The 86,935-nt window shown below is 71.7% G+C and carries 87 protein-coding genes and 1 tRNA gene; 38 read left to right on the forward strand and 50 right to left on the reverse strand.

Annotation, left to right across the window (positions count from 1 at the left end):
* Nucleotides 1-1,256 (forward strand): YncE family protein (locus IF83_RS0122765; protein ID WP_208605930.1); only part of this gene is annotated, 1,256 nt, incomplete at its 5' end.
* A gap of 256 nt (nt 1,257-1,512) precedes the next feature.
* Here IF83_RS0122765 and IF83_RS0122770 read toward each other — a convergent pair.
* From IF83_RS0122770 to IF83_RS0122810, 9 genes are all read right to left on the reverse strand, one after another.
* The gene (locus IF83_RS0122770; protein ID WP_030547060.1) at nt 1,513-2,043 is read right to left on the reverse strand and encodes a DUF11 domain-containing protein; all 531 of its coding nucleotides are present in this window, start codon (nt 2,041-2,043) and stop codon (nt 1,513-1,515) included.
* 58 nt (nt 2,044-2,101) lie between these two features.
* Nucleotides 2,102-2,797, reverse strand: coding sequence for a GNAT family N-acetyltransferase (locus tag IF83_RS0122775; RefSeq protein WP_051723188.1), 696 nt, complete (start codon nt 2,795-2,797; stop codon nt 2,102-2,104).
* An 82-nt stretch (nt 2,798-2,879) separates the two neighbouring features.
* Entirely contained in the window at nt 2,880-4,640 is a 1,761-nt protein-coding gene (locus IF83_RS0122780) for a DUF2207 domain-containing protein (protein WP_158711096.1), read from the reverse strand.
* Between the two features lie 206 nt (nt 4,641-4,846).
* Nucleotides 4,847-4,987 (reverse strand): hypothetical protein, encoded by a 141-nt coding sequence (locus IF83_RS33860; RefSeq protein ID WP_158711097.1) that lies wholly within the window; start codon nt 4,985-4,987, stop codon nt 4,847-4,849.
* A 530-nt stretch (nt 4,988-5,517) separates the two neighbouring features.
* Nucleotides 5,518-7,803 carry a DUF6571 family protein gene (locus IF83_RS31340; protein WP_051723190.1) on the reverse strand — a complete coding sequence of 762 codons (2,286 nt, stop codon included), beginning with the start codon at nt 7,801-7,803 and terminating at the stop codon, nt 5,518-5,520.
* A 12-nt stretch (nt 7,804-7,815) separates the two neighbouring features.
* Nucleotides 7,816-8,265: a hypothetical protein gene (locus tag IF83_RS0122795; RefSeq protein WP_030547068.1), complete on the reverse strand. Its 450-nt coding sequence runs from the start codon at nt 8,263-8,265 to the stop codon at nt 7,816-7,818.
* Nucleotides 8,266-8,417: 152 nt separating this feature from the next.
* Nucleotides 8,418-9,215, reverse strand: coding sequence for a YidC/Oxa1 family membrane protein insertase (locus IF83_RS0122800; RefSeq protein ID WP_051723192.1), 798 nt, complete (start codon nt 9,213-9,215; stop codon nt 8,418-8,420).
* A gap of 121 nt (nt 9,216-9,336) precedes the next feature.
* Nucleotides 9,337-9,663, reverse strand: coding sequence for a DUF6412 domain-containing protein (locus tag IF83_RS0122805; protein ID WP_030547072.1), 327 nt, complete (start codon nt 9,661-9,663; stop codon nt 9,337-9,339).
* A gap of 286 nt (nt 9,664-9,949) precedes the next feature.
* Nucleotides 9,950-10,333, reverse strand: coding sequence for a hypothetical protein (locus tag IF83_RS0122810; protein ID WP_030547074.1), 384 nt, complete (start codon nt 10,331-10,333; stop codon nt 9,950-9,952).
* A 340-nt stretch (nt 10,334-10,673) separates the two neighbouring features.
* Here IF83_RS0122810 and IF83_RS0122815 point away from each other — a divergent pair, with 340 nt between their 5' ends.
* On the forward strand, nt 10,674-10,967 hold the full coding sequence (locus tag IF83_RS0122815) for a hypothetical protein (protein WP_030547076.1): 294 nt from the start codon (nt 10,674-10,676) through the stop codon (nt 10,965-10,967).
* Between the two features lie 162 nt (nt 10,968-11,129).
* Here the strand turns inward: IF83_RS0122815 and IF83_RS0122820 are convergent, their stop codons facing one another.
* Nucleotides 11,130-11,906, reverse strand: a complete 777-nt coding sequence (locus IF83_RS0122820) for a 5-formyltetrahydrofolate cyclo-ligase (protein ID WP_030547078.1) — start codon at nt 11,904-11,906, stop codon at nt 11,130-11,132.
* Nucleotides 11,907-11,920: 14 nt separating this feature from the next.
* Nucleotides 11,921-13,105, reverse strand: coding sequence for a helix-turn-helix transcriptional regulator (locus IF83_RS0122825; RefSeq protein WP_030547080.1), 1,185 nt, complete (start codon nt 13,103-13,105; stop codon nt 11,921-11,923).
* Between the two features lie 200 nt (nt 13,106-13,305).
* On the opposite strand from IF83_RS0122825, the gene IF83_RS31345 reads away from it, so the two are divergent.
* The 3 genes from IF83_RS31345 to IF83_RS0122840 all read left to right on the forward strand — a co-directional run bounded on the left by IF83_RS31345 (nt 13,306) and on the right by IF83_RS0122840 (nt 17,384).
* The gene (locus IF83_RS31345) at nt 13,306-13,839 is read left to right on the forward strand and encodes an ATP-binding protein (protein ID WP_279617226.1); all 534 of its coding nucleotides are present in this window, start codon (nt 13,306-13,308) and stop codon (nt 13,837-13,839) included.
* Nucleotides 13,840-13,908: 69 nt separating this feature from the next.
* Complete coding sequence (locus tag IF83_RS0122835) at nt 13,909-17,049, forward strand: DEAD/DEAH box helicase (protein WP_030547083.1); 3,141 nt, start codon at nt 13,909-13,911, stop codon at nt 17,047-17,049.
* 95 nt (nt 17,050-17,144) lie between these two features.
* Complete coding sequence (locus IF83_RS0122840) at nt 17,145-17,384, forward strand: hypothetical protein (protein WP_030547085.1); 240 nt, start codon at nt 17,145-17,147, stop codon at nt 17,382-17,384.
* A 213-nt stretch (nt 17,385-17,597) separates the two neighbouring features.
* On the opposite strand, the gene IF83_RS0122845 is transcribed toward IF83_RS0122840, so the two are convergent.
* Nucleotides 17,598-18,347: an ATP-binding protein gene (locus IF83_RS0122845; protein ID WP_051723196.1), complete on the reverse strand. Its 750-nt coding sequence runs from the start codon at nt 18,345-18,347 to the stop codon at nt 17,598-17,600.
* A 261-nt stretch (nt 18,348-18,608) separates the two neighbouring features.
* Here IF83_RS0122845 and IF83_RS0122850 point away from each other — a divergent pair, with 261 nt between their 5' ends.
* The 3 genes from IF83_RS0122850 (at nt 18,609) to IF83_RS0122855 (ending at nt 19,919) form a co-directional block, all read left to right on the forward strand.
* Entirely contained in the window at nt 18,609-19,412 is an 804-nt protein-coding gene (locus IF83_RS0122850) for a helix-turn-helix domain-containing protein (RefSeq protein WP_394297366.1), read from the forward strand.
* Complete coding sequence (locus IF83_RS32485; RefSeq protein ID WP_078843763.1) at nt 19,412-19,624, forward strand: DUF397 domain-containing protein; 213 nt, start codon at nt 19,412-19,414, stop codon at nt 19,622-19,624. Before IF83_RS0122850 ends, IF83_RS32485 begins: the two co-directional genes overlap by 1 nt.
* Before the next feature lie 94 nt (nt 19,625-19,718).
* Entirely contained in the window at nt 19,719-19,919 is a 201-nt protein-coding gene (locus tag IF83_RS0122855) for a DUF397 domain-containing protein (protein WP_030547090.1), read from the forward strand.
* Nucleotides 19,920-19,973: 54 nt separating this feature from the next.
* On the opposite strand, the gene IF83_RS0122860 is transcribed toward IF83_RS0122855, so the two are convergent.
* Nucleotides 19,974-20,462, reverse strand: a complete 489-nt coding sequence (locus tag IF83_RS0122860) for a hypothetical protein (protein ID WP_030547091.1) — start codon at nt 20,460-20,462, stop codon at nt 19,974-19,976.
* A gap of 260 nt (nt 20,463-20,722) precedes the next feature.
* On the opposite strand from IF83_RS0122860, the gene IF83_RS0122865 reads away from it, so the two are divergent.
* The 5 genes from IF83_RS0122865 (at nt 20,723) to IF83_RS0122885 (ending at nt 23,293) form a co-directional block, all read left to right on the forward strand.
* Nucleotides 20,723-20,932, forward strand: a complete 210-nt coding sequence (locus tag IF83_RS0122865) for a hypothetical protein (RefSeq protein WP_030547092.1) — start codon at nt 20,723-20,725, stop codon at nt 20,930-20,932.
* Nucleotides 20,916-21,428: a DUF6879 family protein gene (locus IF83_RS0122870; protein WP_030547094.1), complete on the forward strand. Its 513-nt coding sequence runs from the start codon at nt 20,916-20,918 to the stop codon at nt 21,426-21,428. Before IF83_RS0122865 ends, IF83_RS0122870 begins: the two co-directional genes overlap by 17 nt.
* Entirely contained in the window at nt 21,425-22,267 is an 843-nt protein-coding gene (locus IF83_RS0122875) for a helix-turn-helix domain-containing protein (protein ID WP_078843764.1), read from the forward strand. The genes IF83_RS0122870 and IF83_RS0122875 overlap by 4 nt, the downstream gene beginning before the upstream one ends.
* A 33-nt stretch (nt 22,268-22,300) precedes the next feature.
* Nucleotides 22,301-22,549 (forward strand): DUF397 domain-containing protein, encoded by a 249-nt coding sequence (locus tag IF83_RS0122880; RefSeq protein WP_037680940.1) that lies wholly within the window; start codon nt 22,301-22,303, stop codon nt 22,547-22,549.
* Between the two features lie 168 nt (nt 22,550-22,717).
* Complete coding sequence (locus IF83_RS0122885) at nt 22,718-23,293, forward strand: hypothetical protein (RefSeq protein WP_347877116.1); 576 nt, start codon at nt 22,718-22,720, stop codon at nt 23,291-23,293.
* Between the two features lie 42 nt (nt 23,294-23,335).
* Here IF83_RS0122885 and IF83_RS0122890 read toward each other — a convergent pair whose 3' ends face one another.
* From IF83_RS0122890 to IF83_RS0122900, 3 genes are all read right to left on the reverse strand, one after another.
* Nucleotides 23,336-24,121 carry a hypothetical protein gene (locus IF83_RS0122890; RefSeq protein ID WP_051723199.1) on the reverse strand — a complete coding sequence of 262 codons (786 nt, stop codon included), beginning with the start codon at nt 24,119-24,121 and terminating at the stop codon, nt 23,336-23,338.
* A gap of 242 nt (nt 24,122-24,363) precedes the next feature.
* The gene (locus IF83_RS30570) at nt 24,364-24,954 is read right to left on the reverse strand and encodes a hypothetical protein (protein WP_051723200.1); all 591 of its coding nucleotides are present in this window, start codon (nt 24,952-24,954) and stop codon (nt 24,364-24,366) included.
* A gap of 284 nt (nt 24,955-25,238) precedes the next feature.
* The gene (locus tag IF83_RS0122900) at nt 25,239-26,072 is read right to left on the reverse strand and encodes a helix-turn-helix transcriptional regulator (protein ID WP_030547104.1); all 834 of its coding nucleotides are present in this window, start codon (nt 26,070-26,072) and stop codon (nt 25,239-25,241) included.
* Between the two features lie 140 nt (nt 26,073-26,212).
* Here IF83_RS0122900 and IF83_RS0122905 point away from each other — a divergent pair, with 140 nt between their 5' ends.
* Both IF83_RS0122905 and IF83_RS0122910 read left to right on the forward strand, forming a co-directional pair.
* Entirely contained in the window at nt 26,213-26,479 is a 267-nt protein-coding gene (locus tag IF83_RS0122905; RefSeq protein WP_030547106.1) for an Atu4866 domain-containing protein, read from the forward strand.
* Nucleotides 26,476-27,210, forward strand: a complete 735-nt coding sequence (locus tag IF83_RS0122910; RefSeq protein ID WP_030547112.1) for an SDR family oxidoreductase — start codon at nt 26,476-26,478, stop codon at nt 27,208-27,210. Before IF83_RS0122905 ends, IF83_RS0122910 begins: the two co-directional genes overlap by 4 nt.
* 192 nt (nt 27,211-27,402) lie before the next feature.
* On the opposite strand, the gene IF83_RS0122915 is transcribed toward IF83_RS0122910, so the two are convergent.
* Nucleotides 27,403-27,990, reverse strand: coding sequence for a TIGR03086 family metal-binding protein (locus IF83_RS0122915; RefSeq protein ID WP_030547114.1), 588 nt, complete (start codon nt 27,988-27,990; stop codon nt 27,403-27,405).
* 80 nt (nt 27,991-28,070) lie between these two features.
* On the opposite strand from IF83_RS0122915, the gene IF83_RS0122920 reads away from it, so the two are divergent.
* The 4 genes from IF83_RS0122920 to IF83_RS0122935 all read left to right on the forward strand — a co-directional run bounded on the left by IF83_RS0122920 (nt 28,071) and on the right by IF83_RS0122935 (nt 30,898).
* Nucleotides 28,071-28,961 carry a helix-turn-helix domain-containing protein gene (locus IF83_RS0122920; RefSeq protein ID WP_030547116.1) on the forward strand — a complete coding sequence of 297 codons (891 nt, stop codon included), beginning with the start codon at nt 28,071-28,073 and terminating at the stop codon, nt 28,959-28,961.
* A gap of 150 nt (nt 28,962-29,111) precedes the next feature.
* Nucleotides 29,112-29,903, forward strand: a complete 792-nt coding sequence (locus IF83_RS0122925) for an ArsR/SmtB family transcription factor (protein WP_078843765.1) — start codon at nt 29,112-29,114, stop codon at nt 29,901-29,903.
* A 302-nt stretch (nt 29,904-30,205) separates the two neighbouring features.
* Nucleotides 30,206-30,472: a hypothetical protein gene (locus IF83_RS0122930; protein ID WP_030547120.1), complete on the forward strand. Its 267-nt coding sequence runs from the start codon at nt 30,206-30,208 to the stop codon at nt 30,470-30,472.
* Between the two features lie 102 nt (nt 30,473-30,574).
* Complete coding sequence (locus IF83_RS0122935) at nt 30,575-30,898, forward strand: hypothetical protein (RefSeq protein ID WP_051723202.1); 324 nt, start codon at nt 30,575-30,577, stop codon at nt 30,896-30,898.
* Nucleotides 30,899-30,928: 30 nt separating this feature from the next.
* Here IF83_RS0122935 and IF83_RS0122940 read toward each other — a convergent pair whose 3' ends face one another.
* Together IF83_RS0122940 and IF83_RS0122945 are read right to left on the reverse strand one after the other, a co-directional pair.
* The gene (locus IF83_RS0122940; RefSeq protein ID WP_030547123.1) at nt 30,929-31,729 is read right to left on the reverse strand and encodes a pentapeptide repeat-containing protein; all 801 of its coding nucleotides are present in this window, start codon (nt 31,727-31,729) and stop codon (nt 30,929-30,931) included.
* A 390-nt stretch (nt 31,730-32,119) separates the two neighbouring features.
* On the reverse strand, nt 32,120-33,673 hold the full coding sequence (locus IF83_RS0122945) for a DUF445 domain-containing protein (RefSeq protein WP_244177179.1): 1,554 nt from the start codon (nt 33,671-33,673) through the stop codon (nt 32,120-32,122).
* A 374-nt stretch (nt 33,674-34,047) separates the two neighbouring features.
* Here IF83_RS0122945 and IF83_RS35355 point away from each other — a divergent pair, with 374 nt between their 5' ends.
* Nucleotides 34,048-36,123 carry a PA14 domain-containing protein gene (locus IF83_RS35355; protein WP_030547126.1) on the forward strand — a complete coding sequence of 692 codons (2,076 nt, stop codon included), beginning with the start codon at nt 34,048-34,050 and terminating at the stop codon, nt 36,121-36,123.
* Between the two features lie 403 nt (nt 36,124-36,526).
* Nucleotides 36,527-37,843, forward strand: a complete 1,317-nt coding sequence (locus IF83_RS0122955) for an SGNH/GDSL hydrolase family protein (protein WP_030547128.1) — start codon at nt 36,527-36,529, stop codon at nt 37,841-37,843.
* Here the strand turns inward: IF83_RS0122955 and IF83_RS35485 are convergent.
* Entirely contained in the window at nt 37,777-38,376 is a 600-nt protein-coding gene (locus IF83_RS35485; RefSeq protein WP_347877117.1) for a hypothetical protein, read from the reverse strand. The genes IF83_RS0122955 and IF83_RS35485 overlap by 67 nt on opposite strands.
* Nucleotides 38,377-38,921: 545 nt before the next feature.
* Here IF83_RS35485 and IF83_RS35490 point away from each other — a divergent pair.
* Entirely contained in the window at nt 38,922-39,539 is a 618-nt protein-coding gene (locus IF83_RS35490; protein WP_347877118.1) for a hypothetical protein, read from the forward strand.
* A 79-nt stretch (nt 39,540-39,618) separates the two neighbouring features.
* Here the strand turns inward: IF83_RS35490 and IF83_RS0122965 are convergent, their stop codons facing one another.
* The 4 genes from IF83_RS0122965 to IF83_RS0122985 form a co-directional block, all read right to left on the reverse strand.
* On the reverse strand, nt 39,619-40,359 hold the full coding sequence (locus tag IF83_RS0122965) for a DUF1707 domain-containing protein (RefSeq protein ID WP_051723204.1): 741 nt from the start codon (nt 40,357-40,359) through the stop codon (nt 39,619-39,621).
* A 122-nt stretch (nt 40,360-40,481) separates the two neighbouring features.
* Complete coding sequence (locus IF83_RS0122970) at nt 40,482-41,603, reverse strand: ABC transporter ATP-binding protein (RefSeq protein WP_078843767.1); 1,122 nt, start codon at nt 41,601-41,603, stop codon at nt 40,482-40,484.
* Between the two features lie 10 nt (nt 41,604-41,613).
* Entirely contained in the window at nt 41,614-42,378 is a 765-nt protein-coding gene (locus IF83_RS0122980; protein ID WP_051723217.1) for an ABC transporter permease, read from the reverse strand.
* Between the two features lie 223 nt (nt 42,379-42,601).
* Nucleotides 42,602-43,345 carry an ABC transporter permease gene (locus tag IF83_RS0122985; RefSeq protein ID WP_051723219.1) on the reverse strand — a complete coding sequence of 248 codons (744 nt, stop codon included), beginning with the start codon at nt 43,343-43,345 and terminating at the stop codon, nt 42,602-42,604.
* An 852-nt stretch (nt 43,346-44,197) separates the two neighbouring features.
* Here IF83_RS0122985 and IF83_RS0122990 point away from each other — a divergent pair.
* Nucleotides 44,198-46,513, forward strand: a complete 2,316-nt coding sequence (locus IF83_RS0122990; RefSeq protein ID WP_394297367.1) for a transglycosylase domain-containing protein — start codon at nt 44,198-44,200, stop codon at nt 46,511-46,513.
* Nucleotides 46,514-46,735: 222 nt separating this feature from the next.
* On the opposite strand, the gene IF83_RS0122995 is transcribed toward IF83_RS0122990, so the two are convergent.
* Both IF83_RS0122995 and IF83_RS0123000 read right to left on the reverse strand, forming a co-directional pair.
* On the reverse strand, nt 46,736-47,038 hold the full coding sequence (locus tag IF83_RS0122995) for a GroES family chaperonin (protein WP_019711573.1): 303 nt from the start codon (nt 47,036-47,038) through the stop codon (nt 46,736-46,738).
* Between the two features lie 125 nt (nt 47,039-47,163).
* On the reverse strand, nt 47,164-47,520 hold the full coding sequence (locus tag IF83_RS0123000) for a DUF3618 domain-containing protein (RefSeq protein WP_030547140.1): 357 nt from the start codon (nt 47,518-47,520) through the stop codon (nt 47,164-47,166).
* Between the two features lie 172 nt (nt 47,521-47,692).
* On the opposite strand from IF83_RS0123000, the gene bcp reads away from it, so the two are divergent.
* The 4 genes from bcp (at nt 47,693) to IF83_RS0123020 (ending at nt 49,811) form a co-directional block, all read left to right on the forward strand.
* A complete protein-coding gene (gene bcp, locus IF83_RS0123005) occupies nt 47,693-48,172 on the forward strand; it encodes a thioredoxin-dependent thiol peroxidase (protein WP_030547142.1) in 480 nt (159 codons plus the stop codon).
* 151 nt (nt 48,173-48,323) lie between these two features.
* Nucleotides 48,324-49,004 (forward strand): HNH endonuclease signature motif containing protein, encoded by a 681-nt coding sequence (locus IF83_RS0123010; RefSeq protein ID WP_051723207.1) that lies wholly within the window; start codon nt 48,324-48,326, stop codon nt 49,002-49,004.
* On the forward strand, nt 49,001-49,672 hold the full coding sequence (locus IF83_RS0123015) for an HNH endonuclease signature motif containing protein (RefSeq protein WP_030547146.1): 672 nt from the start codon (nt 49,001-49,003) through the stop codon (nt 49,670-49,672). The genes IF83_RS0123010 and IF83_RS0123015 overlap by 4 nt, the downstream gene beginning before the upstream one ends.
* Nucleotides 49,673-49,726: 54 nt before the next feature.
* Nucleotides 49,727-49,811 (forward strand) — tRNA-Leu (locus IF83_RS0123020).
* Nucleotides 49,812-49,879: 68 nt separating this feature from the next.
* Here IF83_RS0123020 and rdgB read toward each other — a convergent pair.
* The 4 genes from rdgB to IF83_RS0123040 all read right to left on the reverse strand — a co-directional run bounded on the left by rdgB (nt 49,880) and on the right by IF83_RS0123040 (nt 52,707).
* The gene (rdgB, locus tag IF83_RS0123025) at nt 49,880-50,491 is read right to left on the reverse strand and encodes an RdgB/HAM1 family non-canonical purine NTP pyrophosphatase (protein WP_030547147.1); all 612 of its coding nucleotides are present in this window, start codon (nt 50,489-50,491) and stop codon (nt 49,880-49,882) included.
* A 186-nt stretch (nt 50,492-50,677) separates the two neighbouring features.
* Nucleotides 50,678-51,070, reverse strand: a complete 393-nt coding sequence (locus tag IF83_RS0123030) for a hypothetical protein (protein ID WP_030547149.1) — start codon at nt 51,068-51,070, stop codon at nt 50,678-50,680.
* A gap of 390 nt (nt 51,071-51,460) precedes the next feature.
* Nucleotides 51,461-52,207 carry a ribonuclease PH gene (gene rph / locus IF83_RS0123035; protein WP_030547150.1) on the reverse strand — a complete coding sequence of 249 codons (747 nt, stop codon included), beginning with the start codon at nt 52,205-52,207 and terminating at the stop codon, nt 51,461-51,463.
* 242 nt (nt 52,208-52,449) lie between these two features.
* On the reverse strand, nt 52,450-52,707 hold the full coding sequence (locus IF83_RS0123040) for a glucose PTS transporter subunit EIIB (RefSeq protein WP_078650138.1): 258 nt from the start codon (nt 52,705-52,707) through the stop codon (nt 52,450-52,452).
* Nucleotides 52,708-52,975: 268 nt separating this feature from the next.
* Here IF83_RS0123040 and IF83_RS0123045 point away from each other — a divergent pair, with 268 nt between their 5' ends.
* Both IF83_RS0123045 and IF83_RS0123050 read left to right on the forward strand, forming a co-directional pair.
* Nucleotides 52,976-54,247, forward strand: a complete 1,272-nt coding sequence (locus IF83_RS0123045) for a PTS transporter subunit EIIC (protein WP_030547152.1) — start codon at nt 52,976-52,978, stop codon at nt 54,245-54,247.
* A gap of 306 nt (nt 54,248-54,553) precedes the next feature.
* Complete coding sequence (locus tag IF83_RS0123050; RefSeq protein ID WP_030547154.1) at nt 54,554-55,801, forward strand: PTS transporter subunit EIIC; 1,248 nt, start codon at nt 54,554-54,556, stop codon at nt 55,799-55,801.
* Between the two features lie 222 nt (nt 55,802-56,023).
* Here IF83_RS0123050 and IF83_RS0123055 read toward each other — a convergent pair whose 3' ends face one another.
* Nucleotides 56,024-56,776 (reverse strand): MBL fold metallo-hydrolase, encoded by a 753-nt coding sequence (locus IF83_RS0123055; protein ID WP_030547156.1) that lies wholly within the window; start codon nt 56,774-56,776, stop codon nt 56,024-56,026.
* 274 nt (nt 56,777-57,050) lie between these two features.
* Here IF83_RS0123055 and IF83_RS0123060 point away from each other — a divergent pair, with 274 nt between their 5' ends.
* Complete coding sequence (locus tag IF83_RS0123060) at nt 57,051-57,602, forward strand: type II toxin-antitoxin system PemK/MazF family toxin (RefSeq protein ID WP_030547158.1); 552 nt, start codon at nt 57,051-57,053, stop codon at nt 57,600-57,602.
* A gap of 167 nt (nt 57,603-57,769) precedes the next feature.
* On the opposite strand, the gene IF83_RS0123065 is transcribed toward IF83_RS0123060, so the two are convergent.
* The 6 genes from IF83_RS0123065 to clpS form a co-directional block, all read right to left on the reverse strand.
* The gene (locus IF83_RS0123065; RefSeq protein ID WP_030547159.1) at nt 57,770-58,720 is read right to left on the reverse strand and encodes a PLP-dependent cysteine synthase family protein; all 951 of its coding nucleotides are present in this window, start codon (nt 58,718-58,720) and stop codon (nt 57,770-57,772) included.
* Nucleotides 58,720-59,052, reverse strand: a complete 333-nt coding sequence (locus IF83_RS0123070) for a MoaD/ThiS family protein (RefSeq protein ID WP_051723208.1) — start codon at nt 59,050-59,052, stop codon at nt 58,720-58,722. Before IF83_RS0123070 ends, IF83_RS0123065 begins: the two co-directional genes overlap by 1 nt.
* Nucleotides 59,053-59,176: 124 nt before the next feature.
* Complete coding sequence (locus IF83_RS35495; protein WP_019711586.1) at nt 59,177-59,278, reverse strand: putative leader peptide; 102 nt, start codon at nt 59,276-59,278, stop codon at nt 59,177-59,179.
* 89 nt (nt 59,279-59,367) lie between these two features.
* Nucleotides 59,368-59,793 (reverse strand): M67 family metallopeptidase, encoded by a 426-nt coding sequence (locus IF83_RS0123080; RefSeq protein ID WP_030547163.1) that lies wholly within the window; start codon nt 59,791-59,793, stop codon nt 59,368-59,370.
* Nucleotides 59,794-59,980: 187 nt separating this feature from the next.
* Nucleotides 59,981-60,577 carry a DUF2017 domain-containing protein gene (locus IF83_RS0123085; RefSeq protein ID WP_030547165.1) on the reverse strand — a complete coding sequence of 199 codons (597 nt, stop codon included), beginning with the start codon at nt 60,575-60,577 and terminating at the stop codon, nt 59,981-59,983.
* Nucleotides 60,577-60,888 carry an ATP-dependent Clp protease adapter ClpS gene (gene clpS / locus IF83_RS0123090; protein WP_030547167.1) on the reverse strand — a complete coding sequence of 104 codons (312 nt, stop codon included), beginning with the start codon at nt 60,886-60,888 and terminating at the stop codon, nt 60,577-60,579. Before clpS ends, IF83_RS0123085 begins: the two co-directional genes overlap by 1 nt.
* Nucleotides 60,889-60,971: 83 nt before the next feature.
* Between clpS and IF83_RS0123095 the strand changes: the two genes are divergently transcribed.
* Together IF83_RS0123095 and IF83_RS0123100 are read left to right on the forward strand one after the other, a co-directional pair.
* The gene (locus tag IF83_RS0123095; protein ID WP_030547169.1) at nt 60,972-62,300 is read left to right on the forward strand and encodes a nicotinate phosphoribosyltransferase; all 1,329 of its coding nucleotides are present in this window, start codon (nt 60,972-60,974) and stop codon (nt 62,298-62,300) included.
* A gap of 309 nt (nt 62,301-62,609) precedes the next feature.
* Nucleotides 62,610-63,197, forward strand: a complete 588-nt coding sequence (locus IF83_RS0123100) for an isochorismatase family protein (RefSeq protein ID WP_030547171.1) — start codon at nt 62,610-62,612, stop codon at nt 63,195-63,197.
* Between the two features lie 97 nt (nt 63,198-63,294).
* Here IF83_RS0123100 and IF83_RS0123105 read toward each other — a convergent pair whose 3' ends face one another.
* Both IF83_RS0123105 and IF83_RS0123110 read right to left on the reverse strand, forming a co-directional pair.
* On the reverse strand, nt 63,295-63,615 hold the full coding sequence (locus IF83_RS0123105) for a hypothetical protein (RefSeq protein WP_030547173.1): 321 nt from the start codon (nt 63,613-63,615) through the stop codon (nt 63,295-63,297).
* A 124-nt stretch (nt 63,616-63,739) separates the two neighbouring features.
* Nucleotides 63,740-66,130, reverse strand: a complete 2,391-nt coding sequence (locus IF83_RS0123110; RefSeq protein ID WP_030547174.1) for an immune inhibitor A domain-containing protein — start codon at nt 66,128-66,130, stop codon at nt 63,740-63,742.
* 423 nt (nt 66,131-66,553) lie between these two features.
* Here IF83_RS0123110 and IF83_RS30580 point away from each other — a divergent pair, with 423 nt between their 5' ends.
* A complete protein-coding gene (locus IF83_RS30580) occupies nt 66,554-66,865 on the forward strand; it encodes a hypothetical protein (RefSeq protein WP_107046854.1) in 312 nt (103 codons plus the stop codon).
* Between the two features lie 81 nt (nt 66,866-66,946).
* Here IF83_RS30580 and IF83_RS0123120 read toward each other — a convergent pair whose 3' ends face one another.
* Nucleotides 66,947-67,723 (reverse strand): RDD family protein, encoded by a 777-nt coding sequence (locus IF83_RS0123120; RefSeq protein WP_030547178.1) that lies wholly within the window; start codon nt 67,721-67,723, stop codon nt 66,947-66,949.
* 72 nt (nt 67,724-67,795) lie between these two features.
* Nucleotides 67,796-69,667: an RDD family protein gene (locus IF83_RS35360; RefSeq protein ID WP_078843771.1), complete on the reverse strand. Its 1,872-nt coding sequence runs from the start codon at nt 69,665-69,667 to the stop codon at nt 67,796-67,798.
* 319 nt (nt 69,668-69,986) lie between these two features.
* Here IF83_RS35360 and IF83_RS0123130 point away from each other — a divergent pair, with 319 nt between their 5' ends.
* Nucleotides 69,987-70,430, forward strand: coding sequence for an SsgA family sporulation/cell division regulator (locus IF83_RS0123130; protein ID WP_030547181.1), 444 nt, complete (start codon nt 69,987-69,989; stop codon nt 70,428-70,430).
* A 126-nt stretch (nt 70,431-70,556) separates the two neighbouring features.
* On the opposite strand, the gene IF83_RS0123135 is transcribed toward IF83_RS0123130, so the two are convergent.
* On the reverse strand, nt 70,557-71,924 hold the full coding sequence (locus IF83_RS0123135) for an FAD-binding oxidoreductase (RefSeq protein ID WP_030547183.1): 1,368 nt from the start codon (nt 71,922-71,924) through the stop codon (nt 70,557-70,559).
* Nucleotides 71,925-72,068: 144 nt separating this feature from the next.
* A complete protein-coding gene (gene hppD / locus IF83_RS0123140; RefSeq protein WP_030547185.1) occupies nt 72,069-73,214 on the reverse strand; it encodes a 4-hydroxyphenylpyruvate dioxygenase in 1,146 nt (381 codons plus the stop codon).
* A 144-nt stretch (nt 73,215-73,358) separates the two neighbouring features.
* Here hppD and IF83_RS0123145 point away from each other — a divergent pair, with 144 nt between their 5' ends.
* Nucleotides 73,359-73,832, forward strand: a complete 474-nt coding sequence (locus IF83_RS0123145; protein ID WP_030547187.1) for an Lrp/AsnC family transcriptional regulator — start codon at nt 73,359-73,361, stop codon at nt 73,830-73,832.
* A gap of 51 nt (nt 73,833-73,883) precedes the next feature.
* Here IF83_RS0123145 and IF83_RS0123150 read toward each other — a convergent pair whose 3' ends face one another.
* Nucleotides 73,884-74,675, reverse strand: coding sequence for a S16 family serine protease (locus IF83_RS0123150; protein WP_030547188.1), 792 nt, complete (start codon nt 74,673-74,675; stop codon nt 73,884-73,886).
* A 209-nt stretch (nt 74,676-74,884) separates the two neighbouring features.
* Complete coding sequence (locus IF83_RS0123155) at nt 74,885-75,526, reverse strand: IclR family transcriptional regulator (protein ID WP_030547190.1); 642 nt, start codon at nt 75,524-75,526, stop codon at nt 74,885-74,887.
* A gap of 400 nt (nt 75,527-75,926) precedes the next feature.
* On the opposite strand from IF83_RS0123155, the gene IF83_RS0123160 reads away from it, so the two are divergent.
* Nucleotides 75,927-76,730 (forward strand): alpha/beta fold hydrolase, encoded by an 804-nt coding sequence (locus tag IF83_RS0123160; protein ID WP_030547199.1) that lies wholly within the window; start codon nt 75,927-75,929, stop codon nt 76,728-76,730.
* Nucleotides 76,730-78,133 carry a SpoIIE family protein phosphatase gene (locus IF83_RS0123165; RefSeq protein WP_078843772.1) on the forward strand — a complete coding sequence of 468 codons (1,404 nt, stop codon included), beginning with the start codon at nt 76,730-76,732 and terminating at the stop codon, nt 78,131-78,133. The genes IF83_RS0123160 and IF83_RS0123165 overlap by 1 nt, the downstream gene beginning before the upstream one ends.
* A gap of 82 nt (nt 78,134-78,215) precedes the next feature.
* On the opposite strand, the gene IF83_RS0123170 is transcribed toward IF83_RS0123165, so the two are convergent.
* From IF83_RS0123170 to IF83_RS0123185, 4 genes are all read right to left on the reverse strand, one after another.
* Nucleotides 78,216-80,006, reverse strand: a complete 1,791-nt coding sequence (locus IF83_RS0123170; RefSeq protein ID WP_030547203.1) for a DEAD/DEAH box helicase — start codon at nt 80,004-80,006, stop codon at nt 78,216-78,218.
* Between the two features lie 109 nt (nt 80,007-80,115).
* Nucleotides 80,116-80,517 carry a type II toxin-antitoxin system death-on-curing family toxin gene (locus IF83_RS0123175; RefSeq protein WP_030547205.1) on the reverse strand — a complete coding sequence of 134 codons (402 nt, stop codon included), beginning with the start codon at nt 80,515-80,517 and terminating at the stop codon, nt 80,116-80,118.
* Complete coding sequence (locus IF83_RS0123180; protein ID WP_030547207.1) at nt 80,514-80,714, reverse strand: ribbon-helix-helix protein, CopG family; 201 nt, start codon at nt 80,712-80,714, stop codon at nt 80,514-80,516. The genes IF83_RS0123175 and IF83_RS0123180 overlap by 4 nt, the downstream gene beginning before the upstream one ends.
* A 72-nt stretch (nt 80,715-80,786) precedes the next feature.
* Nucleotides 80,787-82,514, reverse strand: a complete 1,728-nt coding sequence (locus tag IF83_RS0123185; RefSeq protein ID WP_078843773.1) for an MFS transporter — start codon at nt 82,512-82,514, stop codon at nt 80,787-80,789.
* Nucleotides 82,515-83,031: 517 nt separating this feature from the next.
* Here IF83_RS0123185 and IF83_RS0123195 point away from each other — a divergent pair.
* Nucleotides 83,032-83,913 (forward strand): alpha/beta fold hydrolase, encoded by an 882-nt coding sequence (locus IF83_RS0123195; protein WP_030547211.1) that lies wholly within the window; start codon nt 83,032-83,034, stop codon nt 83,911-83,913.
* Between the two features lie 432 nt (nt 83,914-84,345).
* Here the strand turns inward: IF83_RS0123195 and mycP are convergent, their stop codons facing one another.
* A complete protein-coding gene (gene mycP / locus IF83_RS32490) occupies nt 84,346-85,866 on the reverse strand; it encodes a type VII secretion-associated serine protease mycosin (RefSeq protein WP_167343621.1) in 1,521 nt (506 codons plus the stop codon).
* Nucleotides 85,867-86,935: the final 1,069 nt, after the last annotated feature.

The raw sequence follows: 86,935 nt of genomic DNA on the forward strand, positions 1-86,935 counted from the left end.
CAGCCACCCCCCGGCGCCGCCGGAGCCCCCGCCGCCTGCTGTCCCTGAGCGCCGCCGTCATGACCGTCCTCGCCCTGACCGGCGGCGCCACGGCCGCGGGCGCGGCCGAACAGGCCGATGCCGCAGGGCAGTCGGAGCGTTCCGCCGCGCCGCGCGACGTCATGCTCGTCGGCAACGGCCAGGGCGGCACCGTCAGCTTCATCGATCCCAAGACGTTCGAGAATCTCGGGTCGTTCAACACCGTGCCGGATCTCGACCAGCGGATCCGCGAGATGAACCTCGTCGAGCGGATCGGCTACGAGACCGTCAACAACATCCAGGGCTACCGCAAGCTCGTGGATGACATGGCCATGTCCTCGGACGGCCGCACGCTCTACGTCTCGCGCGGTGTCCTCTCCGACGTCGTCGCCTTCGACATCGCCAGCGGCACCATGCTCTGGCGCTACGAGACCGAGGGCTTCAAGGCGGACCACGCCGCCCTGTCCGAGGACGGCAGCAAGTTCACCGTCTCCGCCACCACGGCCGACAAGGCGGAGGTCATCAACACCGCCACCGGCAAACTGCACGCCGAGTTCGCCACCGGCACGTACCCGCACGCCAACGACTACTCGCCGGACGGCTCGATCCTCTACAACTCCAGCATCGGCGTCACCTCGATGCCCAAGGCCCTCAACGGCCTCAAGGGCAAGCGCCAGGTCGTGGCGGTGGACGCCGACACGTTCAAGCCGCTGCGCACCTACGACTTCGAGTACGGCATCCGCCCCGCCGTCTTCACCGCCGACAACAAGACCATGTACGCCCAGCTCTCCTACCTCAACGGCTTCGTCGAATACGACCTGGCCAAGGGCGAGATCAAGCGCACCGTCGAGATGCCGTTCAGCGACAAGGCCGCGAAGCTGGGCACCGAGGACTACCCGCAGAACTCCGCCCACCACGGCATGGCCATGAACACCGCCGAGAGCAAGCTCTGCATGGCCGGCACCATCGACGACTACGTCGCGATCGTCTCCCGTCCCGGCCTGGAGACCGACGGCTACGTCCACTACGACACCGACGCCCTGCCGTACTGGACGGCCACCAGCCCGGACGGCAAGCACTGCTTCGTCTCGCTCTCCAACAAGAACGAGGTGTCGGTCGTCGACTACGCCACCGCCAAGGAGGTGGCCCGCATCCCCACCGGCCACTTCCCGCAGCGGGAACGCCCGGGCAAGCTGACGGCCGAGGCCGTGGCGGCCCTGGACCCGTCGAACGGCTGATAGGTCGGGTGCGCGGTCCGAATCCGAACCACAAACCCGACGGTGGACATCATGCGCATCCGCCGCCGGGCCGGTGACTGAGCCACGAGGCGGGCAACACGGCGCGGGCGCCCGGTCGGCACGTACCACCGCCGGGCGCCCACCCTGCCGTTGCCGCCCTGCCGCCGCGGTCAGGCGACATCGGAATCCGGAAGGGCTGCCGTCCTCCCGGCGTGACGTGTACGGCTCCGGCGGACGCCCACGCCGACGTGCCCGGTCAGGCGCACTCCGTCTTGAGCTGCAGCGTCGATGCGGCCTTCGCGGCCTCGTCGTCTCCCCTTGCCGTAACGCTGATCCCGACCCCGTCGGGGCCGCACACCTGTTTCCGGTGATCCGATACGCGGGCCTCGAACTTGACGAAGGTGGAGGAGCCCGGCGCGTTCTCGTGCAGGCGGAGACCGCGGGGCACGATGTCCGTCTTGTCCAGACGCACCCATTTGTCCTTCGTGCTCGCGTCGGAGTAGGCGGTACTGCCCAGAACGTATTCGACACCATCCGGGAGTGTGACCGCGAGGTCGACAGCCTTCTGGTGCGCCTTCCCCGTGTTGGTGTACTTCAAGGTGTACGTCACCTTCGTCGCGGCATCGCCGAAATAGCGATCGTAGACATCCGCGAGAGCAGTGGCGCTCAAAATGGCCGCTACGGGAATCCCGCAGATCCCGCTGACCAAGCCGGCAAGGACCAGAGGGTGCCTCCAGCCCGTGCCCCTGTACCTCTCGCCCTCAGGATCAACGTCCCCAGAACTCATGTCGCCCCCCGTCAGGCGAATCAACGATCGATCGAATCGCCGGTAAGTCGCCGAGATGTTACCGGTCCCAGGTCTGGCCGGATGCGTGTTCAGGGTGATGAACGGTCCGTTGACCGCGGCTCCCGTCACGGCCGCTGCCCCGCCGCGCCTCCCACTCCGCGCGGCTCAGCTCGTACCGGACGTCGCCGTGCTCGGCGCCCTCGACATACTCCGGCCACTCCTGGTGGAAGGTGCGGACGTACCCGAGCCCGGCCTTCTCCATCACCCGCCGCGAACCCCGGTTGACGGCCATGGTCTCCGCGAAGACCCGCTCGACGCCGAGCTCGGTGAACGCCGCGCGGACCAGCGCGCGGGCGCCCTCGGTGGCGTAGCCCCGCCCCCAGGCGTCCTGGCGCAGCCGATAGCCGAGCTCGCACTCGCGCCCGTCGCCGTCCACGGGCCGCAGCTCGAACCAGCCCACGAACCGCCGCCCGGCGGCCTTCTCCTCGGCGGCCCAGTAGCCGAGGCGGCCGCCGTACTCGGCGTCGAGACGGAGCATGCGCGGCAGCGTCTCCTCCCGGATGACGTGACGGGGCGTCGGGACGCCACCGGTGAGGAAGCGCATGACGCCGGGATCGGCGTCGAGGGCGACGAGATGCTCCTCGTCGCCCTCGCTGAACCGCCGCAGGACGAGCCGTTCGGTCTCCAGGAACGCCACCTCTGGCTCCTCTGGCACCTCGGACACCTCTGGCACCTCTCTCACCTCCACCTGCATCCGCTTCACGGACGCCGGAACCCAGCACGGCCGGAGACCCCCGGAAAGGGCGCACCGAGCGGGTGCGACCGCAGGTCCGTCGTCACCACGACCCGCCGCCTCCGCCGCCGTCGCCGCCGCCCACGCCGCCGGAGTCGCCTCCGCCGCTGTAGCCGTCGGACGGACCGGAGCCGCCGGAGCCGGCGGCGGAGCCGGGAGAGCCGGCGGCGCCCACCGCGGCAGGCATGTACATCGCGAGCTGCCAGCGGTGGTGGTCGTCGGGGAAGGGCGGGCGGGACGAGGCCGAACGGGCGCCGGCCGCCCCCCGCTCGGCCGCCGCGAGCCAGGACTCGGTCTCGCCGAGGGCGACCGCCCACGCGGTGAGCACGTCCGCGTCGCGGCCGTCCCAGTGGTCGAGCCCGGCCAGATGGCGGCGGTAGGCCTCGGCCCGGCACCACAGCTCGCTGCCGCGTTCGGTGCGCGCCCGCAGCTCCCAGGCGCGCACCACGGCCGCCAGCCCCGCGCCGGCGAGTGCCGCGCCGACCGTCACCGGCGTACGCCACGCGGCGTCGGCGGCCGTGACGTCACCCGCCGCGACGGCGAGGAGGATCGTTCCCGCGACCAGGGCCGAGGCCCCGCCCACCAGGGCGGCCAGGCGCAGCCGCTCCCCGCCCTTCACCCACAGGCCGTCTCCGCCCGAGCGGCGCCAGGCACGCAGGCCGCGGCCCAGCGTCGTCCAGGCTTCGGAGAACTGCTTGCTGTACTTGCCCAGCTTCACGTTCGGGTTCTTGGCGAACAGGGCGGCCAGCACCTGTCGCGTCAACTCGTCCGCTCCGCCGGGCGGTTGTTCCACCTTGCGGAGCACGGGCCGCTGCAGTCCGGTGATCCGCAGATGCCCGGCGAGCCCCGCTCCCAGCAGCCAGGCGACACGATGCCGCTTGCGCACCCGGTCCGTCAGCAGGATGCCTCCCTGAGCGGGGCCGATACCGTCCGGCGGCACGGGCGAGGGCTGGACGGTCCGGGCCAGACGGCCGAGGTCCATCCGCCGGACGCGGCCGTCGGCACCCCGGACGCGCTCTCGGCCCGCCAGCCGCAGCAGCTCCGCGACCGCGACGGCCGCCGCGAGGGCGACGCCGGTGGCCCACAGCCAGCCGGCCGCCGCGCCGTCCCCGCGCTCCGCGGCGGGTGCCGCACCCGCGGGCGCGGGGGGAAGCGCGCCGCCGCCGGACGCGCCGGTGTCCGTGAGCTGCCCGTACAGGGTCAGGCCCTGTCCCGCGTCGAGACCGCTGTGCGCCGCGTCCAGCCGGCCGGGGGCGGGCTGCTCCAGCCGCTCGCAGCCGTCGTCCGACCGGAACCGCCCCGCCACGCAGACCGCGCTGTTCACGGTGTGCGGCGTGGCCAGATGGACCTCGACCCGCCCGACCGGCACGTTCCACTCGGCACCGACGGCGTCCCAGGCGAGGGTCTCCGCCGTCCCGAGGTGGGGCAGGGTGTACTCGATCCGGAAGCGGTGCGCTCCGGTGAGCATCGCCTTCGGGTCGCCGATCACGATGTCCGCGCGGCGCCCCTCCCGGACCCGGAACGGCACCGTCTCACCGTCCATGGTGACGGCGACATCGGTCATGTCGCCGGGTTCGTCCTGCGGCACGGTTCGGTAGATGCCGTGCCGCTCCTCGTCGGCGAAGTCGTAGTCGATGACCTCCGTGATCCGGGCCGATCCGTCCGGGCCCATCACCGCCCCGACCCACATGCGCCCGATCCGCTCCCCGGTGCCGCCGAGCACCGCACCCAGCAGACCCACGCACCCGATCAACACCACGCCGACGAGCAGCAGAACGCCGTCCATCCGTCTGCGCCGTGCCACTGGTCCCGCCATCATCAGGGCCCCCCTCAGCATCCCCGCCCCCTGCCGGCAACGGCAATTGCCGGCAGGGCAGAGGCTATCGGCACGCGCCGACGCCCGGCTCCGTACTCCCGCCGCGCGCAGCTACGGGCGGGACTACGAGGACGGCCGCTGACGCGCCCCCAGCCCGTGCGGCTCGGCTCGTACCGGACGACCGTGCACCACCCCTACTTCACGGCCGCCGGGGGCTCGGACGGGATGACGGGGTCGTTCTCGCAGTCGAGAGTGCGGGCCATCACCTGGGCGGAGTGCAGGAGGTGCTTCATCCGCGTGCGGGCTCCGGTCTCACCGGTCAGGGTGTCGACCATCTCTCCCATGATGGGAACGCCGTCTTTCTGCTCCGCCGGCGCACCAGGAATCTGACACCTGAAATAGACGTTGTAACTGGGCGGATTCCCGAGTGACCACCGCCCGTAGACAAGCGCGACATCCGAATTAACGGGAACCTTGGCAAGCTTTCCGTCATCGTCGGATATATCCCCGAAGGAATGAACTGAACGAGTATATCTAATATCGAACCCCTCACCTGGAGGCTTTCCCGCCACACTGGCTCCGCAGACGTGAGCGTCTGCGAACGAAAAGTAACCGTCGGCATCGTCCGGGTCCCAGGTTCGCAACTGTTTGTAGAACAGCGAACGAACCGTATCGAGATCGTCAGTTCCCCCCAAATGCAGGTCTCCCTCCACACTGGATTCCAGCCATGACATGCCGGCATCGCCCAGAATCTTGCGACAGTGGGGACGTTCCCCGGCTCCCTCGCCGTTCTCGTGGGACTCTCCCGCACCGCAAGAACTCAAGACGAGCACAGCCATCAGCGACGACACAGCGACTGTCTTCCTCATCCGCTCCACCCTCGCGCATCGTCGGTATTGGAGAATTTAGCACCGTTGTTGTAGCTTGTCTCAGCCGCCTTGGTGAATTCTTCCACCTCATGGGAATCCATTCCGCGCGCTTCCGCGTAGTTCAACAAGGGTGCCATCATGTTGTTGCGACCCTCATCTTGAGCACGCTGAATTCCTTCGACCGCCTGGTCGTCGTTGCTGTACGCGCGCTCGTCCAGCCAGTCAATGGTCTCCGTGGCAAACCGGGTGTCGGCAGCGCTTTGGGTCGCGTCGAAAGCCAAGGGGACGGCCACCATGGCGACGGCCCCCACGGGTGGGGCGATGAGTGCCGCGCCGACGCCGATCGTGGTGGCGACCGCCGTCGAGACGCCAAACTTACGCCACTCCGCCTGCTTCTCCAGGGCCTTGTTCTTCGCGGCTTCGTCGTCAGCGAACTCCTTGCCGATGGCTTCGGAACGGGCCTCGTCCAGCAGACCGTGCATCTTGGCGCTGTGCAGGCCGGCACTTTTCGCATTCTCCTGATCGGCGCCTTGAGCGGCCATGGCACTGGAGCCGTAGATCTGCTGTGCCGTGGAGAGGGTGTCGTAGGAGTCCTTGTCCGAGGCCAGCGCCCGCAGGAAGCCGGCACTCGTCTTCTCGCCGAAGTCCCGGAGGTGGTTCTTCTCTAACCCGTACCGCTCGTCCCTGCCGTTGAGTTCCCCGCTACCTCCAACATTGTCCATGGAGTAGTTCAGGCTGTCGATGTGGCCGCTCGCCATCCGCGTGAGGCTCTCCCGCACGCCGGGTTGAGCATCGACCACCTCGGGCCCCCTGTAGTGGTGCACCACCCGCTCCATCAGCGCGGTGCGCGCATCGCGGGCCTCGATGTCGTCCTCCGTCTTCAGCGGCGGAACAGTGGGGTTCCGGTCGTCGTACGGGTGGCCGAGGGTCGCGGACTCGAGGGCGTGGCCGAGAGTCTCGTACCCGGCCGGTTCGCCGTCGTCGTTCACCGGCCATTCCCGGGCACCCTCGCCTCCCCCGACCAGGTATTCCCAGTTGCCGAGACGGTCGGGGCTCTTCTCTCCCGATCCCCCACCCGTGGTATCGCCGAAGAATTCCAGAGACGCTTGCGGGTTGTGGCCGAGGGATTCCAGGAAGCCGGCGACGGGGTCGACGGCGGGGTTCTTGTCGTCCGGGGGATAGCTCAGTTGCGTCATGCGGCCCGCGCTGTCCCAGAGCGACTCCGGCTTCAGGAAGTGGCCGCGTTCGAACTCCAGCAGGGCCTTGCCATAGCCATCGAGGAAGCCGGATTCGAACTTCCCCTTGGTCATCAGGCTGCTCATCACCTGGAAGCCGTAGGGAGCGCTCATGACACCGGAGTGAAGGATCGGCTTGTCCCCGGCGGCGATGATGCCGCTCTTCCACTCCTGCACGGCCCGGCTGTCGCCGTGGGAAGCGGTCGCCAGGGTGAGGCTCAGGTTGTCCTGCACCCGTGCGAGGACCTCTGCCCGTTCCCCGGTGGGAGTACGCAGAGGGCTGGCGAGGCTGCGCCAGAACTGGAGGGTGCCTTCGGGGCCCAGCTTGGTGACGAAGCGTTCGGCGAAGGCCGGGTTGTCACGTTGCCGCGCTGCGGTCTCGTTGAAGAACTTCAGTTCGTCGAGGGTCATCCCGTCGCGCTTCGCGGCGAGTTTCAGCAGTGTGTCGGCATCGGCCCTGCCCTGACGGCGGTCGGCGTCATCCAGGCCCTTGTAGCCGCTCTCGTCGAAGTCGTAGGCGCTCGACGCGTGCCGCCGGAGGGCCCGCGCGGCGATCCGGTCGACCTCCTTCGCCGCGGTCATGATCCGCCGGATCTCCGCGGCCGCGCTCCGGAGTTCCCCATCGGTCGGTGGCTCCGCCTTCGCCTTGCCGGGCGACTGGTGCGGGATCGTCGGGACCGGAAGGGCGCGGCCCTTGCCGTCGATGTAGATGTTCTGCTTGCCCCACCGTGCGATGGCCTCCGCCATATCGGCCTTGTGCTGCTTCAGCTCTGTGTGCGCGTCCCGCAGGATCTTCTGCACGCTGCGCGCCTCGGTGAGGATGTCGTCGAACTGCCGCGCCGTCACAGTGACGAATTTCCGGGTGACCGTGGCGTTGTCGCCCTTCCAGTCCGCCGACTCGGCCTTGCGCTTCAGGTCGGCGGCGCTGATCTCGCCGTCTCCGCCTCCGGCCAGCTTCTCCAGCTTGCCGACCATCACCTTCCACTCCGAGGCCGCTGTGCCGAGTTTGCCCAGATGCAGGTCGCTGAGCTGCTGGGGGGTCATCATGCGTCGGGCGCCCTACTTGATGTAGTCGTAGATGCGGGACACGGTCATCTTCCGACCATCGGCGTTCCGCATGTCCGTGGCGATCTTCTTCTCGTCCTCGGCGTGGATGCCGCGCGAGTAGTCGAGATGGTTGGAGATGTGCGCGCACGCCTCCTTGAGCGTGGTCAGCTTGGTGTTCCAGGCGTCGTGCTCCTCCAGGAGGGCCGACCCCAGGTCCAGGTCGTCGCCGATGAGTTCGATGGCCGCGTCGTAGGTGGCGGGGCGCGCGTAGTCGCCGCCCGTCGACAGCCGCTGGCGCAGATCGCGCGCCATGTCGCCGAGCTTCCCCAACTCGTCGCTGCGGACGACGAGATCCGACGATCCTCCGCCGCCGCCCGCGGGCGGCGCGTTGTTCACGCGCACGCCTGCCTCGTCTCCGCCGACGGCCTCCGTCTTGAGCCGCTCCCACTCGTCCCAGGCCATCCTTCTCCCCGTTTCGGCCCACGGCCGGTCGCAACAACGCCTGCCGCACACACGGTACTTGCAGCATGCCTCTCGGTCATGACGGCGCTCGCCGGGACGGCGGGCGAGTCGCCGTTCCCGGCGCCGTCCCCAGGACCGCCGCTGCCGTCGGCTCAGCTCCCCGGACGCCGCGACCCGCCCCTGCCGACCGCCACCGGAGGCGCCGCCGGGCCGCCGCCCCGGAGCAGCCAGGCGCGTTCGGCGGCCGACCACGTGGTCGTCGTGACGAGGTACAGCCCGGCGGCCAGGGGCACCACGGCGGCCGTGATGAGCGTGCCGAAGGAGAGCAGCGGCAGCATCTTCGCCACCCCGGCCATCGCGGGCAGGCCCGGCATCCCGGCACCGGCGCCGGCTTCCGCCGCGGCCGCGTCCGGCGCGCCCGCCGCCATGGCACGGCGGGCGCGGAGGTACGTCCAGGTGGCCACGGCCGCGATCAGCGCGAACAGCCCGGCGTAGACAAGACCTTGGGCGCCGAGGGGCCCGCCGTCGCGGAGGGCGTCGGCCCAGTGGCCGCCGAGGGGTGCGGCGAACAGCCGGGCGTCCAGCAGCTCGTTGGCGCGTCCGCCGATCTCGGAAGCGGAGAAGAGCCGGTACATCACGAAGAAGACCGGGGCCTGGACGAGCATCGGCAGACACCCGGCCAGCGGTGAGGAGCCCTCGCGGGCGTAGAGCTCGGCCGTCGCCCGCCGCAGCCGCTCGGGGTCGCGCCGGTGCTTCCGGTGCAGTTCGGCGACGCGCGGCGCGAGCCGGGCCCGTGCCTGCTCGCCGCGGACGGCGGCGCGGGTCAGGGGGTGCAGGGCGAGGCGTACGCACAGGGTGAAGAGGACGATCGCGGCGGCGGTGGCCGATGCCGCGAAGAGGGGTTCGAGGGTGCTCGCGAGCAGCGAGACGAGGTGCGCGAATACGGACATGGATGAGCCCTCCCGGGTCTCGTCGTGCCGAGGAAAAGGGGTGTCGGCGTGACGAGCCGCGCAGGCGAACCCCCGCCCCGCACCGCCCTGTTGGGGTGGTGTGGCGGCAGTTGAGGGGTGCCTAGCCGGCCGTCGGGAGGGGACGGCCGGGCGCCCGGGGCCGCGGGCGGCCGGAGGCGTCGGGATCGCGCTGCGGGAGGAAGGCGGTACGGCGCTCGCGGTCGCGGAGCGCGGTCCGTACCCGGGTGGGCGGTACGGGACGGGCGCAGCGGGCGGCGAGGACGGCGCAGACGAGCAGGGCCGCACCGGCGGCGGCGGTCGCGCCGGCGGCGAAGGTGACGGCGCCGGCGAGAGCGCCCTCGACGAGGCCGCCCTGGGCGAGCAGCAGCCCGGAGAGGAGGACGAGCAGCAGGTTGAGGTGCGTCCGAGTCACGCCACTGAGACCCATACCGCCGCTCCTCCTTCCGCCACCTGATGACCGGTCATCAGGACGTCCGCACCGGCACTGCGATCGTAACCCGCAACCAGCGGCCGTGAATGAACAGTTGGCGGTAGGCGGCCGGCAGGCGCCGCCCGGACCGGACGGGTACACCGGCACGGTCTCCGGCAGCGCGTCACGCCGCCGCCCCTCCCGCTGCCGCCTCGTCCGGCCGGTGGGGGCGGCCACGGCGGTGCGCCGTGCGGCACCGGGCAGCGGGCACCGCGTTCCGCACGCGGGTCAGCGGATCAACGAGTCAGCGGGTCAACGCGAAACCCGCGAACGAGACGCCGACGAAGCAGACGGCGAGAAAGGCTGTGTGCCGACGCGGGACCCGGATGTGTTCCGTGGGCTCGCCCCTGCGCCACCGCTCGTACACCTCTCTGAACAGCTTCCGCTGGGGGAGCAGACCGAGCGTCAGGCCGATTTGCCCGAACGAGTGCATGACGAGCCCCCCGGCCAGGCCGAAGCCCTCCGCCTGGCAGGTGACGAGCGTGGCCGCGCCGACGACGACCATGGTCACCGGCCAGCCGATGCGGAACTTCCGGAAGGGGATCCAACTGCCCAAGACGCAACTGGACAAGACGGTGGACGCTGCCGCCAGCAGCCACAGCCATGCGATGGGGACGGAGGCGAGCATGCGCGTGCCCTTCTGCGTCGGGGCCGGGTCCCGGGAGGCCGGGGACCGGCCTCATGAGCGGGTCCCCCACTGTCCGGACCGGCGGTCGGCACTCATCCGGTGATCCTCAGAAAGGAGGCCAGCGTACCGGTGGGGGACGATGCCGCTGCTGGACCCCGTGAGCCCCTCGGCCGCTGGGCAGCACCCTCGCGCCGCCTCACCCCATCCCGCCTCACCCTCGACCAACTCCCCACTGTGACCCGGATCACAGGAACGCCCGTCATATGGGCGCCCCCGCCCCCTCGTATCCCTGACGCAAGAGCAAACAGCGCAAGCACGAATAGAAAGCAGGAGTCGGGATATGAAGCTCACCAGCACACGATCCGCCCTGGCAGGCATCGTCGCCACCACGACCGCGGTCGCCGCCCTGACCCTCGGCGCCGTCCAGGCCACGGCGGCCCCGGCATCGGAGTCCCGCGCCGGCGCCTCCCAGGAGGCGGGAACGGCCCAGGTGCCCGGCTGGGTCCTGCGCGGCAAGTACTGGCAGTACGGCAACTGCGTCCTCGCGGGCAACGAGGGCGTCCAGCGGGGCCACTGGGAGCAGTTCCAGTGCGCCAGCGGCACCCTCCAGTGGGTCCTCTGGACCAACCGCTGAGCCCTGCGGCCGGCCACCGCAGCCGCAGCACCGTCCGGCTGATCGCGAACCCGTCACGCAGCGCGGGGGGCCGCGTGAAGGAAACCCGCGATCAGCCGGACAACTCCCCGCGTCCACGGGGACCGCAGGCCCAATACCGGGGCCGGGACCAGACCCCGCGCCTCACGCCCGGCCCGCCGCCCCGAGCCCCGTACCGTCCCGGACCGCCCGCCGCGCGGTCAGCGCCGGAATGGCCGCGATCTTCTCCGGCGGCAACCGGTCCCAGAGCAGACCCGCGGGGCGATGCGGTGCGGAGCAGGCGATGACGTCATCGGGCGTGACGATGAGATCCACACCGGCGTCGTGGTCACCGGCCGGAATCGGACCGTCCACGACCTGGAGCGGATGCACGGTGGTCACGACGACCGTCTCGGCGGTGACGAGTCCGGCCTCGGTCAGCAGGGCGAATTCCAGATCCGAGTAGCCCGCGCCCTTCCCGATCCGCACACCTTCCCGGTTCACCGCGACGCTGCCGAGAACCACCAGATCGACGGGCCGCATCTCGTCCACCTCAACGGTGGGCGCCACGGCCGCGGCCGTACGACTGGCCGCCGCCTCGATCGGCGGGACGGCCAGCCGTGCCGGGTCGAGCAGATAGAAGGGCCGGGGCGTGGCCAGCTTCGGGACGGCCATGTACACGGTCTTGCCCTCGGCGAGCGCCATGGCCCGCACCGCCAACTGGGCCTTGTCCGGCACGGCCTTCACGACGCGGGCGGCACGCCACTGCGGCAGCGAGCCCAGCCGGGCGGCAGCCTGCTCGGCCCCCTTGAAGTTCGGGATGCGGCCGTACACGGAGGCATCGTGCACGGCGTCCGCCGTGGTGAGGGCGTCCCACACCTGCCGCCGAACCCGCTGCTTCGCGTGGTCCTGTTCACCGGGCACTTGATCACTCCACTCCATGGGGCATCCCTGCATCAGTGCGACGTCATCAAGGCAAACAGGCGGTCCTGTACCTCCTGAACCTCTGGCTTCCGGTGCCACGGTCGCAGCTCACGGGCGGCTCCGAAGACGATGTTGAGCCCTCCCCCGCCCCGAGTCCGTTCCAGTTCCTCGATCGCCGTGCCGAGCGTTGCGGTCGCCGCGCTGACCTCGCCTTGCCGGATGAGGGCGAGCGTAAGGTTCCCCAGCACGATCGAGCGCGACTTTCTACGATCCCGCAGAGCCTCGGCTGTCTCCGTGAGCTGCTGCTCCGCACGCCGGTACTCGCCGAGGGAGAGGTAGCAGGAGCCGGCGAGACGGCCGAGTTGGGCGGCGGACACCAGTTCCGCGCACGCGTCACAATCGTCCACCCGGTTCAGGTGCGCCTCGGCGAGAACCAGTTCTCGCTCACACTCGGCAGCTTGCCTGAGCATGGCCAGCCCTTCCGCCGCATGAAGCCGAGCCAGCCCGGTCAGGGCGTGGCTGGACCGCTCAGCAATCTCGGCGGCACGGTGCGCCAGTTGAATACCGGTCTGCGCGTCACGAGAACCGTAGAGGGCGACGTGGGCAGTTCGGAGCAGGGCCAGACCTTCGAGGACGGGATCTCGCAGCAGACGGGCGACTGCTGCGCTCTGGCCGTAGAAGGACTTTGCCGTCAGGTGGTCCCGCCGCTGAGAGGCATCCCACACGAGCTGCCCCATGAGTGCCGCGATTTCGGCCTGCAGGCAGCGTAGTTCGCGCCGGACTCGGCCACGCCGCGCTTCCTCGGCGAGAAGCGTCACGCGCCCGAGATGCTGCCCGGCTTCCGCGATGAGGCCGGCCGACGGGAACCGGTCGTACCGATCGGTCAGGTCCTCGCAATCCGCACGCAAGACGGCGCACGTGCCGAGGTCCACGCGGTCGGGACGCCTCAGGGCGTGCGTACGCCGCTCCGCGTTCTCGTCAACGGGACCGGCGGCGTCGAACGCGGTGCTCGGCGCTGTCAGAAGCCGCTGCAGTTCCACGGCCGTCAATCCGAGAGCCCGCCCCAGCCGAGGCCTTATCCACGGTTGTGGATCGCTCTTTCCACTCTCCCAGCGGAAGACGGTTGAACGGTCCACGCGGAGCAGGTCGGCAAGAGCCTCCTGTGTCAGCCCACGAGCCTCACGCAGCTCGGCGAGACCACGCCTCTTGATCGCCATGCGCACTCACTCCCCCAACCGACCTGAGCAACAAGCCTGTTCAGCCATGGGAATGCCACATCGATGCATCACAGGCGCCCCAATCCTGCCCTGGTTCCGGTCGCTTTCAAGCGATCTTCTTGATTTCTCACCCTTTGACGGACGAGCCCAGAACTGCTGCTGGAGGAAACTTCGCCATGCACCGCCCCGCACCGCTCCCCATGCCCTACGGGTGCCGCGTAGCACCTCGACGTGATGCTGTCTCCGCGGCTCGGCGGCGCATCGTGACCGTCCTCCACAGTTGGCGCGTCCCACTGTCCGAGGAGACACTGCGCGATGTCGAGCTGATGTCGAGCGAGGTCATCACCAACGCGGTGGTGCACACGGAGGCCACCTGCGCCGTTGCCGTCCGCTGGACCGGGCGGCGTGTACGAGTCGAAGTGACCGATGCCAGCCCGGGCCAGCCGGTGGTGAGCTCCAGCGGGTCGGACGAAGAACACGGCCGCGGACTCGTCCTGGTCGAATCCCTGTCCGCGGCCTGGGGCACCGGGCGCGTCCCCGCAGGCAAGGTGGTCTGGTTTGAAGTCGAGCCGGAAGCGTGCAAGACCGGCATGGAAAGGCTCTCCACCTTGGTCCGCGCCACGGTCTCCCTTGCCTCACCCGGGCCAGAGCAGCCGGCCCGCATTCAGCTCCGGATCGTTGTTCTCACCCATGACCACGGTCAGCTCCCCCGTCACCTCCTGCGCTCGGGCTGATCAACACCCTGCGCGCTGTCGGCGGCTGCTGCTAGAACGGTGGCCGGACTTCGCAACACGGGGAGAAACGTGACCGACCAGGCGGCCCACGACATCGCACCCATCGCCGGGCTCTACGAGAAGCTCATCACCACCCGGCTGGAACGGCGTATCGGCGAGTTGGCCTCGCAGGGTTGGCAACCGGTGGCGGGCACGGTTGGTGAAGCCTCCTCTCCTCACGTCCTCTCCCGCCACATCGGCGAGACGGTCAGGCGCATTCTTCAAGGGCTAACCCCGGCCGAGCAGGTGGCGGCGGCCAATCACGTCCTGGAATCCCTCAGCACGATCGAAGGCGCGCAGGAGTGGGTGCAGCTTGTCGCCGACGGCCCCCGTCAACTCCTGGCGCTCTCCGAGAAGGAGTCGTCCGACGCCTACGCCCTCCGTCCGGCCACACCACTCTCCGAAACTGCCTTGATCACCAACGCCCCGGAGGATCCGAGTGTCGGCTTCGAACTGCGCGCCGAGCTCGCCACCGCTGACCGCGTGGACCTGCTGTGCGCCTTCGTGAAGTGGCACGGCCTCCGCGTCCTCGAAGAGTCCCTCCAGGCAGCGCGGCGCCGGGGCGTCCCGATACGCGTGATCACTACGACCTACCTCGGCGCAACCGAGCGCCGTGCCCTTGACCGGCTGGTGCGGGATTTCGGCGCCGAGGTCAAGGTCAACTACGAGCTGCGCTCCACCCGCCTGCACGCCAAGGCATGGCTGTTCCGCCGCAACAGCGGCTACGACACCGCCTACGTGGGCAGCTCCAACCTCTCCAGGGCGGCTCTGCTCGACGGCCTGGAGTGGAACGTACGGCTCTCCTCCGTCGCCACCCCAGCCGTGCTCCAGAAGTTCGAGGCCACCTTCGACTCGTACTGGAACGAGACCTCCTTCGAGTCCTACGACCCGGACGAGGACAGCGCCCGGCTGGATGCCGCCTTGCAGCAGGCAGGTGGCAGTACGACCGCTGCTCCACGCGGTCGGATCACTCTCTCCGGCCTTGACGTGCGCCCGTACCCTCACCAGCGGGACATGCTGGAGCGCCTGGAAGTCGAGCGCGAGGTCCACGACCGGCACCGCAATCTCCTGGTGGCAGCCACCGGCACCGGTAAGACGGTGATGGCCGCCCTGGACTACAAGCATCTGCGGCTCAAACACGGCAGAGACTTGCGACTGCTCTTCGTAGCGCATCGCAGAGAGATCCTGCAGCAATCGCTCCGCACCTATCAGGACGTGCTTGTCGACGCCAACTTCGGCGAGTCCCTGCACAGCGGAGAGATTCCGGAGAAGTGGGAGCACGTCTTCGCCAGCGTGCAGTCGCTCAACGCCCGCTCCCTCGACCGGCTGTCACCCGACCATTTCGACATGGTGGTCATCGACGAGTTTCACCACGGCACTTCACCGACCTACCGAAAGATTCTCGACCACTTCCAGCCCATGGAACTGCTCGGTCTGACGGCGACCCCCGAGCGCATGGACGGCCGTAACATCCAGGACGAGTTCTTCGACGGCCGCATCGCTGCCGAGCTGCGCTTGTGGGAGGCGCTGGAGAACGATCTCCTCAGTCCCTTCCACTACTTCGGGATCACGGACAGCACGGACCTGCGTACCGTGGCCTGGAAGCGCGGCTCCTACGATCCGGCGGCCCTGGACCGTGTCCTCACCGGCGATACCGCACGCGCCCGGCTGATCCTCAAGGCGGTCAGAGACAAGATCGCGGAGCCTCACACCATGCGGGCCCTCGGCTTCTGCGTGTCCGTGGCCCATGCCCACTTCATGGCGGAGGCGTTCCGCGGACAGGGCCTGCGTGCAGTGGCCCTGTCCGGGGAGACACCCGCCGATCAGCGGAAGGCGGCTCTGGACGATCTCAGGTCCGGAGAACTTCAGGTTGTCTTCTCCGTCGACCTCTTCAACGAAGGACTCGACGTTCCGGATGTCGACACTCTGCTTCTCCTGCGTCCGACGTCCAGCGCCACGCTATTCCTCCAGCAACTCGGCCGAGGACTACGCCGCAGCGAGGGCAAGGCCGTGCTGACCGTTCTCGACTTCATCGGCCAGCACCGCAAAGAGTTCCGCTTCGAGAACCAGTTCCGCGAACTGACCAACCTCACCAGAAATCGGCTGCTCGACCACATCGAGCACGATTTCCCCCAGCTCCCGTCTGGCTGCCAGATCATTCTTGAACCCAAGGCCAAGAAGGAGATCATCCAGAACATCAGAAGCCAACTCGGAGTAAACGTCGCACAACTCGCACGCGAGGTAGCGGACTACGCCAGACCACAACTCCGTGACTATCTCGCGGAGAGCGGCCGGGACATCAAGCAGCTCTACAAGGGGACCGGCAACTCCTGGACCGGTCTGCTCCGCCGAGCACACCTGCTGACCGACACACCTCCAGACGGCGAAGCAGCCCTCCTCAAGCGCGTGCCGGCCTTCTTGCACGTCGACGACCCGATCCGCTCCCGGGCCTACTCCGCCCTACTGGAGGACGACGCACTGCCGTACGACCAACTGGACGAGCAGACCCAGGCGTATGCCCGCATGCTCTACTTCTCGATCTGGCCTCACGGCGGACATGACAGCTATCAGGCGGGTTTCAGCGCCCTCAAGCAGCAGCACGCCTTCCGCGATGAAGTGCGGGGGGTTCTGACCCACGCTCTCGATCAGGCGGAGCATGTGCCCATTCCGCTCCTGAGCGAGCAGGCGGGGCTGCCGTTGAGCGTCCACTCCTCGTACAGCCGCGAGGAGATACTGCCTGCGCTGGGCCAGTCCTTCATCGGCGGCACCGTACCCGGGCACTTCCGGGAAGGCGTGCGGTGGTGCGAGAACATCCGGACCGACGCCCTTCTGATCACCTTGGAGAAGGACGAGAAGGATTTCTCTCCGCAGACCCGGTACAAGGACTACGCCATGAGCGAGTCCCTGTTCCACTGGGAGTCGCAGAACACGACCTCCGAAACCTCCCCCACGGGCCTCCGCTACCAGAACCACCAGCGGCAGGGCTCCCAGGTGCTGCTGTTCGTCCGCCGCTACAAGAAGACGGACATCAACGGGCCTCAGCCCTGGATGCTGCTCGGCCCAGCCGAGTACGTGGAACACCGTGGTAGCAAGCCCATGGGCATCGTCTGGAAACTCCGGCACCCACTGCCGGCCGACGTCTGGTCCTACTCCGCGGTGGCCGTCTCATGAGGCCCGGCACCGATGACTACGGAGGCCAGGATCCAAGTTGAGCAAGATGCCGCACGGCAGTGCTTCACCGCGCTCATCGTGGAAACATGTGCCCCATGGCTTTGATCAACGAATTTGAGTCACGGCCCTCTGACGCCCGGAGCGTGCACGGGCCTGTGAGCTGTGGCTACCGGGTGTTCACCATAGAGGGGCAGCGCATCCTGCAGTTGGATACCTATGGATCTCCCGAGCGGAAGATCCAGGGGAAGACCAGCCAGAGCATTCAACTGGACGCCAAATCGGCCCAAGACTTGATCAACATTCTCAAGGAATCGTTTCCCAACCTTCAAGGCTGATGTTCCTGTTGGAGGACAGGTGCGGTGGACAGTCGACATAGCCAAGTCGACGTCCGGGTTCGCCGGGACTGCACCCTGAACTGTGGATCTCTCACCTCGCGTGCAGCGGTGCACCGCAGCGCAGGATGGCCCGAGCAGAAGGACGCCACAGGCCGTCTGCGGCTGCAGATCCGCGGACAAATCGACACGACGCCGGGTGACGAGGTGCACTGATTAGGTATCAGTTCCTGGTGTGGTGACGAGATACGCCACATCGGTTTCATGAGCTGGCAGCCCGTCTCGCCGCTCGCCTCGGCCTTCAGTGTGCCCGCACTTCCCCGACGGCCGGGTCGCCTCGCCCGCTTCGGTCCAGGAGGACGCCAGACGCTCGACGATGCTCACGCCATCACCACCCCGTGCTGCGCAGCAGTGCAGGAGATCCGACATGAGGGCGAAGGCGAGTTCCTCCATCAACGGCAGACTGCGGGGCGGGGAGGAGAAGGAGACACGGACGCCGGCCGCGTCGCAGTAGCTCTGCAGCGCTGCCGTGGCGCGGTCAACACGGCTGCGGTCATACGCGGGCACGAGCACGAACTCGCACCAGACCACCTTGCCGGCAGAAGTGAGCGCCGCGGCACAGTCGGACGCCATCGCGGCGATCAGATGCAGTCCGCGGCCGCACTCGCTGTCGCAGTCCGCGTCCCTCAGCACTGGCAGCTCGCGACTCTCGTCGTGCACTTCGACGCGTACCCGGTCGGGGAGCTGCTCAAGGATGAGCGTCGCCGCCGATCCTGCTCCGACGTGTTTGATGACGTTGGTGACCAGCTCGGTGACAGTCAGCTGAATTTCCTCAGCCAGCGCCGGCATATCCCACTGTGCAAGTTGTTCTCTGACCAGCGATCGCAGTTTTTGCAGCTGAGTCGCCTCAGCCGCAAACACGATGACAGACCGGGTGCGGGTCTCCGCGGCCCCGAGTTCCAGCATGCCTCTCCCCCCCGGGCGCTGCGGCTGTCAGCCGACACCTCGCCCTGGGTCACGTCCCCGTGCTGACGCAGAAAGAATGGCAGTGAGAACTCTCTTCATGTAACTTCTCACGGACTTCCCACCCGCACGAGTGAACGCGGTGGATGCCGGTCGCCGAGCCCCATAGCCTGCTCAGCGTCCACGAGCGATGAAGCAGCCAAGCTCCCTGGGAGACAACCGTTGGCAGCGAAAGCCACCACACGCCGCCGTCAGCTCGGCGCCATGATGCGAAAGCTGCGGGCGCGCAACGGCATGACGCTGGAGGAGGCGGGCCGGCTGGTCGGGGTGTCCAAGGCGACCATCAGCCGCTACGAGACTCAGCAGGGTCCGGTCAAGTGGCTTGTGGTGGAAGCGCTCTGCCGGGAGTACGGCGCCAGTGACGCGGAACGGCAAGCGGTCGTCGCACTGGCCAAGGAAGCGAAGCAGCAGAACTGGTGGCACTCCTTCGCCGACTACCTTCCAGAAAGCGCCAGTCTTCTCCTGACGCTCGAAGATGAGGCGGTACGCGAAGACCACTTCGCCTGTGTCTACGTTCCCGGACTGCTCCAGACCCGGAGCTACGCCGAGGCCGTACAGCACGCCTCGGAGATGCGACGTCCTCCGGAGGAGATCGAGCAGCTCGTCAACCTCCGCATCAAGCGACAGGCCATTCTGAGCAGACCGCATCCACCGCACCTGTGGGTCGTGCTGGACGAGTCGGTCCTGCGTCGCGTGGTCGGCTCCCGGGAGACGATGCGCGCACAGCTCACCCGGCTGCTGGAAGCCAACGAAGCTCCCGGCATCACGCTTCAAGTCCTGCCGTTCGCCAAGGGGGCGCACTCCGCCGCCAAGGGCAGCTTCGTCATCCTGGGCGGGCCGGAACCGTCCCTGGACGTCGTCTACGTGGAGACCCATGTGGGCTCCCTGTTCATGGAGAAGGACGAGGAGCTGGACCACTACCGGCTTGCCTTCGACTACCTGCGCGCACAAGCATTGGACATGGCCGCGTCATCGGCCTTGATCGACGAAGCCCGCAGGGAGATGTGATGCGCGCAGGACGTCAGCCCGCCATACCTGATGACGCTTGGTTCAAGTCGTCATACAGCAGCGCGGGCCCCACGGAATGTGTTGAAGCCGCCCTGCTCAGGCGCGGCACAGCGGTCCGTGATTCCAAGTCGCCCGGTCGGCAGGGGCTGTGGTTCGGACCGTCGGCATGGAGCGCGTTCACGAAGGAGCTGCGTCATGGCAATCTCGGCTGAGCCCTCAAGCCCTGGCAGGCCCACAAGGCTTTCTGGAGACCCGTCGGCCTCTCAGCCGCCATCCGGATCCAGCCGCCCAGGGACCTTGAGCGGCATGTCTCACCCCGTACCGACGGGCATCCAGTGGCACAAGAGCAGCTACAGCAACGGTTCCGGGGGCGAGTGCTTGGAGGTCGCCACCGTGCCCGCATCCATGCTGGTGCGCGACTCCAAGAACACGGCCGGGCCCGTGCTCGCCGTGCCTCGCGGAGAGTGGGCCGCCTTCGTCTCCGCGGTGCGCCACGGAGCGATGTGAACCGATCACCAAGGGACCCGTTGATGGTGGCTCCTGCGGCCGAGAAGCCCCGGCCTACCAGGTGAGTTGGAGTGAGCCGCCCACCGGCAAGGCGTGCCAGCGGTTCGCGTACTCGTCGAGGCGGGTCACGATGCGGTCGACGACCGGCGGGATTTCCTTGGCCCGCACGTAGGCCGGGAGGGTCTTGGCGTGGCCGCGGCGTACCTCCCAGACCGGGACGGCGATGCCGGCCAGTTCCTCCGAGCGCTCCATGTCGGCTCGCGCCCGCGGGGAGGACTTCGCCGGCTTCGTCTTGCGGCGGCGTGCCGCCTTGTTCCGCTCGGCGGGGTCCGCGGGCCAGAACAGGCCGTTGTCGCCGGCGGCCAGCCGCCCGTACACCCCGAGCTCGATGCCCGCCTCCGCCTCGACCAGGAAGTGCACGAGGTCGTGCGGCAGGTACGGATGTCCGCCAGGGCCGTTGCGCGGGGCCAGCGCCGCGCCGGTCTCGCGGTGCACCGCGATGTCGTAGCTCGTACCGGGGCCCTTGGTGAAGACGACACGCATGGCGGCACGTTAGGCGTCGGGCCGGCGGCCCCGCACTCCGTTTTCCACCGGCCCCGCCCGCCTCTGGCGCGCCCGGTTCGTACCCACCGTCACCTCGCGCGAGCGTGCACCGGCTGATGCCCGAGACTCGCCCCCGCGGGATGCTCTCCGCCACCCCGTCAACACAGGCTTGACTTTCTCGTTGTGGAAAGCTGCCCGCCTTGACCTGGCGATCCCGCATAGCGCAGCATCAACGCAACAGAGAGAACCGGGGGATATCGATGCTGCACAAACTGTCGGGTGACCCTGACTGCAAGAATGGCTCGTGCCCGACCCTGTGGGCCATTGAGGACACCAAGGACTACATCGTGCAGGGTTACGTCGTATCCGATCCGGATCGGCTGGCTCAACTGAATCTTCCGGACGGCGAGACCGCCGTCCTCGTCCCCGCCGCCGTACTCGAAGAGTTCTTCCATGCTGACCGGGGATGAGTTCGGCCGGCTCTTCGAGGAATTCCGGCGAACCGCGTTCCGGCTGGAAACCCTCAGCGTCTACGACGTGGAGGACGAGCGGGACGAGTATGCCGCCTTCCTCGCCGGAGAGCCCATGCCGCCCGAATGGAGCGACAACCCGTGGGTTCGTTCCATGACGGACCTCGGCAAGTCCGTATCGCGCGTGCACGTGCTGCGCTCTCCCCTCACCGACTACCTGCGCTATGAACTCTCCGCCTACCCGGGGAACATCACCGCCGGGGAGCAGATCGGGATCATCGATCTCGCGGAGAAGGAAGTCACCGGTCTGCCGGATCACGACTTCTGGCTCTTCGATGACGAACGCGTCTATCGGATGCACTACACGTCCGACGGCAAGTTCCAGGGAGCCGAACCGCTGCCCTCGGACCGCCTCCGGGAATACCGGCGTTATCGCGACATCGCCCAGTCCCACGCGGTTCCGTTCTCCGATTACCGGAAGTCCCACCAGGCTTGAACGACAGCCCTCAGCGAGACCTCGGTGCGGCACTGCGCGCTCTCAGAATCGCCTCCGGACGCACGGGGGATTCCGTGGCGCGCAGTGCCGCCATGTCCGCCGGCAAACTGTCGAAGATCGAGAACGGCCGGACCCTGCCGTCGGTCAGAGATGTCGAGCTGATCCTCACGGCACTCGGGGTCTCCGAACAGGCGAAGGCCGAGTTCCTGCGGACGGCCCGGGCCACGGCCACGGAAACCACCGCATGGCGGGTGCTCAGGCGCATGGGGCCGTGGAAGCATCAGAAGGCAATCAAGGCCATTGAGGACCGGACTACTGAGCTACGCCTGTTCCAGGGGCAGTTGATCCCCGGGTTGCTGCAGACGCCCGAGTACGTACGGGCCGTTTTCTCCGTTCCCCCTGCGCTGCCGGATGAGACGAGGGCCAAGACGGTCGCCGCGCGGCTGGAGCGTCAGAGTGTCCTGTACGACCCCCAGCGGTCTTTCCATTTCCTGATCTGCGAACACGTCCTGCGGTGGCGTATCTGCGAGTCCGCTGTCATGGCGATGCAGTTGGACCGCCTCAAGTCGCTGTCCCGGCTCCCCAACGTGGCTCTGGGCGTGCTGCCACTCAACCGCCGCATGCCCGACTTTCCCATGACCTGCTTCAGCATCCATGACGAACGACTGGTTCTTGTCGAAACATTTCATTCAGAGATCACCACGCGCGATCCGCGCGATATAGAAACGTATCTGCGGACTTTCGACGCCTTCAGCTCCGCAGCCTTGTACGGCACGGAAATGCTGAGACTGGTTTCCGGCGTGCGGGACGAGTTCTTGCGCGAACAGGAAAGATCCTAGAGAATTCACCATTCCGGGATCCATGATGGCCGCATGACTGAACAACACAACTCCAGGACATCCGAGATGTACGACCTCCCCCTCACGGGTGCCGTCTTCTCGAAGGCCTGTGGCGGCAATACCCATCCGGACGGCGAGTCCTGTGTGACGCTCGCCAAGGTCGGTGAGAACGTGTGGGCCCTCGGTGACAGCAAGCGGCCGGAGGCCGAGCCGCTGCGGTTCACCACGGACGAGCTCCTGGCGGCCGGTATCGAGCCGGCGCGCTTCGGGCTCTCCGCGTAGCAGGTCCCGCACGGTCTCCTCGCCGTTCTCCACTGCCCGTGCCGGTCACGCCCGTTCCGCCCGTCGTCGTTGGAGCCCTTCATGGGGCCCGTTCATACGGCGGCTTAGGTGCGGCGTGGCGGGCACGGTGGAGGCCCGGCGAGAGACCCCTCCGGAAAGCGAACTGCCGTGCACTTTCACGGATATCTGTGGGTTGGCGAGAAAGCCGAATTCGACAGGGAGTCCCGGCGGCGGCTGCCCGTCGAGCCGTGGCCCGGCGCCGATCCCGACGCGAGCGCCCAGCGGGTGGCCCTGCACCGCACGTTGACGGAGGAGTTCCTGCGTTCGCCGCTGCCGCCCATCGAGGTGGCGCTCTGGCTGCTCAAGCCGGCCCAACTGGTGGCCGGTTCCTGGGACGGGGCGGAGAGCGCCGCGGCTTGGCTCGGGGCGCGGCTGGAGGAGTACGCGCCGCGCTGCGAACCCCCGGTCGACGGTGGCGCCGCCCGTCTGCGTGGGCTGGTCGGCCGGCTGACCGGCACGCTGCTGCGGGGCGGGGACGTGTCCCTCGGCTACTACCTCGGAGCACCCGCCTTTCTGTCCCTGGCCGTCGTGGCCTGCTCCCCCAATCGCGCCGCGCCGGGGCTGCCCTGCCCGGAACGAGCGGGCGACGGGGCAGACGGCCTGGCGGACGGCCGGGCGGCAGTCCGGGATGGGGGCCCGGGATTCCGTCCGGCTCCGGACTTGGGTGCGCATCCGGCCGCGTAGGCGGTGCGGGGCGGTGTCCGCCCCGGCGTGGCGCGCCTCGCGTCAGCCGCCCACGTCCACGTTGTTGTTCGGGGCGCCGTCGCCCTCCGGCGGGAGGTCTCCCCGCTCCGGCTGCTGTCCGCCGCCGCCCGCGCCGCCCGTGCCCTCGCCGCCCGTGCCTCCCCTGTCCGGGAGCGGCGGGAGCAGGGCGTGCAGTTCCGCGTCGTCCGCCGGGCGTACGTCCCTGGCCCCGCTGCGCAGGATCCCGCGGTCGGCGCTCTCCCGGTCGGCGGTCAGCCGCACCACGTGGCCGTCCTCCGGACGGGCGTACTCGTGCGCGTCGCCCGACGTCCGGTACCAGGCGTCGCCGTCCCGCTCGCACGCCACCTTCCCGCCCCCACCGCCACCGTCCGCGAAGGAGAGAGGCGTTCGCTCGCACTCCTCCCTGTCCCGCAACGTCCCCCGGCCCACCGACAGTTGGACCGTCCCGCCGCCCGACGCGGCGACGTACATCGCCGAGAAGCCATCGCCGCCGTAGACACCGGCCGACTGCTGTGCGCGTCTGAAGCCCGGCACCTCGGCCACGTAGATCAGCTCGATCGCCGAGCCCATCCGCCGTGCCCGCTCCTCGAGTTGGGCCCTCGGCGGCACGGAGGCACCGGCTGATCCGGCTGATCCGGGCGATCCGGCGGTGGCGGGGGCGCCGGCCGCCGTGGGGGGACCTCCGTCCTCACCCGCCGGGCGCTTCGTACCGCAGCCGGTGAGAACGGCGACGGCGGTGACGGCCGTGACGGCGGCCAGGGTCAGCGGTAACAGCGTGGCACCGGTGGCGCGGCGGTCGGATGTCATGCCTCGCATCCTGCCGCACGCGCCGGCGGCGGGGGAGTCCGCTCGCCCCGCCCGAGGGCGGGGAGTCGCCTCGGCCCCGGTGTGACGGGGCGATGGGCGCAGGCCGCGGCGGAGCCGCCGTCAGCCGGCCGGCTCCGCCGCGCCCCCCGTCGTTCAGCCGGGCGCCTCACCGTCCCCCGTTGTTCCCCGGAGGCGCCCCGCTGGGTTCCGTCGTCCTGCTGTCGTGCCTCTGTCCCGTGTGCTCAGTCGGGGATCAGTTCGCCGTCCTCCACATGGAAGCGGTGGACCGGTGAGCAGCCGATGGACGGGGTGATCAGCAGACTGATCTCGATCGACTCCAACTCGGCGTTGGACGTCGAGAATTCGCAGACCGCGCCGTCGCCCGTCAGCGGGAACCAGAACCAGCCGTCCCGCTCTCCGACGATCGCCCGGTCCTCCTCGGCCCAGCGGCCGCGCTCCTTGGTGAAGATGGCCAGCCGGACGGTGGCGGCCAGGCGGTCGACGCGTGAGCGCACCGCCGTCAGCGTGATCAGACGGTCGTCGCCGAGCACGGCGGCCGCGATCCGCTCCGTCCGGTGGGGACGGTAGCGGTCGGCGTCGGCGGCCCCGGTGGCCCCGACCGCCTGCGTCGTCCGCCCGGCCTCGCTCGCCGTGGCGCCGCTCGTCCCGGGCAGCAGGGCCGCGCCGCACAGGGCCGTCACGGCGAGCAGGGTGGCGGCGCGCCTGCGGGGGCCGCGGCGGCCGCGGGCCGGCTCGTCGCCGGCCGCGTGCGGCTCGGGGCGTCCCGGCTGTTCCGACTGTTCCGGCTGTCCCGGGTGGGTTCGATACCTCATGTGTCTCCTTCTCTTCGCGAGGAGCGGGCGCGGCGGTTGGACGGAACGTCCGTACCGCCGGAAAACGCCCCTTTTCACTCCTCTGGGTTGGCAGACACATAACCGACGAATGCGGTTGCACCCGGCCACCCGAACGGAGCATTCCGGGTTTTCCGGGCTGCCTTCGGGCGGGCACGTTGCGCGGGCGGCCGGCTCCGCGCGGTGCGTACGGGCCCGGCCTCGGCGCCCGCTCCCGCCGGGCCCGCGCCGGGTGGCCTCTGCCCGCCGAGCCCCCGTCGTTCCGGCTAGATGGCCGTCTGCTTCGAGGTGGCGTGGAGGGAACCGAGCAGGTTGAGGGCCTGGGCGCTGGGGCTGCCGGGTTCGGCCTGGTAGACGACGAGTTGCTGGCCCGGGGCATCGCGTACGTCGAAGGCCTGGTAGGTGAGGTTCAGGGTGCCGACCTCGGGGTGGAGGAAATGCTTGGCGTCCTGGGTCTTGCCACGCACGGCGTGGGCGGTCCACAGCCGGGTGAAGTCGGCGCTGTGCGCGGTGAGGACGCGGACGAGTTCCCGCAGCCGCGGGTTCTCCGGGTCGAGGCCGGCCGCCTGGCGCAGATGGCCCACGGTGGCCTGTGCCGTGCGGCTCCACCGGGTGTAGAACTGTCGGCCCGCCGGGTCGAGGAAGGTCATGCGGGCCAGGTTGTCCGCCTGCTCGAAGGGTGAGTGCAGGGCCTCGGCCAAGGCGTTGGCGGCCAGGATGTCCAAGGTCCGGTTGATGACGAACGCCGGGGAGCCCGGGTGCCCGTCCAGCAGCCGGCGAAGGGCGGGAGTGACCCGGTCCGTGGTGTGGGCGAACTGGTTGCCCGGCACCGTCCCGGCCAGCTGGTGCAGGTGCGCGTGGGCGTCGGGGTCCAGGCGCAGGGCCCGGCCGAGCGCGTCGAGCACCTGGGCCGAGGGGTGGCGTTCGCGTCCCTGTTCCAGGCGGGTGTAGTAATCCGCGCTCATCCCGGCCAGGACGGCGACCTCTTCACGGCGCAGTCCGGCGACTCTGCGCACGCCGCAGCTCGCCATGCCGACCTCCTGCGGCCGCAGTGCCGCTCTGCGCGCGCGCAGGAACTCTCCCAGGGGGTTGTCGGTCATGTCCTCAGCCTAAGCCGCAGGGACGGCGTGTTGCCTGGGTGCGGTGCACCCGGGCAGGACACGTCCTGGTCGCCCGTCTTTGACCTGTCCAGACTCGGTTGGGCGGACGGATCCGCACCCATCGACGAGGGGAGTTCGTCATGACAGCGAACACGGACGAGGGCCATCACGACGTGGTCGGCATGTGGGTGACCGCGGACGGTCACATCCGCCAGGAGCTGCGGGCGGACGGCCGGTACGACGAGGCCCGCGGCAACCGAAGCAGCGCCTACACGGGCCGCTACACGGTGACCGGCAGCCACATCGATTACGTCGACGACTCCGGGTTCACCGCGACGGGCGACATCCGTGACGGTGTGCTCCATCACGAGCACCTGGTGCTCCATCGAGAGGAAACGCAGGCATGACGGACGCAACCAAGGTCGTGGCGGTCACCGGAGCGAGCAGCGGGATCGGAGAGGCGACCGCCCGCCGGCTCGCCGCCGACGGCCACAGCTTGTTCCTCGGGGCGCGACGCGCCGATCGTCTCGAAGCGCTGGCCGAGGAGATCACCACCGCGGGCGGCATCGCGGCGTTCCGGCGGCTGGATGTCACGGATGCCGCCGATGTCCGGGCCTTCATGTCCGCCGCCCGTGAGCGCTACGACCGAGTGGACGTGGTGGTCAACAACGCCGGCGTGATGCCGCTCTCGCCGCTGGAAGCGCTGAAGACGGATGAATGGGACCGGATGATCGACGTGAACGTGCGGGGAGTCCTGCACGGTATCGCCGCCGCCCTGCCCGCTATGCGCGCTCAGGGCGGCGGGCACTTCGTGAACATCGCCTCCGTCGGCGCGTACGAGGTCTCTCCCACCGCCGCCGTCTACTGCGCGACCAAATTCGCCGTACGCGCCATTTCCGAAGGACTGCGCCAGGAGTCCACCGGGGACATCAGGGTCACTCTCGTCTCCCCGGGCGTGACCGAGTCCGAACTCGCCGAGGGCATCTCCGACCCCGCTGCCAGGGAGGCCATGAAGACCTACCGCGCCGTGGCTCTGCCCGCCTCCGCCATAGCGAAGGCCATCGCCTACGCCATTTCCCAGCCTTCGCAGGTCGATGTCAACGAAATCGTCGTCCGCCCCACCGCAAGCGCCCAATGACCCGCGTTGACGCCCCGCATGGTGGACGCGGCAGTGTCGACCACACCGGCGCCGAGCCGCCCTGAGTGGTCTCCGCCCGCCTCGCGCCACACGGCGCCCCGGAGAGGCGGCGGGCGGCCTCGGCTTCCTCGGTCCGCGGCAGCGCAGGCGGCTCCGGGCCCGGGCCGGCGCCGGGCCGCGTGCGGCCGCCCGTCAGCCCCGGCCGGGCGGGGTCCAGGCGGGGTCGCGGCCGATCAGTGCCAGCAGCCTCTCGAACTCCGGGGCGTCGTCCGCCACCGGTACGGGCTCCCCGAAGGCCCCGTACTGCCGCCCCATCGGCGCCATCTCGGCCACCGGCCCGGCGAGTTCGCGGACGCAGTCCGGGTCCGGGGTGAAGCCCTGGCCGGTGGCCCGGGCCAGATCCCAGGCGTGGACGTTGAGGTCGAGCAGGATCATGTGGCCCACGGTGCGCGCCGGCAGGTCCATCGCCCCGGTACGGCCCTCCTCCGCGCCCGGCGCCGCCCACGCCTCGGCCAGGCGCTCGGTCTCCTCGGCGAAGGCGTCCCGCCAGCCGTCGCCGATCCGGGCGAGGTGGTCGGGGGTGGTGGCGAAGTCCGCCTCCTTCCGGGCGGCCAGCGCCTGGAAGCCGATGACCACGTGGAGGAGGTGGTTGAGCAGGTCGCGCACGGTGTAGTCGGCGCAGGGCGTGGGCGCGCCGAGCCGCTCGTCGCCGATACTCCGGACGACCGGCACGGCCTGCCGCGCCGCCGCTTCGAGCAGTTCGCTGATCTTCGTCGTCATGCGCCCGACGGTACGAGGCACCGGCCGGGGCCGGCTTGAAGAAACGCGACATAGGATCGCCGGCATGGCAGGCGGTCGGTATGGCGGGTCCGCGGCGTGACACCCGGGGCATCGTGGACGCCCCGGAACTCCTCGCGCGCGTACGGTTCCGGCGCCGCCTGCCGTACGCCGAGCCGCTGCGCCGGTACGTGGAGCACTACTGGCTGATCGACTGGGATCTGGCCGAGCCGTACGCCACCCACGTCGTGCCGCACCCCAGCGTCAACCTCGTCTTCCAGCGGTACGGGAACGGGACGGGGCCCGGCTCCGGGGCTGGATCCGGATTCGAATCCGGTTTCGGTGAACTCAGCGGGATCGGGCTGGAGTTGTTCACCCGGAAGCTGGCGGGGACCGGGCGGGTGTGCGGGGTGCAGTTCCGGCCGGGCGGCTTCCGGCCGTTCGCGCCCGGTTGGCCGGTGTCGCACTGGACGGGGCGGCGGCTGCCGCACACCGAGGTCTTCCCCGATCCCGGCGGCTCCGGCGCCGTCGGCGGCTCCGGCCTGCTCGCCGCCCCCGGCTCGGCGGGCGCCCCGGCCGCCGTCCTGGAGCCGGCGGAGGAGGACGAACGCGTCGCCGCCCTCGACTCCTTCCTCCTCGCGGCCGGCCCGGAGCCGGACCCGCGGGCGGACCTGGCGATGGACCTCGTCCACCGCATCCGTACGGACCGCTCCATCCGCCGGGTCGCCGACTTCGCCGCCGCGGAGGGGGTGTCGGTGCGTTCGCTGCAACGGCTGTTCACCGCCTACGTGGGCGTCGGCCCGAAGTGGGTGCTCCTGCGCTACCGGATCCACGAGGCCCTGGAGCGGGCGACCGGGGAGACGGCCGTGGACTGGCCCCGGCTCGCGGCCGACCTCGGCTACAGCGATCAGGCTCATCTCGTACGGGACTTCACGGCGACGGTGGGCGTGCCGCCGACCGCTTACGCACGCTGAGGGGCGGGCCGCGGCCTTGGCGGCCCGGCCCCATCCCCGTCCCCTGGTTCCCGTCCGGTTCCGGCTCGGCGCCAACTCCCCGCAGAACGCAAAGGATTACTTGCAAAGAACCTATTGCAAGGGAGTCTTTGCATGCCTACTCTGAGGGACATGAGCCAGAACGAAGCCGCGGATTCGGAAGACCCCGCCCGCGCCGGGGACACCGGCCACCCCGTGACTGCCGGAGACCCCGGCCACCGGGAAGGCGCCGCAGACCGCCCGACCGCCGAAGACTCGCCGTCGCCCGAGGCCGGCGGCCCGGCCCCGGGCGACGGCATCGCGGAGCACGTACGGTCGCTCGACCCGCGCTCCCTGCGCGGGCTCGCGCACCCGCTGCGGATCCGGCTGCTCGGCGCGCTGCGCGAGTACGGCCCCGCCACCGCCTCCCAACTCGGCGCCCGGCTGAGCGAGTCGAGCGGTGCCACCAGCTACCACCTGCGGCAGCTCGCCGAGCACGGCTTCGTCGTGGACGTACCCGAGCTGGGGACGGCGCGGGAGCGGTGGTGGCGGGCGGCGCAGCGGGGCATCCAGTCCCGGACCGCGGACTTCGCCGGCCACCCGGACCCGGCCGTGCGGGGCGCGCTGAACCTCCTCCTCCACGAGGTGGCGACCATCCACGCCCAGGAGCTGAGCACCTGGCTCGGCACCATGAACGAGTGGTCCGAGGAGTGGCGCGACGCCGGGGAGGTGAGCGACTACAGCATGCGGCTCACGCCCGAGTTGGCCAAGGAGATGAACCAGGAGCTCCAGCAGGTCATCGAGGGCTACCGCGAACGGGCCGTCCGGGCCGGGACGGAGGGCTCGGCTCCGGTCCGGGTCCATGTCCACGCCTTCCCGCGCGCGGAGGAGAAACCGGACGGGCCCGGGGACCGTCGGCCCGGACCCGGTCCCGCGCCCGCGTGACCTCCTGAAACCGGGCTCCGGGGCAGGCCGCGTCCGGCCCGACTCCCGGTTCCGCGAAGGGGGTTCGAGCCGACCGGAGGGGCCGGACCCCGTGAAAAACCCTTAGCCAAAGCACTGGGCGGAACGGCAGGCTGAGTCACCGAACCGCTCCGCGTTTCCGCCGGCTCCGTCCCGGCATGTACCGCATCCGGGCGGCCCTCCGCCATGCCCGCTCCGCCCGTCCGCGGCAGACCGCCCCCGCACCGCCCCTGCACTCGCGTTTCGTCCGCCACCTGCCACAACGCGCCCTACGGAGACCCCTCATGCACTGTGACATCCATCTACGGCTCCACGAGATACGGGCCACCGAACTACGCCGCGACGCCGGCACCGCCCTCCCCTTCCCGGAGCCCCCGCCGGGCCCCCGCTTCCCCACTGGTGCCGACTCCGGCCTGGGGGACCGAGCCGGCCTCCGGCCTCCGCTGCCGCTGCCGCTGCGCAGCCGGGTGGGGTGGACGCTGGTGGAGGTCGGGCTCCGTCTCGTACAGCAGCCGGGGAAGCGGCTGAGGACGGAGTTGCTCCGTGGTTGACACGCCATGCGGGCCACGCCCGAGGCGTCGGGCCGGGGCACGGCCCACCCGAGCGGTACCTCTGCCGAGCCGCTTTCGTCCGGATCACCACGGGGGCGAGCGATGACGGCGGTCCCCGGGCGGCACCCCGGAGCGGCGCGACCCGGAACCGGCGCCGCCGAGAACGGCCTGCGGCAGCTGCTCAACGAGTGGGACCCGATCGGCGTCGCCGACGAGGTGCGGGACGAGTACGACTGCATGCTCGCCCCCTTGCTCCAGCGCCTCCGGAGCGGCGCCGGCCAGGCGGAGATCCGCGAGTTCCTGCGGCGCGAACTGGAGGACCACTTCGGTCTCAACCCCCGGGGACTGCGGCCGGACGCGATGGCCGCCCGAGTGACCGCCTGGTGGACATCCGCCGACGGGGCCGGTGACACCGGCTGCGTGTAGCCACTCCTTCAGATCTTCTGGTCGCCGCCGTCACCAGTGGGACGGTCTCCGCAGGGTTGGGGGAATCCGGGTGGCGGTGTCTCCGCGGGCCGCGTCGAGTTGTGGCTGGGTGAGGAAGACGGCGCCGGTAAGGTCGGCGCCGCGCAGGTCCGCGTCCCGGAAGTCCGCGCCGATGACGTCGGCCGAGCGCAGGTCCGCGCCGCGCAGGTCGGCCGCGATGAGCAGGGCGCCGCGCAGGCCGGCGCCGCGCAGGTCCGCGTTGCGCAGCCGGGCGCCGATGAGGTCCGCTCCGCGGTGGTTGCGCGGACGGCCGCTCCCCCGTCCCGGCGCCTGGGCCCGTACCAGGTCGCCGGCGCGCAGCAGCAGGGAGTTGACCTCGTGCCGGACGGCCGGCACGTCGGTGGCGAGCAGTGCTTCGGCGTCCCGGTGGGTGAGGTCGTCCAGTTCGCGCAGGGCACGGCGGAGGTCGGCGTGGAGGGAGCGGGTGGCCGGCAGGGCGAGCGCCTCGGCCACGTACCGGAGCAGTTCGTGGAGCTGCCGCATCATGGGGAAGACCTCGAACATCTGCCGTGCGCTGCCCGGGTGCCCGCGCCAGTCGCGGCCGCCGAAGGTGACCTGGGAGACCTTCTGGCCGGCGCCGTGGCAGTCGAAGACGGTGCAGCCGGACCAGCCGCGCTCGCGGAGTTCGGTGTGGATACCGCAGCGGAAGTCGTCCCGGCGGAGGTTGGCGCAGGGGCGCCCCGCTTGCTTGTCGGCGGCGAAGTCGGCCGAGGCGGCGAAGGGCAGGGCCACGCAGCAGAGCGCGAAGCAGTTCGCGCAGTCCGCGCGCAGGGCCGGGTCGTCCGGTCCGGGGAGGGCGGCTCCCCGTGATGCCGTGCTCGGAGGGTTGGCGGGGCTGCCGGTGTTGCCGGCGGTCCCCGGCGGGCTTCCCGGGTTCTCCCCGCGCGGGGAGTCACCCGGGTTCACTGCTCCGGGCGTGCTACGAGGCTTGCTGCGGGGCTTGCGGGACACGCTGGTTGTTCTCCTGCGGGAGGGCGGACGCCGACGGGGGCGGCCGTACTCGGACGGGCTCCCCAGTGTCCCCCGGAACACCTGTGAGCAGCGGAAGTTTTTTCCGCGGCCTGCGGCACGGGGTACGGCCGGCGTCCCCCGGACCGCCCCCGGGCCGGCGCCCGCCCACCGGCCCGCGCCCGCCACACGCCGGCCCGCGCCCGGCCCCGCCTACGCCCCGAAGGCCCGGCTCACGGAGTAGATCACCAGGCCCGCCAGGGCGCCGACCACCGTGCCGTTGATGCGGATGAACTGGAGGTCGCGGCCGATGTGGGCCTCGATCTTCTTCGTCGTGTGCTTGGCGTCCCAGCTCGCGATGGTCTCCGTGATCAGCGAGGTGATCTCGTCGCGGTACGTCGTGACGACGTGCACCGCCGCGTCCTCCAGCCAGCCGTCGACCTTCTCCCGCATCCGGGCGTCCGAGGAGATCCGCGTGCCGAGGGACAGCAGCCCGGTGCGGGCCCGGACCCGCAGCTCGCTGCTCTCGTCCTCGGCCGCGGCGACGACCATGCGGCGCACGGCGTTCCAGGTCGAGGCGATGAGGTCCTGCACCTCGTCGCGGTTGAGGAACTCGTTCTTGAACCGCTCGACGCGGGCGCGGGTGTCCGGCTCGTCGCGCAGGTCCGCCGCGAAGTCGGTGAGGAAGCGGTCCACGGCGCCGCGCGCCGGGTGGTCGGGCATGTCGCGCATCTCGCGGAAGAAGCGCAGCAGTTCCTTGTAGACGCGCTCGCCGACCTTGCGGTCCACGAAGCGCGGGGTCCAGTTGGGGGCGCCGCCCGCTACGGCCGTCATCACCGACTCGTTGTGCAGCACCAGCCAGTCGTGGGCCCGTACGCACACCAGGTCGACGACGCGGTGGTGACCGCCGTCCGCGACGACCTTGTCCAGCATGACGCCCAGGCTCGGCGCGATCTCCCGGGCCTCCGCGCGGCGGGTGATCGCCTCGCCGACGACGGCCTGGACGTCGGAGTCGCGCAGCACGGTCAGCGCGCCGCGCAGGGCGGTGGCGAGTTCGGCGGTGACGCGTTCGGCGTTGGCCGGCTCCGTGAGCCAGCCGCCGAGGCGGCTGCTGATGCCGACGGCGCGCAGCCTGGTCCGGACGACCTCGGAGGAGAGGAAGTTCTCCCCGACGAAGTCGCCGAGGCTGCGGCCCAGGACATCCTTCTTGGTGGGGATGATCGCGGTGTGCGGGATGGGGAGGCCCAGCGGGTGACGGAAGAGGGCCGTCACCGCGAACCAGTCGGCGAGCGCGCCCACCATGCCGGCCTCCGCGGCCGCCGCCACATAGCCCGCCCAAGGGCCGGCCCCGGCGGAGTGCGCCCACTCGGCGAGGGCGTAGACCACGGCGACCAGCACCAGCAGGCCCGTCGCGGTCGTCTTCATCCGGCGGACGCCGCGGCGCTTCTCCTCGTCGGCGGCGCTGTAGGTGAGGCCGCCGCCTCCCCGGGGGCGGGGGGCCGCGGGCGCGGCGGCGTCACCGGGCGCGCCCTTGCCGCCGGGCGCGCCGGTTCCGCCGGGGGCGCCCTTCACGCCGACGGCGCCGGCCGCGCCGGTTCCACCGGCCGTACCGGCCCGGCCGGCCGTACTGGACGCTCCGGCGCCGCGCGCCGGCTCGGCCGCGCCGTCCGCACGCCTCGTACTCCGGGCCTGCCGCGCACCTCGCGCACCGCCCGCGCGGCCCGCGCCGCCCGCTTCACCGGATTCATCCGGCTCGTTCCGTTCCATCCGCTCCACCCGTTCGCGCCTGCCCTCCGTCGCATTGTCCCTGTACCGGTCACGAGTGAAACGCGCCACAAGTTCCCCACGTCTACCCCTGCCGAGCCGGTCGAAGCCGCCGGCGGCGCCGAAGGGGGGTTCGTCCGGGCGGCCGGTCCGAGGAACTCACGGACCCGGGCCCCGGCCCGGCCCTCACCTCCGGGGTGCGGAGCCGGGACCCCGGGGACCCCGGACCCCGGACCCCGGGCCCGGAGCCCCGAGCCCGGACGGCGGCCTCAGCCCGTGCCCGGGGGCGTACAACCAGGTCACTCCCCCAGAAGTCTTGATCGTCGGCGGCCTCCCTTCACTCCCGTTTCGCCGCCGACGCACACCCTGAGGGACACATGACTCCAGTCAGACCCACCACGGCCCCGGGCCGCCCCCGCACCGCGGCGGCGTTGGCCGCCGGTGTCGTGCTCGCCACCACCGGGAGCATGCTCACCGCCCCCACGGCCGAGGCCGCCCTGGGCGCCCCGACCACCGCGACCGCCGTGAGGTGCGCCCCGCTCGTCTTCAAGCGGCAGTTCTACGCCAACACCACGTTCTCCGGAACCCCCGCCCGGACGGACTGCGACTCGCGGATCAGCCAGGACTGGGGCACCGGCGCTCCCGCCTCCGGCCTGCCGGGCAACTACTTCGGCGTCCGCTGGACGGTGACCCGCGACTTCGGCTCCGGCGGCCCCTTCTCCTTCCCCGTCGAGTCCCGCGACGGCATCCGCGTGTACCTCGACGGCGTGCGCAAGGTCGACCTCTGGAAGAACGTTTCGACCACGCAGCAGAAGACCGTCAACGTCACCGTCCCGTCCGGCCGGCACACCCTGCGGATCGACTTCGTCAACTGGACCGGTACCGCGAACGTCAAGTTCGACTACCTCCCCCGCACATCGGCCGACGTCGACAAGGTCGCGCCCCTCGCGCCGACGGGCTTCGCCGCCGCCTACGACGACACCGCCGCGCGGACGCAGCTGTCGTGGTCCGCGAACCAGGAGATGGACCTCAAGGACTACCGGGTCTACCGCCGCCGCGACTCCACCACCACCTGGAGCTACCTGGCCACCACCACCGCCACCTCCTACACCGACACCCCGCCCGCGACCGGTGAGACGTACCACTACCGCGTCCGCGCCATCGACAAGGCCGGCAACCGCTCGGCGCCGACGGCGGGCAAGTCCGTCACCACGGCCGACCGCACCGCGCCCGCCGCGCCCACCGGTGTGGAGGACAACTGGAACATCGGCTTGACCACCACGGTCAAGCTCTCCTGGGACTCCAACAGCGAAGCGGACCTGGCCGGTTACCGGGTGTACCGCTCCACCACCAGGTCCGTGGCCCTCACGGAGGCGAACCTGGTGAGCGGCCCGGAGCCGATCAGCGGCTCCTGGTTCACCGAGACGCCGCCGCCCACCGGCGACTGGGCCTACTACGTCGTCACCGCCGTCGACTCCCACGGCAACGAGTCCCCCGCGTCCGGCACGGCCGAGTTCGAGACCTGGGACAAGACCGCGCCCACCTTCGTCCCCGACGACTTCAAGGCGGTGGACGGGGAGCGCGGCGTCAGCCTGACCTGGTCCTGGAACCGGGAGCAGGACCGAGACCTCGCCGACTTCGAGGTCTACCGTGACGGCGCCCATATCGGCAACGCCTCCGGCGTCTTCGAGGACACCACGGTCAAGCGCTCGACGACGTACACCTACTGGGTCCGCGCCACCGACGAGGTCGGCAACCTCGGCCCCGCCTCGGCCGAGATCACCGTCGACCACATCGGCGACTACACGGCCCCCGGCCCCGTCACCGGCCTGACCGCCACCCCCGTCGAGAACGGCGTCCGCCTCGCCTGGGACGACAGCCCGGCCACCGACTTCGACCACTACGAGGTCCACCGCGGCACGTATGCCGACGGGCAGTGGTCGTACACCGAGGTAGACAACAGCGTCCGTGAGGATCTGGAGACCGGTGGCGATTGGTCCCTTCACAAGACCCTGCCCGACGGCGAACACGTCCGCTACGCGGTCGTCGCGGTCGACAAGGACGGCAACGCCCTCGCTCCCGGACGGGACGGCACGGCCGTGACCGAGGTGACCGAACTCGACATGCGGCCGGCGGAAGCCACGCCGGCCGGCGGCCCCGTCGAGTGGCTGGAGGCTCACGACTTCTATCGCTATCTCTCCAGAGTCGACCTCCGGTGGGCGTACTCGCCGGAGACGGACCCCAGCGGAACGGCGGCCACCGGCTTCCACATCTACCGCTGGAACCATTCCGAGGGCGCGTACGTGAGGATCACCGGCACACCGCTGGACGCGGACGCCTGGGACTACTCGGACACCACGGCGCCGGACAACTCCACGCTGTACTACCGGATCACGGTCGTGTACGCGGACGGCACGGAGTCGGCCCCGACGGGGGACTACGTCCTCACCTGACAGCACTCACAGCACTCACAGCACTGACAGCACAGCACGCCCCGGCCAATCGCCGGGCACCCGAGAGCCCGAGAACGGAAGCACGAAGCAAGGAGGCCGGGAAGGGAAGCAAGGGGGCCGGGAGGCCGGGGCCGGGGCGCCCCCGCCTCCCGGCCCCCGGGCTTTCCCGGCACTGGGGCACGGTGTGCCGGGGAACACCTGTCCGCATGCCTGCCAGGTGGAACGCGCCGCGAACTTCCCGCGTCTACCCCTGCGGAGCCGATCGAAGCGGCCCCTTATCAGAAACGTGATCCGCTCGTGGGATCATGGAGCGACCCGGCGGAGAGCCGCCAACTCGCCGCCCCCGACCGGGGAACGCACCAACGGGAGCCACCGCTCCCTCGTTCGAGGAGAAAAACCGCGCGTGACCAAGCGGAACGGTTATGCCCTGCTCGCCGCCCTCGCGGCGGTGGTGGTGCTCATCTCCGTCGCCATCTACGTCGGCGTGGGCGGCGACCGCGCGGCCGGTGACCCGAGCGCCGCCACCCGGCAGCAGCGCAACTCCGCCGCCCCGGCCGTCTCGGGCCGCTGGGTCGGCAGCTGGGCGACGGCCCCGGCCGCGGCCGAGCCGAACTCCTTCCACGGCCACGCGGGCAAGTCCATCCGCAACGTCGTGCACACCAGCATCGGCGGCACCGCCGCCCGCATACAGCTCTCCAACCTCTACGGCACCCGGCCGCTGTCCATCACCGGCGCCACCATCGCCCTGGCCGCGGCGCCCAGCAACCCCACGGCGGCCTCCGGCACCCTGCGCCGGCTGACCTTCGCCGGCCGCCCGTCGGTCTCCATACCCGCCGGGCAGGCCGCGGTCAGCGACCCCGTGCGGCTGAACGTTCCTGCCGCCGCCGACCTGCTCGTCTCCACCTACTCACCGACCCCCTCCGGCCCCGTCACCTACCACCCCTACGCCCGCCAGACCTCCTACCTCGCCGAGGGCGACCGGACGGGCGACCCGCGCGGCACCGCGTACACCGAGCAGAGCCCGTACTGGCGTTACCTCACCGGGGTCGACGTCTACAGCACCGAGGCCGAGGGCACCGTCGTCGCCCTCGGCGACTCCATCACCGACGGCATCACCTCCACCGCGGGCGCCAACCACCGCTGGCCCGACTTCCTCGCCGAGCGGCTCCGCGCGGAGACCGGCGCGCCCCGCTACGGGGTGCTCAACCAGGGCATCAGCGGCAACCGCGTCCTCGTCGACGGCAGCCGCTTCTCCCCCAACAACGGCCCCAGCGGCCTCAGCCGCTTCCAGCGCGACGCCATGGAACGGAGCGGGGTCCGGGCGGTCGTCGTCCAGCTCGGCATCAACGACATCCTCAAGACGCCACGTCAGCTGGATGCCCGTCAGATCGTCGACGGCTTGCGGCAGATGGTGCGGCAGGCGCACGGGCGCGGGCTGCCCGTCGTCGGCGGCACGCTGCTGCCCTTCGGCGGCCACCGCGGCTACGGGCCGCAGACCGAGGCCGTACGACAGCAGGTCAACCAGGCGATCCGCGCGGGCGGCGTCTTCGACGCCGTCGCCGACTTCGACCTGGCCCTGCGCGACCCGTCCCAGCCGAACCGCCTGCTGCCCGCCTACGACTCCGGCGACCATCTCCACCCGAGCGACGACGGCTACCGGGAGATGGCCCGCACGATCGACCTCGACGACCTCAGGGCCACGGCTCCCGCCCGGCTCTGAGTTCCCGGGCCGGAGCCTCCCGTGTCGTGGAGCGCGGCCCCTGCCGTCGTCGCCCGCCCCAGCCGTTCCGGCACCGCGTCACGGCTCATGAGGCGGCCGGTGCGCCGGGATGCCCGGGCGCTGATCGATACCCTGACAGCGTGCTGTCGTACGAGGAACTGACCGCGCCGGAGCGCGAGTTGTGGGACGCCTTCCCCGTGGGCCGCCCGGTGGACCTCCGTCCGCGCCGGCCCGACGGCGACGGCCCGGCCGGAGGCGGAGCCGGACCCCGAGCCGGAGGCGGAGCCGGAGACGAAGCCGGAGACGAAGCCGGGGCCGGAGCCGGTGAGGAGCCATGGGGGCCCGAGCGCACGGTCCGGGCCTCGGTAGTGGCGGCCCTGCTGCTCGCCGGACACCGGGGGCAGCCGGGATCGGTCCCGGCCCTGCGGCTGGCCGGCGCCCGGATCAGCGGCCGTCTCGACCTGGCCGGCGCGGAGATCGCGCACACCCTCCGGTTCGAGGAGTGCCGGTTCGAGGAGGACATCAGCTTCCACGGAGCCTCCACCCGGACCATCACGATCGCCCGCAGCCAGCTGCGCGGCATCGACGCCGCGATGGCCCGTGTCGAAGGCCGCTTCGATCTCAGGCTGTCGGTCCTCCGTGGCCGGCTCTCCCTCATGAACGCACAGGTGACCGGCGAGCTGATCCTCAACGGCGCCCACCTCTCGGCCCCCGGCGACTGGGCGCTGTCGGCCGGCGGCCTCGTCATGGGCGGTGCCGTGTTCTGCCGCGGCGGATTCACCGCCGACGGCGGCCTGCGGCTGCTCGGAGCGCAGCTCTCCGGCGGCCTGTTCATGGAGGGGGCCCAGTGCCTCAACCCCGCAGACGCGGCGCTCCTCGCGGACAACGCGACGATCGCGACCCTCGTCTGCTCGCGGGGCTTCACCGCGCGGGGAGCGGTGCGCCTGCGCGGCGCCGCCATATCCGGCCAGCTGACTCTCGACGGCGCCGTCCTCGACGGCGAGGACACCGCCCTCGACTGCGCACGGATGCGCGCGGACGATCTCGTCCTCACCCCCGCCGTCCCCCGTCGGGCGCGGTGGACCTCCGCGGAGCGCGCGTCACGGCGCTGCACGACCGCCGGGGAGCCTGGCCGGACGTCGTGCGCCTCCAGGGCTTCGTCTACGGCGAGCTGCACGGCGACGACGACGGCGGGCGGGACGCCGTCGGCCACCGCCTGGCGTGGATCCGGCGGGAGCCCGGCTACGCCCCGCAGCCGTACGAGCAACTCGCCGGCTGGTACCGGCAGATCGGCCACGACGACGACGCCCGCCGGGTCCTGCTGGCCAAGCAGCGCCACCGCCGCCGCACCCTGCGCCCGGCCGGACGCGCCTGGGGACACCTGCTCGACGGCACCGTCGGCTACGGCTACCGGCCCTGGCTGGCCGGGGTGTGGCTGCTGGCCCTGGCCCTCCTCGGCACGGGCGTCTTCAGCGCCCACGAGCCCGTGGCGACGCAACCCGGCGAGGGCGCCCCGTTCAGCGCCGTCGTCTACACCCTCGACCTGCTCATCCCCATCGGCGGCCTCGGCCAGCGCAACGCCTGGCACTGGACGGAGGACGCCCCGGCGGGTCTGGCCTACGCCCTGATCGCGGCAGGCTGGCTGCTCACGACGGCCGTCGTCGCGGGCGTGACGCGCACGCTGAACAAGAACTGACCGTCCCCACCCACCGGGTGAGCGACCCCGGCCCCGTCCCCGCAGCGGCCTCCTCCCGGGCTTCGCAGGCCCGCGTCGCTCAGCCCTCCAGCTCCCCGCGCTCCCGCTTCTCCAGACGGCCTTGGTCCCCGTCCGTCCCCCGCTTCTCCTCCAGTTCCCGCCGCTTGCGCTCGGCCTTGAGCCGGCGGCGCTCCTCCTTGGGCAGCCTCCGCTCCGTACCGACCCCGCCCCAGAAGGCGAAGCCGGTGACCACGACCTTCGGCGCGCCCGGGTCGCCCTCGTCCACCTTGCTCTGGTCGAAGCCGCCCATCAGGCCGAAGCCGCGGACGTCCAGGCCCATCCCGGGCGGCACCACGACGTTCACCCCGCCCATGACGGCGAAGCAGCGGATCACGATCTCGCGGTCCTCGAACCGCGCCTCGCGCAGATCGATCTCGCCGCCGCCCATCACCGTCACGGCCGTGAACCGGCGCGGCGCCACCCAGCGGCCCCGGCGCTGGAAGCCGCCCAGGATGCCGACCGCCCACTTCGAACTGGGCGTGCCGCCGATCCGCGACGGCCAGGACACCTCACCGGCCGTCCCGGTGGCGGCCGGCTCCCCCGGGCCGCGCACCGCGAGCGGGCCCGCGCCGCCGCCGACCGGGAGGTCGCGGGTCAGCGGCTCCAACTCGGCGTAGGTGCGCGCCCGGTACGCCGCGTCGAGCCGCTCGTCGAACTCCTCCATCGTCAGGCGCCCTTCGGCGACGGCCTCGCGGAGCACCTCGGCGACGCGCTCACGGTCGGCGTCGGAGGCCCGTAGTTCAGAGGGTTCGCTCATCATGGACCTCACCCTAGGCAATCCCGGGCCCCACGCGAACCGTTGCCCGGCGGGGAGGGCCCCTACGACGCGAAAAGCCGGACCGGAGGGCAGGCCCGGACGACCGCCCTCCGGCCGGCGGCGGCTCAGAACGCCGCCCGCTCCGCGTACATCCGGGCGATGACATCCTCGATCGCCGGCTCGCGCACCGACAGGTCCACCAGCGGGTGGTCCGCGGCCACCGCCGCCACCACCGGCGCGGCGCTCCCGCCCGCCGGGAACGCCAGCCACTGCCGCGGGCCCTCCGTCCGCACCACCCGCACCCCGGGCAGCCCCGCCCCGGACAGATCGATCGGCGGCAGCTCCCGCTCCAGGTCCACGACGAGGACCCGCTCACTGCCGCCCGCCGTGTGCAGGCCGTCCAGATCGCCGTCGAACACCACCCGGCCGTGGTCGATCACCATCACCCGGTGGCACAACTGCTCGATATCGGTGAGGTCGTGGGTCGTGAGGAGCACGGTGGTGCCGCGCTCGGCGTTGACGTCGGCGAGAAAGCGCCGGACCTTTGCCTTGCTCAGCACGTCCAGGCCGATGGTCGGCTCGTCGAGATACAGCACCTCGGGATCGTGCAGCAGGGCGGCGGCGATGTCACCGCGCATCCGCTGGCCCAGCGAGAGCTGCCGCACGGGCACGTCCAACAGCGCGCCCAGACCGAGCAGTTCGACGCAGCGGTCGAGATTCTCCCGGAAGCGGCGGTCCGGGATCCGGTACAGCCGGCGGGCCAGCGCGTACGAGTCGCGCAGCGGCAGATCCCACCACAGCGTGGTCCGCTGCCCGAACACCACCCCGATACGGTGCGCCAGCCGCAGCCGCTCCCGCGCCGGATCGATGCCGGCGACCCGCACCCGGCCGGCGCTGGGCACCAGGATGCCGGTCAGCATCTTGATCGTGGTGGACTTCCCGGCACCGTTGGGACCGATGTAGCCGACCATCTCGCCACGCCGCACCCCGAACGAGATACCGTCCACCGCCCGCACCTCGGACCGCTCCCGGCGCAGCCGCCCCACCCGGCGCCGTACCCGGAAGACCTTCTCCACGCCGTCCAGCTCGATGAGCGGGGCTCCGCCACCGGCCGCGCCACCCGGGCCGGGCGGGCCTTGCCGGCCGGCCTCGCGCCCCTCGCCGGCTCCGCCGCCGGCGTTGTTGCCGCCGCTGCCGCCGATCCCGCCGCCGCCGTTGTTCCCGCCGCCGCCGCTGCCGCCGTCCATCTCCGCCCTCTCAGCTCCCCGTACTCCGGTACGAACGCAGCCCCGCCCGCCACACCAGCCCGGCCGGAACCCAGCACGCCACCGCCACCAGCGGCGACAGGAAATCCACCCAGCCCGGCAGGCCCAGCGGGTCGTCGCGGCCCAGGATGAACAGCACCGGCAGCCAGTTCACGAAGGCCAGCGGCACCACGAAGACCGCCCCGCCCACCAGCTCCCGCGCGAACACCGTCGGCGGGTACTGGAGCACCGTCGTACCGCCGTAGGTGAAGGAGTTCTGCACCTCCGCCGCGTCCTGCGCCCAGAACTGGAAGGAACCGCCCACCACGAGCAGCGCCGCGAAGATCGCCGCCCCGCTCACCACCGTCACCGGCACCATCAGCACCTTCAGCGGCGTCCAGTCCGCCTCCAGGACGGTCAGCGACCAGCCCAGCACCAGCAGCCCCTGCGCGAGCCGGCCGACACGGCGCAGCTTGAAGCCGTCCGCCGCCACCTGGGCCAGCAGCGGCACCGGGCGCACCAGCATCGCGTCCAGGCTGCCGCTCCGGACCCGGCCGCCGAGCCCGTCCATGCCGCCCAGCAGCAGATGGGCCAGGCCGAAGGCCGTGCCCGAGGTCCCGTACAGCAGGGCGACCTCCGCGAAGCCGAAGCCGCCGAGGGCGTCCACGTGGGAGAACATCAGCAGGATCGCGGCGAAGTCGAGGGCGGTGGTGGCGAAGTTGCCCAGCGCCGTCAGCACGAAGGACGTCCGGTACACCAGCGTCGAGCGCACCCACATCGCCGTGATCAGGACATAGGCGCGCAGCCCGGCGGCCCGGCGCGGGACGGCCGTCCCGGTCTCCGTCTCCGTCCCCGTCCGGATTCGCGCTCCCGCTCCCGCTTCCGGGCCCGCTTCCGCTTCCGGTCCCGCTTCCGCTTCCGGTCCCGTACGGGCCTCCCGCCCGGCCGGAGCCGGCCCCGGGTCCCGTGGGTCCCCGGGCCCGGTCGGCCGCGGGCGCGTCTCAGCCACCCTGGACCACCACCCTCCGCACCGCCACCGACTGCAGCGCCCGCCCCGCCGCGAGCAGCGCCAGCGCCCACCCGGCCTGGAACCCGTACGCCCCCGCCAGCTCCCGCAGGCCGTACTTCCCGAGGAAGACATCCGCGGGAACCTGGAGCATCGACGCCCACGGCAGCATCCGCGCCACCTCCCCCAGCACCCCGGGGAAGACCGTCAGCGGCAGCAGCATCCCGGAGAAGAACATCGCCACCAGCGCCGAGACCTGGACGACGCCCTGGCCGTCCAGCAGCCAGAACGCGGACAGCACCACCAGGAAGCGGATCGCGTAGCTCACCACCACGCCCAGCAGCACCGACAGCAGGAACGCCGCCCACAGCAGCGGCCCGGCGGGGAACGCCAGATCGAAGACGAGCCCGCCCACCAGCAACGGCACCGCGCCCCGCCCCAGCAGATGGAACGCCGCCCGGCCGAGGTCGTGCGCCAGCCACCACCACTGGAGATCGGCGGGACGGAAGAGATCGACGGCGATGTCGCCGGTGCGGATCCGTTCGATCAGCTCGTCCTGGAAGCCGCCGCCCATCGTGGCCATCGGCATCAGCAACGCCTGGCCCACCCAGACATAGGTCAGCGCCTGGGAGAGGTCGTAGCCGCCGAGCCCGTCCCGCTGCTCCCACAGGGCCGTGTACGTGAAGGTGAGGATGAGGCCGAAGACCGTGTTGGTGAAGACACCCGCGGCCGTCGCCATCCGGTACGTCGTGTGGCGCCGGAAGACGCCCGCCGCCACCGCCCCGTACAGCCGCGGCCCGCCGCCCGGGCGCGCTCCGCCGCCCTCTCCCCCACCCCCGCGCACGCGTGCCCCCGCTCGTCGCCGGCCGGCCGCCGATCGCCACCGGCCGCCACCCGCCACCCGCCGATCACCGCCGAAATCGCCCCAAACGGATGAGCCTAGCCGGGCGGACGCAGCGAGTGTGCATGTTTTTCCGCCATCCGGTCAGCCGTAAGGGTGGCCCGGGAGGGCCTTCGGTGTGTCCCGGCATCCCGCCGGGCGCTCCGGCCCCCAGCACGCGGAAATGATGATGCGACAGTCCGCCTCGTGGCGCAGGCCCGCTGATCAGCCCGCCCCGACAGTGACCGCCGCCATACAACCTTTGGTGGCGGCCGAGGAGTCCCCAGACATATGAGTGACGAGCCGCAGCAGCAGAAACCGCCGGGCCCGGGACCGGAACGGGAACCGCGGGAGGGGCCGGAGCCGGAGCCGGCGCCCGAGCCGGAACGGACCCCGGAACCGGGTGCGGCACCGGCGGCGGACGCGACCCTGGCCGGGGAGCCCCGGCCGGCGACGGAACCGGGAACGGCGCGGGAGCCGGGATCAGCACCGGCGGGACCCGGCGAGCCGGCGCCGGCACGGGAGCCCGGGGCGGGGCCCGAAACCCGGCCCACCGCGGCGGCCGCCGCTGCCACCGCGCCGGAAGCGGCCGGCGACGGCGGGAGCCACGCCGGGCACGGGGCAGGGGCGGGGGCAGGGTCCGCAGCAGGGGCCGGGGCCGGGGCCCGCGCGGGCCGCACCGGCTTCCGCCGCTTCCTGCCCACCTGGCGGATGGTGCTGGGCGGCGTCCTGCTGATCGTCCTCCTCCTCAGCGGCGGCTTCGCCACCGCGTACCTGCTCGTCGGCATCCCGGCCGCCAACGAGCACGCCGTCCGGCAGGGCAACGTCTACCTCTACTCCGACGGCACCCAGCTCGCCACCGACGGCGACGTCAACCGCCAGAACGTCAAGCTCGACCGGGTACCCGAACACGTCCAGCGGGCCGTCCTCTCCGCCGAGGACCGCGACTTCTACACCGAGTCCGCCGTCGACCCGCAGGCCATGCTGCGCGGCGCCTGGAACACCGCCACCGGCAAGGGCAAGCAGTCCGGCTCGACGATCACCCAGCAGTACGTCAAGAACTACTACCTGGCCCAGGACCAGACCCTCAGCCGCAAGGCCAAGGAATTCATCATCGCGATCAAGCTCGACCGCGAGACGAGCAAGAACGAGATCCTCGAGGGCTACCTCAACACCAGCTATTTCGGCCGCCGCGCCTACGGCATCCAGGCCGCCGCGCACGCCTACTACCGCAAGAACGCCGAGGATCTGACCACCGCCGAGGGCGCCTACCTCGCCGCCCTGCTCAACGCCCCCGGCTACTACGACATCGCCACCCACCCGGAGAACAAGGCCCGCGCCCTCGCCCGCTGGAACTACGTCCTGGACGGCATGGTCGACGAGGGCTGGCTCAGCCGCTCCGAGCGCTCGCGCATGGAGTTCCCCACCCCGGCCGAGGGACGGCCCTCCTCGGGGATGAGCGGCCAGCGCGGCTATCTCGTCGAAGCCGTCAAGCAGTACCTCTCCGCCCACAACATCATCGGTGAGGACGCCCTCGAAGCGGGCGGCCACCGCATCACCACCACCATCGACCGGAAGCGGCAGGACGCCTTCGTCGACGCCGTCGACGAACAGCTGATGTCCAAGCTCGACAAGAAGGACCGCGAGGTCGACCGCTACGTGCGGGCGGGCGGCGCCTCCATCGACCCCAAGACCGGCGAGGTCGTCGCCCTGTACGGCGGCATCGACTACACCGAGCAGTACGTCAACAACGCCACCCGGCGCGACTACCAGGTCGGCTCCACCTTCAAGCCCTTCGTCCTCGCCGCCGCCGTCGACACCGGCGCGGAGACCCTCGACGGCCGCACCATCACCCCGAACGCCCGCTACGACGGCACCAGCGGCCGCACCGTGCAGGCCCGGTCCGGCAGCACCGGCTACAAGCCGGAGAACGAGGACGAGCGGAGCTACGGGCAGCTCAGCGTCGCCGAGGCCACCGACAAGTCCGTCAACGCCGTCTACGCGCAGATGGCCCAGGACGTCGGCCCGGCCGCCGTCCGCCGCACCGCCGTCGGCCTCGGGCTCCCCGAGGACACCCCCGACCTCACCCCCGACCCCTCCGTGGCCCTCGGCGTCGCCACCGCCAGCGTCCTCGACATGACCGAGGCGTACGCCACCCTGGCCAACCACGGCGAACACCGCGAACCCGTCCTCGTCACCAAGATCATCAAGGGTGAGCGGGAACTCGACCTGCCGGAGAGGGTGACGGAACGGGCCATCAGCCGTGAGGCCGCCGACACCACGACCTCCGTCCTCAAGGGCGTCGTCGAGAAGGGCACCGGCACCGCCGCCCGCTCGGCGGGCCGCCCCGCCGCCGGCAAGACCGGCACCGCCGAGGAGGACCGCGCGGCCTGGTTCGCCGGCTACACCCCCGACCTCGCCACCGTCGTCGCGGTGATGGGCCAGGACTCCGAGACCGGCGAGCAGAAGAAGCTCTACGGAGCCACCGGGATGGCCCGCATCAACGGCGGCGGCTACCCCGCCCAGATCTGGGGCCAGTACACCGCCGCCGCCCTGAAGGGCAGCCCCGCCGAGGGCTTCGACCTCAAACTGATGGACGGCGCGAACGACCCCGACCCGGGAGACCCGGGCGACGCGTTCGAGGAAGCCGGTGAGACCGAGGGGCCCTGGGAGGACACCGGCGACTCCGGCGACACGGAGGACCCCGGGGAGACCGAGGAGACCGGCGGCACGGACGGCCCCGGCGACACGGCACCGCCCACGGGCTCCGAACCGCCGCCCACGGACGACGGCAAGGGCAGCGGCGGCGGTGACACCGGCGGAACGGACGGCGGCACCGACGGGGGCACCGACACCGGAGGCAGCACCGGCGGAGACACCGGCGGATCCGGGGGAACCGGCGGCGACACCGGAGGCACGGTCGGACCCGGCGGAACGGACGGCGGCGCCGACGGCGGAGGCGGCACGGACACGGCCGGCGCGGGCACGGCCGCCACGAGCACGGCCACCGCGGGCGCGGCCGCCTGACGGCCGGCAGACGGAACGGCCCGGAGACGGGAACGGCCCGGAGGCCGCTGCCGAGCCACTCGGCGGACGGCTCCCGGGCCGTTCGGGGTTGATCCCCGGGCTGATCCCGGATCGCTCGGAGGGCTGTCCCCGGACCGCCCGGAGATCACCCGGAGATCACCCGGAGATCACCCGGACTTCATCATCCGGAGACCGGCTCGAAGCCCGCCCGGAGACCGCCACTCAGAGATAGAGCCCCGTGGAATCCTCCGCGCCCTCCAGGCGCTCGGCCGCGACCGCGTGCAGATCCCGCTCCCGCATCAGGACGTACGCCACCCCGCGAACCTCGACCTCGGCCCGGTCCTCCGGGTCGTAGAGCACCCGGTCCCCCGGCTCCACCGTCCGGACGTTCTGCCCCACGGCCACCACCTCGGCCCAGGCCAGGCGGCGCCCGACCGCGGCGGTCGCCGGGATGACGATGCCGCCCGTGGAGCGGCGCTCGCCCTCCGCGATATCGGTGCGGACGAGCACCCGGTCGTGCAGCATCCGGATGGGCAGCTTGTCATCGTGCGTAGCGTTCTGGCTCACGCCACGAAGGTACCTGCCGAGCGGCGCCGGAATGCCACGGGCCCTGTATCACCGGCGCCGACGCGGCCCGCCGGGCGGCCGGCTCAGCGCCGGCGCCCCCGGCCCCCGGTGCGCCCTCCGGCGCCACCGCGCCGGGAGGACACCGTCACCAGCAGGCCCACCACCGCCACCACGGCCACCGCCGCCGGAACGATCCGCTCCAGCCGCGGCTCACCCTTCTCCGACACGAAGGCGCCCCGTACGTCGTTCAGCGCGCGGTTCACCGCCACATAGGCCCGCCCCGCCGTACGGTCCACGGCCGACACGGCCTTCGCCTTCGCGTCCCCGACGATCGTCTTCGGGTGCACCCGCACCGCGATCTCGTCGAGCGTCACGGCGAGCTCCTGGCGCCTGCGGGCGATATCCGCCTCGATCTGCGCCGGGGTCCTGGCTTCCGACACCGCGCTGCCTCCGTCGTCCTGAGTTGATCGGTGTTTCCGTCCGTGCTGGTCGTCCGCGATGGACAGTCTGTCAGCTCCTGCCCGGCGTTGCCCCCCGGCACCCCCGCGGATCCTTCGCACCGCCCGGTTAATCTCGGGGAGAGCCGTCCGTCCGTCACCACCGAGGAGAACCATGAGCGAGCGACTGCAGCCCGGCGACACCGCCCCCGCCTTCACCCTGCCCGACGCGGACGGCAAGCCGGTGTCCCTCGCCGACCACGCGGGCCGCAAGGTCATCGTCTACTTCTACCCGGCGGCCCTCACCCCCGGCTGCACCAAGCAGGCCTGCGACTTCACCGACAACCTGGAGCTGCTGGCCGGTGCCGGCTACGACGTCATCGGCGTCTCCCCGGACAAGCCGGAGAAGCTCGCCAAGTTCCGCGAGAAGGAGAACCTCCGGGTCACCCTCGTCGGGGACCCGGAGAAGTCGGTGCTGGAGGCATACGGCGCCTTCGGCGAGAAGAAGCTCTACGGCAAGACGGTGACCGGCGTCATCCGCTCCACGGTCGTGGTGGACGAGCACGGCAAGGTCGAGCGCGCCCTCTACAACGTCAAGGCCACGGGCCACGTCGCCAAGCTCCTCAAGGACCTCTCCGTCCAGCCGAACGCCTGACCGTCCGGCCCTGTAGGCGACACCAGTCTCGGGAACGTCCGGGGTCCTCGGAACACGATCGACGGCCCCGGACGGCGTAACCCTGTCACGCCCCTCTCGTTGATGAGTTCGAGACCGCAGTGAGCACTCGATTCTCAACGGGGGGTTTGCCATGCCGTCGAGTCCCTACACACGCGACCGACTGAATGAAGCCGCGAGGTCCTCCCGCACCCTCAGCCAGGCTCTTGTGAAGCTCGGTGTGGACCCGAAAAGCGGCAGTCGGCGGTACCTCAGCGCCCGGATGAGAACCCTGGGAATCGACACCTCTCACTTCGAGCGCGAGGGCGCACGCTGGACCAGGGAGATCCTCGAACCGGCGGTGGCAGCCTCTGCGAACATGAACGAAGTCCTGCGCCGTCTCGGCCTGGGCATCGTCGGCGGGCACCACACCCACATCAGCAACCGGGTCCGGGCACTGGGCATCGACACGTCCCACTTCACGGCACGCGCCTCCGGCAACCGGGCCGGACGCCGCCGTCGTACGCCCGAGGACATTCTGGTCGAGCAGAATCCCGAAAGTGCCCGGCGCGTACACGGTGACCGGCTCAGACAGTGCATGCTCGACGCCGGTGTTGCCCACCTCTGTGCCCTCTGCGGAATGGCGCCGATGTGGCGCGGACGGCGTCTGCCGCTCGAAGTGGACCACATCGACGGCAGGTGGTGGAACAACCGGCTGGGGAATCTCCGGCTGCTCTGCCCCAACTGCCATGCGACAACGGATACCTACCGGGGCCGCAACAAAGGGCCCCGGGGCACGCGCGACCGGCACCGTCTCTCGGGGACGGCGTCGTGAGTGGTTCCCGGCGCTACACGAAGGACCTTCTGACGGTTGCGGCGGAATCCTGCTCGGACATCGGCGAAGTGATTGTTTTCGTCGGCGCAAAGCCATACGACGGCCTCGAACGGCACCTGTTCCGCCGCTTCGCCCACTTCGGGATCGATGTATCCCATATGCGCCGCCGTCCCGGCCCGGCCGAGCAGGCACCGGGCAAGGACATTCTGCGGCAGGCCATTCAGAATTCCGTCTCCATCGCTGGTGCGCTGCGGTTGCTGAGCATCCCGGATCACGAGCGGACGCGCCGACGTCTTCGCCGGTGGGCGGCGGAAGCCGGGATCAGCACATCGCACTTCCTTGGACAGGCCCATCAGCGCGGCCGACCCGGTCCCGTGCCGAAGAGGAAGCCGGAAGAGATCTTGGTCAAGCGCAGTGGAGGGCACCGGACCAAGACGGCTCTGCTGAGGCGGGCCCTGCTGGCCATTGGCGTGGCCGAGCAATGCGCGGAGTGCGGAACCGAAGCCCGGTGGCAGGGGAAGCCGATGACGCTGGAGATCGACCACATCAACGGCGACCGGACCGATGACCGTCCGGGCAATCTGCGGCTGCTCTGCCCCAACTGCCATGCGGTGACGAGCACATGGTGCCGTGGATCCCGAGCCCGAGCCGACACCGCAGGGTTGTGACGGTCTTGCCACCATGACCGGGCAGGCCGTGAACCGCTACGATGGTCATGGTCGGCGGCCGTGGCTAAATTGGTTAGAAGCGCAGCGTTTAGGTCGCTGTGGGAGAAATCCCATGTGGGTTCGAGTCCCACCGGCCGCACCGGAGATGCCGGGTACGTCACCTTGGGTCGTCAGGTGGCCGTACCCGGCATCACTGTCCGAGCAGGCTCAGCCCAGCAGTTCGCGTACCAGGGGGGCCAGGGCGCGGAAGGCCTTGCCGCGGTGGCTGATGGCGTTCTTCTGCTCCGGGGTGAGTTCGGCGCAGGTGCGGGTCTCCCCGTCCGGCTGGAGGACGGGGTCGTAGCCGAAGCCGCCGGTGCCGACGGGGGTGTGGCGGAGGGTTCCGGTGAGGCGGCCCTCGACGACGCGTTCGGTGCCGTCGGGCAGGGCCAGGGCCGCCGCGCAGGCGAAGTGGGCGCCGCGGTGTTCGTCGGCGATGTCGGCGAGTTGGGCCAGCAGGAGGTCGAGGTTGGCCTTGTCGTCGCCGTGCCGGCCGGCCCAGCGGGCGGAGAAGATGCCCGGGGCGCCGCCGAGGACGTCGACGCAGAGGCCGGAGTCGTCGGCGACCGCGGGGTGTCCGGTGGCGCGGGCGAGGGTGTGGGCCTTGAGGAGGGCGTTCTCGGCGAAGGTGACGCCGGTCTCCTTGACGTCCGGGATCTCCGGGTAGGCGTCGGCGCCGACGAGTTCGATGGCTTCGGGGCCGAGGCCCGCGTCGGCCAGGATGGCGCGCAGTTCGGTCACTTTATGGGTGTTGCGGGTGGCGAGGATCAGGCGCTTCATGGACGGCGATTATTCCGCCCCGCGCCCCCGCCGGTCCGGGCGGGCGCGGTATCGGTCGCCGTGGCGCGCCGGGTGGGTCGCTTCGCCGGTGGCCCCGGCCGCACCGGCGGTGGCCGGGGCCCGTGCGGCGGGTGGCCCCGGCCGCACCGGCGGGTGGTTCGGCCGGTGCGGGCGGGGTGGGTCCGGTCAGCCCGGGGAGCAGACCTCGGTGATCTCGCCGGCGGCGTCCGTGATGGGGGTGAGGTCCGGTGTGCGGTTGTCGTTGACCGCGTCGCGGGCTTCCTTGACCGCCGTGTCGAGCTTGTCGACGGCCTTGCCCAGGTCGGCGTCGCCGGTCTCCTTGCCGAGGGTGTCGAGGTTCCGTTCGATGCGGTCGAGGGCGTCGATGGACTCGGCCGGGTTCTCGGCGGCGTCGGTGGCGGCTCGCTGCAGGTCGGAGACGGCCTCGGTGATCGTGGCGGCGGTCCGGGCGCAGTCGAAGGCTTTCTCGACGGCACCGCATCCCGTGAGGAGCGGCACGGCGAGCGCCGCGGCGGCGAGAGCGGTGACGGCGGTGGTGGTGCGGCGGCGCGGTGCCATGGACGGCGGTCCTCCCCTGGTGCGGGTGGGCGGACGGGTGGCCCGTACGCCCGTACGTACCCGTATTAACGCACGCCGGGGCGCCGGAGTTGCCCCCGCTGCCGTCATCGGACCGGATCCGGCCAAGGGGCGGCCGGGGCGGTGGCCGGTTCGCGCCCCGGCGGCCCGGGTCGTCCGACTCCGCGCCGGCCGGGCAGGGTTCGGACGGACGCGGTCCGGCGCCGGGCGCGCTGCTCGGCTCCGGCTCCCCTCGGTGCGGGACCGGGGCAGGGCCCTCACCCTTCGGGGCCGGGACCACGCGCGGGCGGGGGCGGCCGGCCCGTTCGGGCCGGGCCCGGCGGGCGCCGCGCGCCCTCCGCGCCCCGGCCCGGTCGGACCACTGAGACCCTGTCAGGCCGTCGCGTCGAGCGCTTCGCGCTGGGCGGTGGCCAGTTCGGTGCAGCCGGTGACGGCGAGGTCGAGGAGGCCGTTGAGCTCCTCGCGGGCGAAGGGCTCCCCCTCGGCGGTGCCCTGGACCTCGACGAAGCGGCCGTCGCCGGTGCAGACGACGTTCATGTCGGTCTCGGCGGTGACGTCCTCCTCGTAGCAGAGGTCGAGGAGCGGCACGCCGCCGACGATGCCGACGCTGACGGCCGAGACGGTGCCGGTGAGGGGCTCGCGGCCCGGCTTGACGAGCTTCTTGCCCCGGGCCCAGCCGATGGCGTCGGCGAGGGCGACGTAGGCGCCGGTGATGGCGGCGGTGCGGGTGCCGCCGTCGGCCTGGAGGACGTCGCAGTCGAGGACGACGGTGTTCTCGCCGAGGGCCTTGTAGTCGATGACGGCGCGGAGCGAGCGGCCGATGAGGCGGGAGATCTCGTGGGTGCGGCCGCCGATCCTGCCGCGGACGGCCTCGCGGTCGCCGCGGGTGTTGGTGGAGCGGGGCAGCATGGAGTACTCGGCGGTGACCCAGCCCTCGCCGCTGCCCTTGCGCCAGCGCGGTACGCCCTCGGTGAAGCTGGCGGTGCAGAACACCTTGGTGTCGCCGAAGGAGATGAGGACGGAGCCCTCGGCGTGCTTGCTCCAGCCGCGTTCGATCGTGACGGGGCGGAGTTGGCCGGGTGCGCGGCCGTCGATGCGGACTCCATCGTTGAGAAGCATGCCCCGACCCTATCGGCTGTCCGGGAGGCGCCGTTCCGGTTCGGCGGCATGCGGGGCGGGGCGGGTGCGGGTCCGGGGGACGGGCGGACTCGGGGCACGGGCCGGGGCCGGGGACCGGGGCGGGCCGCGAACGGAGCCGACGGTCCGCGAAAACCACCGAGGGCTCCGGCCGGCGCGGGGAGGCGGCGGACAGCGGAACCCTCGGGAGTGCTGGGGACGGGCCGCGGCCCGTCCGGTGGCCGTTACATCATGTCCTCGATCTCGGCGGCGATCGGGTCGGCGTCGGTGCCGATGACGACCTGGACGGCGCTGCCCATCTTGACGACGCCGTGGGCGCCGGCGGCCTTGAGCGCGGCCTCGTCGACGAGGGAGGGGTCGGCCACCTCGGTGCGGAGGCGGGTGATGCAGCCCTCGACCTCCTCGATGTTGTCGAGCCCGCCGAGCCCGGCGACGATCTTCTCAGCCTTGCTGGCCATGTCCACTCCTGGTGTTCTCGGCACGCTTGTCTCAGCACGCTCGTCCGGCACTGCGGCGACCTGCCGACCGCTTCCTCACGCTAACCCACGTTTGGCCCACCTTCGCGGGCATGTGTCCGCCATCTGGCGAAGGATGGCGCTCACCGGTGCCGCACCCGGCGGTGCGGCGGAGTCGGACGCACCCGGCGACTGGTCTACACCAGTATGCCGCGCCTGCCAACCCCCGGGAAGCGGGCGGTACGAACCGGGCGCGGGAAGCGGGCGGCGCGAAGTGAGCGGATCGGAGAACCGGATGAGTTCGGAGGCCACCACCGCCGGCAGGCGGCCGCACAAGTCCTGGACGTCCGTGCTCTTCCAGGGACTGCAGAAGATCGGGCGGAGTCTCCAGCTGCCCATCGCCGTCCTGCCCGCGGCCGGTCTGCTGGTCAGCCTGGGCAATCTGATCGAGGCCTACGGCGAGGGCGACTTCTGGGCGAAGACCGCCAAGGTGCTGCTGACGGGCGGCACGGCCATCCTGGACGGGGGGTTCGGGCTGCCGCTGCTGTTCTGCATCGGGGTGGCGATCGGCTTCGCGCGGAAGGCCGACGGCTCCACCGCGCTGGCCGCCGTCGTCGGCTTCCTCGTCTACCACAACGTCCTGACGGCCTTCCCCGTCGAGGGGTCGGTCACCGAGGCGCTGCCGGACGGGGAGCCGCAGAACCCGGGGGTGCTCGGCGGCATCCTCATCGGCCTGCTCACCGCCGTGATGTGGCAGCGTTACCACCGCACCAAGCTGGTCGACTGGCTCGGCTTCTTCAACGGCCGCCGGCTGGTGCCCATCATCATGGCGTTCCTCTGCACGGTGCTGGGCGTGGGGTTCGGGCTGCTGTGGGAGCCGGTGGGCGACGGGCTGACGTGGGTCGCCAAGCAGTTGATCGACATGGGCGAGTGGGGCGCCGGGATCTTCGGGGTCGCCAACCGGCTGCTGATCCCGATCGGTATGCATCAGTTCCTGAACACCTTCTTCTGGTTCCAGGCCGGGGAGTTCGAGGGCGCGGAGGGGGAGACGGTGCAGGGCGATCTGACCCGCTACTTCGCCGGGGACCCGGACGCCGGGCAGTTCATGTCCGGCTTCTTCCCGATCATGATGTTCGGTCTGCCGGCCGCCGCGCTGGCCATCGCGCACTGTGCCCGTCCGGAGCACCGCAAGGCGGTCACGGGCATGATGCTCTCGGTCGGCCTGACCTCGTTCGTCACGGGGGTGACCGAACCGATCGAGTTCTCCTTCCTGTTCGTCGCGCCGGTGCTGTACGGCATCCACGCGCTGCTGACGGGGATCTCGATGGCGGTCACCTGGGCGCTGGGGGTGCACGCCGGCTTCAGCTTCTCGGCGGGGCTGATCGACTACATCGTCAACTGGCATCTGGCGACCAAACCCTGGCTGATCATTCCGATCGGGCTGTGTTTCGCGGTGGTCTACTACGTGGTCTTCCGGTTCGCCATCACGAAGTTCGACCTGGCCACTCCGGGCCGGGAGCCGGAGGACGTGGAGCAGGAGACGGAGAAGGGGGCCACGGCCCCCTGAACCGCCGGCCCGGCCCCGGCCGCACGCCGCCCTCTCAGCCCTCTCCGCGACCTCTCAGCGACCTCCTTCACCAACTCCTTTCCGACAGCGTCCCGTTGCCCCACCGAACGCCCCGAGCCCCGGTTCCGCCGCTGGAACCGGGGCTTCCGTGGGTATGCACAGTTGTGATGGCGAAGCTTTGGCCGGAGGCTTCCTCAGTGTTCCGGAGCGTGGTACAAGAGGTCTAAACCACTTGGTGTAGACCGCGCGGCGTGGTGTCCCGACGGGCCGGGGTCCCGGGTCCGCATCCGCTCCGGAAGGAACCCGATGAGTACGACGACTGACAACGCGGCTCCCGCGAAAAGGCGGGGCTCCGGTTTGTGGCAGGGTCTGCAGAAGGTCGGGCGCAGCCTCCAGCTGCCCATCGCCGTTCTGCCCGCCGCCGGCATCCTGCTCCGTCTCGGCCAGCCCGACGTCTTCGGTGACGACGGCCTGAAGTGGGGCAAGGTCGCGGCCGTGTTCGCCACCGCCGGCGGCGCGATCTTCGACAATCTGCCGCTGCTGTTCTGCATCGGTGTGGCCATCGGCTTCGCCAAGAAGGCGGACGGCTCCACCGCGCTCGCGGCCCTCGTCGGCTTCCTCGTCTACAAGAACGTGCTGACCGCGTTCCCCGTCGCTGAGGCGCAGGTGAAGGAGGGTGCGGATGTCGCGGCGCAATACCACAACCCGGGGGTGCTGGGCGGCATCGTGATGGGTCTGCTGGCCGCGGTGTTCTGGCAGCGCTACCACCGCACCAGGCTGGTCGACTGGCTCGGCTTCTTCAACGGCCGCCGGCTGGTGCCGATCATCATGGCCTTCGTCGGCACGCTGGTGGGTGTGGTGTTCGGGCTGGTGTGGGGCCCGATCGGGGACGGTATCCACGCGGTCGGCGAGTGGCTGACCGGGCTGGGCGCGCTGGGCGCCGGGCTCTTCGGTCTGGTCAACCGGGCCCTGATCCCGGTCGGCATGCACCAGTTCGTGAACACGGTGGCCTGGTTCGAGATCGGTTCGTACAAGGACGGGGCCGAGACCGTCACCGGTGACCTGAACCGGTTCTTCGCCGAGGACCCGAGCGCCGGACTCTTCATGACCGGCTTCTTCCCGATCATGATGTTCGGCCTGCCGGCCGCCGCGCTGGCCATCGCGCACTGCGCCCGCCCGGAGCGCCGCAAGGCCGTGCTCGGCATGATGCTCTCGGTCGGCCTGACCTCGTTCGTGACCGGCATCACCGAGCCGATCGAGTTCTCCTTCATGTTCATCGCGCCGCTGCTGTACGCGCTGCACGCGGTGCTGACGGCGATATCCATGGCGGTCACCTGGGCCCTGGGCGCGCACCACGGGTTCACGTTCTCCGCCGGCTTCATCGACTACACGCTGAACTGGCACCTGGCGACGAAACCCTGGCTGATCATCCCGGTCGGCCTGGTGTTCGCGGCGGTCTACTACGTGGTCTTCCGCTTCGCCATCACCAAGTTCAACCTGCCCACTCCGGGCCGGGAACCGGAGGAGGAGGTCGAGGACCTCACCAAGGCGTGACCGGCCGGAGAGACGGACGGACGGGAGCGACGGCGGAGGCCGTGCCGGAAACCCCCCGGCACGGCCTCCGCCGTTTCCGCGCTGCCCGCGCCGCCCGCGCCGCCCGCGGCGCCGCAGTGCCGGCGGAACGGTTCGGCGGGAGGGGAAACGGGATCCGGGTGGGACCATGGAACCCGGATCCCGTTACCGCTCCCGCCGAACGTTCAGGCGTTACCGCCGCGGCTACAGCTCGTAGACGGCGCCCGGGCGGGCGAGTTCGACAGGGCCGTCGAAGACCTCGCGCGCGTCCCGGAGATTCACGGAGGCGTCCGTCCACGGCGGGATGTGGGTGAGCACCAGCCGCCCCACCCGGGCGCGCTGCGCCTGCTCCCCCGCCTCCCGGCCGTTGAGGTGCAGCTCCGGCAGGTCCTCCTTGCCGTGCGTGAAGGACGCCTCGCACAGGAAGAGGTCCGCGCCCTCGGCGAGGCCCTCCAGCGCCCCGCAGGGGCCGGTGTCGCCGCTGTACGTCAGCACCCGGCCGCCGTGCTCGATGCGGAAGCCGTAGGCCTCCACGGGGTGGCTCACCTCGTCCGTGTGGACGGTGAAGGGGCCGATCTCGAAGGTGCCTGGCTTCAGCGTGCGGAAGTCGAAGACCTCGCTCATGGACTTTTCGGACGGCACGTCGTCATAGGCGGCGGCGAGCCGCTGCTCCGTGCCCTCGGGCCCGTAGACCGGGATCGAGGCGGGCCGGCCGCCCTCGTACCGGTAGTAGCGGGCCACGAAGTAGCCGCACATGTCGATGCAGTGGTCGGCGTGGAGGTGGCTCAGTATCACGGCGTCGAGGTCGTAGAGACCGCAGTGGCGCTGCAGCTCGCCCAGGGCGCCGTTGCCCATGTCGAGGAGCAGCCGGAAGCCGTCGGCTTCGACGAGGTAGCTCGAACAGGCCGAGTCCGCGGACGGAAACGACCCGGAGCAGCCGACGACGGTGAGCTTCATGAAGCGGGAACCTCCGAGTGCTTCAGTCCCCCGGCTGGTCTTGGGCGCGGGGGAGGATCCGGGGGCCGTACGGTTTGTCGAGCGTAAGGCGCGAAAGGGCTGGTCGCCCCTCCGTGGAGGGCTGTTGTGGGGGAACTCACCCGCCGCTTCACCGGTACGGGGGTGGCACCGGCGGGGGGTTCGGTTCCCCGGTGGCGGGCCGGCGCCCTGTTCGAGGGCCCGGCGCGGTCGGTGTGTGCGGCCTGAGGGCGGCCGGTTCGGGAAAGGTGTGGTCATGGACACATGGATGTGGGCGGCGCTGGCCGTGGTGGTGGTGCTGGCGCTGGTGGCGTCGGTCGTGGACGGCTGGGGGCGGGGTGCGCCGCCGGACCGGGCCCGCCGGCGGCCCGGGGGGCGGCTCCGGCCGCCGGGGCGTGCCGGGGAGCGGCCGCGTCCGGGGCCCCGGGGCCGTACGCGGCCGCGTCCCGCCGTGCGCCCGGGGAAGCGGCCGGCCGGGCGGCCCGCCGGGGCGGTGCCGGCGCCGCGGGCGCGGGAGATCTGGTGGGCGGACGTCCCGTTCGAGGACGGGCCGGGGTCGAAGGACCGGCCCTGTTTGGTGCTGTCGGTGCGCGGGGGCTCGGCCCGGGTCGTCAAGATCACCAGCCGGGACCAGGGTGCGCGGCCGGGGGTCGTGGAGTTGCCGCCGGGCTCGGTGGGTGACCGGGCGGGCAGGACGAGCTATCTGACGACGGACGAGCTGCGGGACGTGCCGCTGGCGGAGTTCCGGCGCCGGGTCGGCGAGGTGGACCGCTCGGTGTGGAGTCGGGTCCGGCACCTGGCTCGCTGACGCGCGGCCGGTCTCCCGCGCGGGTGGCGGGGGACCGGCCGTGCGCCATCGGACCGGCCGGGCGCCATCGGACCGGCCGTGCGCCATCGGACCGGCCGTGCGCCATCGGACCGGCCGGGCCGGTCCGTGGCGGGCGGCGCCACGGGCCGGGCCCGGGGGCCGGTGGTTCAGGCCCAGAGCTGGCCCTGCAGGGCCTCGACCGCTTCTTCCGTGGTCTCGGCGGTGTAGATGCCGGTCGAGAGGTACTTCCAGCCGCCGTCGGCGACGATGAAGACGATGTCGGCGGACTCGCCGTCCCGGACCGCCCTGCGGCCGACGCCGATCGCCGCGTGCAGGGCGGCGCCGGTGGAGATGCCCGCGAAGATGCCCTCTTCGCGCAGGAGTTGGCGGGTGCGGATGACCGCGTCCTCGGAGCCGACCGAGTAGCGGGTGGTGAGCACCGACTCGTCGTAGAGCTCGGGGACGAAGCCCTCGTCGAGGTTGCGCAGCCCGTAGACCAGGTCGTCGTAGCGCGGTTCGGCGGCGACGATCTTCACGTCGGGCTTCCGCTCGCGGAGGTAGCGGCCGGCGCCCATGAGGGTGCCGGTGGTGCCGAGGCCCGCGACGAAGTGGGTGATGGAGGGCAGGTCCTCGAAGATCTCCGGGCCGGTGCCGGCGTAGTGGGCACCGGTGTTGGAGGGGTTGCCGTACTGGTAGAGCATCACCCAGTCCGGGTTCTTCTCCGCGATCTCCTTGGCCACGCGGACCGCGGTGTTGGAGCCGCCCGCGGCCGGGGAGGAGATGATCTCCGCGCCCCACATGGCGAGCAGCTGGCGCCGTTCCTCGGAGGTGTTCTCGGGCATGACGCAGACGATGCGGTAGCCCTTGAGCCGGGCGGCCATGGCGAGCGAGATGCCGGTGTTGCCGGAGGTCGGCTCCAGGATGGTGCAGCCGGGCGTGAGCAGGCCCTCCTTCTCGGCCTGCTCGATCATGTGCAGCGCGGGGCGGTCCTTGATGGAGCCGGTGGGGTTGCGGTCCTCCAGCTTGGCCCAGATGCGGACGTCGTCGGACGGCGAGAGCCGCGGCAGGCGCACCAGGGGGGTGTGGCCTACCGCGGCGAGCGGGCTGTCATAGCGCATCAGCGGGTCCGCTTCATGCGGTGCGTCCGGCCGCCGGTCCGGTGCTGCCCGGCGTGCGCCGAGCCGCCCGCGACGGCGGGGAGGATGGTGACGCTGTCGCCGTCGCTGAGCTTGGTGTTGATGCCGTCGAGGAAGCGGACGTCCTCGTCGTTCAGGTACACATTGACGAACCGGCGCAGGTTGCCGTCGTCGACCAGGCGCTCACGGATGCCGGTGTGCCGTGCTTCGAGGTCGGTGAAGAGCTCCTCGATGGTGGCGCCATTGCCCTCGACCGACTTCTGGCCGTCGGTGTAGGTGCGGAGGATGGTCGGGATGCGGACCTGGATGGACATGGGCAGGGTGCTCCTGTCGGGGAGGGGTCGGGATGCGCGCGGGGCGGGACAAGGGCGGGGCGGGTCCCCGGGCCGGTTCGCGGACGGGGACCGTGCCGGGGCGTGTTCGTGGGGCCCCGGAGGCTCAGCGGGGACAGATCGCGCTGGCGAGGCGGCACAGATCGACGTGCAGCCGCGCCACGAGCAGCGGGCCCGGGGTCTTGTCGCTCACGCCGTGGACAACCATGAGGGCATCGTATCGATTCCCCGTCCGAGTGCCGGATACGCGTCTCGCAGCGTGGACGGTGCGCTGGACACCGGAGCCGCCGGTGTCGGTCAGTACGACGGGACGATCTTCACGTCCTCTTCGGTGATCTCGCCCTCGGCGATGCGGAACGACCGGAATTCCGCGGGGCCTTCGCCGTTGCCGCACTCGGCGGTGGAGACCAGGACGTAGTGCGCACCGGGCTCGTTGGCGTAGGTCACGTCCGTGCGGGAGGGGTACGCCTCGGTCGCCGTGTGGGAGTGGTAGATGACCACCGGCTCCTCGTCGCGGTCGTCCATCTCCCGGTAGAGCTTGAGCAGGTCGGTGGAGTCGAACTCGTAGAACGTGGGCGAGCGGGCCGCGTTCAGCATCGGGATGAAGCGCTCGGGGCGGCCGGAGCCGACCGGGCCGGCGATCACTCCGCACGCTTCGTCGGGGTGGTCGGCGCGTGCGTGGGCCACGATCCAGTCGTGGAGATCCTGGGTGATGGTCAGCATGCCTCCTAGGGTATGGCGGCACCCGGTGGCGCCGGAGGGAGGTGTCCTCCTGGTGAGACGGCAGCGGCCCACGGAGTGGGACGGGGGCCGGGAGGGACCGGGACGGAAGCGGCGAAGCCGCAGGACGGGGCGCGCCGTTCCGGTGGGGTGAGATCCCGCTCACGGTGCCGGCCGGGCGCGGCCCGGTTCAGGCCGTCAGTGTCCCGATGAGGGATTCCTGGAGTCCGCCGAGCCAGAGGTAGGCCATCACCATCGGCTTGCGCGGGTCGCTGTCGGGCAGCCGGTAGAGCTCCTGGTCGTCCTCGGTGACCTCCAGCCGGGCCCCGATGGCCAGCCGCAGGTCGTTGAGGGTGGCGAGCCACTGCCGGGATTCCTCCGGGGCGAGTTCGAGGAGGGCCTCGCCGTCCTCGGGGGCGTGCAGCCGGTCGAGGGCGTGGACGACGCCGAGGGCGTCCCGGCGCTTGCGGGCGCGCAGGTCGTTCTCGGTGTAGCGGCGGAACTCGGCGGCGTATTCGCGGATCTTCTCCTCGCCGTCGCCGCCGGGCTCGCGCCCCGGGTCCCCGTAGGCGTCGGGGAAGAGCCGGGCCAGGGCCGGGTCGGACGGGGGGTCGCTGGGGCCGTCGGCGAAGAGGGCGTCCAGCGGGTCGGCCCCGTCGGCGGGCTCGTCGCCCGGGCCGACGAGCTCCAGCAGCTGCACGGCGAGGCTGCGCAGGATGGAGATCTCGACCGGGTCCAGCGCGACGGCGGCCCCGCCGCCCGGTACGGCTTCGAAGGTGCCCGGCATCAGCGGTCCTGGCTCAGGGTGGCCCACAGGCCGTAGCCGTGCATGGCCTGGACGTCGCGTTCCATCTCCTCGCGGCTGCCGCTGGAGACGATGGCGCGGCCCTTGTGGTGTACATCGAGCATCAGTTTGCTCGCCTTGTCCTTCGAGTAGCCGAAGTACGCCTGGAAGACGTAGGTCACGTAGCTCATGAGGTTGACCGGGTCGTTGTGCACGATCGTCACCCAGGGGACATCGGGCTCGGGCACCTCCGAGGGCGCTCCGCCGGTCTCCGTCTGCTCGATCTCGATGGGGGCGACACTCACAGACCCCATGCTGCCATCAGGTGGCGTACATCGCACAAACGGACCGGCCGCAGAAATCGTCAAACTGACGAGATGGGGTTAGCATCGCTGTCATGAACTCAGCGGACCTGGGGCTGCCGGTGGCCGTGCCGTCGACGGCGCTCTTCACCGACCACTACGAACTGACCATGCTGCAGGCCGCGCTGCGGGCGGGTACCGCCGGCCGCCGCTCGGTCTTCGAGGTCTTCGCCCGCCGGCTGCCGGAGGGCCGCCGCTACGGGGTCGTCGCCGGCACCGGCCGGGTACTGGACGCCGTGGAGAACTTCCGCTTCGAGCCGGAGATGCTCGCCTTCCTGCGGGAGCGCCGGGTGGTGGACGAGCCGACCCTGGAGTGGCTGGCCGGCTACCGCTTCCGCGGCGACATCAGCGGCTACCGCGAGGGCGAGGTGTACTTCCCCGGCTCGCCGGTCCTCCGCGTGGAGGGCAGCTTCGCCGAGGCCGTGCTGCTGGAGACCGTGATCCTGTCGATCCTCAACCACGACTCGGCGGTGGCCGCCGCCGCGTCCCGGATGTCGGTGGCGGCCGGTTCCCGCCCGCTGCTGGAGATGGGCGCCCGGCGCACGCACGAGCTGGCGGCCGTGGCCGCCTCGCGCGCCGCGTACGTCGGCGGCTTCTCCGCCACCTCCGAACTGGCGGCCGGCTTCCGGTACGGCATCCCGACCGTGGGCACCAGCGCGCACGCCTTCACCCTGCTCCACGACAGCGAGCGCGACGCCTTCACCGCCCAGGTCGAGTCCCTGGGCCGGGGCACCACGCTGCTGGTCGACACCTACGACGTGGCCGAGGCCGTCCGGCTGGCCGTCGAGATCGCCGGGCCGGAGCTGGGCGCGGTCCGCATCGACTCCGGGGATCTGCTCCTGGTGGCCCACCGGGTGCGGGCGCAGCTCGACGCGCTCGGAGCCCGGGACACGAAGATCGTGGTGACCAGTGACCTCGACGAGTACGCCATCGCCTCACTGGCCGCGGCCCCGGTGGACTCCTACGGGGTCGGCACCCGGCTGGTGACCGGCTCCGGCCACCCCACCGCCTCCATGGTCTACAAGCTCGTCGCCCGCGCGGAGTCGGCCGACCCCGCCGCACCGCTCCTGCCGGTGGCGAAGAAGTCGCTCGGCGGCAAGACCTCGGTGGGCGGCCGTAAGTGGGCCGCGCGCCGCCACGAGGCGGACGGCACCGCCGAGGCCGAGGTCGTCGGGACCGGCCCGGTGCCCCCGGAGTACGAGGACGGGCTGCTGCAGACGGAGCTGGTACGGGCCGGCGAGGTGCTGGCCCGGGAGCCGCTGGACACCGTGCGCGAGCGCCATCTCGCCGTCCGTGCCCGCCTCCCGCTGTCGGCGATGCAGCTCAGCAGCGGCGAGCCGGTGCTCCCCACCGAGTACGTGTAACGAGCGGGTACGTGTAGCGCCGGTGCGGCGCGGGTACGGCGGTAGTGCTCCGGGCACCCGGATCCCACCGCTCCCGCGCCCGCGGGGCGCCCTCGCGCCCGGTACGACCCGGCGGCAACGACGCCGCAGCTCCACCCCGCCCCCACGGCGGGCCGCACCCCCGGGACCTGACCCGCCCGGGCGGCACCGGGCGCCCTCCGCCCCCTGCCCGGCGGGTCCGGGCCGTCCCTTACCCTGGGTTACGGGATGGTTCTCCGGCCTCCCGCGGAGGTCCGTCCCCGCCGCTCGACCAGCCGAAAGGCCCGCGCCATGCACCGTGCACTGATAGTCGTCGATGTGCAGAACGACTTCTGCGAGGGCGGAAGCCTCGCGGTCGCCGGCGGCGCCGACGTCGCCGCCGCGATCACCGATCTGGTGGCGGAGTCGACGGCCGGTTACCGCCACATCGTCGCCACCCGCGACCACCACATCGACCCGGGCGACCACTTCTCCGACGAGCCGGACTTCAAGAACTCCTGGCCGGCCCACTGCGTCGCCGGCACCGAGGGCAGCGGCTTCCACCCCAACTTCGCCCCGGCCATCGCCTCCGGCGCCATCGACACCGTCTTCGACAAGGGCGCGCACGCCGCCGCCTACAGCGGCTTCGAGGGCCGGGACGAGAACGACGTCCCGCTCGCCGACTGGCTGCGCGAGCGGGAGATCGAGGAGGTCGACGTGGTGGGCATCGCCACCGACCACTGCGTCCGCGCCACCGCCCTGGACGCGGCGCGCGAGGGCTTCAGAACGCGGGTGCTGCTGGACCTCACGGCGGGCGTCGCCGCGGAGAGCACCGAGCGGGCGCTGGAGGAGCTGCGCGGAGCGGGCGTGGAGCTCCAGGGGAAGCCGGTCGTGGGCTGAACCCGGTCGTGGGCAGACGGGCGGGGCCGCCGCCCTCCGGCGCGGGCCCGGGCCGGAGCCCTGGCGGGGGCGGGCCGGAGCGCCGGTCGCGCGCGGCTCAGGCCGCGGGCCGGAGGAGGCTCGCTATGGGGTGCCAGAGCTCCGTGGCGTCGTCCGGCACGGAGCGCCAGAGCAGACCGTCGGGATGGTGCAGCACGGCGGTGACCTCGTCCGGGGTGGGCGGCTCGGCGTTGCCCCGCAGATGGACGGCGCGCAGCCCGTGGTTCTTCAGCCGGGTCAGGGCCCGGGGCCGGTTCGCCGCGTGAACCAGCACCCGCACCCGGGACGTCTCCCGCGCGCCCCAGGCCGTGGGCCGGGGCAGGGAGAGGGCGACCACGACGCTGCCGCCCGGGAGTCTGGTGAATCCTCCGCCGGCCATGTCCCTCCCTCCCCCCGCGAGGCGGGGTGTCAATAAGAAGCTCGTCCTCGCATCCTAGACGGCAAACGGCCGCCGCCCGCTCGGGGCGACGGCCGCCACCGTCTTGACCTGCAGTTTTACCGGATTACTTGGCCGAGGGGCCGACCTTCAGGATCATCTTGGAGCCGCTGCGGCTCTCCTTGAGGATCTGGATCCGGGTGTTGGTGTCAGGAACCTTCACACCGGCGGTCGGGTTGGACTCGTACCAGTACGTCCCCTTGTGGTCGTCGAAGACCGGGACGCCCCTCTTGGCCTTCACCTTGGCCGGCTCACCGTTCTTGTGCAGGGTGAAGCCGTCCGTGCGGTACAGGCTGAAGGGGGAGTCGTACGCCTGGATGCGGTTGCGCATCAGGGTGCCGTCGCTCCACTTCTCCGGAGTGGCGTGCGCGTCGACCGGGAGGATCAGGCCCTCGCCGGGGTGGACGCCCACGTTGTTGTCGTGCTGCGAGGTGTCCCAGAGCCAGACCATCAGGCCGTTCTGGTAGGGGAAGTGCTCCACCCAGTTCGGACGGTCCGGGAACCCGAAGTTGTACGGGCCGGTCTTCAGCGTCGTGTCGTACGACACGTACTGCCGGTTCTCGGCGATGTAGTACTGCGGGTACTCGTTGGTGAACGACTCGCCGATGCGCTGGAAGCCGTCGGCGGTCCAGCCGTTGTCGCCGTCCTCGGCGTTGTCCGTGAAGAGCGTCTCGCCGTCGGCCGTGACGGAGATCGCGTCGGCCGCGAAGCCCATCATCGCCAGGCCGCCGTCCGTCTGGTAGCGGAAGCGCAGGTCGATCTTCTGGCCGGCATAGGCGTCCAGCGGGTAGACCAGGTCCTGGTACTCGCCGGAGGCGCCGTGCAGAGCGGGCTCGTCACCGCCGTCGCGCGGGATGGCCTTGCCGTTCGCGGTGCCGTCCAGCGGCTTCCAGTTGGCGCCGCCGTCGGTGGAGACCTCGGTGTAGAGGTAGTCGTAGTCCTGCTCGATGTCCCACCAGCCCTTGAGCTGGAGGGAGGCCGCGGACTTGCCGGTCAGGTCGACCGGGCGGGACAGCGTGTTCTTGAGGTCGTCACCCATGTCGCTCCACCACTGGGTGGCGCCCTCGGCGGGCTTCACCACGGTGGTGGTCTTCGACTTGTCCGGCAGCTCGACCACGAGGGCCTGCGCGTCCTTGGTGTTGTACTCGGCCACGCCCAGCTTGTGGTAGGAGGTCTTCGCCGCCTTGGCCGTGTCGTAGTCCAGCCAGCCGAGTTGGAGCTTGTCCCAGGCGGTCATGTCGCCGGGCAGGTCGCCGATGGCGTCCTTGCCCTCGCCGAGCCAGGAGCCGGAGGACATCAGGGACCAGTAGCCGACCGAGGACTCGCCGGTGCCGGAGGTGTCGTAGAGGTCCGGCAGGCCGAGGTCGTGCGCGTACTCGTGCGCGAAGACGCCGAGGCCGCCGTTCTCGGGCTGCACGGTGTAGTCGCCGACCCAGACGCCGGTGTCGCCGATCTCCGTGCCGCCGGCCTTGTTGTTCTCCGGGCCGGTCTTGCCGGCGTTGACGCCGTACGCGTACCAGCGGTGCGCCCAGATCGCGTCGCCGCCCTGGGCGCCGCCGCCGGCGGACTCGTCCTCACCGGCGTGCACGAACTGGAAGTGGTCGATGTAGCCGTCGGGCTCGTTGAAGTCGCCGTCGGCGTCGAAGTCGTAGCGGTCCCAGGTGTCGTACTCGGCGAGCTGGGCCTTGATCTCCTCGGTGGTCTTGCCGGCCGCCTTCTGGTCCGCGGCCCAGGCGGTCACACCGTCGCGCACCGCGTCCCAGACGTTGGCGCAGTTGCTGCTGCCGCAGTAGTTAGAACCGTAACGGGCCTCGTTCCACTCGACCTTGACCCAGTCCGAGACGGTGCCGTCGACCGAGTAGCGGCCGGACGACTGCTTCTCGTAGTACTTCTTGAGGGACTCCTCGCCCTCCTCCTCCGAGAAGTAGAGGTCCTGGAAGTACTCCTGGTTGAAGTCCTCGCGCCACTCGGTGCTGTTGTCCTCGGCGCGGTCGGGCTCGGCTATCTCGTTGTGGAGCGGGCCGGGCGTGCCGCCGAACTTGGGAAACGGCTCCTCGGGCCCGTCCGGGCCGTCGGGGTCGAACATCGTGGTGTCGTCGACCTTGTCGCCGAACTCGACCAGGATGGTGAAGATCTTGTCGGTCTTCTCGCGGGCCAGCTCGACGTACTTGCCGCTGTCGAGCTTGACGACGCGCGAGGCGCCGCGCTTGGTCGTCTTGGCCTCGCCCGAGAGCACCTGCTGGAGGGCGCTCTCCCGCTGCGCCTTCTGCCGCTCGCTGAACGGGCCCTCGAGGTCGTGCTCCACATGGGTCTTCGCGGGCGCCGGGTCCTGGCGCTCGATCGCGCCGGGCCCGCCGTCCTCCGCCTCGGCCGCGACGGCCGGCAGGGCGGTCGCGCCCATGGCGGCGACCACGGTTGCCAGAGCCGCGGCTCTGGCGACTCTGCGATGGGTTCTCACTTGGCGCTGTCCTCCCGGGTGTTACCCACTGCTGCCTCTTCCGGAGGGCATTGCATCCGACTTGGCGCCGAAAAAACAGATCTTGACTTGAACACGCCATAGGTGTACGCACAGCGGCTTCGCAAGATCGATAATCGGACGCGGGACCGTATCGGACCGGCCCCGATCAGCGGGGCGGGCGCACCCGTCTCAGCCCGTGGAACGGGCGATGAATCCGTGCGCCCCCTGTGCACCTGGAGTGAGGGTCAGGTCACGCTTGCGGGAAGTTCCGCTCGGGCAGACAGCACCGTAGAGTCATGAAACGGCGCGAACGCTGCGTTTTTCCCGGGGAGTTGACGGTACCGGCCCGTCGCCGGACCCGCCATCCCGGGGTACGCGAAGACTCGATCATCCCCCAACACTGTTCCGAGGACGGAATCCGCCATGCCGCGTCCGACTGCCGCACAGCTCGCCTACGGTTCGGCCACCGTCGTCTGCTCGACGATGGTCATGCTGGTGCTCTCCCAGGCCCGTTCCGTGGCCGGCATCGCCTCGATCGCCCTCGCCGGGCTGGCACTCGGCCTCTTCGTCGCCGTGACGGTCTCCAAGCCGCGCGCCGTCCCCGCCGCCGCCCCGCGGACCGGCGAGCCGGCCGCCGTGCCGCGCCGGACGCTCGTCTCCGTCCCGGCCCCCCGCGAGCACACGGACCGGCCCCGGGCCGGCGCCACCGCGTCCTCCTCCTCCGGACGCCGCTGACCACCCCGCCGTGAGCCCCCGGACCGGGTCCGGGGGCCGGGCCGTGACGGGCACGACGCGCGACGGCCGGCACGGCCGGATTCAGCGTGCGGAGACCACCACCGTCTTCGCCGCCTTGTCGTGGAGGCACTGCCGGTACGGCTTGTCCCAGGTGCAGAAGAGCACGTTTACCAGCCAGAAGACGAAGCCGAAGCACGGCACCAGCTGGGGCAGCGAGTAGACCGCAGCGCGCGTCCAGCCCGGGCTGCCGGCCGGGACCGACCCGTCGGCGAGCACCGCCACCCGGATCTTCATCAGCATCTTGCCGACCGTCTGGCCGGACCGGGTCAGCATCAGGCCCTCGTAGACGAAGTAGACGAGCAGGATGGCGAGCTGGACGCCGGTCGACTGCCCCATGTCGTCGTAGTCGTCGCCGTAGTCGAAGCCGCTGATCAGCCCGCCGACGATCAGCCCGACGGGGATACCGATCAGCAGGCCGTCGATGATGCGGGCCAGCAGACGCCGGCCGAGGCCCGCCAGCGGGGGCATCCCGGCCAGCGGATCCGGCCCGCCGTACGGAGCGCCGTACGGACTGCCGTAGGGGGCGCCGCCGTACGGACCGCCGGGCGGGGGTGCCCCGTAACCGCCCGGGGGCGGGGCGCCGTAACCGCCGGGCGGGGGTGGACCGGGGGGCGGTCCGCCCGGGGGTGGCCCGCCGCCCGGCGGTCCGTACGGACCGCCGCCCGGCACGGCGCTGTCCGGGCCGCCGCCCGCCGACGGGCGGTCCGGCGGCAGGTCCCCGCCCTCCGGCGGGCGCTTGCGGAACGGGTCGTGCTCCGGCGGCTCACCGGACGGGGGTCCCGGCTGATCGCTGTTCATACCCGCCAGTCGACCGCGAGGACACGCCGCGCGCAGCCCGGGACGGGCTGTCCGGGGGAGCCGCCGGGCCGGTCAGCCGCCGGACGCCACGAAGGTGCGGGCCGCCTTGTCGTGCCAGCACTGCCGCCAGGGCCGGTCGACGAAGCACCACAGCACATTGACGACGCCGATCACCAGCAGCCCGAGCAGGCTGTAGACCAGCCAGCGGCGGAGCGACTCGGCGAACGACGGGTTCTCGTGCGACTCGATGCCCATGACCCGCACCCCGCACAGCCGCTTGCCGAGCGTCCGGCCCCAGCGGGCGGTGGGCAGCACCTCGTAGACGGTGCCGAGGAGCAGCAGCGCGGCGAGGAACATGCCGAGGTAGCCGGCCGTCGTGCCGTCGAGCAGCCAGACGGTGACGGTCTCGCCCGTGAGCTCGGCGTTCTCGATCTTGGCGTCGATGTGGTCGGCCGTGCGCACCCCGAGCGGCACCGCGGCGGCCGACAGCAGCGCGCCGAGGACGGCCGTGTCGATCAGCCGGGCGAGGAGGCGGCGTCCGAGCCCGGCCGGACGGGCCGCCGCCTGAGCGCGGACGGCGGCCAGGAAGGGATCCTCGACCGGGGGCCGCCAGGGGGTGACCACGCCGTCGTCCGCTCCCCCGGCGCCGCCGCCGGGCTGCGCCAGCTGCTGCACCTGCTGGGGCCAGGAGGCCGCCGGCGGCACCAGACCGGCGGCCGGCGACGGCTGCGGCGACGGCTGCGGTGACGGCTGCGGTGACGCGACGGAGGCCGGCTCCTGGGGGGTGGCGACGGGCGGGACGGGGCGCTGTACCGGGCCCTCGGGCCCGGGAGCCGGGTTCCGGGGCGTCCGGTGCTGCGGGGTCTGGTGCTGCGGGCCCTGGGGATCCTGCGGGCCGCCGCCGTCCGCCGGAGGCCGCGCGGTCGCGGACCCGGCCCCGGGCGGGCGCGGGCCGTCCTCGGCGGCGGGGCGCGGCACGGCGCCCGCGCCGGGACCGGCTCCGGCGGCCGGGGCGTCCGGGGTCCCGGCTCCGCCCTGGTCGGGGACCCGGCCGGGGGCGGGACGGGCGTCACGGTCGCCGGGGGCGGCGGCCGGGGCTCCGTGCGCCGCGCGGGGGTCCCCCGGGCCGGGGGTGCGGGAGCGGCCGGCGGTGCCGGCCGCCCGGAGCGTCATGGTGCCCTCGCGGGCCGCGGTCGCCGGGGAGGATCCGCCGGGCTCCGCGCCGGGGCCGGCCGGGGCTCCGCCGGGTCCGGAACTCCCGGGCCCCAGGCCGAGGGTGGGGCCTCCGGTGGCGGGGCGGCGTGCGTCGGGTCCCTGGCCGGAGCCGAGGCCGAGGGTGGGGCCGCCTCTTCTCTCCGGGTGTCCGGGGCCGGGTGAGTCCGCGGCGGGGCCGGCCGGGGAGGCATCCGCGGTGCGGGGGTCGTCCGCGTCCTCCGGACCACCGGGCCGCCCGGTGCCGGCCGGCGCGGGCCGGTCCGCCGGCCGCGGCTCCGGTTCCGGGGCGGGGCCGGGCGCCGGCTCCTCGCGGGTGCCCGTGGCGGGCCCGGCCTCCCCGCCGCTCCGCGCGGCGACGGCTCCGGCGATCTCGTCGAAGTACATCGGGCCGGTGCGGTCCTGCGCCGGAACGGAGGAGCCGGAGGACGGCGGCGCGGAGGAAGCGGCCGGGGAGGCGGAGGAGGCCGGGGAAGCCGAGGAGGCCGGGGAAGCCGAGGACGGTGGCGCGGAGGACGAAGCGGCGGGGGCGGAGAAGGCCTCCCCCGGCTGTCCCGTGGCGGCGGCGGGCGGGGCCGGCGGCATCGCGTCCCCCTCGCCCGGGGCCGGACGGCTCGTGCCGGGCACCCAGGAGGCGCCGTTCCAGTACCGGATGTAGCCCGGGATGGACGGGTCGGGGTAGTAGCCCGGGGCGGGGCCGCCGTCGGCGGATCCTGGGGTTGGGGCGCTCATGGTCCGTGGTCCCGTATCTGCTCGGCCGTCTGTGCGGTGGCGAACTCTGCGGCAGGCGCGGAGTGGTGTACGTCGCCCCGGGACCGCCCGTTCACGGCTCGGGCCCGGTGCGGTGTCCACATGTACCAGAACCGGAGGCCTGCCGGGCGAGTCCCGGGGTACGCACCACTTTCGCGTAGGTGTGTGCGCAAGAGACCGGCACGACTGGTGAGGATCTCCGAGAGTTTTCCGGGAAGTCGCCTAGTGAACGGTGAGAACGGGCTTCCGCTCCGTGCGGCCCCCGCCCGGCCGCCGCACCGAAGGGAAAGGACGGCAGTTCATGCACACCGTGGTGGAGAGAGAACTGGAGCTGGGCCTGCTGCTCGCGCCGGAGCGCAGCATCCCCGTGCCCGCGCGGCTGGTCTACCGCACGGACGACCCGTACGCGGTCCACATCACCTTCCACATCGGCTCCGAGGCGCCGGTCCACTGGACGTTCGCGCGCGAGCTGCTGGTGGAGGGGGTGTTCCGGCCGGCCGGTGAGGGCGATGTGCGGGTCCGGCCGGCGAAGGCCGACGGGCGTGCGGTGATCCGCATCGCCCTGCGGTCGCCGGACGGGGAGGCGTTGCTGCAGGCCCCGGTGGCGCCGGTGTCCGCCTGGCTGGAGCGGACCCTGCGGCTGGTGGAGCCGGGGAGGGAGCTCGAGCACGTGGCGTTCGACGAGGCGTTGAGCGAGCTGCTGGCGGTGACCCCGTCCGACGAGAGCTCCGACGGAACGGCGTGATCGGCCCCGGCGCCCGCCCGTCCCGCACGAGCCCGTCCGCACTCCCGCGCGCGGGCTCGCCGCCCGCCCGGGGGCTCCCCCGTGCGCTCGCGCCGGCCCGGCCCCGCGGGGGCCGCGCGGGTGCCCTCAGAAGAGCTTGCCGGGGTTGAGCAGACCGAGCGGATCGAACAACTCCTTGATGCCCCGCTGGAGTTCGAGCCCCACGGGGCCGATCTCCCGGGCGAGCCACTCCTTCTTGAGGACGCCGACGCCGTGTTCGCCGGTGATCGTGCCGCCCAGTTCCAGCCCGAGGGCCATGATCTCGTCGAAGGAGGCGCGGGCGCGCCGGGACTCGTCGGCGTCCCGCGGGTCGAAGCAGACGACGGGGTGGGTGTTGCCGTCCCCGGCGTGCGCGCAGACGCCGATGACGAGATCGTGCCGCTCGGCGACGGCCGCGGTGCCCTCCAGCATGTCGGCGAGCCGTGCGCGGGGGACGCAGACGTCGTCGATCATCGTGGCGGAGCGGACGGCCTCCAGCGCGTGGATGGCCAGCCGCCGCGCCTTCAGCAGCAGCTCGGACTCGGCGGGGTCGGAGGCGGGGACGACCTCGGTGGCCCCGGCCGCGGCGCACAGTTCGGCGACGGCCGCGAGGTCGGCCGCCGGGTCGGGGGTGTCGAAGCCGGCCAGCAGCAGGGCCTCGGTGGACTCCGGGAGGCCCATGTTCGCCAGCTCGTTGACCGCCCGGAGCGTGGTGCGGTCCATCAGTTCCAGCAGCGCGGGAGTGTGACCGCCCGCCATGATCCGGCAGACGGCGTCGCCGGCGGCCGCGGCGGAGGGGAACTCGGCGGCGAGGACGAGCTGCCGGGGCGGGTGCGGCTTCAGCGCGAGCACGGCCCGGACGACGACGCCCAGGCTGCCCTCGGAGCCGACGAAGAGCCGGGTCAGGTCGTAGCCGGCCACGCCCTTGGCGGTGGAGCGCCCGGTGCGGAGCAGGCGGCCGTCGGCGAGGACGACGTCCAGGCCGAGGACGTACTCGGCGGTGACGCCGTACTTGACGCAGCACAGGCCGCCGGCGCCGGTGCCGATGTTGCCGCCGATGGTGCACATCTCCCAGCTGGAGGGGTCCGGCGGGTAGTACAGGCCCTGCTCGGCGACGGCGCGGGAGAGCACGGCGTTGATCACGCCGGGTTCGACGACGGCGGTCCGCTCGACGGGGTCGATCTCCAGGATGCGGTCCATCTTGACCAGGGAGAGGACGATGCAGCCGTCCGTGGCGTTGGCGGCGCCGGAGAGCCCGGAGCGGCCGCCCTGGGGGACGACGGGGACGCGCAGTTCGGTCGCGGTGCGCATCACGTGCCGCACCTGGTCGACGGTCCGGGGCAGGACGACCACGGCCGGGGTGCCGGCGGGGCAGAAGCTCGCGTGGTCATGGGCGTATCCGGCGGTGACGTCCGGGTCCGTGACGAGGGCCTCGTCCGGCAGTCCTCCGCGCAGGCGTTCGATCAGGCGGCTCATGGGCACAGAGTGGCACCCGGCCGTCCGCCAGGGAAGATCCGCGGACGGCCGGGTGCGGGCCCGGACCGGGAGCCGGGCGGCGGCGCGGTGCCGCCCGGCCCGGAAGTGGCGCGGCCCCGGTCCGGGCCGGCCGCGCCGCCGGCCTCAGAGGTTGCCGCGCTTGGCCTGCTCGCGCTCGATCGCCTCGAAGAGCGCCTTGAAGTTGCCCTTGCCGAAGCCCATGGAGCCGTGCCGCTCGATCATCTCGAAGAAGACGGTCGGGCGGTCCTGGACCGGCTTGGTGAAGATCTGCAGCAGGTAGCCGTCCTCGTCCCGGTCCACCAGGATCTTCAGCTCGCGCAGCACCTCCACGGGGACGCGGGTCTCGCCGGCCCACTCGCCGAGGGTGTCGTAGTACGAGTCGGGGGTGTCGAGGAACTCCACGCCCGCGGCGCGCATGGCCCGCACGGTGGCGACGATGTCGTTGGTGGCCAGGGCGATGTGCTGGACGCCCGCGCCGCCGTAGAACTCCAGGTACTCGTCGATCTGCGACTTCTTCTTGGCGATCGCCGGCTCGTTGATCGGGAACTTCACCTTGAGGGTGCCGTCGGCGACGACCTTCGACATCAGGGCCGAGTACTCGGTGGCGATGTCGTCGCCCACGAATTCCTTCATATTGGTGAAGCCCATGACGGTGTTGTAGAACGCCACCCAGTCGTTCATCCTGCCGAGTTCGACGTTGCCGACGCAGTGGTCGATGGCCTGGAAGAGGCGCTTGGCCGGGGGCTCGACGATCGGCCCGGCGGCCACGAAGCCGGGGAGGTACGGGCCCGTGTAGTCGACGCGCTGCACGAGGGTGTGCCGGGTCTCGCCGTAGGTGGCGATGGCGGCGAGGACGACGGTGCCGTGCTCGTCGCTCACCTCGTGCGGCTCCTCCAGGCCGGTGGCGCCGTGCCCGGTGGCGTAGGCGTAGGCGGCGCGCACGTCCGGGACCTCCAGGGCGAGGTCGATCACGCCGTCCCCGTGGGCGGCGACGTGCTCCGCCAGGAAGCGGCCGCGCTCGGTGGCGGGCTTGATGACACTGGTGAAGACGAAGCGGGCGCCGCCGGACTCCAGGACGTAACTCGCGGTCTCGCGGCAGCCGTTCTCCGGTCCGGAGTAGGCCACGCGCTTCATGCCGAAGGCGGTGGAGTAGTAGTGGGCGGCCTGCTTGGCGTTGCCGACGGCGAAGACGACGGCGTGCATCCCTTTCACGGGGAAGGGGTCGGCCTGCCGGGCCGTGTCAGGGGTCTGGTTCATCGTCTCAGTCATGCGCTCAGCGTCTCCGCGGCCCACAAGGTGCGCAATAGTTCGCGATTCCTCTGGACAACCCGACCAGTGCCAGGCCGATAATGCCGGACCATCTGTACAGGATGACCATCGAAGACGGCGGCGGAGCGGACGGAGCGGGCGGCCATGGGAATCGACGCGCTGGACGGGCGGCTGCTGGAACTGCTGGCCGAGGAGCCGCGGATCGGCGTCCTGGAGGCCTCGCGCCGGCTGGGCGTCGCGCGGGGCACGGTGCAGGCGCGGCTCGACCGGCTGCGGGCCGGCGGCGTGATCCGCGGCTTCGGACCGGACGTGGACCCGGCGGCGCTCGGTTACCCGGTGACCGCCTTCGCGACCCTGGAGATCAAGCAGGGCGAGGGAGCGCAGGTGCGGGCGCATCTGGCCCGGGTACCGGAGGTGCTGGAGCTGCACACGACCACCGGCGAGGGCGACATGCTCTGCCGGCTGGTGGCCCGCTCCAACGCGGATCTGCAGCGGGTGATCGACCTGGTCGTGGGCTACGAGGGCATCGTGCGGGCCTCCACGGCGATCGTCATGGAGAACCCGGTACCGCTGCGGATCATCCCGCTGGTCCGGCAGGCGGCCTCGGACCGGGGCTGAGGCGGGGCCCGGAACCCGGGCCCCGGCGCGGGGCTCCCGGCCCGGCGGGGGTCAGCAGTGCGGTACGCGGCCGCCGCGTTCCAGGGCCGTGAGCGCCTTCACGGCACCCTCCAGGCTCGTCACGGGGATCAGCCGCAGGCCCTTGGGCAGTTCCGCGCGGGCGTCCCCGCACTCCTCCGCCGGCACCAGGAAGACCGTCGCCCCGTCCCGCTTGGCGGCGCGGGTCTTGAGCGGCACGCCGCCGACCGGGCCGACCCGGCCGTCCGCCGTGATCGTGCCGGTGCCCGCGATGGTGCGGCCACCGGTCAGATCGCCGCCGCGGCCGTCGCCGTCCAGCTTGTCGACGATGCCCAGGGCGAACAGCAGCCCGGCGCTCGGGCCGCCGACGTCCGACAGCCGCAGCGTTACCTTCACGTCCTTCGGGGAGCGGCCGAGGTACCCCAGCGCGGCGGCGGTGGCGGTGTCCTGCGACTCCCGCATCTCGGCCCGGTTGTGCTCCTCGATCTCGTCGGTGTTCTCGCCGACCGGGTAGACGGAGTCGCGCGGCATGACCGCCCGGTCCGCGCGGAACCACCCGTCGACGACGTCGTCGAGGCCGACCGCCGCGTCGGGGCCGGTCGCGGCGATCGTCGTCATCCGCAGCTCCCCGCTGGTCTTCCGGGGCTCGGCGCCGGAGATGGTGATCACCTGCTCGCCCTTCTTCGCGCCGAGCACGTCCGCGGTCAGACCCGGCTCCGCGAGGCTGAACGGCAGCGGGGCGAACGCCGCCACCCCCAGCAGGGCGGCGACGGGCACCGCGCAGGCGGCGAGGACGCGGGAGCGGCGGGTGAGAGCGACGGGCATGGGGTGAATGTAGTGGACGGCCGGTGAGCGGGCCCGCCCGGCCACCGGGTCGCGCCGGACCTCCGGGGCGGGGCCGCACGGCGCACGGACGCGGCACGGCGGACCGCGGACATGCGGCGGGCCCGGGCCTCCGCCCGGACCCGCCGCACACCGTTCACGCGCGAGCGCGCTCGCCGTTCACCCGCTCCGCGCTCGCCGCCCCGCCGCGCTCAGCGCAGGGCGTCGGAGACCTCCCGGGCCGCGTCCGCGACCCGCGGGCCGACCCGCTCCGGCACCGAGTCGGCGAGCATTACGACGCCGACGCTGCCCTCCACGCCCGTCACCCCGAGCAGCGGGGCGGCGACCCCGCTCGCGCCCGCCTGGAGCTCTCCGTGGGTGAGCGAGAAGCCGGGGTCGGTGCCCGGGTTCTGCCGGGCGGCGAGGATGGCCCGCCCCGCCGCGCCCTGCTCCAGGGGATGCCGGAACCCGGCCCGGTAGGCCACGTGGTAATCGGTCCAGGTCGGTTCGACCACCGCCACGGCCAGGGCGTCATTGCCGTCGACCAGGGTCAGATGGGCGGTGGCCCCGATGTCCTCGGCGAGGGAGCGCAGCGCGGGCAGCGCGGCCTCCCGTACCAGGGGATGCACCTGGCGTCCCAGGCGCAGCACGCCGAGACCGACCCGCGCACGGCCGCCGAGGTCCCGGCGGACGAGCGCGTGCTGTTCCAGCGTGGCAAGGAGCCGGTAGACCACGGTCCGGTTCACGCCGAGCTTGTTGGACAGCTCGGTCACGGTGAGTCCGTGGTCCGTATCGGCTAGCAGTTTGAGGACTCTCAGTCCTCGGTCGAGCGTTTGAGACGTCTCCGCGGTCACGACGCCCCCTCCTCGGGTGAGTGGCGGCGGCTTCTCACGGCAGGTGCGATGCCGGTCCCAGCGGCAGCGCGCGGAGAGGCCGCCGGTCGCTTGGCACCGGCTTGCACCATGGCGGGGTTGCCACGGTACGTCTGAGTGAGCGGAACGCTACTGACCTGTCCCGCTCAGCGGAAGAGCCCGTCCAGAATCCGGGCACTCCCGTACCCATTTATCCCCTTCCGGACCGGCCCGGATCGTGAGCCGGGGCATGGCCGGACGGGCGGGAGGCATTCGCCGGCCGTCTTGCGGGAACACGGATCACCGGCCCTCCCGGGGGCCGGCCGGACAGCGCCGCGGTGACCGGACCGCGCGGCCGGCCGGCCGGGTCGCGGAGGCGGAAGACCGGTGAAAGGATGCGGCCATGGGCGTGCTCGCCAGGAACAACGTCACCGTGACCGGGCGCTCCGACGGGCCCGTCGTCATGCTTGCCCACGGCTTCGGCTGCGACCAGAACCTGTGGCGCCTGGTCGCCCCCCGGGTCGCCGAGCACTGCCGGGTGGTCCTCTTCGACTACGTGGGAGCGGGGAAGTCGGATCCGGCCGCGTGGAGCGAGAAGCGCTACTCCTCCCTGGACGGCTACGCGGAGGACGTGCTGGAGATCTGCCGTGAACTGGACCTGCGGCAGGTCGTGTTCGTCGGGCACTCGGTGAGCGCCATGGTGGGCGTGCTGGCCGTGGCGCGGGAGCCGGAGCGGTTCGCGAAGCTGGTGCTGCTGACCCCCTCCCCCCGCTACATCGACGAGGGGGAATACCGCGGCGGCTTCACCCGGGAGGACATCGACGAGCTGCTGGAGTCGCTGGACAGCAACTATCTGGGCTGGTCGGCGCAGATGGCACCGGTGATCATGGGCAATCCGGACCGGCCCGAGCTGGGCGAGGAGCTGACCGACAGCTTCTGCCGCACCGATCCCGAGAAGGCGGGGGTCTTCGCCCGCACCACCTTCCTCTCCGACAACCGGGAGGACCTCGCCCGGGTGAAGGTGCCGGCCCTGGTGATCGAGAGCGCCAGTGACGCCATCGCCCCTCGGGAGGTCGGCGCGTATGTGCACCAGCGGATCTCCGGCAGCCGCCTGGTGACCCTGGACACCCTCGGGCACTGCCCCCAGCTCAGCGCCCCGGAGCCGACCGCCGAGGCGATCATCTCCTTCGCCACCGACAAGAGCTGATGCGCCCGGCGGAGAACACCCCCGGCACGGCCGCCGGCCCCGGCGGGCCGGAGGACGGCGGCGGCACCCGTCCGGACGGCACCGGGTCCGCGGGCACCCGCCCGGCCGGCGCAGCGCCCGGAGCCGCCGGCCCCGGAGCCGCAGCACCCGGAGCCGACGACCCCGCTCTCTCCGCCCTGCTGGACAGCGATACGGCGGACCTGTACGAGCACGCGCCCTGCGGGTTCCTCTCCACGCTCCTCGACGGCACGATCGCCAGGATCAACACGACCCTGCTGGAGTGGCTCGGCCACACCCGAGAACAGCTCGTCGGCCACCGGCGGTTCTCCGACCTGCTCACCGTCGGCGGCCGGCTCTACCACGAGACGCACTTCGCGCCGCTGCTGCGCCTGCACGGCGAGGCCCGCGGCATCGCCCTGGAACTGAAGCGGGCCGACGGCTCCCGGCTCCCCGTCCTGGTGACCTCGGTCGTCAAGACGGGTGACGACGGGCGGCCCCTGCTCATCCGCACCACCGTCTTCGACGCCCGGGACCGCCGCGCCTACGAACGCGAACTGCTGCGCGCCCGGCGGGAGGCCGAACGGGAACACCGGCGGCTGCGGCGCCTCGTCACGACCCTGCAGCGCAGTCTGGTACCGCCCGCGCTGCCGCCGGTGCCGGGCCTGGAGACGGCGGCCCACTACCGCGTCGCCTCCGCCGACGAGGTGGGCGGGGACTTCTACGACCTCTTCCCCCTCACCGCGGACCGCTGGGGCTTCTTCCTCGGGGACGTCTCCGGCAAGGGCCCCGAAGCGGCCGGCGTGACCTCCCTCATCCGCTACACCCTGCGCGCGGCGGCCGCCCACGCCCCGGACGCACGCACCGTGCTGACCACCCTCAACTCCACGCTCTGCCAGGCGGACCAGGGCACGGATCCGCACTTCTGCACGGTGCTCCACGGCGATCTCACCCCGGACGGCGACGGCTTCCGCGTCACCCTCGCCTCCGGCGGGCACCCCCCGGCCCTGTTGCTGCGCGCCGACGGGACGGCCGCGTACCTCCACACCCCGGGCGGACTCCTCGTCGGCGTCCTGCCCACCGCCGAGTTCGCCGTCACCACCGTCCGCCTCGGCCCCGGCGACACGCTGCTGCTCTACACCGACGGGCTGACCGAGGCCCGCACGGACACCTCCGGCGGCCGCTACGGCGAGGACGCCCTGCTGTCCTTCGCCGCCGGCCTCGCCCCCACGGGCCCCGGGGCGGCCGTCACCGCCGTCCGCGCCCTGCTGGACGAGCTCGGCGAAGGGCTGGAGGACGACACCGCCGTGCTGGCCCTCGGCGTGCCCGGCGCCGCGAGCGGCGACGGGGCCGGGAGCGGGCACGGGACCGCGGACGCGAACGGGCGTGCGACGGAACCCGGTTGACGGCAGCGGGCGCGGCCCGGGCCCCGCCCCGCGGCTGACCGCACCGCGACGGCCCGCGCCACGGCCGCCCGCGCCGCCCGGGTCAGCGCATCCGCGTGGCCCACTCCTGGACCTTCTTGATCCGCTCCCGGATCTGCCCCGCCGTGGCCTCCGCGCTCGGCGGCCCCCCGCACACCCGGCGCAGCTCGGTGTGGATCACCCCGTGCGGCTTGCCGCTCTGGTGGACGTACGCGCCGACCAGGCTGTTGAGCTGCTTCCGCAGCTCCATCAGTTCCTTGTGCGTGACCACCGGCCGCCGCTCCGCCGGGAGTTCCAGCAGATCGGCCTCCTCGGCCGGCTTCTTCCGGCTGTGCGCGATCTGCCGCGCCTGCCGCTTCTGCAGCAGCATCTGCACCTGGTCCGGCTCCAGCAGCCCGGGGATGCCGAGGTAGTCCTGCTCCTCCTCGCTGCCGGGGTGAGCCTGCATGCCGAACTCGGCGCCGTCGTACAGCACCCGGTCGAAGACCGCGTCCGACTCCAGGGCCTCGAACGGGAGCGTGTCCTGCTCGCCGGTGTCCTCGTCCTGCTCCTTCTCCGCCTCCCGGAGGAGCTTCTCCTCCTCGGCGTACGGGTCCTCCTCGCCGTCCTTCTTCGGCCGGTCGAGGACGTGGTCCCGTTCGACCTCCATCTCGTTCGCGAAGCCGAGCAGGTCCGGGATGGTGGGCAGGAAGACCGAGGCGGTCTCGCCGCGCCGCCGCGACCGCACGAAACGGCCCACGGCCTGGGCGAAGAACAGCGGGGTGGAGATCGTCGTGGCGTACACGCCGACGGCGAGCCGGGGCACGTCCACGCCCTCGGAGACCATGCGGACCGCGACCATCCAGCGGTCCTCGGAGTGGCTGAAGTCGTCGATGCGCTGCGAGGCGCCGGTGTCGTCGGAGAGGACGACGGTCGGACTCGTGCCGGTGATCTCGCGGATCAGCTTGGCGTAGGCGCGCGCCGAGTCCTGGTCGGCGGCGATGACCAGGCCGCCCGCGTCCGGGATGGCCTTGCGGACCTCGGTGAGACGGTGGTCGGCGGCCTTCAGGACGTTGGGCATCCAGTCGCCGCGCGGGTCGAGCGCGGTGCGCCAGGCCTGCGAGACGGCGTCCTTCGTCATCGGCTCGCCGAGCCGCGCCTCGATCTCGTCACCGGCCTTGGTGCGCCAGCGCATGTTGCCGCTGTAGGAAAGGAAGATCACGGGGCGGACCACGCCGTCGGCGAGCGCGTTGCCGTAGCCGTAGGTGTAGTCGGCGGAGGAGCGGCGGATCCCGTCGGAGCCCTCCTCGTAGGCCACGAACGGGATCGGGTTGGTGTCCGAGCGGAAGGGCGTGCCGGTGAGGGCCAGCCGCCGAGTGGCCGGCTCGAACGCCTCCTGGCAGGCCTCGCCCCACGACTTGGAGTCGCCGGCGTGGTGGATCTCGTCGAGGATCACCAGGGTCTTGCGCTGCTCGACGCGGTTGCGGTGCAGCATCGGGCGGACACCGACGCCCGCGTAGGTGACGGCCACACCGTGGTACTCGCGGCCCAGCGGGCCGGCCGAGTACTCCGGGTCGAGCTTGATGCCGACCCGGGCCGCCGCCTCGGCCCACTGCTTCTTCAGGTGCTCGGTCGGCGCCACCACCGTCACCTGCTGGACGACGTGGTGGTGCAGCAGCCAGGAGGCGAGGGTCAGCGCGAAGGTCGTCTTGCCGGCGCCGGGGGTCGCGACGGCGAGGAAGTCCCGCGGCTGCTTCTGGATGTACGACTCCAGCGCCCCGTGCTGCCAGGCGCGCAGCTTGTTGGCCGTACCCCACGGGGCGCGGCCCGGGAAGGCGGGGGAGAGGTGATGGGAGGTGGTGGCGGTGGTAGTCACGGTCTCCGGCTCGGGCCCTCGGGTACGTACGACAACCGGGCCACCCTACCGGGGGCGCGGCAGGCCCTCCGGCACTACGCCCCGGCCGCACCTCCCGGTGGGAGGCAGGTCACATTGGCCCGCCGGTGTGACGGTCGACGAGGTCTGCGAGCCCTTGCGCGATGTACTTCACCTCGTCCGCCTCACCGGTCGCGACAGCGATCACCAGCCGCTCCGCTGCGTCGATGTCCGGCTTGAGCTGGATCCCGTTGATCGCCAGGAAAGTGGCGCACGACAGCCAGGCTGTGCGCTTGTTCCCGTCGAAGAAAGGGTGGTTGACCGCCAGTGACTGCAGGAGAGCGGCAGCCTTGTCGAGGATGTCCGGATAGGCCTCCTCCCCGAACATGGCCGCCGAAGGGCGGTGGACCGCGGATTCGAGCAGACCCGCGTCCCGGACGACCACCTCCATGTCATCGCAGGCGCATCCGGCGATGACGAGGACATCTTCCGCCGTCAGATAGATGGGTGTCACTTGAGCCGCTCCATCAGCTCACGCCACTTGGCTGCCTGCTCCAAGGCGGTCTTCCGCACCATGGACTGCTGTGCGGTCCGGGCGAGGTAGTCGTCGATCGCCTTGAGCGCTATGGCGTGCATGCTGACGCCTTCTTCTTCGGCCCGCTGCCTCAGCGCATGGGCCTGCTCGTCGCGGAGTCGCAGATTCATAGCCATACCAGAATGGTACCAGCACATGGGGTCATATTGGGGTCATCAAAGGTCTTGGCCTTCCGCACAGAGCCCCGTTCACAGCCCCTCGCGCCGGGTACGGGCTTCCACGCGAGGGCTCAGCCGGGTGGCGACCCAGGCTCCGGTCAGGGCGACGGCCGCCATGGTGAGGTAGACGGCGGCGAACGCGGTGGCGTGGCTCGTCCCGCCGCTCGCCGCCGCTCCCGCGGCGACCCCGGCCGTGTGCGTCCCGGCCGTCACCGAGCCGCCGCCGAGGCCGACGAAGAGCATGCCGCTCAGCCCGACCAGCGCGATGTTGCCCAGCGCGTCGGAGACCTGAAGGGACGCCGAGTTGGAGCCCGCCTCCTCCGGCTTGGAGAGCCGGAGGAGCAGCACGCTGCCGCTGGAGATCGTCAGCCCCATCCCGAAGCCGCCGACCGCCCAGGAGGCGGCGACCAGCGTCCAGGGCGCCCAGCCCGGCAGCCCGTCGAGCAGCGCCAGGGCCGGGCCCGCGATGGCGACGGCCATCAGCGTCATGCCGAGCTGCATCAGCCGCTCCCGGTACGGCTCCAGCCGCGGCCGGCTCTGGGCATACGAGCCGAGCGCCCAGGTCAGCCCGCCGCCGGTGAGCGCGAGGCCGGCCAGCGTCACCGACAGGCCCCGCTCGGTCACCAGCATCAGGGGAACGAACGTTTCCGCGCCGAGGAAGGACCCGGCCGCGAGCCCGCGCAGCAGCACCACCGAGGGCAGCCCCCGCCCCGCACGGAAGGTCCCGCGCGGCAGCAGCCGCAGCACGGACGGCACCAGCAGCGCCAGACCGGCGACGGCCGGCAGCACGGCCGCCATGCTCCGGTCCTGGCCCGCGTACTGGAGCAGCCCCGCCCCGGCGGCGACGGCCAGGGCGAGCAGCACCCGGCGCCGGTTCACGGCGGCCGTGCGGCCGCCGTCCTCCGGCAGCCGCCGCAGGGCGGGCAGCATCACCGTGAGCGGTAGCAGGACGAGCACGGGGATGGCCAGGAAGACCCAGCGCCAGCCCAGGCTCTCGGTGACCGTGCCGGCCACCAGCGGCCCGACGATCACGGGCAGCACCCAGGCGGCGGAGAACGACGCCATCACCGCCGGGCGCAGCCGCTCCGGGTAGGCCCGGCCCACGACCACGTACAGCGCGACGATCACCAGCCCGCCGCCGAGGCCCTGCACGGCCCGCCCGCCGACGAACGTCCACATGTCCCGCGCCGCCCCGGAGATCACCAGTCCGCCGCCGAACGCGGCCACCCCCGTGAACAGCGGCACCAGCGGACCCTTGCGGTCGCACCACTCGCCGGAGAGGGCCATGGCGAAAAGGCTGGCGGTGAAGTAGCCGGAGAAGGCGTAGGCGTAGAGCGGGATGCCGTCCAGCGCGTGGGCCGCCACGGGCATGGCGGTGTGCACGGCACTGGCCTCGAAGGCGATGAGGGAGACGACGGAGATGATGCCGAGGGTGAGCCCGCGGAAGGGCCGCCGCCAGATCGTCTCCCGCTCCGGCCCGCCCGCCGCCGGGCCGCCACCGGGACCGGCCGGCCCGCCGCGGGCGTGTTCGGTGGACGGGGGCGGGGACGGGGCCGGGGCCGGGGAGGGCGAGTGCTGCCCGGCCGTGCCGCTGGTGCCGGCGATGCGGGCCGCGCCCCTCTCCGTACGCGCGGCGGACGGGGCGGCGAGCCGGGCGGAGGAGGGCCCGGCGGGGTCGGCGGTATCGGGTACGGCATCGAGGGCAGGGGCGGTGTCGGCGCCGGTGTCGACACCGTCTCCCGGCTCGGGAACGGTCATGGCGCCAGCGTAAGGGGCACAACCGACACTGGCTCCTGTCGAAAGTCGGTCACGCCCTCGTCCGTCCGCCCTAGGACGGAGGCACGACAGCCCGCGCCGGGCCGGGCCGCGCGGGCCGAGCCGGGCCGAGCGGGCCGAGCCGGGCCGAGCGGGCCGAGCCGGGCCGAGCCGAGCCGCGCCGCGCCGAGCCAGGCCGGATCGGGCCGAGCCGGGCCGCGCCGGACCGGGCCCAGCCGGGCCGAGCCGGACCGAGCCGGGCCGCGCCGGACCGGGCCGAGCCGCGCCAGGCCGGGGCGAGCCGCGCCAGGCCGGGGCGAGCCTCGCCAGGCCGGCGATCTTGAGCCGGTCAAGCCGACCGAGCCCGTCCAGCCGGTGGAGCCGGACGCGGAGACCGACCCGCCCGGCCATGCCGCGACCGGCCACGCCTCGCCGAGCGGGACCCGCGAGCGGTCGTCCTCCCGGGTGGTCCCGCGCCCCGCCGAGGGGTGTGCGGCCGCCGTCGGGGCATCCGCAAGGCATGCCCCGCTACCGCTCGTACGACGACACCGAGCTCGCCTACCGCGTCCTGGACACCCGCGACGGCGCGGCGACCCCGCCCCTGCTCTGCCTCGCGGGCGGCCCCGCGCGCGACGCCGCGTATCTGGGGGACCTCGGCGGTCTCGACACCCACCGCCCGCTCGTCCTCCCCGACGCGCGCGGCACCGGGGACTCCCCCACCGCGGCCGACCCGTCCGCCTACGCCTTCCCGGCCCTCGCCGAGGACCTGGAGTCGCTGCGCGAGCACCTCGGCCTGGAGCGGTTCGCACTGCTCGCGCACGACGCGGGCACGGCGACCGCCCAGGCGTACGCGGCAGCGCACCCCGACCGGCTGAGCCATCTCGTCCTGCTCTGCCCCGGCGCCCGGCTCCAGGGCGAACTCCCGGACGACGCACGGGAGATCTTCGACTCCCGGCGCGACGAACCGTGGTGGCCGGACGCGGCCGCAGCCATCGACGAACTCGCGAGGGTCGCCGACTTCGAGGAGGTACGGAATCTGCTGCTCCGGGCCGCGCCGATGGCGTACGCGCACTGGGACGAACCGCAGCGGGCCCACGCCGCCACGGAACCGGGACAGCTCAACCCGGTACCCCGCGCGGGTTTCTGGCAGGGGGTGGGCGAACCGGCCCGTAAGGCGATCCTCGAACGGCTCGGCGACACCGACTGCCCGGTGCTGGTGGTCACCGGCGCCCTGGACGCGGTGACGGGCCTGCGATCCGGCGAGCTGGTGGCCGGTTCCTTCCCCCGGGCGCGGTCGCACGTCCTGAAGGATTCCGGTCACTACCCCTGGATCGACGAGCCGAACGCCCTCCACACCCTGATCGAGGACTTCCTGACCGGCGCCCTGCCCGACATCCCGTAACGGCGCGCATCGCCCCGAGCCTCCCGCCACACCCGAGCCCGCCGGCCCGGACAGTGCCGCGCCGGGGCCCGCTGTGCCGGGGCCCGTTGTGCCGGGTGGCACCGCGCCGGGGCCTGCCGCGTCCGATGGCGCCGGGCCCGGTGATGCCGGGCGACCCGATGGTGCCGGGCGGCCCAGTGGTGACGGGCCCGCCGCGTCCGGGGCCGCTGCACTGGGTAGTGCAGCGGCCAGGCAGCGCCGCGCCGAGTCGTGGTGCGCCAGGGCCCGCGGGCACCCGGACCTTCCGGGGAGCCCAGCCAGCCGATCAGGCCGCCGAAGAGACCGTCGTTCGCCATGCCGAGTGCCACGCCGGACCCTGCCCTGCCGGGTGGTTTCGTACGGGCCCGCCCGCAGCACACCGGCCCGCCCCGGACGGGCACGGCTGCCGGCGCGTCAACGACCCGACTGCGGCCCGCCAGCACCGCCGGCCCCGGGCGGATACATCCCACCAGCCGGCGGCGGATACGGCGCACCGGGCGGAGGCGCGGTCGGGGCCCCGGGCGGAGGTGACGCCGCCCCGGACGCCCCAGCCGGGGGCGACGGTGGGGGCGGAGCCCCGTACGGCTGCCCCGGTGCCTGCGACTCCCCCTGCAGCTGCGTGTACGGACCTTGTTGCTGCGCATACGGACGCGCGTCCGGGTACTGCGGCTGATACGGCACCGCCGCCAGCGGCTGGGCCGACCCAGCCGACCCGGCCGCGTCCCGCCGCCGTTGCGCGGCAGCCACCACGACGCCAACAGCCGCACCCATCAACGCGACCGCACCAATCCCCGGCCAGATCCACCACGGAGGGCTGCTCCAACCGTCCGCCGCCTCACCAGCAGCCTGCGGCTCCCCGTCCGTCTGCTTCTCCCCCGACGATCCGGGCCGCGACGAGCCGGACTCCAACTCCCCCGGAATGGGATACACATCAGCCGGCCCGGGATCACCGGGATCCTTGAGCGCGATACGCGGCCGGACAATGCCATAACCGATGTAGTCCGTCCGCTCCTCACCACTCTTGGCACCGCTCGCGGTATTGATCATCACCCGCAGCACCTGATTCGCCGTCCACTCCGGATACTTCGACCAGATCAACGCAGCCGACGCAGAAGCAAGCGCAGTCGCATCACTCGTGCCATGACTGATGCAGCGCCCCGTACCTCCTGGGCACGAGGCAAGAATCTCATCACCGGGCGCTGCGAGATCGACCTGGGGGCCGCGTTGCGACTCCTTGGTCGCCCTGCCGTTCCGGTCGGTTGCGGCCATGCCGACGACCCCGGGAGCGGCGGCAGGGTAAAGCAGTGAGTTGTCCCCGTCGCCATCGTTTCCCACGCCAGCAAAAACCAAAGCCCCCTTGGAAACAGCGTACTTGGCGTCTCGGGACAGTTTCCTCTGATCGGCGGGAAGAAGCGGGGTCCCAAGCGAAATATTAATAATCTTCACACCGGAATCTACGGCATAGCGAATAGCCAACCCCACAGTATGGGTGAATCGGCCGCTCCGCTCCACCTCTGTATTCGTTGATTCGCCATCCGGAACACGAAGTGGGAGGATTTTCACGCCCGGAGCAAGACCGAACGCCCCCAGCCCACCAGACCTGGTACCGGTACCCGAGATGATGGCCGCGATCCCCGTACCGTGGCCATCTAGGTCATCGTGCTCGTCACCCTTGTCCCCCGAGAAATCCTTACCTCTGAGCACCTGGCCCCGCAGGTCGGGAAGGTTCGGGTCCACGCCGCTGTCAATAACCGCCACCGTCAGACCTTCCCCCGTGCTGATCTTCCACATCTCTTCGGCTTTCATGGCATTCAAATGCCACTGCCGGGGAAGCAGAGATTCGGCGTGAGCCGGTGTGCCAATGAATCCGATCAGCAGCAACCCGAGGCAAGTCGCCACTAGTGCAACAAGGCTTGCGCCCCTGGCCTTCGCCATGTTGAATCCGCGCTCTCTCCGGTCTGCGAACCGATGTCAGTCGATGACGGGCGGCACCACACGCCGGCTGCCCCATGTCCAGGTCTCTTCATCTTCAGTCAGGTAACCGCGTTCGGGATCCGCTTCGGGCTTGTCTTCCCGCGATTTGCGCCTCGCGGACCTGGTGGTCCCGGCCCCGGCTCCACCGACTCTCTCTCCAGTTGACTGGGAACTGCGGAGCAACCCTGTGCCGCCTGTCGTGAACACCCGTCCCGGACTGGTTGCGTGTCGCTGTTCCCCACCGCCGACCACTCTGCCGGGTTGTGCGGCCACCCGTCCCCCGGGCACTGCTGGGTTGCCGGACCTGGCATGCGCCGCCGTCCCCCCTTGACTCATCGGTCCCCGACCAACACCGGTCTCGCGCCCGACGACCGCTCCACGTGGTATGGCCCCTGCCGGACGGCCACCGTTGGACGGGACGGGACGGCCTCCGGAGATTCCTTGATCAGTCGGCATTCGCGGCACCATGCGTCCCGCCCCGCCACCGGAGTTGTTCGGACCTGGTGTCTGGCGTCCTGACGCGGGCGTGCCGCCCCTGGCAACTGCCGGGTTTCCGGAAGGACCGCTGCCCATGGGAGACACGACGGGGGGAAGCAAGTTCGTGGACTGTGTGGGAGGACCACCTGCAGAGTGGCTCGGTGGAGCCGTTCCCGGCGTCGAACCGGGCGGAGCCGTGGGAACGAATGCACCCCCCGCAAGGTCAGTGGAGACCTGTCGGTCCGGCTGGTCCAGAGCGAGCGCGGCAACAGACGGACCTGAAGGCGAAGTATGCGTCACTGGAGCACCGGCGTTCCCGCTTACTGCGGTTGCACCAGGGCTCCCTCTGCCAGAGACGCCTGGCATTCCAGCTCCCTGGCCGCTGGAATCGTAATCCGCCCCGTGAATGTAGTCACGATCCGGTCGACGCTCCGGTGGCAGGACCGACGCCGGGGGAGGTGGGAACTTCGGGCGTTCTGCTGCGGTCATGTTCATGGACGACCAGCGGTAGGAGCCCGCCAGCTTCGTCATCAAGCGGGCCGCTTCCGCATGG

Source organism: Streptomyces albus subsp. albus (genome assembly GCF_000719865.1).
GTDB lineage: Bacteria > Actinomycetota > Actinomycetes > Streptomycetales > Streptomycetaceae > Streptomyces > Streptomyces albus_E.

Excerpts from the sequence above, each read along its gene's own strand:
- IF83_RS0122770 (WP_030547060.1), bottom strand. The coding sequence starts at position 2,043 with ATGAGTTCTGGGGACGTTGATCCTGAGGGCGAGAGGTACAGGGGCACG.
- IF83_RS0122775 (WP_051723188.1), bottom strand. The coding sequence starts at position 2,797 with ATGCAGGTGGAGGTGAGAGAGGTGCCAGAGGTGTCCGAGGTGCCAGAG.
- IF83_RS33860 (WP_158711097.1), bottom strand. The coding sequence starts at position 4,987 with ATGGTCGACACCCTGACCGGTGAGACCGGAGCCCGCACGCGGATGAAG.
- IF83_RS31340 (WP_051723190.1), bottom strand. The coding sequence starts at position 7,803 with ATGATGACCCCCCAGCAGCTCAGCGACCTGCATCTGGGCAAACTCGGC.
- IF83_RS0122795 (WP_030547068.1), bottom strand. The coding sequence starts at position 8,265 with ATGGCCTGGGACGAGTGGGAGCGGCTCAAGACGGAGGCCGTCGGCGGA.
- IF83_RS0122800 (WP_051723192.1), bottom strand. The coding sequence starts at position 9,215 with ATGTCCGTATTCGCGCACCTCGTCTCGCTGCTCGCGAGCACCCTCGAA.
- IF83_RS0122805 (WP_030547072.1), bottom strand. The coding sequence starts at position 9,663 with ATGGGTCTCAGTGGCGTGACTCGGACGCACCTCAACCTGCTGCTCGTC.
- IF83_RS0122810 (WP_030547074.1), bottom strand. The coding sequence starts at position 10,333 with ATGCTCGCCTCCGTCCCCATCGCATGGCTGTGGCTGCTGGCGGCAGCG.
- IF83_RS0122815 (WP_030547076.1), top strand. The coding sequence starts at position 10,674 with ATGAAGCTCACCAGCACACGATCCGCCCTGGCAGGCATCGTCGCCACC.
- IF83_RS0122820 (WP_030547078.1), bottom strand. The coding sequence starts at position 11,906 with ATGGAGTGGAGTGATCAAGTGCCCGGTGAACAGGACCACGCGAAGCAG.
- IF83_RS0122825 (WP_030547080.1), bottom strand. The coding sequence starts at position 13,105 with ATGGCGATCAAGAGGCGTGGTCTCGCCGAGCTGCGTGAGGCTCGTGGG.
- IF83_RS31345 (WP_279617226.1), top strand. The coding sequence starts at position 13,306 with ATGCCCTACGGGTGCCGCGTAGCACCTCGACGTGATGCTGTCTCCGCG.
- IF83_RS0122840 (WP_030547085.1), top strand. The coding sequence starts at position 17,145 with ATGGCTTTGATCAACGAATTTGAGTCACGGCCCTCTGACGCCCGGAGC.
- IF83_RS0122845 (WP_051723196.1), bottom strand. The coding sequence starts at position 18,347 with ATGCTGGAACTCGGGGCCGCGGAGACCCGCACCCGGTCTGTCATCGTG.
- IF83_RS0122850 (WP_394297366.1), top strand. The coding sequence starts at position 18,609 with ATGATGCGAAAGCTGCGGGCGCGCAACGGCATGACGCTGGAGGAGGCG.
- IF83_RS32485 (WP_078843763.1), top strand. The coding sequence starts at position 19,412 with ATGCGCGCAGGACGTCAGCCCGCCATACCTGATGACGCTTGGTTCAAG.
- IF83_RS0122855 (WP_030547090.1), top strand. The coding sequence starts at position 19,719 with ATGTCTCACCCCGTACCGACGGGCATCCAGTGGCACAAGAGCAGCTAC.
- IF83_RS0122860 (WP_030547091.1), bottom strand. The coding sequence starts at position 20,462 with ATGCGTGTCGTCTTCACCAAGGGCCCCGGTACGAGCTACGACATCGCG.
- IF83_RS0122865 (WP_030547092.1), top strand. The coding sequence starts at position 20,723 with ATGCTGCACAAACTGTCGGGTGACCCTGACTGCAAGAATGGCTCGTGC.
- IF83_RS0122870 (WP_030547094.1), top strand. The coding sequence starts at position 20,916 with ATGCTGACCGGGGATGAGTTCGGCCGGCTCTTCGAGGAATTCCGGCGA.
- IF83_RS0122880 (WP_037680940.1), top strand. The coding sequence starts at position 22,301 with ATGACTGAACAACACAACTCCAGGACATCCGAGATGTACGACCTCCCC.
- IF83_RS0122890 (WP_051723199.1), bottom strand. The coding sequence starts at position 24,121 with ATGACATCCGACCGCCGCGCCACCGGTGCCACGCTGTTACCGCTGACC.
- IF83_RS30570 (WP_051723200.1), bottom strand. The coding sequence starts at position 24,954 with ATGAGGTATCGAACCCACCCGGGACAGCCGGAACAGTCGGAACAGCCG.
- IF83_RS0122900 (WP_030547104.1), bottom strand. The coding sequence starts at position 26,072 with ATGACCGACAACCCCCTGGGAGAGTTCCTGCGCGCGCGCAGAGCGGCA.
- IF83_RS0122905 (WP_030547106.1), top strand. The coding sequence starts at position 26,213 with ATGACAGCGAACACGGACGAGGGCCATCACGACGTGGTCGGCATGTGG.
- IF83_RS0122910 (WP_030547112.1), top strand. The coding sequence starts at position 26,476 with ATGACGGACGCAACCAAGGTCGTGGCGGTCACCGGAGCGAGCAGCGGG.
- IF83_RS0122915 (WP_030547114.1), bottom strand. The coding sequence starts at position 27,990 with ATGACGACGAAGATCAGCGAACTGCTCGAAGCGGCGGCGCGGCAGGCC.
- IF83_RS0122920 (WP_030547116.1), top strand. The coding sequence starts at position 28,071 with ATGGCGGGTCCGCGGCGTGACACCCGGGGCATCGTGGACGCCCCGGAA.
- IF83_RS0122925 (WP_078843765.1), top strand. The coding sequence starts at position 29,112 with ATGAGCCAGAACGAAGCCGCGGATTCGGAAGACCCCGCCCGCGCCGGG.
- IF83_RS0122930 (WP_030547120.1), top strand. The coding sequence starts at position 30,206 with ATGCACTGTGACATCCATCTACGGCTCCACGAGATACGGGCCACCGAA.
- IF83_RS0122935 (WP_051723202.1), top strand. The coding sequence starts at position 30,575 with ATGACGGCGGTCCCCGGGCGGCACCCCGGAGCGGCGCGACCCGGAACC.
- IF83_RS0122945 (WP_244177179.1), bottom strand. The coding sequence starts at position 33,673 with ATGGAACGGAACGAGCCGGATGAATCCGGTGAAGCGGGCGGCGCGGGC.
- IF83_RS35355 (WP_030547126.1), top strand. The coding sequence starts at position 34,048 with ATGACTCCAGTCAGACCCACCACGGCCCCGGGCCGCCCCCGCACCGCG.
- IF83_RS0122965 (WP_051723204.1), bottom strand. The coding sequence starts at position 40,359 with ATGATGAGCGAACCCTCTGAACTACGGGCCTCCGACGCCGACCGTGAG.
- IF83_RS0122970 (WP_078843767.1), bottom strand. The coding sequence starts at position 41,603 with ATGGACGGCGGCAGCGGCGGCGGCGGGAACAACGGCGGCGGCGGGATC.
- IF83_RS0122980 (WP_051723217.1), bottom strand. The coding sequence starts at position 42,378 with ATGTGGGTGCGCTCGACGCTGGTGTACCGGACGTCCTTCGTGCTGACG.
- IF83_RS0122985 (WP_051723219.1), bottom strand. The coding sequence starts at position 43,345 with ATGGCGACGGCCGCGGGTGTCTTCACCAACACGGTCTTCGGCCTCATC.
- IF83_RS0122990 (WP_394297367.1), top strand. The coding sequence starts at position 44,198 with ATGGTGCTGGGCGGCGTCCTGCTGATCGTCCTCCTCCTCAGCGGCGGC.
- IF83_RS0122995 (WP_019711573.1), bottom strand. The coding sequence starts at position 47,038 with ATGCTGCACGACCGGGTGCTCGTCCGCACCGATATCGCGGAGGGCGAG.
- bcp (WP_030547142.1), top strand. The coding sequence starts at position 47,693 with ATGAGCGAGCGACTGCAGCCCGGCGACACCGCCCCCGCCTTCACCCTG.
- IF83_RS0123010 (WP_051723207.1), top strand. The coding sequence starts at position 48,324 with ATGCCGTCGAGTCCCTACACACGCGACCGACTGAATGAAGCCGCGAGG.
- rdgB (WP_030547147.1), bottom strand. The coding sequence starts at position 50,491 with ATGAAGCGCCTGATCCTCGCCACCCGCAACACCCATAAAGTGACCGAA.
- IF83_RS0123030 (WP_030547149.1), bottom strand. The coding sequence starts at position 51,070 with ATGGCACCGCGCCGCCGCACCACCACCGCCGTCACCGCTCTCGCCGCC.
- rph (WP_030547150.1), bottom strand. The coding sequence starts at position 52,207 with ATGCTTCTCAACGATGGAGTCCGCATCGACGGCCGCGCACCCGGCCAA.
- IF83_RS0123045 (WP_030547152.1), top strand. The coding sequence starts at position 52,976 with ATGAGTTCGGAGGCCACCACCGCCGGCAGGCGGCCGCACAAGTCCTGG.
- IF83_RS0123050 (WP_030547154.1), top strand. The coding sequence starts at position 54,554 with ATGAGTACGACGACTGACAACGCGGCTCCCGCGAAAAGGCGGGGCTCC.
- IF83_RS0123055 (WP_030547156.1), bottom strand. The coding sequence starts at position 56,776 with ATGAAGCTCACCGTCGTCGGCTGCTCCGGGTCGTTTCCGTCCGCGGAC.
- IF83_RS0123060 (WP_030547158.1), top strand. The coding sequence starts at position 57,051 with ATGGACACATGGATGTGGGCGGCGCTGGCCGTGGTGGTGGTGCTGGCG.
- IF83_RS0123065 (WP_030547159.1), bottom strand. The coding sequence starts at position 58,720 with ATGCGCTATGACAGCCCGCTCGCCGCGGTAGGCCACACCCCCCTGGTG.
- IF83_RS0123070 (WP_051723208.1), bottom strand. The coding sequence starts at position 59,052 with ATGTCCATCCAGGTCCGCATCCCGACCATCCTCCGCACCTACACCGAC.
- IF83_RS35495 (WP_019711586.1), bottom strand. The coding sequence starts at position 59,278 with ATGGTTGTCCACGGCGTGAGCGACAAGACCCCGGGCCCGCTGCTCGTG.
- IF83_RS0123080 (WP_030547163.1), bottom strand. The coding sequence starts at position 59,793 with ATGCTGACCATCACCCAGGATCTCCACGACTGGATCGTGGCCCACGCA.
- IF83_RS0123085 (WP_030547165.1), bottom strand. The coding sequence starts at position 60,577 with ATGCCGGGCACCTTCGAAGCCGTACCGGGCGGCGGGGCCGCCGTCGCG.
- clpS (WP_030547167.1), bottom strand. The coding sequence starts at position 60,888 with ATGGGGTCTGTGAGTGTCGCCCCCATCGAGATCGAGCAGACGGAGACC.
- IF83_RS0123095 (WP_030547169.1), top strand. The coding sequence starts at position 60,972 with ATGAACTCAGCGGACCTGGGGCTGCCGGTGGCCGTGCCGTCGACGGCG.
- IF83_RS0123100 (WP_030547171.1), top strand. The coding sequence starts at position 62,610 with ATGCACCGTGCACTGATAGTCGTCGATGTGCAGAACGACTTCTGCGAG.
- IF83_RS0123105 (WP_030547173.1), bottom strand. The coding sequence starts at position 63,615 with ATGGCCGGCGGAGGATTCACCAGACTCCCGGGCGGCAGCGTCGTGGTC.
- IF83_RS30580 (WP_107046854.1), top strand. The coding sequence starts at position 66,554 with ATGCCGCGTCCGACTGCCGCACAGCTCGCCTACGGTTCGGCCACCGTC.
- IF83_RS0123120 (WP_030547178.1), bottom strand. The coding sequence starts at position 67,723 with ATGAACAGCGATCAGCCGGGACCCCCGTCCGGTGAGCCGCCGGAGCAC.
- IF83_RS35360 (WP_078843771.1), bottom strand. The coding sequence starts at position 69,667 with ATGAGCGCCCCAACCCCAGGATCCGCCGACGGCGGCCCCGCCCCGGGC.
- IF83_RS0123130 (WP_030547181.1), top strand. The coding sequence starts at position 69,987 with ATGCACACCGTGGTGGAGAGAGAACTGGAGCTGGGCCTGCTGCTCGCG.
- IF83_RS0123135 (WP_030547183.1), bottom strand. The coding sequence starts at position 71,924 with ATGAGCCGCCTGATCGAACGCCTGCGCGGAGGACTGCCGGACGAGGCC.
- hppD (WP_030547185.1), bottom strand. The coding sequence starts at position 73,214 with ATGACTGAGACGATGAACCAGACCCCTGACACGGCCCGGCAGGCCGAC.
- IF83_RS0123145 (WP_030547187.1), top strand. The coding sequence starts at position 73,359 with ATGGGAATCGACGCGCTGGACGGGCGGCTGCTGGAACTGCTGGCCGAG.
- IF83_RS0123150 (WP_030547188.1), bottom strand. The coding sequence starts at position 74,675 with ATGCCCGTCGCTCTCACCCGCCGCTCCCGCGTCCTCGCCGCCTGCGCG.
- IF83_RS0123160 (WP_030547199.1), top strand. The coding sequence starts at position 75,927 with ATGGGCGTGCTCGCCAGGAACAACGTCACCGTGACCGGGCGCTCCGAC.
- IF83_RS0123165 (WP_078843772.1), top strand. The coding sequence starts at position 76,730 with ATGCGCCCGGCGGAGAACACCCCCGGCACGGCCGCCGGCCCCGGCGGG.
- IF83_RS0123180 (WP_030547207.1), bottom strand. The coding sequence starts at position 80,714 with ATGGCTATGAATCTGCGACTCCGCGACGAGCAGGCCCATGCGCTGAGG.
- IF83_RS0123185 (WP_078843773.1), bottom strand. The coding sequence starts at position 82,514 with ATGACCGTTCCCGAGCCGGGAGACGGTGTCGACACCGGCGCCGACACC.
- IF83_RS0123195 (WP_030547211.1), top strand. The coding sequence starts at position 83,032 with ATGCCCCGCTACCGCTCGTACGACGACACCGAGCTCGCCTACCGCGTC.
- mycP (WP_167343621.1), bottom strand. The coding sequence starts at position 85,866 with ATGGCGAAGGCCAGGGGCGCAAGCCTTGTTGCACTAGTGGCGACTTGC.